This window comes from Massilia eurypsychrophila (genome assembly GCF_002760655.1).
In the GTDB taxonomy this organism is placed as follows: domain Bacteria; phylum Pseudomonadota; class Gammaproteobacteria; order Burkholderiales; family Burkholderiaceae_D; genus JAFCUW01.
In genome coordinates, this window is the sequence record NZ_PDOC01000007.1 from 1 (window position 1) to 115,343 (window position 115,343).

99 protein-coding genes, 1 tRNA gene and 1 pseudogene (1 of these 101 running past the window's edge) are annotated in these 115,343 nt (G+C 63.7%); 44 read left to right on the forward strand and 57 right to left on the reverse strand.

Features of this window, described 5'->3' with window-relative positions:
- A partial coding sequence (gene ltrA / locus CR105_RS13090) for a group II intron reverse transcriptase/maturase (RefSeq protein ID WP_099788909.1) occupies nucleotides 1-1,024 on the forward strand: 1,024 nt, incomplete at its 5' end.
- 103 nt (nucleotides 1,025-1,127) lie between these two features.
- On the opposite strand, the gene CR105_RS13095 is transcribed toward ltrA, so the two are convergent.
- The 11 genes from CR105_RS13095 to CR105_RS13145 form a co-directional block, all read right to left on the reverse strand.
- On the reverse strand, nucleotides 1,128-3,206 hold the full coding sequence (locus CR105_RS13095) for a DUF7024 domain-containing protein (RefSeq protein WP_099788910.1): 2,079 nt from the start codon (nucleotides 3,204-3,206) through the stop codon (nucleotides 1,128-1,130).
- Nucleotides 3,203-3,580, reverse strand: a complete 378-nt coding sequence (locus tag CR105_RS13100) for a GtrA family protein (RefSeq protein ID WP_099788911.1) — start codon at nucleotides 3,578-3,580, stop codon at nucleotides 3,203-3,205. Before CR105_RS13100 ends, CR105_RS13095 begins: the two co-directional genes overlap by 4 nt.
- On the reverse strand, nucleotides 3,573-4,541 hold the full coding sequence (locus CR105_RS13105) for a glycosyltransferase family 2 protein (protein ID WP_099788912.1): 969 nt from the start codon (nucleotides 4,539-4,541) through the stop codon (nucleotides 3,573-3,575). The genes CR105_RS13100 and CR105_RS13105 overlap by 8 nt, the downstream gene beginning before the upstream one ends.
- A 68-nt stretch (nucleotides 4,542-4,609) precedes the next feature.
- Entirely contained in the window at nucleotides 4,610-7,519 is a 2,910-nt protein-coding gene (locus CR105_RS13110) for a glycosyltransferase (RefSeq protein ID WP_229413923.1), read from the reverse strand.
- A 2-nt stretch (nucleotides 7,520-7,521) separates the two neighbouring features.
- Nucleotides 7,522-8,895 (reverse strand): FkbM family methyltransferase, encoded by a 1,374-nt coding sequence (locus tag CR105_RS13115; RefSeq protein WP_099788913.1) that lies wholly within the window; start codon nucleotides 8,893-8,895, stop codon nucleotides 7,522-7,524.
- Nucleotides 8,892-10,112, reverse strand: coding sequence for an ABC transporter ATP-binding protein (locus CR105_RS13120; RefSeq protein WP_099788914.1), 1,221 nt, complete (start codon nucleotides 10,110-10,112; stop codon nucleotides 8,892-8,894). Before CR105_RS13120 ends, CR105_RS13115 begins: the two co-directional genes overlap by 4 nt.
- Complete coding sequence (locus CR105_RS13125; protein WP_099788915.1) at nucleotides 10,112-10,915, reverse strand: ABC transporter permease; 804 nt, start codon at nucleotides 10,913-10,915, stop codon at nucleotides 10,112-10,114. The genes CR105_RS13120 and CR105_RS13125 overlap by 1 nt, the downstream gene beginning before the upstream one ends.
- A 157-nt stretch (nucleotides 10,916-11,072) precedes the next feature.
- Nucleotides 11,073-11,828, reverse strand: coding sequence for a Crp/Fnr family transcriptional regulator (locus CR105_RS13130; protein WP_099788916.1), 756 nt, complete (start codon nucleotides 11,826-11,828; stop codon nucleotides 11,073-11,075).
- Between the two features lie 58 nt (nucleotides 11,829-11,886).
- The gene (locus CR105_RS13135) at nucleotides 11,887-12,204 is read right to left on the reverse strand and encodes a VanZ family protein (protein WP_229413924.1); all 318 of its coding nucleotides are present in this window, start codon (nucleotides 12,202-12,204) and stop codon (nucleotides 11,887-11,889) included.
- A gap of 58 nt (nucleotides 12,205-12,262) precedes the next feature.
- Nucleotides 12,263-13,522 (reverse strand): tetratricopeptide repeat protein, encoded by a 1,260-nt coding sequence (locus CR105_RS13140; RefSeq protein ID WP_099788918.1) that lies wholly within the window; start codon nucleotides 13,520-13,522, stop codon nucleotides 12,263-12,265.
- Nucleotides 13,519-15,438 carry a CHASE2 domain-containing protein gene (locus tag CR105_RS13145; RefSeq protein WP_229413925.1) on the reverse strand — a complete coding sequence of 640 codons (1,920 nt, stop codon included), beginning with the start codon at nucleotides 15,436-15,438 and terminating at the stop codon, nucleotides 13,519-13,521. Before CR105_RS13145 ends, CR105_RS13140 begins: the two co-directional genes overlap by 4 nt.
- A gap of 185 nt (nucleotides 15,439-15,623) precedes the next feature.
- On the opposite strand from CR105_RS13145, the gene CR105_RS13150 reads away from it, so the two are divergent.
- The 9 genes from CR105_RS13150 (at nucleotide 15,624) to CR105_RS13190 (ending at nucleotide 26,575) form a co-directional block, all read left to right on the forward strand.
- Complete coding sequence (locus CR105_RS13150; protein ID WP_099788919.1) at nucleotides 15,624-17,012, forward strand: FecR family protein; 1,389 nt, start codon at nucleotides 15,624-15,626, stop codon at nucleotides 17,010-17,012.
- A 443-nt stretch (nucleotides 17,013-17,455) separates the two neighbouring features.
- Entirely contained in the window at nucleotides 17,456-19,672 is a 2,217-nt protein-coding gene (locus tag CR105_RS13155; RefSeq protein ID WP_099788920.1) for a DUF4214 domain-containing protein, read from the forward strand.
- Nucleotides 19,673-19,930: 258 nt separating this feature from the next.
- The gene (locus CR105_RS13160) at nucleotides 19,931-21,715 is read left to right on the forward strand and encodes a type I secretion system permease/ATPase (RefSeq protein ID WP_099788921.1); all 1,785 of its coding nucleotides are present in this window, start codon (nucleotides 19,931-19,933) and stop codon (nucleotides 21,713-21,715) included.
- Nucleotides 21,716-21,717: 2 nt separating this feature from the next.
- Nucleotides 21,718-23,076, forward strand: coding sequence for an HlyD family type I secretion periplasmic adaptor subunit (locus tag CR105_RS13165; RefSeq protein ID WP_099788922.1), 1,359 nt, complete (start codon nucleotides 21,718-21,720; stop codon nucleotides 23,074-23,076).
- A 7-nt stretch (nucleotides 23,077-23,083) separates the two neighbouring features.
- Nucleotides 23,084-24,424 carry a TolC family outer membrane protein gene (locus tag CR105_RS13170; protein ID WP_099788923.1) on the forward strand — a complete coding sequence of 447 codons (1,341 nt, stop codon included), beginning with the start codon at nucleotides 23,084-23,086 and terminating at the stop codon, nucleotides 24,422-24,424.
- Between the two features lie 161 nt (nucleotides 24,425-24,585).
- Nucleotides 24,586-25,698 (forward strand): acyltransferase family protein, encoded by a 1,113-nt coding sequence (locus tag CR105_RS13175; RefSeq protein WP_180288184.1) that lies wholly within the window; start codon nucleotides 24,586-24,588, stop codon nucleotides 25,696-25,698.
- Nucleotides 25,699-25,741: 43 nt separating this feature from the next.
- On the forward strand, nucleotides 25,742-25,909 hold the full coding sequence (locus tag CR105_RS13180) for a CPCC family cysteine-rich protein (RefSeq protein WP_218968695.1): 168 nt from the start codon (nucleotides 25,742-25,744) through the stop codon (nucleotides 25,907-25,909).
- A 106-nt stretch (nucleotides 25,910-26,015) separates the two neighbouring features.
- A complete protein-coding gene (locus CR105_RS13185) occupies nucleotides 26,016-26,255 on the forward strand; it encodes a type II toxin-antitoxin system ParD family antitoxin (RefSeq protein ID WP_099788925.1) in 240 nt (79 codons plus the stop codon).
- Nucleotides 26,252-26,575 (forward strand): type II toxin-antitoxin system RelE/ParE family toxin, encoded by a 324-nt coding sequence (locus CR105_RS13190; protein ID WP_099788926.1) that lies wholly within the window; start codon nucleotides 26,252-26,254, stop codon nucleotides 26,573-26,575. Before CR105_RS13185 ends, CR105_RS13190 begins: the two co-directional genes overlap by 4 nt.
- Nucleotides 26,576-26,669: 94 nt before the next feature.
- Here CR105_RS13190 and CR105_RS13195 read toward each other — a convergent pair whose 3' ends face one another.
- Nucleotides 26,670-27,575 carry a sulfurtransferase gene (locus tag CR105_RS13195; RefSeq protein WP_099788927.1) on the reverse strand — a complete coding sequence of 302 codons (906 nt, stop codon included), beginning with the start codon at nucleotides 27,573-27,575 and terminating at the stop codon, nucleotides 26,670-26,672.
- A 253-nt stretch (nucleotides 27,576-27,828) separates the two neighbouring features.
- On the opposite strand from CR105_RS13195, the gene CR105_RS13200 reads away from it, so the two are divergent.
- From CR105_RS13200 to CR105_RS13215, 4 genes are all read left to right on the forward strand, one after another.
- A complete protein-coding gene (locus tag CR105_RS13200; protein ID WP_131021726.1) occupies nucleotides 27,829-28,326 on the forward strand; it encodes a hypothetical protein in 498 nt (165 codons plus the stop codon).
- A 50-nt stretch (nucleotides 28,327-28,376) separates the two neighbouring features.
- On the forward strand, nucleotides 28,377-31,913 hold the full coding sequence (dnaE, locus tag CR105_RS13205) for a DNA polymerase III subunit alpha (protein WP_229413926.1): 3,537 nt from the start codon (nucleotides 28,377-28,379) through the stop codon (nucleotides 31,911-31,913).
- Between the two features lie 456 nt (nucleotides 31,914-32,369).
- Nucleotides 32,370-39,149 (forward strand): DUF4214 domain-containing protein, encoded by a 6,780-nt coding sequence (locus CR105_RS13210; RefSeq protein ID WP_099788930.1) that lies wholly within the window; start codon nucleotides 32,370-32,372, stop codon nucleotides 39,147-39,149.
- 209 nt (nucleotides 39,150-39,358) lie between these two features.
- Complete coding sequence (locus CR105_RS13215) at nucleotides 39,359-44,350, forward strand: DUF4214 domain-containing protein (protein WP_099788931.1); 4,992 nt, start codon at nucleotides 39,359-39,361, stop codon at nucleotides 44,348-44,350.
- Between the two features lie 68 nt (nucleotides 44,351-44,418).
- Here CR105_RS13215 and CR105_RS13220 read toward each other — a convergent pair whose 3' ends face one another.
- Complete coding sequence (locus tag CR105_RS13220) at nucleotides 44,419-46,488, reverse strand: glycosyltransferase (RefSeq protein WP_180288185.1); 2,070 nt, start codon at nucleotides 46,486-46,488, stop codon at nucleotides 44,419-44,421.
- A 144-nt stretch (nucleotides 46,489-46,632) separates the two neighbouring features.
- Here CR105_RS13220 and msbA point away from each other — a divergent pair, with 144 nt between their 5' ends.
- Nucleotides 46,633-48,360, forward strand: a complete 1,728-nt coding sequence (gene msbA, locus CR105_RS13225) for a lipid A export permease/ATP-binding protein MsbA (protein WP_099788933.1) — start codon at nucleotides 46,633-46,635, stop codon at nucleotides 48,358-48,360.
- Nucleotides 48,357-49,373: a lipopolysaccharide heptosyltransferase II gene (gene waaF, locus CR105_RS13230; RefSeq protein ID WP_099788934.1), complete on the forward strand. Its 1,017-nt coding sequence runs from the start codon at nucleotides 48,357-48,359 to the stop codon at nucleotides 49,371-49,373. Before msbA ends, waaF begins: the two co-directional genes overlap by 4 nt.
- 32 nt (nucleotides 49,374-49,405) lie before the next feature.
- Here the strand turns inward: waaF and CR105_RS13235 are convergent, their stop codons facing one another.
- The 9 genes from CR105_RS13235 to CR105_RS13275 all read right to left on the reverse strand — a co-directional run bounded on the left by CR105_RS13235 (nucleotide 49,406) and on the right by CR105_RS13275 (nucleotide 58,464).
- Nucleotides 49,406-50,107 carry an ABC transporter ATP-binding protein gene (locus tag CR105_RS13235; protein ID WP_099788935.1) on the reverse strand — a complete coding sequence of 234 codons (702 nt, stop codon included), beginning with the start codon at nucleotides 50,105-50,107 and terminating at the stop codon, nucleotides 49,406-49,408.
- 1 nt (nucleotide 50,108) lies between these two features.
- A complete protein-coding gene (locus tag CR105_RS13240) occupies nucleotides 50,109-50,813 on the reverse strand; it encodes an ABC transporter ATP-binding protein (protein WP_099788936.1) in 705 nt (234 codons plus the stop codon).
- Nucleotides 50,806-51,762, reverse strand: coding sequence for a branched-chain amino acid ABC transporter permease (locus tag CR105_RS13245; protein WP_099788937.1), 957 nt, complete (start codon nucleotides 51,760-51,762; stop codon nucleotides 50,806-50,808). Before CR105_RS13245 ends, CR105_RS13240 begins: the two co-directional genes overlap by 8 nt.
- A complete protein-coding gene (locus tag CR105_RS13250) occupies nucleotides 51,759-52,631 on the reverse strand; it encodes a branched-chain amino acid ABC transporter permease (protein ID WP_099788938.1) in 873 nt (290 codons plus the stop codon). The genes CR105_RS13245 and CR105_RS13250 overlap by 4 nt, the downstream gene beginning before the upstream one ends.
- Nucleotides 52,632-52,637: 6 nt before the next feature.
- The gene (locus CR105_RS13255) at nucleotides 52,638-53,804 is read right to left on the reverse strand and encodes an ABC transporter substrate-binding protein (RefSeq protein WP_099788939.1); all 1,167 of its coding nucleotides are present in this window, start codon (nucleotides 53,802-53,804) and stop codon (nucleotides 52,638-52,640) included.
- Between the two features lie 64 nt (nucleotides 53,805-53,868).
- Nucleotides 53,869-55,395, reverse strand: a complete 1,527-nt coding sequence (locus CR105_RS13260; RefSeq protein ID WP_099788940.1) for a class I adenylate-forming enzyme family protein — start codon at nucleotides 55,393-55,395, stop codon at nucleotides 53,869-53,871.
- Nucleotides 55,396-56,550: an acyl-CoA dehydrogenase family protein gene (locus CR105_RS13265; RefSeq protein WP_099788941.1), complete on the reverse strand. Its 1,155-nt coding sequence runs from the start codon at nucleotides 56,548-56,550 to the stop codon at nucleotides 55,396-55,398.
- A gap of 12 nt (nucleotides 56,551-56,562) precedes the next feature.
- Nucleotides 56,563-57,363 (reverse strand): IclR family transcriptional regulator, encoded by an 801-nt coding sequence (locus tag CR105_RS13270; RefSeq protein ID WP_099788942.1) that lies wholly within the window; start codon nucleotides 57,361-57,363, stop codon nucleotides 56,563-56,565.
- 210 nt (nucleotides 57,364-57,573) lie between these two features.
- On the reverse strand, nucleotides 57,574-58,464 hold the full coding sequence (locus CR105_RS13275) for a transposase (protein WP_099788943.1): 891 nt from the start codon (nucleotides 58,462-58,464) through the stop codon (nucleotides 57,574-57,576).
- 361 nt (nucleotides 58,465-58,825) lie between these two features.
- Here CR105_RS13275 and CR105_RS13280 point away from each other — a divergent pair, with 361 nt between their 5' ends.
- Both CR105_RS13280 and CR105_RS13285 read left to right on the forward strand, forming a co-directional pair.
- On the forward strand, nucleotides 58,826-59,674 hold the full coding sequence (locus CR105_RS13280) for a formate dehydrogenase accessory sulfurtransferase FdhD (protein WP_229413927.1): 849 nt from the start codon (nucleotides 58,826-58,828) through the stop codon (nucleotides 59,672-59,674).
- A gap of 58 nt (nucleotides 59,675-59,732) precedes the next feature.
- Nucleotides 59,733-60,407 (forward strand): NAD-dependent epimerase/dehydratase family protein, encoded by a 675-nt coding sequence (locus CR105_RS13285; RefSeq protein WP_099788944.1) that lies wholly within the window; start codon nucleotides 59,733-59,735, stop codon nucleotides 60,405-60,407.
- 12 nt (nucleotides 60,408-60,419) lie between these two features.
- Here CR105_RS13285 and CR105_RS13290 read toward each other — a convergent pair whose 3' ends face one another.
- The 9 genes from CR105_RS13290 to CR105_RS13330 all read right to left on the reverse strand — a co-directional run bounded on the left by CR105_RS13290 (nucleotide 60,420) and on the right by CR105_RS13330 (nucleotide 68,325).
- Nucleotides 60,420-61,106 (reverse strand): type 1 glutamine amidotransferase domain-containing protein, encoded by a 687-nt coding sequence (locus tag CR105_RS13290; RefSeq protein WP_099788945.1) that lies wholly within the window; start codon nucleotides 61,104-61,106, stop codon nucleotides 60,420-60,422.
- Between the two features lie 99 nt (nucleotides 61,107-61,205).
- A complete protein-coding gene (rng, locus tag CR105_RS13295; protein ID WP_099788946.1) occupies nucleotides 61,206-62,669 on the reverse strand; it encodes a ribonuclease G in 1,464 nt (487 codons plus the stop codon).
- A gap of 82 nt (nucleotides 62,670-62,751) precedes the next feature.
- On the reverse strand, nucleotides 62,752-63,372 hold the full coding sequence (locus CR105_RS13300; protein ID WP_099788947.1) for a Maf family protein: 621 nt from the start codon (nucleotides 63,370-63,372) through the stop codon (nucleotides 62,752-62,754).
- A 20-nt stretch (nucleotides 63,373-63,392) separates the two neighbouring features.
- The gene (gene rlmH / locus CR105_RS13305; RefSeq protein ID WP_099788948.1) at nucleotides 63,393-63,863 is read right to left on the reverse strand and encodes a 23S rRNA (pseudouridine(1915)-N(3))-methyltransferase RlmH; all 471 of its coding nucleotides are present in this window, start codon (nucleotides 63,861-63,863) and stop codon (nucleotides 63,393-63,395) included.
- 12 nt (nucleotides 63,864-63,875) lie between these two features.
- Nucleotides 63,876-64,586: a ribosome silencing factor gene (gene rsfS, locus CR105_RS13310; RefSeq protein ID WP_099788949.1), complete on the reverse strand. Its 711-nt coding sequence runs from the start codon at nucleotides 64,584-64,586 to the stop codon at nucleotides 63,876-63,878.
- Nucleotides 64,586-65,236, reverse strand: a complete 651-nt coding sequence (locus CR105_RS13315) for a nicotinate-nucleotide adenylyltransferase (protein WP_099788950.1) — start codon at nucleotides 65,234-65,236, stop codon at nucleotides 64,586-64,588. Before CR105_RS13315 ends, rsfS begins: the two co-directional genes overlap by 1 nt.
- Nucleotides 65,233-66,144 (reverse strand): oxygen-dependent coproporphyrinogen oxidase, encoded by a 912-nt coding sequence (hemF, locus tag CR105_RS13320; protein ID WP_099788951.1) that lies wholly within the window; start codon nucleotides 66,142-66,144, stop codon nucleotides 65,233-65,235. Before hemF ends, CR105_RS13315 begins: the two co-directional genes overlap by 4 nt.
- 184 nt (nucleotides 66,145-66,328) lie before the next feature.
- Nucleotides 66,329-67,597 (reverse strand): phosphoribosylamine--glycine ligase, encoded by a 1,269-nt coding sequence (gene purD / locus CR105_RS13325; RefSeq protein ID WP_099788952.1) that lies wholly within the window; start codon nucleotides 67,595-67,597, stop codon nucleotides 66,329-66,331.
- A complete protein-coding gene (locus CR105_RS13330) occupies nucleotides 67,594-68,325 on the reverse strand; it encodes a YebC/PmpR family DNA-binding transcriptional regulator (protein WP_099788953.1) in 732 nt (243 codons plus the stop codon). Before CR105_RS13330 ends, purD begins: the two co-directional genes overlap by 4 nt.
- Nucleotides 68,326-68,481: 156 nt before the next feature.
- Between CR105_RS13330 and CR105_RS13335 the strand changes: the two genes are divergently transcribed.
- Genes CR105_RS13335 through CR105_RS13345 form a run of 3 tightly spaced genes read left to right on the forward strand, consistent with a single transcriptional unit; the run spans nucleotide 68,482 to nucleotide 70,783 of the window.
- Nucleotides 68,482-69,402 (forward strand): DMT family transporter, encoded by a 921-nt coding sequence (locus CR105_RS13335; RefSeq protein WP_099788954.1) that lies wholly within the window; start codon nucleotides 68,482-68,484, stop codon nucleotides 69,400-69,402.
- 8 nt (nucleotides 69,403-69,410) lie between these two features.
- Entirely contained in the window at nucleotides 69,411-69,797 is a 387-nt protein-coding gene (locus CR105_RS13340) for a methylglyoxal synthase (protein ID WP_099788955.1), read from the forward strand.
- 11 nt (nucleotides 69,798-69,808) lie between these two features.
- Nucleotides 69,809-70,783, forward strand: coding sequence for a quinone oxidoreductase family protein (locus CR105_RS13345; protein ID WP_099788956.1), 975 nt, complete (start codon nucleotides 69,809-69,811; stop codon nucleotides 70,781-70,783).
- Between the two features lie 107 nt (nucleotides 70,784-70,890).
- Here the strand turns inward: CR105_RS13345 and CR105_RS13350 are convergent, their stop codons facing one another.
- A complete protein-coding gene (locus CR105_RS13350; RefSeq protein WP_099788957.1) occupies nucleotides 70,891-71,520 on the reverse strand; it encodes a DUF4136 domain-containing protein in 630 nt (209 codons plus the stop codon).
- A 175-nt stretch (nucleotides 71,521-71,695) separates the two neighbouring features.
- Here CR105_RS13350 and pepN point away from each other — a divergent pair, with 175 nt between their 5' ends.
- From pepN to CR105_RS13365, 3 genes are all read left to right on the forward strand, one after another.
- Nucleotides 71,696-74,338 (forward strand): aminopeptidase N, encoded by a 2,643-nt coding sequence (gene pepN, locus CR105_RS13355; protein ID WP_099788958.1) that lies wholly within the window; start codon nucleotides 71,696-71,698, stop codon nucleotides 74,336-74,338.
- A 35-nt stretch (nucleotides 74,339-74,373) separates the two neighbouring features.
- Nucleotides 74,374-75,381 (forward strand): class 1 fructose-bisphosphatase, encoded by a 1,008-nt coding sequence (locus CR105_RS13360; RefSeq protein WP_099788959.1) that lies wholly within the window; start codon nucleotides 74,374-74,376, stop codon nucleotides 75,379-75,381.
- Nucleotides 75,382-75,458: 77 nt separating this feature from the next.
- Nucleotides 75,459-75,534 (forward strand) — tRNA-Thr (locus CR105_RS13365).
- Between the two features lie 262 nt (nucleotides 75,535-75,796).
- Here CR105_RS13365 and CR105_RS13370 read toward each other — a convergent pair.
- Nucleotides 75,797-76,273 (reverse strand): lysozyme inhibitor LprI family protein, encoded by a 477-nt coding sequence (locus tag CR105_RS13370; RefSeq protein ID WP_099788960.1) that lies wholly within the window; start codon nucleotides 76,271-76,273, stop codon nucleotides 75,797-75,799.
- A gap of 49 nt (nucleotides 76,274-76,322) precedes the next feature.
- A pseudogene (locus tag CR105_RS28865) lies at nucleotides 76,323-76,769 on the reverse strand (Fic family protein); the annotation flags it as partial.
- 277 nt (nucleotides 76,770-77,046) lie between these two features.
- Between CR105_RS28865 and CR105_RS13380 the strand changes: the two are divergent.
- The 14 genes from CR105_RS13380 to CR105_RS13445 all read left to right on the forward strand — a co-directional run bounded on the left by CR105_RS13380 (nucleotide 77,047) and on the right by CR105_RS13445 (nucleotide 87,532).
- Complete coding sequence (locus CR105_RS13380) at nucleotides 77,047-77,325, forward strand: hypothetical protein (protein ID WP_099788961.1); 279 nt, start codon at nucleotides 77,047-77,049, stop codon at nucleotides 77,323-77,325.
- Between the two features lie 128 nt (nucleotides 77,326-77,453).
- Nucleotides 77,454-77,981, forward strand: coding sequence for a DUF302 domain-containing protein (locus CR105_RS13385; protein WP_229413928.1), 528 nt, complete (start codon nucleotides 77,454-77,456; stop codon nucleotides 77,979-77,981).
- Between the two features lie 109 nt (nucleotides 77,982-78,090).
- Nucleotides 78,091-78,462: an ArsR/SmtB family transcription factor gene (locus CR105_RS13390; RefSeq protein ID WP_229413929.1), complete on the forward strand. Its 372-nt coding sequence runs from the start codon at nucleotides 78,091-78,093 to the stop codon at nucleotides 78,460-78,462.
- A gap of 98 nt (nucleotides 78,463-78,560) precedes the next feature.
- On the forward strand, nucleotides 78,561-79,925 hold the full coding sequence (gene soxC, locus CR105_RS13395) for a sulfite dehydrogenase (RefSeq protein ID WP_099788963.1): 1,365 nt from the start codon (nucleotides 78,561-78,563) through the stop codon (nucleotides 79,923-79,925).
- Nucleotides 79,909-80,961 carry a c-type cytochrome gene (locus CR105_RS13400; RefSeq protein WP_099788964.1) on the forward strand — a complete coding sequence of 351 codons (1,053 nt, stop codon included), beginning with the start codon at nucleotides 79,909-79,911 and terminating at the stop codon, nucleotides 80,959-80,961. Before soxC ends, CR105_RS13400 begins: the two co-directional genes overlap by 17 nt.
- A 25-nt stretch (nucleotides 80,962-80,986) precedes the next feature.
- On the forward strand, nucleotides 80,987-81,421 hold the full coding sequence (locus CR105_RS13405) for a pseudoazurin (protein ID WP_099788965.1): 435 nt from the start codon (nucleotides 80,987-80,989) through the stop codon (nucleotides 81,419-81,421).
- Between the two features lie 48 nt (nucleotides 81,422-81,469).
- Nucleotides 81,470-81,931: a thiosulfate oxidation carrier protein SoxY gene (soxY, locus tag CR105_RS13410; protein WP_099788966.1), complete on the forward strand. Its 462-nt coding sequence runs from the start codon at nucleotides 81,470-81,472 to the stop codon at nucleotides 81,929-81,931.
- Nucleotides 81,932-81,974: 43 nt separating this feature from the next.
- Nucleotides 81,975-82,286: a thiosulfate oxidation carrier complex protein SoxZ gene (soxZ, locus tag CR105_RS13415; protein ID WP_099788967.1), complete on the forward strand. Its 312-nt coding sequence runs from the start codon at nucleotides 81,975-81,977 to the stop codon at nucleotides 82,284-82,286.
- A 65-nt stretch (nucleotides 82,287-82,351) separates the two neighbouring features.
- A complete protein-coding gene (gene soxA, locus CR105_RS13420; protein ID WP_099788968.1) occupies nucleotides 82,352-83,158 on the forward strand; it encodes a sulfur oxidation c-type cytochrome SoxA in 807 nt (268 codons plus the stop codon).
- Nucleotides 83,159-83,167: 9 nt separating this feature from the next.
- Nucleotides 83,168-83,791, forward strand: a complete 624-nt coding sequence (soxX, locus tag CR105_RS13425; protein ID WP_099788969.1) for a sulfur oxidation c-type cytochrome SoxX — start codon at nucleotides 83,168-83,170, stop codon at nucleotides 83,789-83,791.
- A 15-nt stretch (nucleotides 83,792-83,806) separates the two neighbouring features.
- Nucleotides 83,807-85,522 (forward strand): thiosulfohydrolase SoxB, encoded by a 1,716-nt coding sequence (gene soxB / locus CR105_RS13430; RefSeq protein WP_218968697.1) that lies wholly within the window; start codon nucleotides 83,807-83,809, stop codon nucleotides 85,520-85,522.
- Complete coding sequence (locus CR105_RS13435; RefSeq protein ID WP_099788971.1) at nucleotides 85,519-86,022, forward strand: thioredoxin fold domain-containing protein; 504 nt, start codon at nucleotides 85,519-85,521, stop codon at nucleotides 86,020-86,022. Before soxB ends, CR105_RS13435 begins: the two co-directional genes overlap by 4 nt.
- Nucleotides 86,023-86,061: 39 nt before the next feature.
- Entirely contained in the window at nucleotides 86,062-87,072 is a 1,011-nt protein-coding gene (locus CR105_RS13440; RefSeq protein ID WP_229413930.1) for an MBL fold metallo-hydrolase, read from the forward strand.
- Between the two features lie 31 nt (nucleotides 87,073-87,103).
- Entirely contained in the window at nucleotides 87,104-87,532 is a 429-nt protein-coding gene (locus CR105_RS13445) for a DsrE family protein (protein ID WP_099788972.1), read from the forward strand.
- Between the two features lie 28 nt (nucleotides 87,533-87,560).
- On the opposite strand, the gene CR105_RS13450 is transcribed toward CR105_RS13445, so the two are convergent.
- From CR105_RS13450 to CR105_RS13470, 5 genes are read right to left on the reverse strand one after another with little or no spacing between them, the layout of a single operon-like run.
- Complete coding sequence (locus CR105_RS13450) at nucleotides 87,561-88,262, reverse strand: MBL fold metallo-hydrolase (RefSeq protein ID WP_099788973.1); 702 nt, start codon at nucleotides 88,260-88,262, stop codon at nucleotides 87,561-87,563.
- 34 nt (nucleotides 88,263-88,296) lie between these two features.
- Nucleotides 88,297-89,091, reverse strand: coding sequence for a sulfite exporter TauE/SafE family protein (locus CR105_RS13455; RefSeq protein ID WP_099788974.1), 795 nt, complete (start codon nucleotides 89,089-89,091; stop codon nucleotides 88,297-88,299).
- A gap of 10 nt (nucleotides 89,092-89,101) precedes the next feature.
- The gene (locus CR105_RS13460) at nucleotides 89,102-89,536 is read right to left on the reverse strand and encodes a YeeE/YedE family protein (RefSeq protein WP_099788975.1); all 435 of its coding nucleotides are present in this window, start codon (nucleotides 89,534-89,536) and stop codon (nucleotides 89,102-89,104) included.
- Between the two features lie 10 nt (nucleotides 89,537-89,546).
- Complete coding sequence (locus CR105_RS13465) at nucleotides 89,547-89,978, reverse strand: YeeE/YedE family protein (RefSeq protein ID WP_099788976.1); 432 nt, start codon at nucleotides 89,976-89,978, stop codon at nucleotides 89,547-89,549.
- Nucleotides 89,975-90,307, reverse strand: a complete 333-nt coding sequence (locus CR105_RS13470; RefSeq protein ID WP_099788977.1) for an ArsR/SmtB family transcription factor — start codon at nucleotides 90,305-90,307, stop codon at nucleotides 89,975-89,977. Before CR105_RS13470 ends, CR105_RS13465 begins: the two co-directional genes overlap by 4 nt.
- Before the next feature lie 104 nt (nucleotides 90,308-90,411).
- Here CR105_RS13470 and CR105_RS13475 point away from each other — a divergent pair, with 104 nt between their 5' ends.
- The 5 genes from CR105_RS13475 (at nucleotide 90,412) to CR105_RS13490 (ending at nucleotide 94,096) form a co-directional block, all read left to right on the forward strand.
- Complete coding sequence (locus CR105_RS13475; protein WP_099788978.1) at nucleotides 90,412-90,792, forward strand: protein tyrosine phosphatase family protein; 381 nt, start codon at nucleotides 90,412-90,414, stop codon at nucleotides 90,790-90,792.
- Entirely contained in the window at nucleotides 90,782-91,174 is a 393-nt protein-coding gene (locus tag CR105_RS13480) for a DUF302 domain-containing protein (protein WP_099788979.1), read from the forward strand. Before CR105_RS13475 ends, CR105_RS13480 begins: the two co-directional genes overlap by 11 nt.
- Before the next feature lie 41 nt (nucleotides 91,175-91,215).
- Entirely contained in the window at nucleotides 91,216-91,443 is a 228-nt protein-coding gene (locus CR105_RS27795; protein ID WP_131021727.1) for a hypothetical protein, read from the forward strand.
- Nucleotides 91,444-91,564: 121 nt separating this feature from the next.
- The gene (locus tag CR105_RS29370) at nucleotides 91,565-93,181 is read left to right on the forward strand and encodes a methyl-accepting chemotaxis protein (protein ID WP_099788980.1); all 1,617 of its coding nucleotides are present in this window, start codon (nucleotides 91,565-91,567) and stop codon (nucleotides 93,179-93,181) included.
- A gap of 171 nt (nucleotides 93,182-93,352) precedes the next feature.
- Complete coding sequence (locus CR105_RS13490; protein ID WP_099788981.1) at nucleotides 93,353-94,096, forward strand: transporter substrate-binding domain-containing protein; 744 nt, start codon at nucleotides 93,353-93,355, stop codon at nucleotides 94,094-94,096.
- 275 nt (nucleotides 94,097-94,371) lie between these two features.
- Here the strand turns inward: CR105_RS13490 and CR105_RS13495 are convergent, their stop codons facing one another.
- From CR105_RS13495 to CR105_RS13550, 14 genes are all read right to left on the reverse strand, one after another.
- Nucleotides 94,372-95,859, reverse strand: a complete 1,488-nt coding sequence (locus CR105_RS13495; RefSeq protein WP_099788982.1) for an efflux transporter outer membrane subunit — start codon at nucleotides 95,857-95,859, stop codon at nucleotides 94,372-94,374.
- Entirely contained in the window at nucleotides 95,846-96,304 is a 459-nt protein-coding gene (locus tag CR105_RS13500) for a cytochrome c (protein ID WP_229413931.1), read from the reverse strand. The genes CR105_RS13495 and CR105_RS13500 overlap by 14 nt, the downstream gene beginning before the upstream one ends.
- Nucleotides 96,305-96,333: 29 nt before the next feature.
- Nucleotides 96,334-97,044 (reverse strand): ABC transporter ATP-binding protein, encoded by a 711-nt coding sequence (locus CR105_RS13505; protein WP_099788984.1) that lies wholly within the window; start codon nucleotides 97,042-97,044, stop codon nucleotides 96,334-96,336.
- A 1-nt stretch (nucleotide 97,045) separates the two neighbouring features.
- Nucleotides 97,046-98,251: an ABC transporter permease gene (locus CR105_RS13510; RefSeq protein ID WP_099788985.1), complete on the reverse strand. Its 1,206-nt coding sequence runs from the start codon at nucleotides 98,249-98,251 to the stop codon at nucleotides 97,046-97,048.
- Nucleotides 98,248-99,399: an efflux RND transporter periplasmic adaptor subunit gene (locus CR105_RS13515; RefSeq protein WP_099788986.1), complete on the reverse strand. Its 1,152-nt coding sequence runs from the start codon at nucleotides 99,397-99,399 to the stop codon at nucleotides 98,248-98,250. Before CR105_RS13515 ends, CR105_RS13510 begins: the two co-directional genes overlap by 4 nt.
- Nucleotides 99,396-100,004, reverse strand: coding sequence for a TetR/AcrR family transcriptional regulator (locus CR105_RS13520; protein ID WP_099788987.1), 609 nt, complete (start codon nucleotides 100,002-100,004; stop codon nucleotides 99,396-99,398). Before CR105_RS13520 ends, CR105_RS13515 begins: the two co-directional genes overlap by 4 nt.
- A gap of 357 nt (nucleotides 100,005-100,361) precedes the next feature.
- Entirely contained in the window at nucleotides 100,362-101,729 is a 1,368-nt protein-coding gene (locus CR105_RS28875; RefSeq protein WP_229413932.1) for a TonB-dependent receptor domain-containing protein, read from the reverse strand.
- Nucleotides 101,730-101,768: 39 nt separating this feature from the next.
- A complete protein-coding gene (locus CR105_RS28880; protein WP_229413933.1) occupies nucleotides 101,769-102,152 on the reverse strand; it encodes a hypothetical protein in 384 nt (127 codons plus the stop codon).
- Nucleotides 102,139-102,414, reverse strand: coding sequence for a hypothetical protein (locus CR105_RS28885; protein ID WP_229413934.1), 276 nt, complete (start codon nucleotides 102,412-102,414; stop codon nucleotides 102,139-102,141). Before CR105_RS28885 ends, CR105_RS28880 begins: the two co-directional genes overlap by 14 nt.
- 376 nt (nucleotides 102,415-102,790) lie before the next feature.
- A complete protein-coding gene (locus CR105_RS13530) occupies nucleotides 102,791-103,183 on the reverse strand; it encodes a DUF2946 domain-containing protein (RefSeq protein WP_229413935.1) in 393 nt (130 codons plus the stop codon).
- Nucleotides 103,184-103,356: 173 nt separating this feature from the next.
- Nucleotides 103,357-105,615, reverse strand: coding sequence for an outer membrane beta-barrel family protein (locus CR105_RS13535; RefSeq protein ID WP_099788988.1), 2,259 nt, complete (start codon nucleotides 105,613-105,615; stop codon nucleotides 103,357-103,359).
- Between the two features lie 137 nt (nucleotides 105,616-105,752).
- Nucleotides 105,753-107,036 (reverse strand): PepSY-associated TM helix domain-containing protein, encoded by a 1,284-nt coding sequence (locus CR105_RS13540; RefSeq protein WP_099788989.1) that lies wholly within the window; start codon nucleotides 107,034-107,036, stop codon nucleotides 105,753-105,755.
- Between the two features lie 7 nt (nucleotides 107,037-107,043).
- The gene (locus CR105_RS13545; RefSeq protein WP_099788990.1) at nucleotides 107,044-109,263 is read right to left on the reverse strand and encodes a TonB-dependent siderophore receptor; all 2,220 of its coding nucleotides are present in this window, start codon (nucleotides 109,261-109,263) and stop codon (nucleotides 107,044-107,046) included.
- A gap of 216 nt (nucleotides 109,264-109,479) precedes the next feature.
- Nucleotides 109,480-110,229, reverse strand: a complete 750-nt coding sequence (locus CR105_RS13550) for a sulfite exporter TauE/SafE family protein (protein ID WP_099788991.1) — start codon at nucleotides 110,227-110,229, stop codon at nucleotides 109,480-109,482.
- A 129-nt stretch (nucleotides 110,230-110,358) separates the two neighbouring features.
- Here CR105_RS13550 and CR105_RS13555 point away from each other — a divergent pair, with 129 nt between their 5' ends.
- Entirely contained in the window at nucleotides 110,359-111,408 is a 1,050-nt protein-coding gene (locus tag CR105_RS13555; protein ID WP_099788992.1) for a UDP-glucose--hexose-1-phosphate uridylyltransferase, read from the forward strand.
- A 198-nt stretch (nucleotides 111,409-111,606) separates the two neighbouring features.
- Here the strand turns inward: CR105_RS13555 and CR105_RS13560 are convergent, their stop codons facing one another.
- The 4 genes from CR105_RS13560 to CR105_RS13575 all read right to left on the reverse strand — a co-directional run.
- Nucleotides 111,607-113,772, reverse strand: a complete 2,166-nt coding sequence (locus CR105_RS13560) for a peptidase domain-containing ABC transporter (protein WP_099788993.1) — start codon at nucleotides 113,770-113,772, stop codon at nucleotides 111,607-111,609.
- A 63-nt stretch (nucleotides 113,773-113,835) separates the two neighbouring features.
- On the reverse strand, nucleotides 113,836-114,351 hold the full coding sequence (locus CR105_RS13565) for a hypothetical protein (protein WP_099788994.1): 516 nt from the start codon (nucleotides 114,349-114,351) through the stop codon (nucleotides 113,836-113,838).
- 13 nt (nucleotides 114,352-114,364) lie between these two features.
- Nucleotides 114,365-114,886 carry a hypothetical protein gene (locus CR105_RS13570; protein WP_099788995.1) on the reverse strand — a complete coding sequence of 174 codons (522 nt, stop codon included), beginning with the start codon at nucleotides 114,884-114,886 and terminating at the stop codon, nucleotides 114,365-114,367.
- A gap of 69 nt (nucleotides 114,887-114,955) precedes the next feature.
- Nucleotides 114,956-115,343, reverse strand: partial view of a hypothetical protein gene (locus CR105_RS13575; RefSeq protein WP_131021728.1) — the 3' portion only. It continues 56 nt past the right edge of the window; only the last 388 of its 444 coding nucleotides appear in the window; the start codon falls outside the window, past its right edge — the gene reads right to left on this strand; the stop codon is at nucleotides 114,956-114,958.

Below are 115,343 nucleotides of genomic sequence, written 5' to 3' on the forward strand. Positions count from 1 at the left end.
CGGTGGCGAGCGCGAGCTTGGCATCCCGACGGTGACGGATCGGCTGATCCAGCAAGCACTGCTCCAAGTGCTGCAACCAATTCTTGATCCCACATTTAGCGAGCACAGTTATGGTTTCCGTCCGGGCCGACGTGCGCGGGACGCGGTACTTGCCGCCAGAGCGTTTGTCCAGTCAGGGCGGCGGGTCGTGGTGGATGTAGACCTGTCAAAGTTCTTTGACCGGGTCAACCATGACATCCTGATTGACCGCTTAAGGAAACGCATTGACGACGCTGGCGTGATCCGGCTGATCCGTGCCTATCTAAACAGCGGGATCATGGACCATGGCGTGGTGCAGTCGCGGCACGAAGGAACGCCGCAAGGTGGACCGCTGTCGCCGCTACTGGCCAACGTTCTGCTCGATGAGGTGGACAAGGAACTGGAACGACGCGGCCATTGCTTCGCGCGCTACGCCGATGATGCGAACGTCTACGTTTGCAGCAAGCGCGCTGGCGAGCGGGTGATGGCGCTGCTGCGGCGCTGTTATGCCAAGTTGCACCTCGTGGTCAATGAAAGCAAGAGCGCCGTCGCCAGCGCATTTGGTCGTAAGTTCCTCGGTTACAGTCTGTGGGTGGCAAAGGGGAAAGTGGTGAAGCTGAAGGTCGCGGACAAGCCGCTGGCAACATTTAAGCAGCGAATCCGCGAGCTAACGAAGCGTACTGTTGGCCGCAGCATGCCGCAGATCGTTGAAAAGCTGCGCTCCTTGATGCTTGGCTGGAAGGGGTACTTCAAATTGGCGCAAACGCCGAAAGTCTGGCGGACACTCGATGAATGGCTGCGCCACAGGCTGAGAGCTATCCAGCTCAAGCATTGGAAGCGTGGGAAAACCATGTATCGGGAATTGTTGCAACTTGGTGCCACGCCGTTGGTCGCGCAACGAGTTGCAGCGAGTAGTACATGCTGGTGGCGAAACGCTGATCGGCTGCTGAAAACAGTCCTCACAATCGCCTACTTCGACCGACTTGGCGTGCCCCGCCTGACTTAACCTCAACTACTCGAACCGCCCGGTGCGGACCCGCATGCCGGGTGGTGTGGCAGGGGAGCAGCTTTAATTAGCTGCCCCCTATGCCGATCTGCAAAGTACACCCCTACTGCCGCTCGCCAATCGCAATCTCGCGAATGGCCAGCCCGAGCGTGCGCCCGTCCGTCGATGGCCCGATATCCTTCGGCGCCACCGGGTGCGGCACCACGATCGTCAGCATGCGCAAGGTGCCGTCGCTGTCGACCGGCAGGCTGATTTCCTGCGGCGCGCTGGAGAGCTTGAAGGTCAGCTCGGCGCTGCCGGCGCGCAGGATGAACGGCGCCCCGACATTCGGGCCGAAAGCCTGCGCCTTCACCGCAAAATTGAAGCGCTTCGGCAAATTCTCGCGGAAGTGGATCACCACCTGCTTGCCGTCGGACCAGCGGCCGAGCGACTCGCTGGCCGACAGGCCGTCGATGCGTTCGATCAGCGCGTCGCCGATCGGGCGCACCAGGTCGGTCACGCCGATGGTGCGCCCGACCGGCGGCAGGCGCACCAGCGCGAAGTCGGCGGTGCGCACCACCGGCTCGATGCCGGCTGGCAGCGCATGGTCGCCGACCACCAGCAGCCACTTGTTGCGCAACGGGATCTGGTACTGTTCGATCGGCTGGCGCGGATCCGGCAGTTCAAGCACGCCGGCATCCTTGTCGTCGATATGGAACTGCGTGCGCATCAGGTCGGCCACATTGGTGCCGGCCACGGTGATGTACTTGTGCTCGGCCTGCGGAACATACTTGTGGGCAAACTGTCCTGCCTTGTCGGCCGGGAACGGATTGACCAGCTGCGCCAGGTAGTGCGTCGAGCCGACCGCGCCGGCCGCCAGGCCGATCGGCACGGCGATGAACAGGTACAGGTGCAGCGCCAGTTTCTTGCGGGCCACCCATAGCGCCAGAATCAGCAGGTTCAGCGCCACCAGCACCTGGCCCGGCCATTCGAGCAGCGAGATGGACGCGATGTCCGGACCGTCGACCATGTTGAGCGTGTAGTTCGGCAGCTTCACCAGTGCCAGCAGCAGCACGGCGGCCAGCAGCACGCCGATCAGCCACCTGAAGCGCGGACGCGTATGGTCGACCGGCTGGCGCAGCGGCGCCACCGCCAGCACCAGCAGCAGCGGGAAGGCGAACGAGTAGTAGCGCATGTGCAGGCGCACCCCTTCGATCGAGCCGGGGCCGGCCAGCGAGGCGGTGTAGGCGACCGTCATGGCGAACGCGGTGCCCATCATCAGCAGCAGGTACACCCGCAAGGTGCCCAGCTCGCCATCGAACTTGAGCTGCGACGGGCGCCATGGCAGCCGGTGCAGCAGCATCGCCAGCGGCAGCACGTACAGCACCGCCAGCGCCATCAGGTGGCCGCGGGCGTTGATGAAGGCCGGGTTGAGCAGTGTCAAGGCCGAGCGGTGCACGGCGTTATTGGCCGAGCTGCCGTAGAAGTTGCCCACCAGCGCCAGCGCCGGCTCTCCGGCCAGCACGTAACCCAGGCCCAGCCGCACCGCCACCATCGCCAGCACGGCCAGCACAGCGGCCTGCACGGCCTCGCCGATCCAGCCGGCGCGCCCGGCCTTGTTCCAGCGCGTGAACACGATGAACAGCAGCAGGGCCGGCAGCAGGAACAGCCCGTGCACCTTGACCAGGCTCATCACGCCGAGCAGGGCGCCGGTGGTCAGGCCATAGCGCGTGCTGCGCCAGTGGGCGTGGTTCAGCGCCACCCAACTGAGCAGCGCGAAGCCGAAGAAATACATCGCCTCGGGCATGAAGAAGGCGGTGTACATGTTCAGCGGCGCCAGCAGGGCGGTCAGCGCAATGGCCAGCGCCAGCGGCCGGCCGGCCAGGCGCCGCGCCACCAGGTAGACGAACGGCGCCGCGGCGACGTAGAACAGGGCGTTGAGAACGCGCGCGCAGTCGAGGAACTGGTCGCCGCAGGCATTGGTCGAGCGGAACAGCCACAGGTACAGGTAGGACGGCACGATCGCCTCGCCAAGCGGCGTCAGCCGTGAGTATTTGCTGTAGTACCACTCGTCGGCGAACAGCGCCGGGCTCAGGTCGAGGTTGCGCTGCAGCAGGTAGAACATCGTCAGCAGCATGGCGCCGAACAGGGCGAGTTCCCAGGCGTGTTGCCGGAGTTTGGTGGACAGCGGTGTTGGTGTCATTTGAAGATCCAGAATTTGCCCAGCAAGAAACTGTTGACGGCAACCAGCGGCAGCGAGATCAGCTTGCCGGCCAGCGCCAGGTCGAACGTCGTAGCGGCCAGCGCCACGCAGCCGAGGGTGAGCAGGTAATTGAGCACCACCAGGCAGGCGTAGCGCCCGAGGCTGGCGCCGCTGGTGACACTGTCGAAGGTGACCTTGGCGTGGTACACGTAGTTGACCGCCAGGCCGGCGCCGAAGCCGCAGGTAGTGGCAGTGGCGTAATGGTAGCCGAGCGAAACCAGCAGCTGCATGACGCCGATGTCGACCAGCGCGCTGAGCACGCCGCCGGTGATGAACAGCACGACCTGGCGGCGATGGGTCAGCAGACTACGCATTGTGCTTGCGAAACAGCGTCTTGGTATGGATCGGGCGGCGCGGCACCGAGGCGATGTCGTAGGCGAGGAAGGCGAGGATCAGCTGGGTGCCCATGATCAGCGGCAGGGCCGCCACCATCACCGTGCCGGCCGGCGTGACCATGTCGTGGCGCATCGAATAGAGCCAGTGGCTGATGCCGTAGATCGAGCCGAACAGCACCATCGCCACGCCCAGCGGCAGTTCGATCGAGGCGAGCGACATGTTGCGCAGGTAGTAGTTGTAGAACAGCCGCTTGAAAAAGTTGCGCACGTGCTTGGCGGCGAACTCGGTGACGATGCGCGAGATCTTCAGGTTGCTCACTTCGTCGCCGTACACCGCGTCCATCGGCACGTCGACCACCACCGCGCGCAAGGTGTTCAGGCGAAACAGCATGTCGGTCTCGAAGAAGTAGCGCCGGCTGATGCGCGCGAACGGCAAGCGCCGCGCGGCGTCGGCGTGGATCGCGGTAAAGCCGTTGGTCGGATCGAACAGGTCCCAGTAGCCGGACGACAATTTGGTCATCAAGGACAGCACGGCGTTGCCGATCAGGCGCAGCGGCGGCATGCTGCCGATCTGCTCGAGGTCGTAGAAGCGGTTGCCCTTGGTGTAATCGGCCTCGCCTTCGAGGATCGGCGCGACGAAGCGCGGGATCAGGTTGCTGTCCATCTGGCCGTCGCCGTCGACCTTGACGATCACTTCGGCGCCGTCGGCGATCGCAGCGGCGTAGCCGGTCATCACGGCGCCGCCGACGCCCTGGTTTTCCTTGTGCTCGAGCACCGTCACGCGCGGGTCGGCGCACTCGGCGCGCACCAGCGCGCCGGACTGGTCAGGACAGAGGTCGTCGACCACGTAGATGCGTTGCACCTCAGGGCCGATCGCGGCGATCACGCCCAGGATGTGGCGCGTGACGCGGTAGCAGGGGATGACGACGGCGATGGTCATGGATGGCTCGGTTTGGCGTGTTCTAGGTAACAAGATTAATAGAGTGGCAATATGCAGTGTAGGTCAAATCAGCGCTGCGAGGCAAGGCTGGCGGGCACTTCGCGGTACCACTGCCCGCCCAGCACGGCGCGCAGCAGCTGCGCCGCGCTCTCGCTCCAGGTCAGCCACGGCATGCCGGTCGAGACAGGCGCGGCGCCGTCGCGGTGCAGCGCCAGCCAGCTCTCCAGCGCGCGCGCCAGGTCGTCCGCTTCGAGGCCGCTGAAGTAGCGCGCGTGCTCGCCGGCCACTTCGCGAAACACCGGCAGTTCGCGCGCGATGATCGGGATGCCGTGCTGCGCCGCCTCGATCAGCGGCAGGCCGAAGCCTTCGCCTTCGGAGGCGGCCAGCAGGGCGGCCGAGCGGCGGTACAGTTCGAGCAGCATCTCATCGGACACGCCGGGCAGCCAGAACAGGCGCTGGCCTTTTTCCGGGTGCGCGTGCATGCGCCCGGCCAGTTCGTCGACCATCCAGCCCTGCTTGCCGACGACGACCAGGTTGGCGTCGACGCCGCGCTGCCACAGCAGGTCGAGCGCGGCGAGCGCCTGGCGTTGGCCCTTGCGCGGCTCGAGCGTGCCGACCATCAGGAAGCTCGGGCGCGCCGACACCGCCTCGAACACCTCGGCCGCATTCGGCGGCAAGCCGGTGCTCGGCGCGCTGGCGTCGATGTCGGCGCCGAGGTGGAAGTAGCCGATCTGCAGCGGCGTCAGGCGGCGCGGGCCGTTCTCGCGCAGCCAGTCGGCCAGTTCGTCGGCCACCGCGCGCGAGATGCAGACGACGCCGTCGGCCACCGCCGCCACGGTGCCGATGTATTCCTTGAAATAGCGCTCGGTCCCGAACGGGAACACTTCCGGGCGCAGCACCGGCAGCAGGTCGTACATGACGAAGTGGATCTCGACGCCCAGTTCGCGCATCGCCTGCAGGCAGCCGTGGTTTTGCGTGGTGCCGTTGGTGAACAGGTCGAGGCCGAGGAACAGGTCGCCGCGGCGCAGTTCGAGCGGCGCGTCTTCCAGCGCCAGCGCCGGCGCGCCGACCATCTCCATGGCGAAGCGGCGCGCGTACAGGTAGCCGCGGTTGCCGCCATGGCTGTACACCGGCTCGATGCGAAAGCCCGCCGGCGGAGCGGCGATCATCGCCAGCAGCACGCTGCGCACCACGCGCTGGATGCCGGTCTTCAGGTCCGACTGCACCAGCGCCGAAATGTCGACGAACAGCTGGCGCGGCGCCTGCGGCGGCAGGTTGTGCGCCACCGCGCTGGCCGTCTCGATCAGTTCGCGCTCGCCGCCGTCGCCGCCCAATGCGCCAAGCGCGTCGAGCAGGCGCCGGTAGTGGCGCTGCGGGTCGGCCGCGCTGGCCTGCTCGATGGCCGCGGCCATCGCCGCGCCGGCGCGCGCCGGCGCATGCTGCTCTTGCATGAAGGCGCGCGCGCGCTCGCTGTAACGTTCGCGCAGCGCCGGGTCGGCATGCAGGCGCTCGAGCGCGGCGCCCAGCTGGTCGCGGCCAAACAAGTCGTCGATCTTGAGCAGCACGTCGTCCGCTATTTCGGCGCTCGAGCCGTGCGCGTTGACGATGGTCGGCGCGCCGTGCAGCAGGCAGTCGAGCACCGCCGCCGACGTCTCGCCGCGCGTGTGCGAACGCAGCTGCACCGCGCAGTCGCTGGCGGCGGCGTAGTCGGCATACGTTTCGGCGCTGACAAACCCGGTCATCGTCACGCGCCCCTTGGCGGTACTGGCCTGGATCGTGCGCTCAAGCGCGGCGCCGTACGGCCCCGGATCGTTTTCGCCGACGAACACTAGCCGGCAGCGCGGGTCGGCGCCAAGCTTGGAGGCGAGGAAGGCGTCGAGCAGTTCGGCATTGAGCTTGGTGCGACCGAGCATGCCGAAGCTGCACACCAGGTACTGGTCGGCGCCGATGCCGAGGCGCGCGCGGGCGGCCTCGCGCTGCGGCGCCTGGTGCAGGCCGCGCAGCAGCGGCACCGTCAGCCAGCCGGACGCCGCCTGCGGCCCGTACCAGTGGCGCGCCAGGTCCTTGGAAAACTCCGAATGGACGATGACGCCAGCGGCGTGATCGAGCACGCCCTTGTTGAGCGGGTACTTCCAGATCGACGGGTTGCGGCCGATGCGCTGCAGGTCCGCCAGGCCCGTGTAGCCGTGCGACTCGTACATCGCGCGCAGGTAGCCTTGCGTCAGGTAGCCGTCGGTCTCCAGGTTGTCGAGCACGCCGGAGAGGAAGAAGTCGTGCAGCACGACGACGCCGCGATGGCGGCGAATCAGCTCGAACATGTGGCGGTGCACGCCCGAATTGCCGAAGTGGTAAACGACGCGGTCAAACTCGCCGCCGTGTTCTTCGAACCAGGCCAGCTGGCGCAGCGGATAGCCGGCTGTCGCCAGCGGCGCGCCGACCTCGGGCTGGTCGACGATCAGTTCGACGTCGTAGAAGCGCGCCAGCTCGGGAATCAGTTCGGCGCTGTAGTCGGCGATGCCGGAATGCTGCGGCGGCAGCGGCGAGACGTACGCCAGGCGCGGGCGCGCCGGCACTTCCGCTGCGGCCGCGCGCCTGGCGGCTGCCTGCAGCTGCGGCCACGGGTCGGCGCCGTGTTCGATTGCGCCGATGCTGGCGAAGGCGGCGCCGGCGTCGTCGCCGGCATGCGGCGCATACACCAGGTCCGGCTCGAGCGCGGCGAGGAAGTGCTGGCGCAGCGCCGCCGCCGCGCCCTGGCGCCAGCTGCCGCTGCCGGCCGGCGTCTGGTAGGCGACGATGCGCTGGCGCGCCAGCAGGTCGCCGAACGCGGCCTGCATCTGCTCGTACTGTTCGCCCGGTTGCGCCGCGAACGCCACCCACACCTCATGCGCGCCGGCGCTGCGCGCGATCTGGCGCACGCCGTCGAGCAGGAGGGGATCGAGGGCGAGGGCGCCCGGATCGAGGTCGATGACGATACGCATGTTCAAGTGCCTGGTGTGAGATTGCTGCGGGCCCGTTTCAGGTCCGCCAGTACAGTGCGCGCCGAGACGGGCAGGGCGCGAATGTGCTCGGGCAGCTGCGCTTCGGCGCTGCCCGGTTCCGGCGTGGCGTGCTTGATGCCGGCCAGCGTCACCGACACTTTCCTCGCCACCCACGGCGCGCGCTGCAGTATCGGCAGCAGCAGGCGGCGCATGCGCTCGCTGGCGGTAACGCGCGCGACGATTTCGCGCAGCAGGGCGCCGCGGCGCGCCAGATGCACCACCGTGCCGGTCAGGCGCAGCGGCCGCGTCATCCGCCACGAGGTACTGTTCGACATGGCCTTGACCGTCGCTTCGAGCTCGCGCGCCCAGACGGCGACGCGCTCGGCGTTGAATTTCGCCTGGTACAGCGCCTCGGCCAGCTGCTCGCTCTTGGCGCCCAACTCGGCGATCTGCTGCAGCGCCTCGTCGTGCCGCACGGCCGCGGCGTCAGCATCCTGCGCGGCCTTTTGCGCCGTCTCGGCGGCGGCCTTGACGGCTGCCGCTTCGCGCACTGCCGCTTCGGCGGCGGCGCGCTGGGCGGCGGCGCTGGCGGTCGAACTGGCCGCTTCGGCCTCGCCGGCGGCAACTGCCGCGCGCCGTTCGATCTGCGCCTGCGCGACGGCTGCGTCCTTGTCGGCCCAGGCGCGCGTGGTGTGGTACGAGATGAAGTTGTCGAACACGTTCGGCTGGTTTGACAGCACGGCGCCAAGTTCGGCGTGTTCGCGCGCGACGTAGTAGCGGTTCAGTCCATCGAACCAGGCAAAGTCGTAGCCGTGCGCCGTCACCAGCGGCTCCCAGGTGGCGTGGTTGGTCTCGCGGCTGTTCGGCAGCGTCGCCTCGACCACCAGGATCCACGGGCGCCAGCGCTGCAGGTCCATGCCCTGCAGGACCTCGCCCTCGAAGCCTTCGACGTCGATCTTGAGGAAGTGGATCTCGCCCGTCACGTGCTCGGCGCAGATCGACGCCAGCGTGCGCACCGGCACCGTGATCTCGCTGACGGCGTAGCCTTCGGCGCGGTGCGCTTCGGCCACCGTGGCTTGCGGCGAGGCCCAGCCGTTCACCGCCGGCACGTCGTACAGGGTCAGGCTGCCGTGGGCGGCGCCGGCGGCGACGGCCAGGTTGATGTCGCGCGGGCGCTGCTCGTCAAATAGCTGGGCAAACGCCGGCAGCGGCTCGATGTTGATGCCGTGCCAGCCGGCGTCGTAGAACGCCTTCGTCACCGAATGGTCGACCGGATCGTTGGCGCCGGCGTCGATGTAGAAGCCGTTGGCAACGTGGCCGAGGGCGCGCCACAGCAGCACATCCTCGAAGTTCTGCGCGTAAGAAATCAGTTTCATGTGCGTTGGATCTCGATGGTGGGGTCGAGCCAGGCGCTGCCCTCGAAATGCGGACGGCGCATGTTCATCACGGTGAATACCAGCGCCAGGTCGCGCCACTCGTAGTTGTTGACCAGATGGGTGTCGGTGCTGACGATGGCGGTGGCGATCGAGTAGCTGCCCGGGCCCAGGTTCATCGGGAAGTGGAACTGGTAGACCACCTGCTGGCCGGCGCCGACGTCGTCGAGCGCCATGTCCTTCAGGTGGGTGTTGGTGCCGTACATCGGCTGGCCGAGGCGGTCCTTGATCATGTAGCCGAGCACCATGCGCGGAATCGTCTCCTTGACGGCGACGGTGATTTTCAAAGTGACGGCGCTGCCGACATCGACCACTTCGACCGTGTTGCCGGCGGCATCCAACAGCACGATGTTCGCCACGCTCGCTTCGCCCGTGCCGGAAATGGTCTGCACCTTGCCGGCCACCGCGGCCAGGCGCACGGTGTCGTTTTCGCGCTCGGCGATCAGGGCGTTGTAGTAATCCATGATCTGTTCCGGCGCGCCTTGCCGCGCCAGGCGGCCGCCGTCGAGCAGGATCGCGCGGTCGCACACCGACTGGATCGCCTGCTTGTCGTGCGACACCAGCAGCAAGGTGGTGCCGGCCTTGCGGAACTGGCGGATGCGCTCGAAGCTCTTGTGCTGGAAGTAGGCGTCGCCGACCGACAGCGCCTCGTCGACGATGAGGATGTCGGGCCGGCGCGCGGTGGCCACGCTGAACGCCAGGCGCATTTGCATGCCGCTCGAGTAGACCCGCACCGGCTGGTCGATGTAGTCGCCAATTTCGGCGAACGCTTCGATGTCCGGCATCAGGGCGCGGATCTCCTCGACCGACATGCCGAGCAGCTGGCCGGCCATGTAGACGTTCTGGCGGCCGCTGAAGTCGGCGTGGAATCCCATGCCGAGCTCCAGCAGGGCGGCAACGCGCCCGGTCATGCGCACCGCGCCGGTGCTCGGCTGGGTGGTGCCGGTGATCAGCTTGAGCAAGGTGCTCTTGCCGGCGCCGTTGATGCCGATCAGGCCGACCGCTTCGCCCGGCGCGACTTCGAAATTAATGTCCTGCAGCACCCACTTGAGCTTGTGGCGGGCGCCGCGAAACGGCAACGTCCACTCGGCCAGGCGTGACCAGCGCGTCGGATACTGCTTGTACGCCTTGCTCAGGTTGTCGACGGTAATGCGGCCCATCAGAGTTCATCCACCATTTCGCCGGAGCGCTTGCGAAACAGGCGCATGCCGAACACGCACATCAGCAGCGCCAGGATGGTCGCAGGCAGCAGGCCCGACCAGTGCGGCAAGGTGTGATGCACCAGAATGGTCTGGTAGGCGCCGATGATCGGCGCCATCGGATTCCACAGCAGCAGGTGCTCGCGGATGGCCGGCGGCAGGATCGACGCCGGGTAGACGATCGGCGTGAGCCAGAACCAGAACTGGACGAAGATGCTGAAGAACTGGCCGACGTCGCGGAAGAACACGTTGAGCACGCCGATGATCATGCCCAGGCCAATGGCGAACAGCACCTGCAGCAGCAATATAGGCAGGATGGCCAGGTAGACCGCGCCGGGAAAATTGCCGGTGGCGATCAGGAAGGCGGTAAACAGGCCGAAGATGATGGCGAAATTGAGCAGCGCGTTGAGCACCACGATCAGCGGCAGGCACATGCGAGGAAAGCTGATCTTCTTGATCAGGTTGGCTTGCTCGATGAACATCGTCTGGGCGCGCGCGACGATCTCGGCGAACAGGCCCCAGGTCAGGATGCCGGCGCACAGGTAGATGCTGTAGGCAAAAGTGTTGTCGCTGCCGGGCAGCTTGCTGCGCATGACTTCGGCAAAGATCACCGTGTACACGAGGATCATCGCGAGCGGACTGAGCAGCGACCACGAGGCGCCGAGGATGGCGTTGCCGTATTTCGACTGGAACTCGCGGCGGACGCTGCCGAACACGAAGCCGCGGTACGCCCACAGGCCGCGCAGCATGTGGCTCGAAATCATGCCGCCGCCTGGTGCGGCAAGCCTGCGCCGCGCGCTTGAGTTCGTCTAATCATAGTAAAGGTTGGTCCCTGTGAGCGCGAAATTATACTCTACAGAGCAGGCCAAGATTGTTACAGTTGTAACTCTGCGTTCCGGATCAACCGCCCGCCGCCGCGCATCAGATCCCCTGGACCAGTTTTTTCAGCGCATCCGGGTCGAGGATGATGAGCCGGTGGGCATCCTTTTGCACGATGCCTTGCTGCACCAGGGTCAGCAGCGCGCGGGTGACGGTCTCGCGGCTGGTGTTGATCATGTTGGCAATGTCCTGGTGGGTCGGCAGGTTTTCCACCACCGTCGGCCCGCCGGGCGCAAACGGCGGCTTTTGCTGCAGCATCAGGTAGCTGTAGATGCGCTTGGCGGTGTTGTTGATGCTCAGCAGGGCGCGGAATTCGGAGTCGCGCTGGATCTTCTGCGCCAGGTAGCGCAGCATCTGCTTGGCCACCGATGGCGAGTGGGAAAACAGGTGCATCGCGATGGGGGCGGGCAAAAACGCCACCAGCACCGGCGTCATCGCCACCACCGACGCCGAACGGGTCGAATTGTTGATCAGCGCGATCTCGCCGAAAAAGTCGCCCGGCATCAGCATGCGCAGGCCGATCGCGCGGCCGTCTTCGGTCACGTCGATCACCTGCAGCTGGCCCGACAGCAAGAACAGCAAGCCGTCGCCGCTGCCGCCCTTGTGCAGCACCACCTCGCGCTTGGCGTAATGGCGGATGCGCAGCTCGGCCTTGACGCGCACGATTTCCTCTTCGTTCAACTCGGCCAGCAGGGGTATCTTGCGCAGGTGAACCTGCACCTGGCGCTGCTCTTCCGGCGCGGCGGCGCTGCCGCCGGCGGCGTCGTTCGGTGCGATCGGGTCGAGAGGGGTCGTCATGGCAACAGTATACAAGAGCTGGCAGCGCAACGGTGGCGCCTGCTGCGAAATTGCCCCGCTATGGCGACAGCCAGCCCAGTGCGGCGAGCATGGCCACGACGGCAATGCCGGCGGCGTTGGCCATCAGGTCTTTCCAGCAGAACTTGCGGTCCGGCACCAGCGCCTGCAGGCATTCGATCAGCCAGCCGGCCACAAACAGGCCCAGCAGCCACAGCGCCGTTTCGGCCGCGCCGTGGGCGATCCGCACCGCCATCACGCTCAGCAGCGCGAAGCCGGCAAAGTGCAGCAGCTTATCGTTCGGCAGCGGCGGCAGCCAGCGGTTCGGCACCAGGCAACCGGTCGAAATCGCCACCGCCGTGCCGACGAATAACATCATTTCCCACTGCATCGCGATCCCTGCTGCCAATATGTTCAAAAAGCAGCATTGTATAGCTTCAAGGAGTCGTCCACTGGTAGTTCAGCTGCAATTGCCGGTTGTCGTAGCGGAAAATCGAGATGTCCTTGTCGTTGCGCACCAGCCGCGCCTCGAGCTGCAGCGCGTGGTTTTTCGCCAGCGGATAGATCAAGGTGGCGCGCAGCACGTGGGTGGCCTGGCGCCGCACTTCCTCGATCACCCGCGGCGCATACACCAGCTCGCTGTTCCAGGTCTGGTACGAGTAGGCCAGTTCGCCGATGTTGGCGTCCCACAGCGCGCGCCGGCCCAGCAGGTTGACCGCGATGCCGTGGCGGTTGCCGCCGGGACGCTCGGTGATCGCGCGGTCGTCGACGTAGCCGACGCTGGCGCTGCCGTACAGGTCCGGCTTGCGGTAGCTGAGCTGCCCGCGCACCTCGAACGTGTGCGCGTCGAAGTTGGTCAGCCTGACATGCTGGTTGCGCGTCAGCCCGGCCAGCAGGTTGAATTGCATGCTGGCCGGCAGCGGCAGCGGCGGCGCGATGCGCGTCTGCAGCTGCGCCTGGCGCTGGTACAGGCTGCCGCCAAGGCTGATCAGGCCGAGCATGCCGGTGTGGCGCACGGTCCAGCGGCCGAAGCGAAACGGCGCCTCGGCGCCGACGTACAGCGACACGCTGTCGAATTCGCGCAAGGTGTCGTTGCGGCGGTTCTGGAACTGCACGAAGCCGATCGTGCCGTCCGTGCTCAGCTCGCGCAGGTAGTCGGCGCTCAGCACCGTGTACTGGTCGCGCTTGGGCAGGAATTCTTCCAGCAGAGGCAGCTCGACGCGTCCGCCGTCGACTTCGACGATGTAGACCGGGTTCTTGGCGCCCTGGTTGACGTTGGCGTCGATGCCGCGCCCGATTGTCAGCGATCCGTTCGACTTCGCCGGCCGGCCGCGGCAACCGCTGGCGCGCTCCGCGTTGATCAGGTCGCGGATGGCCTGCGGTGGTGCGAAGCGCTTCTCGATATCGCCGAACAGGCGCTCGGCCTCGGCGGTATTGCCCATGCTGCACTGGATCAGCGCAATTTCGAGCAAGGCGCCGGCGTGCATCGGCTCTTCATCGATCGCCTGCTGGAACTTTTTCAGCGCGTCGCTCTTGCGCCCTTCGGCCAGCGATTCGAGCGCTTCGCGGTAGACGTCGCGGCGCGGCGCATCGGCCGCGCCCGTGCCGGCGGCGCCCTGCTGCGCGCCGGCACTTAGGCACAACGACATTCCCAGCACTGCAACGATCGACGACAGTACGCCTTGCCGCTCGCTCATGCCGGGCCGTCCGTGACCGGGTCCGCCATCGCGGGCGCCACCTGGCCGGTGTAACGTGGTGCAGAATCCATGCTCGAATCGAAAGTAAATAAAGTGGTGGGTTTTTCCTTGCCGCGCAACATGCGCTCGCCCAGCAGGATAAAACGATGGCGCCGCGCCCGCTCGACCGTGCCGGCGCCGACAATGATGTCATGCTTGAATTCACGCGCTGCCTGCTCCAGCCGCGACGCCGTGTTGACGCTGTCGCCGACGGCAGTATAGATGCTTCTGAACGAAGTGCCAAAGTCGCCCGCCATCGCCAGCCCGCTGTCGATGCCGATGCGCACCCGCAGTGGCGGAAATCCGTTGCGCACCCGCTCGTCGCTCAGGCGCGCGACCCGCCGCACCATCGACAGCGCCGCCTCCAGCGCCAGGTCGGCGTGCTGGGCCAGCGGCAGCGGCGCCCCCCAGAACGCGACCAGGCCGTCGCCGGTGTATTTATCCAGCGTGCCTTGCTGGTCGATCACCGGCCCGGTCAGGCAGTCGAGGAAGTCGCGCGTCAGCTTGGCCGCCGCTTCCACCGGCAGCGACTCGACCTGGGTGGTGTAGCCTTCCATGTCGGCAATGACGGTGGTGACGTCGAAGCGGCGCGGGCGCAGCGGATCGCGCACGTCGCTGCGCAGCAGCTGCGCCACCACTTCCGGGGCGACGTATTGGCGCAGCGTGTCGAGCAGGTGGCGCGAGGTGCGCTGCGCCAGGTGCCACTGATAAGGCACCGCAAAGGCGAGCAGGAACAGGTTGGTCGCCAGCGGCCCGGTGGTGGAAAAATCCGGGTCGTGGCTGCTGGCCGAGTACGCCAGTCCCAGCCACAGCAGCGAGGCGCCGCCCAGGAGGCCGACGCTGGCCACGGCCGACAGGCGCGGAAAGGCGAAGCTGGCGCCGACCGTGCACAGCACCGCAAAGGCGATCGCCAGCAGGCGGCCCGGCCATGGCGCCGGCGCCAGCCCGCCCTGGCGGTCCAGCAAGGTCGACAACACCGCCGCCTGCACGCCCAGGCCCGGGCGGTCGCCGCGAAACGGCGTGGTGACGCGGTCGCCGATGCCGAGCGACGACGAGCCGACGATCACCAGGCGGCCGCCGGCGCTGGCCGGCTCGATCGCCTGGTTCAGGATGTCGGCGGCCGACACCACCGTATAGGCGCTCCAGTCGCGCTTGTAGTCGACCCGCATCAGGCCGGTGGTGGGCAAGATCATCGCGGCGCCGCCGTTGCAGCAGTTCACCAGGGCCAGCGCCAGCGCCGGATACTGTCGGCCTTCGTAGCTGGTCAGCAGCGGCACCCGGCGCAGCGCGCCATCGGAGTCCGGCAAAAAGCCCATGTTGCCGACATGGCGCGCCTGGGCCAGGCCGGCGTGGTTGGCAATATATCCGGCCGCCTTCACACCGCCGTCGCGGTAGACGCTGGAGGCGCCGGCCGGCTGGCCGTCGCGCACCGGGTCGGGGCGGCCAAAGTTGTAGTCGAACATTTGCGCCAGTACCACCGGGCCGTGCTGGGCCAGCAATGCCAGGCGCTGGTCGCCGGCGGTGTCTTTCGGCTCGGGCAGCACGATGTCGAGGGCGACGCCGCGCGCGCTGTAGTGCGTCAACAACGTTTCGACCAGGTCGGCGACCCGGGCGTGCGGCCACGGCCAGGCGCCCAGCGTGGCCAGGCTTGCCTCGTCGATATCGACCACCAGCACGCGCGGCTCCGGCGCCGTGCTCGCCTGCAGGCGGACAAAGGCGTCGCGCAGCCACTCGTTGGCCAGCACCGACGAAGTGGGCGCGGCGCCCCATTGGGCCCAGACCGTCAGCAGGATCGCCGTCAGCGCCAGCGCCGCGCGGATCAGCCCCGGCGGCGTGATGCGAACGTTGACAGGGAGGAGGGGAGTCGAGTCGGGCACGCCGGGCTGAGAACTTGTTGGGAATAAACAATAAGTATATCCCGTTGTGCCCGTTGTTACACCACAGCGACACTAATTGCGACAATGTGTAACACCGGCCGTTGTCGAAAGGAATCGATTAAAATGTGATAGTCATCACAGCAGAAGCCGCTTGAGACAGGATAATGAAGAAAAAGGGGAATATTATGTTGCGTCATCTAATGGTCACCGCCGGTCTCGCGCTTTGCGCGCAGTTCGCGTTCGCCGCGGAAGCGGGAAAAATCATCTTTGTCGCCGGCCAGGCGCAGGTGGTCGATCGCGCGGCGGTGCAAGACGGCGCGGTACAGGAAGGCGACATGCTCACCACCGGCGCGGACGGCTTCATGTACATCAAGACGCTCGACAATGGCCTCTTCATCCTGCGCCCTAACAGCCGCGCCCGGATCGTCACGTACCACGTCGATCCGGTCAATCCGGCAAATACGCGCATCAAGCTCGAACTGCTCAGTGGCGTCGCGCGCAGCAAATCCGGCGACGCCGTCAAGCTGGCGCGCCAGAATTTCCGTTTCAACACCCCGGTGGCGGCGATCGGCGTGCGCGGCACCGACTTTACCGTCTTTACCGACCAGGACACTTCGCGCGTTGCCGTCATTTCCGGCGGCGTTGCCGTCAGCGGTTTTGCCGGCGCCTGCAGCCCCGACGGTTTCGGCCCATGCGAGGGCATCTACACGCGCGAACTGTCGGCGGCCCAGCGCGGCCAACTGGTGCAGGTGCGGCGCGGCCAGGTGGCGCCGCAAGTGATGTCAAGCGGAGGCAACGGTCCGGACAACATCGCGCCGCCGCGCAACGACGAGCCGATCGGCAAGAACGGCGGCATCAACGGCGCCGCCACCGCGCCTGCGCCGAGCCTCGACCCGATCAAGAACGTTGTCATCGCCCAGCTGCCGCCGCTGGCGCCGGCGCCGGTTGTGAACACACCGCCGCCAGTCGTTGAAGAGCCGCCGGCCTTGCCGGTGGAGCCGCCGCTGGTGGTGGTAGTGCCAACCCCGGTGCCGCCAGTGATCGAGATTCCGCAAAAGGATAGCGGCATTTTGTGGGGGCGCTGGCAGCGCATTGGGGCGCCGCCGGCCACTATCGATCTGACAGCGGAGCAGGAGCGCTCGCAACTGCTGGCCGTGCGCGGTAATTTCGCCCTGTTCCGCACGCCCGGCAAGGAATATGTGGCGCGTGAAAACGGCAGCGTCGGGTTTCGCCTCGATTCGAGCGAAGCCTATGTTTATACCAATTATGGTCCGGGCATCCGCACCACCGCGGCTGCGACCATCAACAACGGCCGCCTCGACCTCGATTTCGGTAACAAGAGCTTTGCGACGTCGTTTGATTTGACCAGCAAGGACGAGACATTCAAATTCCAGTCGAAGGGCGATATCACTGCCAACGGCCGCATGTATGGTGAGCACGCCCAGGGCCGTCCGGGCTACCTGAACCTCGATGGCGTGTTGAGCAATGAGCGCAACGGTTCCGCCGCATATATATTCGACGGGGTAATCGACGCCCAGCGCACGGTCAATGGCGCCACGTATTGGCGTAAATAGTTTATGTTATGTTCTCGAAAATGCCCCGTATTGACGGGGCATTTTTTTTGGGACGCGCGCGGCAGATATCTTCCATGCTTATGCCAATACTGATGACGCGCCAACATGCATACATCCGGATCAGGTACGCGCGCTTGGCCGGCCACTTCGGCCATTTGTATTTTAATGTAATGAGATGTAAAAACTATATTAAAGGGTGATTATTATGCATCACTCACCGACATTCTCAGGCCTTGCGCCACGGTTAATATTCTCTGATAATGCGCTGCGCGAATGCATTACTCGCAAATATTCCATAAATGATTGAAGAATGTTCGAATTTGTGATGCCCATCACATAAGGCGGGCACAGCCTTCTGTCATGATGCGGAACGTTGGGTGCGGTCACATAATGTGGCAGCAAAATTTACTTAAAGATCGTTTCGATCAAACCAGGAGCACTAAATGGCACTTTATACCAATGCAGTTCAGAAGCTGTACGTCGCATACTTCAACCGTCCTGCTGATGCAGCTGGCCTGGCATACTGGGAAGGCGTAGTCGCTGCTAACAAGGGCGACACCTCCCTGGTTTCCGCAGCTTTCGCAGCTTCGGTCGAGTACCAGACCGAATACAGCCAGATCACCACCGCTGGCGTGATCACCAAGATCTACCAGAACCTGTTCGGCCACACGCCTGACACCGCTGGCCTGGCTTACTGGGTTGCCGGTATCCAAGCTAAGAACTTCACGATCGACCAGGCTGTCACCACGATCGCCAACGGCGCACTGACCACCGACAAAGTCGCTTTCGACAGCAAAGTCCTGGTCGCTACCTCGTTCACCGCAAATCTGGACACCGCAGCTGAAATCGGTGGCTACACCGGCACCAACGCTAACCTGGCCGCTAAAGACTTCCTGTCGACCATCGTTACCGCTGCTGACGCAACCGCTGCAATCGTACCAGCCAAGCTGGACGCTTCGATCGCTGCTGTCGTCAAGGCCGGCGTGCCATTCACCCTGACCGGCGCCCTGACCACCCTGACCAACGCTACCGATGCAGTTAAAGTCTACCTGGCTGCTGCTGACGGCGACAATAATGCCAAGACCAGCACCACCAAGACCGCTCTGGAAGCCAAAGTCACAGCGCAGGAACTCGCAATCGACGATCTGGTTGATGGCGACTACGACAATCCGCTGAACTCGGAAGGTTTCAAAGCCGCCCTGCTGGCCGACGAAATCGAAGAGCGCGCTGATGCCCTGGCTCTTGCACAGAAAGCGGTTACATTGGCCAACACCAACATCGCCAAAGTAGCAGGCATGGGCGCGCTGATCACTGCTGACGCTTCGGCTGACGCTTCGGTGACTGCTGCAGCCAAGGTCGTTACCTCGACCGACGCAGCCCTGCAAGCTACTGTCATTTCGTACAACACCTTCAATCCACTGGCTACGATCACCGTTGCTGCTAACGGTAGCGTAACTGGCCTGATCGAGTACAACGCAACGACCCGCGTGCACACTCTGGCAACTGGCGTCACCGAAGTCACCAACCCAGGCATCACCGCAATCCTGACCGCTACCGTCGCTAAAGAAGCTGCTGACCGTACCTTTGCATCGGCTTCGACCGTTGCTGCTGCGACCCAGCTGAGCGTTGACCGTTCGGACTTCGACGCTACTGCCTCGGGCACCCAGCTGCTGGCAGTTGGCCAACTGATGGAATCGTTTGACCTGGCTGCTAACGAGTACCCAACCGTTGCTCAGATCAACACCGAAACCAGCGTTCTGGCAGCTCAGGCAGCCGGTCCAGTTGCAGCTAAAGTTGCAGCTAATGCAGCCAAAGCAGCCGCTGATGCAATCGCAGCACCGCTGATCGCTGCCAAGGCAACTGCTCAGACCAATGCTACAAATGCACAAACCGCTGAAGACGCAGCACTGGCAACCTATGCTGGCATTGCAAACCCAACGCCGCAAGACACCGCAACCCGTGACGCCGCTATCAATGCATCGGTTGCTGCTGACGCAGCACTGGCAACGGCTACCACTGCTGCTGCTGGTCCTATCGCTACCGCTGCTTCGGCTGCTACCGCGAGCGCCGCTGCTGACGTAACTGCTGCTGCAGCAGTTGCTAAAGTTGATGCGTTCAAAGCTGCGCTCGCTCTGTACGACGGTGCCGATAACGTCAACCCACTGGCTGATGCTCTGATTGCTGCTGAAGCAAGCGTCAAGTCCGCCAGCGCCGAGATCAAGGCACTGAACGACGCAATCGTCAAGCTGGATGCAACTGTTGCTGTTGTCACCAAGCTGGAAGCTCTGGAAGATGCTGTCGCAGCTGCTGAAGAAAACTTCGCAGACCACGACTTCGAAGTGCCAGTGACCCTGAGCACCGTGACCGTCGCAACTGACGCAAACGACATCTTCGTTGCTGGCACCGCCAACAGCACCGTGTTCGGCATGGCAGGCGACGACGTTCTGTTCGTCGGCGCTGCCTACGTGCAGAAAACTGGCGCGCTGACGACCGGTAACAACGCAGCTCTGGAAGTGTTCATCGCTCAGTCGGGCGCGAACACCACTATCACCATCGAAACCGAAGTCTACGGTTCGGCTTCGGGCGACGTTATCGTCATCACCCTGAACGGTGTTGCTGCTGCCGACGTTGCATTCGCTAACGGCATCATCACTGTATAAGTGATGCTGTAAGTTGCAAGGCAGCCGGCAACGCCGGCTTGCTTTCTCAAAAAACCCCGCGACCGCAAGGCCGTGGGGTTTTTTTTGTAATTAAAAGACAACATTATGCGCGAAATGGCGATTTTTTGTGATGCAGATCACAAAAAACAATGTTTTTGCCGCATAATAAGTCTGCAAAACAATTTCTAGCTGTTTAGCTGGAATTCGATGGGTGTCCTCGCGCCGCGCTTGCATCTAACCGCTGACCTTCACGACCAAATGAAAACCAAACCTCTTCAAACCAAGACCGAAATTGCGCAAGTACTGCAGGGCTTCAAGAGCACCTTCATCACCGTCGGCGTGTTCAGTGCGATCAGCAACTTGCTGATGCTGGTGCCGTCGCTGTACATGCTGCAAGTGTATGACCGCGTGCTGGCCAGCCGTAACGAACTAACGCTGCTCATGCTCACGTTGATGATGCTGGGAGCCTACATGTTCATCGCCGGCCTCGAGCTGGTGCGCAGCTTTATTCTGGTACGCGTCGGCGCCCAGTTCGACATGAAGCTCAACAAGCGAGTCTATACGGCGGCATTCGAGCAGAACCTCAAGCAGGCAGGAGGCAACGCCGGCCAGTCCTTGTCGGACCTGACCAACCTGCGTCAGTTTCTTACTGGCAATGCTTTGTTCGCCTTCTTCGACGCCCCATGGTTTCCGGTCTACCTGCTCGTCATTTTCTTCTTCGAGCCGCTGCTCGGCGTGTTCGCCCTTACTGGCACCATCGTGCTGGTGATCCTGGCCTATATCAACGAACGCGTCACCAACGAGCCGCTCAAGGCTGCCAACTCGATGTCGATCGAAGCCGGCAGCCTGGCCACCAACAACCTGCGCAACGCCGAAGTGATCGAGTCGATGGGCATGTTGCCCAATCTGATCGGCCGCTGGTTCAAGCTGCACTCGAAATTTCTGCAATTGCAGGCCGATGCCAGCGAAAAAGCAGGCAAGATCCAGGCCGTCACCAAGTTCGTGCAGATTTCTCTGCAATCGCTGGTGCTCGGCTACGGCGCCTTGCTGGTCCTGGAAAACAAGATTACCCCCGGCATGATGATCGCCGCATCGATCCTCGTTGGCCGTGCGCTGGCGCCAGTGCAACAGGTGATCGGCGTGTGGAAAAGCTGGAGCACAACGCGCAGCGCCTACGAGCGCCTGACCAACCTGCTCGACGCCAACCCGGCGCGCGATGCCGGCATGCCTTTGCCCAAGCCGGAAGGCGCCCTCAGCGTCGAGGGTGTTACCGCCGCGCCGCCAGGAATCAAGACTCCGGTCATTCGCAATCTCAACTTTGCCATCAAGCCGGGTGATGTGCTTGGCGTGATCGGCGCCAGCGGCTCCGGAAAATCGACCCTGGCGCGCCTGCTGGTCGGCGTCTGGCCGACAATGCTGGGCAAGGTGCGCCTCGATGGCGCCGATATCTATCACTGGAACAAGGCTGAACTGGGCCCGAACATCGGCTATCTGCCGCAGGATATCGAGCTCTTCAGCGGTACCGTCAGCGAAAACATCGCCCGCTTCGGCGACCTCGACCCGGAAAAAGTGGTGCAGGCGGCCAAGCGCGCCGGCGTGCACGACATGATCCTGCACTTCGCCAACGGTTACGATACGCGCCTCGGCGACGGCGGTGCCGGCCTGTCCGGCGGACAGAAGCAGCGCATCGGCCTGGCCCGCGCAATGTACGGCGATCCGTCGGTCATCGTGCTCGACGAGCCGAACTCGAACCTGGACGACGGCGGTGAAGTGGCGCTGGTGCAGGCCATCACCGACCTGCGCTCGCGCGGCAAGACCATCGTCATGATCACCCACCGCACCAATGCGATCGGCGTCACCACCAAGCTGCTGTTGCTGCGCGATGGCGAAGTGCAAATGTTCGGCCCGACCGACAAGGTGCTCGCCGCACTGAAAGAGCAGGGCCAGAAGGCAGCGCAGGCGCAACTGGAAGCGGCGGCCAGGGCAAAAGAAAAGGCAATCGCCAACGCCGGTACCGAACTGGCGAATGAAGGAGGGCATTAATAATGAATCTGGTAAAAAAACAGACGGACGTGGCCGAAGTTGTCACCCATGAAGTCACTCCGGTAACCGTCAATACCGATGCCAGCGCGTATTCGCGCTTCGGCTGGATCATCGTGCTGGTCGGTTTTGGCGGCTTCCTGTTGTGGGCGTTGTTCGCTCCGCTCGACAAGGGCGTGCCGTTGTCGGGCGTCGTCACCAGCGAGTCGAACCGCCAGGCGGTACAGCACCAGGCCGGCGGCACGGTACGCCAATTGCTGGTGCAAGAAGGCTCCGCGGTCAAGGCTGGCCAGGTGCTGGTCAAGATGAATCCGGTCACGGCGCAGTCGCAAACCGACATTTCGCGCGGCCAGTACATGACTGCGCGCGCCACCGAGGCGCGCCTGATTGCCGAGCGCGACGGCGCCGGCAAGGTCGTGTTCCCCGCCGATCTGCTGGCGCAAAAAGGCGACCCGCGTGCCCAGGAAGTAATGAGTTTGCAAAGCCAGTTGTTTTCGTCACGCCAGATGTCGTTGCAAAACGAGCTGGCCTCCTACGACCAGAACATCGCCGGCCTCAAGGTCCAGGCCAGCAGTACCCGCGAGTCGCTCGAGAGCAAGAAAATCCAGGCCGGTCTGCTGAAAGAGCAGTTGGCGGGAATGCGCGACCTGGCCAGGGAAGGCTACGTCGCCCGCAACAAGCTGCTTGAACTGGAACGCATCTACGCCCAGCTCAACGGCGCGATTTCCGAAGATATCGGCATGATTGGCAAGATTCAGCACCAGGTAACTGAGTTCACGCTGCGCCGCAGCCAGAAAGCGCAGGACTATCAAAAAGAAGTGCGCACCGTGCTGACCGATATCCAGAAAGAGGCGGAAGCGCTGTCGAGCCGCATGGACGCGCAGAATTACGAACTGGCCAATGTCGACGTCAAGGCTCCTGCCGACGGCGTCGTTGTCGGTCTGAACGTGTTTACCAATGGCGGCGTGGTGCCGCCAGGGTTTCGCATGATGGACATTGTGCCGAGCGGCGCGCCGCTGGTCGTCGAAGGCCAGTTGCCGGTCAACCTGGTTGACCGCGTCCACGTCGGCCTGCCGGTCGAGCTGATGTTCTCGGCCTTCAACGTCAACAAGACACCGCACATCCCAGGCGAGGTCGTCAATGTCGCGGCTGACCGCACGGTGGAAGAGCGCACCGGTTTTGCGTACTACAAGGTGCGCGTCAAGGTAACGCCGGCAGGCGCGGCCTTGGTTGCCAAGCACAAGATGGCCATCCAGTCCGGCATGCCGGTCGACCTGTTCGTCAAGACTGGCGAGCGCACCATGATGAACTACCTGTTGAAGCCCATCTTCGACCGGGCGAATTCATCGCTGAGTGAGGAATAACGTGCACATGTTTAAGAAAACGACCGGGGCATTGCGCCTGTGCGCCCTGGGCGCCGCCATGGCCCTTGGCGCCGGAACGGCGTCGGCGATCAACTTGCAGCAGGCCTACGATGCGGCCCTGAAAAACGACCCGACCTTCAAGATGGGTATCTACGAGAACGAGGCGGGTAAGGAGAGCCGCATCATCGGCCGCGCCGCGCTGCTGCCCAACATCAGCGCCAGCTACAGCTCGACCCGCAACCGCGTCGACCAGACTCAGGTTATCGGCGGCAAAGATGTACTGAGCCATCCGCAATACATCAGCCGCGGCGCCGCGATCCAGCTGCGCCAGCCACTGTTCAACATGGAAGGCTACGCGCGCTATCGCCAGGGCGTGGCGCAGAGCAAGGAAGCGGAAGCCAAGTTCGAAATGAGCGCGGATGAAGTGGCGGTGCGTGTCGCGCAGGCTTACTTCGAGACGCTGTTTTCCAACGACCAGCTGACCTTGGTCATGGCCGAGCGCGACGCCTTCGTCGAGCACATGAAAGTAAACAAGCGCCTGTTCGAAAAAGGCGAGGGCACCAAGACTGACATGCTGGAAATCCAGGCACGCCTCGATCTGTCCGAAGCGAAGGTGCTCGAAGCGCAAGATGCATTGACCGCTGCCCGCAACACGCTGGAAGGGCTGATGGGCATGACCGCGGATAGCTTGGCGCCGCTGGCGCCGAACTTCCGCATCGAGCGCATCACTCCCGCCACGTTCGAAGAATGGCGCGCGATCGCGCTGGAGAACAATCCCGAGCTGAAGGCGGCGCGGCTGGCGGTCGAAGTGTACCAGCAGGAAGTGAAGAAAATCCGGGCCGGCCACATGCCGCGTCTGGACCTGATCGCCACGTACAGCAACAACGATTCCGAGACGATTTCGACCTTTAACCAGAGCACGCTGAACCGGTCCGTCGGTATCCAGCTCAACGTGCCTTTGTATGCCGGTGGGCAGGTCAGCGCGTCGTCGCGCCAGGCCGCCGCCGCGGTCGAGCGTTACAAGGCCGAGCTTGATGTGCGCACCAACCGCATGCTGGTGGAGTTGCGCAAAGCCCATGGCGTTGTCGTCAGCAGCACGGCGCGCGTCAATGCGCTCGTCAAGGCGGTCGAGTCGGGCAACCTGCTGATGAAGGCGACCGAGCAAAGCATCAAGGGCGGCGTTCGCATCAACCTCGACCTGTTGAACGCGCAGCAGCAGATGGTCACCAGCCAGCGCGACCTGGCGCAGGCGCGCTATGGCTATCTGCTCGGCGTGCTGCGCCTGAAAGCGGCCGCCGGCACCCTGACCGGCGCTGACGTGAGCGAGATTGCCGCTTATTTCCGCTAAGCGCTGACCGGCCGCGTGCGGCCCCAGCGGCAAAGCCCGGCTCTGCCGGGTTTTTTTTGACGGTGTCCACCGCGAGGCCGGCGTTGAAAGCCTGTTTCGCCAGGTGCGGATACCTTACAATGCTTGCGCAAGTTTCAATTTCGCAAGTAACCAGGCCGCTCATGAAATCGCTCAATATTGCCTACAATCCGCGCATCGACCAGCTGCGCTGGCTGGCGGCCACGATCGTCTTCCTGTTTCACTTCAACATCGAGTACCGCAGCCTGGGTGGCAACGGCATCGGCAGCAAGTGGCTCGGCCTGCTCAGCGAAGGGCACACCGGCGTCGGCCTGTTCTTCACGCTGTCCGGATTTCTGTTCATGCAGATTGCCTTGCACAAGGAAACCATCGTCTATGGCGACTTCCTGCGCAACCGTCTGCTGCGCATCGCACCGCTATTCCTGACAATCTTCATGGTGGCCACCTCGATCGGCCGCGACAAGTTTCAGCCGCAGGACATTCTCTACATCTTCACCAGCAACCTCGGCATGGCGCCGACCTCGCTGACCGTCATCACCGGCGCGGCCTGGTGCATCTCGCTCGAATTTACCTTTTACCTGATCTTCCCTTTCCTCGCCCGTTTCGCGATGGAGCGCGGTCCGCGCTACCTGGTCAAGCTGCTGCTGCTGATGCTGTTCTTCAAGGTCGCGTCGTACACCGTCAGCGACAAGGGCACGCTGATGTTTTTCAGCACTTTCGTCGGCCGCTTCGACCAGTTCCTGGTCGGCATGCTGGCGGCGATGCTGTACCGTCAGCGCAGCGCCTCGCTGCATCGCGCTTCGCCGTTTCTGGTGCCGCTGGCCGCCGTGCTGGTGGTGGCCAACAGCGCCATGCAGGCAACCGTGGCGCCGTTCGATCCGGCGCAGGCGAAGTCCTTGTTCTGGATATTCTGGTCGACGCTGGAGAGCGTCGGCTGGGCAATCTTCATCGTTGCGTGGGTGTCGTTCGACAAGGGCTTGCCCGTCTGGCTGGAAAAAGTGCTATGCCACGGCGGCAAGGTCAGCTTCTCGTTCTACCTGCTGCACATGGCGATGCTGCACCTGCTGGCGCAGTCGGTTGGCATGCTGCAGATTCCTGGCCTCGGTGTCGGTAATGCGGTGCTGATGCTCGTTGGCAGCTATGCGGCGACGTGGGCGCTTGCCACGATCAGTTACAGCACGATCGAGGAGCCGTTCCTGCGCATGCGCCGTGCCTACGGCGCGATAAAGCCGCCAACACTGGTGGAGGCGAAATAAAATCTGCGGTCCAATGTTAGGTTCACTGGCTGGAGTAATTGGTATGAACGAGAAGAAAGTTGTGGAGCAAGATTTAAGCGACCTATTGCCGTGCCCTTGCTGCGGCACCGCAACGGTCGATATATCAGGAGACTATGAGATTTGCCAACTATGTGGGCGGAGGATGATCCTGTTCCTGACCGCGCTGGCGGTGCCAATGGAAGCAGCTTGAATGAAGCGCGATGGGAGTGGAACGCGCGAATGACGTCAGGGAAAGCTTGAGGACATTCGCTGGGGCGTGTCTTGCCAAATGATGCCAATGGATCTATCATAAATCCATGAATACGATGAGTATCTCCCTTCCCGATGCACTGAAATCGTTCGTCGACGAGCAAGTGGCCGAGCGAGGCTACAGCACGAGCAGTGAATACGTGCATGAATTGATTCGGAATGATGCAGATAGGCTTCATTTGCGCGCTCTGCTGCTTGAAGGAGCAGCCTCCGCTCCAGCTGCGCCAGCAGATGCTGCCTATTTCGAAGCTTTGCGCGAGCGAGTCCAGAGACGTGTTCGCGGGTGAGTTCCAAACCCATCGTCCCGCGCGAGCTGGCGGACCAGGATGTGGAAGAGGCCATTGAGTACTACCTGAGCGAGGGCGCGGAACAGGCTGCATTAGGTTTCATCGCGGCGTTGGAGCAGGCGTTCACTCACGTTGGGCGTCATGCTGCTACTGGCTCAGCCCGCTACGATTATGAGTTGAATATTCCAGGCCTGCGCTCCTGGCCGCTGACGCGTTATCCCTATCTGGTATTTTATATAGAGCGCGACAATCATATTGACGTCTGGCGCGTATTGCAAAGCCAGCGTGATATCGCTAAATGGCTGTCTGCTAACACCTAGGCCGGTCGAAATTTAGCCCGGTCTCTGCAGGGCCTTTTGCGAAACGATCTGGACGTCGCGACGTGTGACTCCGGCCCGCCCGCAAGACCGCTTCTTACTCTTGCACGGCATCCGTCGCGGGCGCGCAGTGCGGGCACGACACCTCATACACATAGCGCGGATCGAGCTGCTGGCGCGGCGTCACCACCGCGCGGCAGGCGAAGCACTGTACCGTCACCGTCGGCTCGAGCTGCGGGTTGAGCGCGGTGCGGTAATCAAACACGAAGCAGTCGCCGGTGTAGTGCTCGCCGCCGACGTCCTCGAAATACTTCAGGATCCCGCCTTCTAACTGGTAGACGCTGTCGTAGCCGATGTTCTGCATGTGGATCGCCGCTTTTTCGCAGCGGATGCCGCCGGTGCAAAAGGTCACGACGGTCTTGTCGGCCAGCGCATCCTTGTTGGCCGCGATCACTTCCGGGAACTCGGTGAACTTGGCGATGCGGTAGTCGATCGTGTTGTTGAACGTGCCCACGTCGACTTCAAATGCATTGCGCGTATCGACCATCACCACCGGCTTGCCGTTGTCGTCGTGGCCCTGGTCGAGCCAGCGCTTCAGCGTGGTCGGCGCCACTGCCGGCGCCCGTCCCAGCTCCGGCTTGATCAGCGGCATGCGCATCGTGATGATCTCTTTCTTGATCTTCACCAGCATGCGCTTGTGCGACTGCTCTTCCGAATAGCTCTCCTTGACCTCGATATCGGCAAAGCGCACGTCGCTGCGCAGCCACGCCAGGAAGCGGTCGATCTGCGAGCGCGGGCCCGACAGGAACAGGTTGATGCCTTCCGGCGTCAGCAGGATGGTGCCTTTCAGGCCGAGTTCCTTGCAAATCTCCTGGTACTGCGGGCGCATCTCCTCGGTATTGTCGAAGGTGACGAACTTGTAGGCGGCGATGTTGACGTGCGCGGCGGCGGCTGCGATGGTCTGCGCCTCCGCGGAGGCAGCGTGGTCGATGATGGCGTGCATGATTGCTAACTGAAGAATGTAGGACAGCCGCTATTATAAGCTGCCTGCCACGCTGCTTGAATCGCCGAAAAGCTGGTGTCAGGTCTGACATTCGGACATTACCGAAGCAAATGTCCGAATGTCAGACCTGACACCAGCTTTTTCGACGCTCTACTCCTAAGTACGCACCCGACTTGGCGCAAGCTGGATATGTTCCAAACATGATAACTTTGATGGATTGCCCGTTCTAGGGCTGCAATCCGGAATGGGAATCATGCGTCTATATCGAATCGGGGCATCACCGCGCCAGGTGGACCGCGCCGCCGACCAGCCGTTCGCCGCGTTGCTGCGCGACGGCGACCAGCTCCTCGATGTCGGTACCGACAGCACCATCTCGGCGCGCTTCACCGAGCACATCGCTTGTGACGTCATCTGCATCGACGTCGAAAACTTCCGCCTCGACGCCGTCGACTGCCTGCGAAGCACAATTGCGCGCTGCAAGCCACTGGTTGTGCTCGACGTCAACCACTGGCGCCTGCACGACTGCCAGCGCACCACGCTGCCCGATTTCCTCGCCGCGCTGCGCACCGTCTTCCCGCTGCTGTACGCGGTCGCCGTCGACAGCGTGCACGACCTGCACGACATCGACGGCGCCTGCCTGGCGATGTACCGCCACATCGCCAGCGAGCTGCGCTATCCGGCCTTGCTGGGCGCCTTCGACACAACGCGCCTGCCAAAAGTTACCGCGAGCAGCATTGCCCGGGCGCGGTAAAATAGCGCTTCTTCGCACAGCTGGGCAATTGCAAAATGAGTATGGATGTCATGGATCTTGGGTCTGAAGCGGTGGCCGCACCGGCGAAGCCGGCGGCGCCGGCGTTTGTCCACCTTCGCGTGCACTCCGAATACTCGATCGTCGACGGCCTGGTGCGCATCGACGACATTATCAAAGCCGCCGCCAACGACAAGCAGCCGGCGCTGGCGATGACCGACCTGGCCAACCTGTTCGGCATGGTCAAGTTCTACAAGGCCGCGCGCGGCAAGGGCATCAAGCCGGTGATCGGCGTCGACGCCTGGATCACCAACGACGACAACCGCGACCGCCCATCGCGCCTGCTGCTGCTGGCGAAAAACCACACCGGCTACCTGCAGCTGTGCGAGCTGCTCTCGCGCGCCTGGCTCACCAACCAGCACAAGGGCCGCGCCGAAATCCGCGCCGACTGGCTCGAGGCGCTCGCCACCAGCACGTCGTCGCTGCATCCCGATCAGACGCAGGCCAATGGCCTCATCGTGCTGTCCGGCGCCCATTTCGGCGACGTCGGCCAGGCCATCGAAAACGGCGACCTGGCGCTGGCCGAACGCCGCGCCGCGCGCTGGGCCGCGGTCTTCCCCGGCCACTTCTACATGGAAGTGCAGCGCTCCGGCCAGCCGAACCAGGAGCCGCAGCTGCGCCACACCGTCGCGCTGGCGGCCAGGCTTGGCCTGCCGGTGGTGGCGACGCACCCGGTGCAGTTCCTCTCGCCCGACGAATTCATCGCCCACGAAGCGCGCACCTGCATCGCCGAAGGCGAGATGCTGGCCAACGCCAAGCGGGTCAAGCGCTTCAATGAAGAGATGCGCTTCAAGACCCAAGCCGAGATGGCCGAGCTGTTCGTCGACATGCCGGCGGCGCTGGCCAACTCGGTCGAAATCGCCAAGCGCTGCAACGTCGTTCTCACCCTCGGCAAACCGCAGCTGCCGGACTTCCCGACGCCGCCCGGCATGACGATCGACCAGTTCCTGGTGTCCGAATCGATGGCCGGCCTCGAACAGCGATTGCTGCAGCTGTACCCCGATCCCGTCAAGCGCGAAGCCGAGCGACCGCGCTACGAGGCGCGCCTCAAGTTCGAGACCGACACCATCTGCAACATGAAATTTCCCGGCTACTTCCTCATCGTGGCCGAGTTCATCAAGTGGGCCAAGGAAAACGGCGTGCCGGTCGGACCGGGCCGCGGCTCGGGAGCGGGCTCGCTGGTGGCGTATTCGCTGCTGATCACCGACCTCGATCCCCTGCAGTACAACCTGCTGTTCGAGCGCTTCCTCAATCCTGAACGCGTCTCGATGCCCGACTTCGACATCGACTTCTGCCAGGAAGGGCGCGACCGCGTCATCCAGCACGTCAAGGATTTGTACGGCAAGGAGGCGGTCTCGCAGATCGCCACTTTCGGTACCATGGCCGCCAAGGGCGCCATCCGCGACGTCGGCCGCGTGCTCGATTTCGGCTACAACTTCTGCGACGGTATCTCCAAGCTGATCCCGTTCAAGCCGGGCAAACCGGTGACCATCGCTGACGCCATCGCCGAAGAACCGCAATTGGCCGAGCGGCTGGAAAACGAGGACGAAGTCAAGCAGCTGCTTGACCTGGCGCAGCAGGTCGAAGGCATCGCCCGTAACATCGGCATGCACGCCGGCGGTGTGCTCATCGCGCCGGGCAAGCTGACCGACTTCTGCCCGCTGTACACGCAGGGCGGCGACTCCGGCGTGGTGTCGCAATACGACAAGGACGACGTCGAAGCCGTCGGTCTCGTCAAGTTCGACTTCTTGGGCCTGACCACGCTGACTATTCTCGATCGCGCGGTACGCTACATCAAGCAGCTCGATCCGGCCAACGCCGACTTCGACCTGGCCAAGCTGCCGCTCAACGACCGGCCGTCGTACGAGCTCCTGACCAAGGCGAAGACGGTCGCCATCTTCCAGCTCGAGTCGCGCGGCATGCAGGGCATGCTGAAAGACGCGCGGCCCGACCGCTTCGAGGACATCATCGCGCTCGTCGCGCTGTACCGTCCGGGCCCGATGGACCTGATCCCCGACTTCTGCAAGCGCAAGCACGGCGAGAAGTTCGACTATCCCGATCCGCGCACCGAGGCGATTCTCTCCGAGACCTACGGCATCATGGTCTACCAGGAGCAGGTCATGCAGATGGCGCAGATCGTCGGCGGCTATTCGCTCGGCGGCGCCGACATGCTGCGCCGCGCGATGGGTAAAAAGAAGGCCGAAGAGATGGCCGAGCACCGCGAGGTCTTCCGCGCCGGCGCCGCCAAGGATGGCCTGACCGCGCAGAAGGCCGACGAGATCTTCGACCTGATGGAAAAGTTCGCCGGCTACGGCTTTAACAAGTCGCACGCCGCCGCCTACGCGCTGCTGTCGTACCACACCGCGTATTTGAAAGCGCACCACACGGCAGCGTTCATGGCCGCCAACCTGTCGCTGGCGATGGACGACACCGACAAGATCAAGATCCTGGTCGAAGACGCGATCGACGTCTGCCACCTGACGTTGCTGCCGCCCGATATCAACCACTCCGACTACCGCTTCACGCCGGAAGGCGCGGCGCCATCCGTCACCGGCAAGCGCGTCACCAACATCCGCTATGGCCTGGGCGCGGTCAAGGGCTCCGGCCAGTCGGCGATCGAGGCGATCATCGCCGCGCGCACCAGCGGCGGCGCCTTCACCGACCTGTTCGACTTCTGCAAGCGGGTCGACCGCAAGCAGATTAACCGCCGCACCATCGAGTCCTTGATCCGCGCCGGCGCCATGGACTGCTTCAAGGTCGACCGCGCCATCCTGCTCGCCTCGGTCGCCTTTGCGGTCGAATGCGCCGACCAGGAGCAAAAGGCGGCCAACCAGGTCAGCCTGTTCGGCGGCGACGACAGCGACCTGGTGGCGCCGCCGGAGTACGTCAAGACGGCGCCGTGGAGCGAGAAGCAGAAGCTGTCCGAGGAAAAAATCGCGCTCGGCTTCTACCTGTCGGGCCACATGTTCGACACGTACTCGGACGAGGTGCGCCGCTTTGCCCGCACCAAGCTCAAAGACCTCGATCCGTCGCGCGAGCCGCGCATGCTGTGCGGCGTGATCACCGGCGTGCGCAGCCAGATGACGCAGCGCGGCCGCATCCTGATCGTCTCGCTCGACGACAAGACCGCGGTGGTCGAAGTGACCGTCTACAGCGAAGTGTTCGACGCCAACAAGAACATCTTCAAGGAAGACGAATTCCTTCTGGTGGTGGGCAAGGTGTCGGAAGATCGCTTCAACGGTGGCCTGCGCATCACGGCCGAAAAGGTCTACGACATCGCCTTGTCGCGCATCCAGTACGGCCACCGGCTGGCGATGACGATGGCCTGCAACGTCAATCCGGCCAAGGTGGCCGAGGTGCTGCAGCCGTACCGCAACGCCGATGGCCTGCCGGTGGCGCTGCGCATCAAGCCGCAGGGCGTCGAATGCACGCTGCAGCTGGGCGACGAGTGGCGCGTGGCGCCGTCGGACGCGCTGCAGCTGGCGCTCGAGCAGGTGCTCGGCGCCAAAGAGGTCGCGGTCGAGTACTAGCCACGCCGTTTCAACGCGCAACTTAGACGTCGTTGCTGTCATTGGCAGCAACGACTTTGTCGTTTATCCGCCCATGCGACGCTGACGGCGGCGGTATTTGCAACCCATAATCCCGCGCGAGCGGCTTCGCGAATGCCCCGGCTCGTCGGCAAAGTTTTTCAACGGTCTCCCGAGTTGAGATCAGCCCGCGCTTCATCCTTCAACTTTAGTTTTCCCCTCTGATCTCTACTGATCTTCGCTCAGCCGCGCGCGCACAACTGCACCCAAGAAAACACGCGTTCCCAATTAAATACATGAATATTCAATTAATATATTGCCTTGCAGATATATTTAGCATAACATTAGAGCCTGATTTTTATTGATTGCAGGAAACAAAAACACTTAAATTGCGCTATCGTTCCACCGCGTGCTGTCGACCCCCGACTGTCCGTCCCACTGACCCTGAAAAACGCCCCCATGACCACCGCCACCTCCAGCAGCACCTCCGCCAGTTTCGTCGCCCAGTTGTACGCGCAGTTCTTGCGCCGCCCGGCCGACGCCGCAGGCCTGAACTACTGGAGCAGCCAGATCGACAGCGGTAAGGTCAACGCTGCCGAAGTGAGCGCGCAGTTCATGGCCGGCGACGAATTCCAGCACACCATCGACCCGGTCGTGCGCCTCTATTTTGCAGCGTTCGGCCGCAGTCCGGATCCGACCGGCCTGGCCTACTGGGTCGACGCCATCCACGCCGGCGCGACCGTGGCGCAGATCGGCGCCGTATTTGCCGGTGCGCCCGAGTTCCGTTCGCTGCACGGCGCGGTCGACGACAGCGCCTTCCTCGACTTGCTGTACCAGCAGGCTTTCAACCGCATGCCTGACCCTGCGGGCAAGGCCTATTTCCTCGACCTGATGGTGCACGGCGTGAGCCGCGGCGACGTCGTCGTCAACTTCTCCCAGGCCGCCGAAATGACCGCCAGCCTGGGCGCGACCATCAAGGTCGTCGAGCAGTACCTCGCCGTGCAGCAGGCGCTGCCCGACGCCGGCGAACTCGCCGCGGCCCTGGCTAGCGCCGGTTCGGCCGCGCTGTTCATCAAGCTGTACGCCGATGACGGCTACAGCGGCGTCGCGGTGCCGTTCCTCAGCCGCGCTGGCGTCGTCGCCGACGGCTACGTCAAGGGCGCCACCGTGACCATGACCTATATCGATCCCGTCGATGGCGTCACCCGCACCGTCAGCCGTGTCACCGATGATCATGGCAAGTTCGATTTCGGCAGCCAGGCCGGTTTCGGCGACCTGGTGCAAACCGGCGGCATCGACATCTCGACCGGCGCGCTTGTGAACGGCAGCTTCCGCGCCATCGCCGGTTCCAGCGTCATCAACCCTTTGACCACGCTGGTGCACGCCCTGACTGCCGACGGCAAACACAGCGCCGCCGACGCCGCCGCGCTGGTCAAGGCCAAGCTGGGCATCGACGCGTCGGTCGACTTGGGCAGCTATGACCCGATCGCCGTACTGGGCCGGCCCGACAGCGCCGCCGCCGCGCAGGCGACCGCGCTGAAGGTGCAGGCGTTGCTGGCGCAGGTCAATACCGCCATGGGCCAGATCGGCGCCGTGCTGAGCGGCGGCGGCGTTGCCGGCGTTGACGCCGGCGCCAATGCCGCCATCGAAGCGCTCGCCGCCATGCTCGATGGCGCCGCCGGCGCCGGCGCCGTCGACCTGGCCTCGGCTGGCACCGCCGCCCAGTTGCTCAAGGACGCCGGCGCCATCGCCGGCGCCAGCGTCGCCCAGGCGGCCGTCATCGCCGCCATCGCCGCCGATGCGGGCGCGGCGATCGCCAACCTGAACCATGCCATCGCCGACGCCGCCGGCGCCACCGGCGGCACCGCCCAGTCGCACCTGGTTGCCATCGCCAGCGTCCAGGTGGCCGCCGAGGTGATCGAGTCGGGCATGGCCAGCGGCGCCGCCGCCGGCAACCTGGCCCCGAGCGCCGCCGCGACCGCTGGCGTCGCCCTGGAGCAGGCCATCAAGGCCGGCGCCGCCCTGGTGGGCGACGTCAACGGCGACGGCAAGGCCGATCCGGTACTGCCGCCGGCGCCAGCGCCGCAGCCGCAGCCGCAGCCGCAGCCGAATCCGACCCCTGGCGCCGTCGGCGTGCAACTGGCGCCGGCCGACGACACCGGCGTCAGTGGCGACCTGATCACCAAGAACGCCTCCGTGACCTTGAACCTGAGCGCCATCGACACCGGCGCCACGGTCTGGCTCGACAAAAACAGCAACGGCCGGTACGACGCGAACATCGACACCATCGCCACCGTTACCGGCAACAGCGCGACCGTTTCGGCCAGTCTGGCGGCCAGCGCCAATGCCTTGAGCGTCTACCAACAAAACGTTCATGGCAATGTATCGACCGTCAGCACCGTCACCGTGACGCGCGACAGTGCGGCCCCGTCGGCCGACCTTTATACCGCGGTCACCCAGGTCCAGGCCTCCACCAGCGACGCCAACTACAGCACCGGCGACAAGATCACCGTCCACTTCAGCGAAGCGGTCAACGTCGTCAACTTCCTGGCCGGCAGCGTGGCCGTCAGCGGCGGCCATTTGCTCGGCGAGGACGCCGTTTTTGCCGCCGTCGACGCCGTGGGCGGTTACGCCAGCTTGTACACGGTCACGCTGGGCGCCAATTCGAACATGGTGGCCGGCGATACATTGGTATTTAGGACCGCTCGCATCACCGACAAGGCCGGCAACGCCGCCATCGGTGATGACAGCGTGACCTTCACGCTGCCGGCCGTGCCAGATGCAATCGCGCCGGACGCGCCGATGGTCAGCCTGACGACCGATAGCGGCGCCTCCAGCAGCGACAAGCTCAGCACCAGCGCTGCGTTGGCGGTTTCCAACCCGGAAACCGACGCCACTGTCGAGTACACACTCAATGGCGGCAGCACCTGGATCAGCCAGTCGGCCTACACCACCGCCACCACGGCCGATGGCAGTTACACGGTGCAAGTGCGCCAGACCGACGTGGGCGGCAACCATTCCCTGTCCTCCACTGCGCTGGCCATCATCAAGGACACCGCCGGCCCGGTCGCCGCCGACACCGCCCCGGTCACCCAGGTCCAGGTCTCTACCACCGACGGCAACTACAGCGCCGGCGACACGATCACCATCCACTTCAGCGAACCGGTCAGCGTCTTCGATATCGTCAACAACGGCGGCACCTACGCCAATGGGCATATCGTAAACGGTACCGGTTACAGCGGCTGGGCTGCGAACGGCGCAGTCGGCGGTTACGCTACCTCGTTCACCCTGACCCTGGGGGCCAGCAGCACCGTGGTGGCCGGCGACACCATCTCCTTTGCCAGTGGCACGGCCATCGACAAGGCCGGCAACAGCTCGGCCAGCATCATTGCCTTCACCCTGCCGGCAGTGACCGATTCGAATTCGCCGGACGCGCCGACAATCAGCGTGACCGACAGCGGCCTTTTGGGCGACAGCATCGTCAAGGACTCGACGATAGTTCTCAGCAACAAGGAAACCGGCGCCACCGTCGAATACTCGCTTAACAACGGCGCGCCCTGGCTGGACGCCGCCGCTTATAGCACCGCCACCGCCGCCGATGGCACCTACACGGTGGTCGTGCGCCAGACCGACGCCGCCTCGAATGCGTCGAACAAGTCAAGCCCGCTGACCTTCACCAAGGACGCCACCGCTGCGGCCGCGCACGCCACCGCGCCAATCGCCTCGGCCACCGGCGCATACACGGCTGGCCACACCATCACGCTCAAGTTCGATTCCGCCATCAGCGTAGCCGATTTCCAACTGAGCGCGATGGCTCTTGCGGCCAACCACACTTTCGGCTCGGGGGCTGGCATCGTTGCCGATGACGCCGTGAGCGGTTATGCCACCACGTTTACCATTACGCTGGGCACGGCGCCGACGGTGGTGGCGGGCGACGAGCTGACCTATTTCTTCGACAAGGTCATCGATATTGCCGGCAACAAGGCCCCGGACTATATCACCGTGATCTTGCCGGACATCAGCGCGCCGGTGTTCGACGCGGCCGGTTCGACCCCGGCCGACGACAGCGGCACCAGCGCGCTGAACAGCGCCATCACCCTGCATTTCGGCGAAGCGCTCAGCGCCGACAAGTCGACCCTGACCGAGGTGCTGTTGAAAGACAGCCTGGGCGTTACGGTGATGTCCACCGCCAGCATATCCGGCAACAACGTGGTGATCACGCCGGCCGCCAACCTGGTGCTCGGCAATGTCTATCACGTGGTGTGGAGCGGCTCGGCGATCAAGGATGCGGCCGGCAACGCGGCGGCCGCCGTCAGCGACGCCACCACCTTCAACTTCACCGGCGCGGGAGGCTTCACCGGCACCGTGGTGCAAGTGAATGCCTTGACGTCGATCCAGATGGACCAGGCTACCAAGGTCACGGTCAGCGACACGGCCACCAACCTGAGCGGCGCCAACTTCAACGCCGGCAACCTGGCCCATTACGTCACGCATGCCGAACGGGTGATCACCCTGAGCGAGGCCGATTTCAACACCAGTAACACGATCAAGCTTACCGTCCAGGGCAATTCCTTCGCTGTAGACATGGGCGCGCTTGGTGGCAATTCCGATCCGCTCTTCGCTGACATGGCCGATGTATTGGTCGATATTCAACTCCAGCTGATCGCCACGCTGAGCGGCGACTACACGAACTCGACCGTCACCATCGTCGGCAACACCCTGCACCTGGCCGCCAGCCTGGGCCTGGCCACCGATGCGACCATGGCGCTTGTGGTTGAGAACACCGTCAACAACAATAACGTGGCGCTGATCAGCTCGGCCCTGGCGGCGGCGGTCATCAAGCCGATCAACCTGGTGAACCAGAGCGAGGCGCCGGCCATCCTGGCGTTCAATGAGATCGATGGCCGCGCGCTCAGCTTCGACGGCTATTTCGTGCGCGGCGACAGTGTCGCCACGCTGACCGCCAACCTCCTCGACACCACTGGCTTGACCGGCGACGTGCCGACGCAGAACCTGGTGATCGACACGGCTGCCCATATCATGTCCTCTGGTTCGCTGATCGGCGATTTCATTTCCTTGGCGAATAACAACCTGGCCGGCGTGCACATCACCGACATCGCGCTGAACGTGGCCAACGCCGCAATGGTGCACACCGCCGTGGTCCATGGCCGCACCGATCCGGTCCTGTACAACGACTACAAGGTCAACGACACCTACGCCAACCTGCTCGCCAACGCCAGCAATGCCGCCGTGCTGTCCGCCACCGACGTCGACCTCGACACCACCACCATCACCGGCGCCAAGACCGTGGCCGAGATGACCGCCCTGTACGCGCTCATCGATGAAGTGCCCGGCACCCACGACCAGACCCTGACCTACACGCTCAGCGATTCGGCCGCCAACCTGTTCGACAGCAACGGCGCGCTGCTGACCGGCGTGGCGTCGCTGTTGCAAGGTGCCGGCGACGTCACCGTCACCGGTACGATCAGCCTGGCGCAGGGCGCCGTCTTGCGCAGCACCGCCAACGTCGCGCTCGATACGCTGGTATTTTCCAACCTGCATTTCAAGCTGCTCGACACGTACAGCAACTACATCAACGGCTCGGGAGTCGGCCCGTTGGTGGACCAGGCGACCATCGTCGAGGTGAGCAATGCAGTGACGGTGGCCCAGGGAACTAACGTTGTGGGCTTGTCCAGCGGCGCCGAAGTGTTCAGTATCAGCGACAGCGCCAGCGCTATCCTGGCCGGCGGCGCCACCGTCACTGCCGCCGTCGACGTGACCCCGACTGGCGCGCTGACTGTGGCCCAGGCCAACAGCCTGCAGGTACTGCATGCCAGCAACGGCATCATCAAGACCAATCATTACGACGTCAATGACCGCGGTTCGATCGTGGCCAGCCTGCTAGCCGACACCGGCAATGGGCTGAAATACGCCGACGACATCACCGTCACGTATATTAGCAGTGGCGACATGCTGTCGGCGGCCACGGCGCAAACCGTGGTCAATCTCACCAATTCCGGCAAGACCACCATTGGCATGATTCGCGACACGGCGGCCGCGCTCAACACATTCGTCCAGGCAGCGCCGAACGCAGTCGACCTGAGTTACCAGTTCATGGTGCGCGACAGCGCCGCCAATATTGTGGCGGCGATCGGCACCAATCTGGACTTCATCACCGGCAAACCGGTCGCGCAAACCGGCGACAATCCGGACGCCTATGACCATGGCGCCATCTACGTCAAGGCCACCGGCTTCGCCACTGTGGCGCAGGCCAGCACGATGTGGGCGGCGTTGTCGGCGCCGCTGGGCGCCGACAACACCTACTACGCGGTGCAGGACACCATCGCCAATCTGAATGACGTCACCATGCGTCTGGATGCGATGCATCCGCTGATTAACAGCGAGGTGGTCGAACACGTCGATTACATCCTCGTCAGCGATTCGGCGATCAATTTCCACAACGCGGAAAACGACGGCGTGATCGACGGCAGCTCGCCGCTGGTGTTGAGCGAAGCGGGGCGTTTCATCGTCACCGGTTCCATCGGCGACCAGGTCATCACCGGCAGCGCCGGCCAGGACTACATTGAGATGGGCGCCGGCAACGACGTCGTGCGTGGTGCCGGCGGCACCGATTATATCTACGGCGACGACGCGGCCAACGCTGTAGGGCAGGGCAATGACACGCTGTATGGCGGGGCCGGCAATGATTTCCTCTACGGTGGCGGCAATTCGAACAGCTTTGTCGGCGACATCCTGGTCGGCGGTGCCGGTGCGGACGTGATGTACGGCGATTCGGTTACCAACACCGGCATCACGCGCGGCGTTGATGTCTTCAAGTACGAAGGCACGACCAAGTCGACACTGGTGACCGAATCGGGCATCAACAGCCTGACGCGCGACTACATCATGGATTTCCAGATCGGCGATTCGCTCGACTTCACCGCCTTCGTCAATAACCGCGATGCGAGTCATTTCCAGTTCTTCGAGAACGCGTCCTTCGCCGGCGTCGCCACCACCGGCAGCGCGATTCAGGTGCGCTATGCGGCCAACCAGACCGTCGCCAACTACGACCTCAACGGCGACGGCGTCGCCAACGACGGCACCATCGATGGCACCGTGGTCTACATTGATGTGTCCGACAACGGCACCTTCGACGGCGTGACCGACATGCACATCGTGCTCGTCGGCAGCAACATCAACCTGACCGTCGGCGCGAGCGGCACGCTGATCGTGTCCTGACGAACTGGCCGCCGGCTCCGGCCGGCGGCCAGCGTAGGCATGGTTTCTGTCCGTGGCCGGATCGACGTTGTCGTTTCGTCGCTGATCACGCAGACGACGTCTGCGAACAGGAACTGGTTAAAAAAAATACGCTGCGCATGCGTATGCGCAGTCGAATCGCGGCGTCCCGCTGAACACCGGCGCGACATCCTTACTCTGAAAAGCACACCATGACCACCGCCACCTCCAGCAGCACCTCCGCCAGTTTCGTCGCCCAGTTGTACGCGCAGTTCTTGCGCCGCCCGGCCGACGCCGCGGGCGTGAGCTACTGGAGCAGCCTGATCGACAGCGGTAAGGTCAACGCTGCCGAGGTGAGCGCGCTGTTCATGGCGGGCGACGAATTCCAGCACACCATCGACCCGGTGGTGCGCCTTTATTTTGCAGCGTTCGGCCGCAGTCCGGATCCGGCCGGCCTGGCCTACTGGGTCGACGCCATCCACGCCGGCGCGACCGTGGCGCAGATCGGCGCCGTGTTTGCCGGTGCGCCCGAGTTCCGCTCGCTGCACGGCGCGGTCGACGACAGCGCCTTCCTCGACTTGCTGTACCAGCAGGCTTTCAATCGTGTGCCCGATCCCGCCGGCAAGGCCTATTTTCTCGACCTGATGGCGCGCGGGGTAAGCCGCGGCGAACTGGTCGTCAACTTCTCCAACGCCGAGGAAATGACGGCCAGCCTGGGCGCGACCATCAAGGTCGTCGAGCAGTATCTCGCCGTGCAGCAGGCGTCGCCGACGGTGGCCCAACTGGCCGCCGGGCTGGCGAGCGCCGGTTCGGTGGCGCTGTTCATCAAGCTGTATGCCGATGACGGCTACAGCGGCGTCGCGGTGCCTTTTCTCAGCCGCGAAGGCGTCGTCGCCGACGGCTACATCAAGGGCGCCACCGTGACGATGACGTTCATCGATCCCGTCGATGGCGTCACCCGCACGGTCACTCGCCTCACCGATGACCACGGCAAGTTCGACTTCGGCGACCAGGCCGGCTTCGGCGACCAGGTGCAAACCGGCGGCATCGACATCTCGACCGGCGCCGCCGTCAATGGCAGCTTCCGCGCCATCGCCGGCTCCAGCGTCATCAATCCCTTGACCACGCTGGTGCACGCGCTGATCGCCGATGGCAAGCACAGCGCCGCCGAGGCCGCGGCGCTGGTCAAGTCCAGCCTTGGCATCGATGCATCGGTTGAACTGGGGAGCTATGACCCGATCGCCACCCTCGGCCGGCCAGACACCAGCGCTGCCGCGCAGGTCATTGCGCTGAAGGTGCAGGCGGTGCTGGCGCAGGTCAATACCGCCATGGGCCAGATCGGCGCCGTGCTGCGCGGCGCCGGCGTGGCCGGCGTTGACGCCGGCGCGAATGCCGTCATCGAGGCGCTCGCCGCCACCATCGATGCCGCCGGCGGCACGATCGACCTGGCTGGCGCCGGCACCGCTGCCCAGCTGCTCAAGGACGCCGGCGGCATCGCCGGCGCCAGCGTCGGCCAGGCCGCCTTCATCGCCTCGGTCGCAGGCGATGCGGGCGTTACGATCGGCAACCTGAACCACGCCATCGCCGACGCGGCCAGCGCACCGGGCGGCACCGCCCAGTCGCACCTGGTCGCCATCGCCAGCGTCCAGGTGGCAGCCGAGGTCATCGAGACAGGGATGGCAAGCGGCGCCCAGGCGGGCAACCTGAGTGGCAGCGCCGCCGCTACCGGCGCCGCGGCGCTGGCGGTGGCAATTGAAGCGGCAGCGGCACAGGTGGGCGACGTCAATGGCGACGGCAAGGCCGATCCGGTGCTGCCGCCGGCGCCGCCGCAACCGGAGCCCGAGCCGGAACCGGAACCGGAACCGGCACCGGAACCGGCACCGGGGGTAGTTTTCGCGCTCACCATCAAGGCGGGCGGCGATGCGTGGATCAACGCCGGCGAGGCGATATCGGCCGCGGCGCTCACGGCCCAGGTGACCAGCAGCACGCTCGCCACCCTGAAAATCGTCGGCATGAAGGCCTCCGACAATTCCGCGCTGGAGGTGACAGCCGTCTTGAACGGGGGCCGCTACGTCTTCGATGCAACGCAGTTCAAGGATGGCGCCCTCACCGTGGTGGCCACCGATATCTATGGTCAAATCAAGACCAGCAGCGTTACGCTTGACACCGCCGCGCCCGCCGTTGCGGTGACCTCCGCCGCCTCGGCGGCCGTCATCGCGCCAGTGGTCAGCGGCACCGCCGAGGCCGGCGCCACCGTGACCGCCGTCATCGCCGGCGCCACTTACGTCACGACGGCCACAGGCGGGGCCTGGAGCATCGACACCGCCACGGCCACGGTTGCCAGCGGCGTGCTGGCGCTGGTTGCCAATGCCGCCAACAGCGTCTCGGTCACGGCCGTCGATGTCGCCGGCAATCACTCGGCGCTGGCCGCGACGCAGACGCTGACGCTGGTCATCGACACCGCGGCGCCGGAAGCGTCATTGTTTACCGCGACGGCAACCACCCTTGGCGCTACTTCGAACGAAGCAGGCCTGGTAGGCTTGTACGCTGACGGTGTCCTGTTGACAGATAATTTTGCGGCGTTCACCCCGTCCGGGCTGACGCAGACATTCACCGTAATGCCACAAGAGACGGTTGTGGTTGCCTCTCTTCAGGTCGCCGACGTCGCGCTCAACTTTGCGGCAGAAACGCGTCGCGTGATGCTGGGAATCGTTTCCAACGATGCCATCGTGGCGGACAGTGACTATGACTACTTCATGTTCGGTTTCGCTGGCAACGACGTCATCACCGCCGGCGCCGGCGCCGATGTGCTCAGTGGCGGCGAGGGTGCCGATGTCCTCAATGGTGGTGCCGGCTACGATATGCTCTATGGCGGCACCGGTGCCGATGTGCTCAACGGCGGCACCGGCGATGATGTGCTCGAGGGCGGCGCCGGCGCCGATGTGCTCGATGGCGGCGATGGCACCGATGTGTTCGTGTTCAGCGCCGTCGCGCAAGTTGCCAGTGATTCCAGCGCAGCCGAGCCGGACGTCTTGCATAACTTCGATGCGGCAAAAGATTCGGTCGTAGTGAACCTGAGCGCTGTCCACACTTTCGACGCCTCGGTGAAGGGCGCGGACAAACACACCGGCACGGGGCAGGCCGGCGATATCTATTCGGTCGGCATTGCCGCCAACGTCAATTCGCTCTTCACCGGCGATCCGGGCAGCCTTGTGATTCAGGCCGACTCGCTGAGCGCCGCGTCGGCGATCCTGTCCCGGGTCAAATACAATTTGACCGGCACCGGCAACGCCGACACCATCGCTGCCGGCAGCAACGACGATACGATCAACGGCGGCGCCGGCGACGACGTGATCAGCGGCGGCTTGGGCGCCGACACCTTGACCGGCGGCGCGGGCGCCGACGTGTTTGTGTTCGGCAGCGGTCTGGAATCAAATGATACGGTCATCGACACCGAGACCCAGTACGTGACGTACCGCGATGTCATCACCGACTTCCAGACCGGTGTCGATCGCCTGCGCTTTGCGCTGACGGGACAGCATGTCGATGTGTCCGAATTTGCCTCGATCGGAGGCTTTAGTGATGATTCACTTTCTGGCGCTGTCGGCGATCTCTTCTATTCTGCCGGGCAGGGAAAGATATACATTGACGCAAATGGGAACCATAGCGTGGGCGACAATGTCGACTACGTTGTCGCGTCAGCCAATCCGATTGCGGCGGCAGATATTCAATTCGACATTACCGGTACCGATGGCAACGACACGCTGGTCGGCGGCGTCGGTGGCGACACGTTCACGGGTGGCGCCGGCAATGACACGATCACCGGTGGCAGCGGTATCGACACGTTCAACGTTGATGCAGGGGAGGACACCATTACCCACCTGGAAACGAAAGACATCCTCAACGTTGCCGCGGGCGCAAGCGCGGTCGTCGGGCAAGTGCTGGACTTCAGCGAATACACGGTGAACAACCTGGGTACCGTGATCATGACGGGTGGTGATGGTGGCGAGACCATCGTCGGCACGTCCGGCGCTGACCGGATCATCGGTGGCGGCGGCGCCGATACCCTCTCCGGTGGCGAGGGCGCCGACCTGTTCGTGTACAACAACGGCATCGAGTCGAACAATGAGAGCGGCCACTCCCGCGACACCATCACTGACTTCCAGACCGGCATCGACCGCCTGAGCTTTGCGCTGTCGGGATCGCTCGTCGACGTCTCCGGCTTTCAGGTTCGGGTTGCCGACCCGCAGGCGGGGAATGGCGTCATCGGCGATGGTTATTACCAACGCGACAGTGGGATGATCTACCTCGACGCCAATGGCAACGGCAGCTTTGGCGATGCTGGCGACTACGTCGTCTCGCTCGGTAGGGTGGCAGCGGCGGATCTGCAATTCCGTATCAGCGGAACGCAACAGGAAGACCTGCTCGTTGGCGGTGTCCGCAGCGATACGATCTTCGGTGACAACGGCGCCGATGTCATCAACGGCGGCGGCGGCGGCGACCAACTCGATGGCGGCGATGGGATCGATACGCTTTCCTACACCGGCGGCGCCGTCTTGCAGACGCTGCAGGGTCTGCAAGGTGTCGTCATTAACAACACCAATCACACGATCAGTTCCGAAACCATCCAGAGCGACGCAGGCTTCCTGAGCGACGCAGGCTTGGAGCTTGCGCTCGATGACCTGAATCCGCTCGGGCTGGCGGCCGGCAGCGTTGGCTACCTCACCGACTTCCAGATGTTCTCCTTCGCGCGCGACACCTTCCTCAATTTCGAGAACCTGACCGGCAGCGACAAGACCGACTTGATCTACGGAGGCGACGGCGACCACGTCATCACCGGCGGCGGCGGCAACGACGTGATTTTCCTGGGCGAGGGCCAAAACACTGTGATGGTCGGCACCGCCCTGACCGGCGGCATCGACGTCATCCATGGCTTCGGCGAAGGCGACTTGATCTTGAGCGGGACAATCGTCAACCAGTGGGAATGGACGGAGTATCAGGAGTTGTCGATTGACGTGTTGCTGAGCACCTTTAGTGGCGCGATAGGCACTGTGCATGGATTGCAACTTGGCAATGGCCGGCAGTATATCGTCATTAACAATGGCGCGAACACCTACGATGGCGCAGAAGATACGCTCATTGAACTGGTCGGTATCACCGTTTCTCAATTAGGTATGGACAACTTCGTCAGCATCCCGGTCTAAGGCCCGCCCGCGCCGCCGACAGTGCGCCTCCAAAATCCCCGCAGTGCGGGGACCTTGGAGGCGCAGCCTCACTCTTCCTCGCGCAGTCCCTTGGCCGCCTGCGTGGTCCCGTCAAGCTCGCGCCGCTGCACCGTCATCCGGTTGCTCGAGGCCTGGTCGCGCTGCGCTTCGTTATGCCACAGGTGGAACACTTCGGTGGCAAACGCGCCGTCCTTGCGCATCACGCCGGCATTGAACAGGCGCAGCACCATGTCCGAATCTTCGTACCCCCAGCCGCTGAAGCTGGCGTCGAAACCATTGACCGTCTCCACGTCCGCGCGCCACATCGCCATGTTGCAGCCCTTGATGCGCCGGTAGCTGAAGCGCTTCTTGGCGCGGCCGATGTCGGGCAGGGAGAACAGCAGCTGCAGCACCTTGTTGATATGCCCGGCCGCGCGCAGGCGGAATTTTTCGCCCAGCCCCAGCCCGTACAGGGCGATTTTCCCGGCCAGCGCCTTCTGCGTGAATTCAGGTCCCACCAGGATCCGGCTGCCCGTCACCATGTACCCGCGCTGCGCCAGCTTGCGGTGCTGGGCCAGAAAATCGCGCTGCGGCACGCAGTCGCCGTCGATGATGACGAGGTACTTGCCGCGCGCCGCGGCGATGCCGCCGTTGCGCGACATCGCCAGCCGAAAGCCCACGTCCGGCTGCCACACGTGCTGCAGCGGCACCGGCGAACGCGCGGCCAGATGCGCCACGCTCTCGCGCGTCGCTTCGCCCGAGCCGTCGTCGGCGATGATGATCTCGAAATTGCGGTCGGTCTGCGCGAAGCAGCCCTCGATGACCGCCTCGAGCGCGTCCGGCCGGTTGTAGGTGGTGACGATCAGCGAGATGGTGTCTGATTCGCCCAGGCCCTCGGCCATCCGGCGCCGCCGGGCGCCGACATACAGGCAGCTGCCAAGCAGCAAGAACCAGTGCGCCTCGGTGGTATCCCACAGCAGGCTGTTGAACGACGAGGCGACGAAGTAGATCACCCATAGCAGCGCCAGGCTGTCGGTCTCGAAGCTTCGCGGCCCGAGCGCCGCGCTGCCGAGCGTGAAGAGCATCGCAAAATACAGCACCAGGCCGGCCAGACCCAGCTGCACCGCCACCAGCAAGAATTCGCTGTGCGGCTGATTGCGCACCTCCGATTCGGGCGAGCCGGCCGGCCACACGCTGCGGTTGGTCGGCGCGTACGCCTCGGCGAACGAGCCGGTGCCCACGCCAAGCAGCGGATTGGCCGTCACCACATCGATCCCGACCCGCATGAAGCTCATGCGCAGGCCGTTCGGCGTGCGCAGTTCGCCGGTCGTCACGTCGTGGATCAGCGCATCGGTGCGCAACTTGACGTTCGGCGAGGCCAGGTAGGCGCCGAAGAACACCAGCGCGATCGCGCCGATCCCGGCTACCTTCAGCAGCGGCGTGGCGCGCCGGTGCAGCAGCAGCACCGTGACCAGGCCGAGGAACAGCGTCACATAGCCGGTCCGGCCTTGGCCGAGGATCATGATTGGCACGGCGAAAAACACCGCGGCGCCGATCGCCGCCAGGCGCGCGCGCGGCGTCGCCGCATAGCTGGCGATGAGCAGGCAGGCGCTGGTCGCAAAGCCGAGCAGGATGCCGATCGTGATGTGGTTGCGGAATACGTAGGCATCGTTGGCGTCCTGGCTGACGCGCCACCAGCCCAGGCTCGACGTCGGCATCATGCCGAAACGGGTCAGGTAGCACGCCGCCGCCAGCACGCCGGCGCCGGCCAGGAACCAGCGCAGCGCGCGCGACGACAGCGCCGGATCGCGCCAGCTGAGGGCGATGCCGATCGGCAGGATCATCAGCCGCGAGTATTTTTTCAGCGCCATCAGCGTCTCTTCGCGCGGCGCGATCGACCAGCTGGTGCCGATGATGAACAGCGCCAGCAGCGCCAGCGCCAGCAGGCCCGGAGGCGAACGCAGCACGCGCCGCAGCGGCGCGCTGGTAAACAGCGCGAACACGAAGCCGATATACGCCAGGCCGACGAACAGGTTGGTCAGGGCGGTGGAAAACGACACCGAAAACAGCGCCAGCAAGAACAAGGTGCGCACCGTCGATTCGGTCCGCGTCAGGGCAGGTTGTGTGGCGTTCTTCATCGTTTTGTGGCGCTCGTCCCTGTACATATCGTGCGGTATTCTACCGCAGCGCTGCCGGGGCTACGGCGATGCTGCCCGCTACTGCCCGGTTTGATGTAAAGTCCGGGGAACCGCATCTGATGGCCGAACTCGAAAGACCGAACAATGAAAAATAGTAGCAGCATCGCCCGGCGCCTGTTTGCGCTGGTCCGCCCCTATCGCGCGCGCGCGCTGCTGGCGCTGGTGGCCATGGCCGGCACCGCTGCGACCCAGCCGCTGCTGGGCAAGGCGCTCGAACTGCTGCTCGATAAAGGCTTCGCCAACAAGGTCGACTTCAACCTGTGGCTGGTGCCGGCGGTGCTCGTCTCGCTGTTCGTCATGCGCGGCGTGTTCACCTTTTCCACCGCCTACCTGAACAACTGGGTCATGAGCCGCGTCCTCAACGACCTGCGCGGCATGGTCTTCGAGCGCCTGCTGCGCCTGCCGGTGGCGCGCTTCCACGAAGAGTCGACCGGCAAGATCATCAACACCGTCATCGGCGACGTGCGCCAGGTCGTCGACATGATCAACTCGGTCTTCCTCGCCTTCGTGCGCGATTCGCTGGTCGTCATCGGCCTGCTGATCGGGCTGATGATGCTGAACTGGAAGCTGACCATCATCGCGCTGGTGGTGGTGCCGCTAACGGCCGTCATCGTGCGCACCACCACCGGCCGCCTGCGCCGCCTGAACCGCGACAACCAGCGCGTCACCGGCGAGATGACCCAGGTGGTCGAAGAGGCCGCGCGCGGCCACCAGGTGATCCGCGTGTTCGCCGGCGAACGCTACGAGCGGCGCCGCTTCGAGATGCGCAGCGAGGCGCTGCGCGGCTTCTCGCAGCGCATGACGGTGGCCGCCGCCGCCACCGTCCCGATCACCCAGATCGCCACCGCGATGGCGGTGTCGGTGGTGATCATGGTCGCCATCCGCTCCGGCATGAGCGTCGGCGAATTCACCAACTTCATCACCCTGATGCTGATGCTGCTGCAGCCGCTGAAAGCCTTGGTCGAGGTGAACGGCCCGATGCAGCGCGGCATGGCCGCCGCCGAAACCGTGTTCGCGATGATCGACGCGCCGGTCGAACACGACACCGGCGCGACGGTGCTGGGCAAAGCGCGCGGCCACCTGCAGCTCGAGCGCGTCTCGTTTCGCTATGGCGACAACAACCCCAACGCACTGACCGACGTCTCGCTCGACATCTTTCCCGGCCAGACGGTGGCGCTGGTGGGCGTCTCCGGCGGCGGCAAGTCCACGTTCGTCAACCTCGTCACGCGCTTCTACACGCCGCAATCGGGCCGCCTGCTGCTCGACGGCGTGCCGTACGACGACATCGCCCTGACCAGCCTGCGCGCCCAGCTGGCGATGGTCAGCCAGAACGTGGTGCTGTTCGACGACACCCTCGGCGCCAACATCGCCTACGGCGCCGAGCAGGTCGACAGCGCGCGCCTCGCCGCCGCCATCCAGGCGGCGCACCTGGCCGACGTCGTCGCGGCGCTGCCGGACGGCGTCGACACCATGATCGGCGAAAACGGCATGCGCTTGTCGGGCGGCCAGCGCCAGCGCGTGGCGATTGCCCGCGCCATCTACAAGGACGCGCCGATCCTGATTCTCGACGAAGCGACGTCGGCGCTCGACAACGAATCGGAGCGCGCGGTGCAGGGCGCGCTCGATGCGCTGATGGCCGGGCGCACCACCCTGGTCATCGCGCACCGCCTGTCGACCGTCGAGCGGGCCGACCGCATTGTCGTCATGGACGCCGGCAGGGTGATCGAAGCGGGCCGCCACGACCAGTTGCTGGCCAAGGGCGGCGTGTACGCCAACCTGTACCGCCTGCAGTTCTCGACGGAGGCGGCGTGACGCGCACGCTTGTCATTTCGCCCAACTGGATCGGCGACGCCGTGATGGCGCAGCCGCTGCTGCAGCGGCTCAAGCAGCAGCACCCCGATCGCCCGATCGACGTGCTGGCGCCGCCGTCGGTGGCGCCGGTGTGGCGCGCGATGATAGAAGTCGACAGCGTGCTCGAAACGCCGTTCCGCCACCGCGCGCTGCAGCTCAAGGAACGCTGGGCCTACGCTCGCCGGCTGCGCCAGCGCGGCTACGCCGCCGCCTATGTGCTGCCCAACACGCTCAAGTACGCGCTGATTCCCTGGCTGGCCGGCATTGCCACGCGGGTCGGCTACAAGGGCGAAATGCGCTACGGCCTGCTCAACGTGATGCACCACGACGACAAGCCGGCGCGCGCGATGGTGCCGTTCTACGCGGCGCTGGCGCAGGATCCGGCGCTGCCGCTGGCGAAAGTGCCGCGCCCGCGCATGCAGGTCGGCGCCGACAAGGTCGCCGCGGTGTGCGCCAAAACCGGCATCGCGCTGGAGCGACAGCTGGTGGTGTTTGCGCCCGGCGCCGAGTTTGGCGCCGCCAAGCGCTGGCCGGCCGCCCATTTCGCCCAGCTGGCGCAGGCGATTCTCTCCGCCGATCCGCTGGCGCAGGTCGCGCTGCTCGGCTCCCCGAAGGACCGCGAAGCTTGCGACGAAGTCGTCGCCGGCAGTGGCGGCGCCGGCATGTTCAACCTGGCCGGCGCGACGAAGCTGGACGAAGCGATCGCGCTGATCGCGCGCGCCGACGCGGTCGTGGCGAACGATTCGGGCCTGCTGCACATCGCATCGGCCCTGAACCGCCCCGTCGTCGCCCTGTACGGGCCGACCGATCCCGATCACGCACCGCCGTTTTCCGACATCGCCAGGTCGATGTCCCTGCGACTCGAGTGCTCGCCGTGCAAGCAGCGCGAATGTCCGCTCGGCCACCACAACTGCATGAACAAAATGGGCGCGGACCTTGTCTGGGCCGAACTTCGGCCGATTATTGAGGTCTGACCATAGGTCAGACCCCGAACGCTACGTCGGCATTACCGCGCAAAATACAGCTCCTCCAGGTTGGCCAAATCCACCTCCGCCGCGGCCTGCGACAGCACCACCTTCCCGCTCTGCATCAGGTACACATGGTCGGCCACGCCGACCGCGCGCTGCGTATTCTGTTCGACCAGAATGATCGTGCGCTTGCCGTCCTTCAGCCGCGCGAGGATCTCGAACAGCTCGTTGACGACCAGCGGCGCCAGGCCCAGCGACGGCTCGTCGACGATCAGCAGCTTCGGGTCCGACATCAGGCCGCGGCCCATCGCCAGCATCTGCGCCTCGCCGCCCGACAGCGAACCGGCCATCTGGCGGCGCCGCTCGCGCAGCCGCGGGAACATCGTGTACGCCTCATCGAGCCGGGCGTTCACCTGCGCGCGGTGCGCTTTCGGAAAGCCGCCCATGATCAGGTTTTCTTCCACGCTCATGTCGCGAAACACCATGCGCCCCTCGGGAATCATCGCCACGCCGAGGTCTGCCATGCCCCAGGTCGGGATGCCCTTGAGCGGCGCGCCGTTCAGTGTCATCTGGCCCTGCGTCACCGGCAGCAGTCCCATGATGGCGCGCAGCAGGGTCGTCTTGCCGGCGCCGTTCGGGCCGATGATGGTGGTCAGCTTGCCGGCCGCCGCGGCGACCGACACGTCCCACAGCACGTTGATGGCGCCATAGCCGGCCCGCACCTGCGTAAGTTCTAGCATCCTAGGCTCCTGTATAGCTTTTGATGACGGCCGGATCGCGGAACACCGCTTCGGGCGTGCCGTCGGCGATCAGCTGGCCGAAATTGAGCACTGCCACGCGCGGGCACAGCGACGTGATGGTCTCGATATCGTGTTCGATCATGACGATGCCGACGCCGAACTTGGTGTGCAGGTCGCGCAGCATGCCCATGAAGCGGCGCTTGCCGGTCGTCTCCAACCCGGCCAGCACCTCGTCGAGCAGCAGCAGCTGCGGGTCCGTCGCCAGCGCCTTTGCCACTTCCAGCGCCTTCAGTTCGGTCAGCGCAAGTTCCGTGGCGGCGTGCCGTTCGGCCTTGGCGGACAGGCTGGTGAAATCGAGAATCTCGTCGATCTTGGCATGGTCGACGCGGCCGGTGCCGAAGCGCTGCGCCACCAGCAGGTTTTCGCGCACCGTCAGTTCGTGCATCGGCTGCGGCACCTGGAAAGTGCGGCCGATGCCGAGCCGCGCGCGGCGGTACATCGGCGCGGCGAGCACGTCCTGGCCGTTAAAGCGGATGCGGCCCGCGGTCGGGCGTACCAGCCCGGAAATGGCGTTGAACAGCGTTGTCTTGCCGGCGCCGTTCGAGCCCACCAGGCCGATGACGTCATGGCTGCCGATCTTCAGGGTGACGTCGTTGACGGCGGTCAGGCCGCCGAAGCGCACCGAGACGTTTTCAAGTTCAAGCATGGGCCACCTTCTTTTTCTTCAGCAGCGGCATCAGGCCGGAAGGACTGAACACGATCATCGCCACCAGCAGCACGCCGAGCACCAGCTGGTGCCCGGTCGGCATGATCGACTTGAAAATGAACTGGTCGGCCAGGTAGACCACCAGGGCGCCGATGACCGGCCCGGAAATGGTGCGGTAGCCGCCGAAAATGGCCGCCACGATCGGCACCGTCACCCACAGCGCGCTGAACGCGTAGTCCGGCTCGAGGAAGTTGATGTAGTGCGCGTTGACGGCGCCGAACACGCCGGCCATGAACGCCGACACCATCAGCATCGCGCCCTTGAGGACGGTGCTGTTGACGCCGACGACGCGGGTGGCGTCTTCGCTGTCGTGCATGGCGCGCAGCGCGATGCCGTAGTAGCTGGCGCGGATGCGGTGGTAGGCAAAAGCGAACAGCAGCACCAGCGTGAGGGCGATCAGGTAGGCGCCCATCTTGGTGCCGAAGTCGAAGCCGAACACGGTCGGAAAGCTCGGGATGCCCGACACGCCGCCGGAGCCGCCGGTGACGGACGACCATTCGGTGGCGAGGATCTTGAAGATGTGCGCGTAGGCCAGGATCGCCAGCGCGAAGTAGGGGCCGCGCAGGCGCAGCACCGGCATCATGACGATCGAGGCGACTACCGCGCCGATGCCGCCCAGCGGCACCGCCAGCGCTACCGGCAGGCCGAGCTTGACGGTGGTGATCGCCGACACGTACGCGCCGACACCGAAGAACGCCGAGTGGCCGAAGCTGACCATGCCGCCCAGGTTGCCCAGCAGGGCCCACGACAGCGCCACCCCGCCGATGACCAGCGCGGCGACGATCATGCTCATGACGTAGGCGTTGCCGCCGAGCGCGAACGGCACCACGGCGTAGCCGGTCACCAGCGCCGCCACCAGCAGCTTGTTGATCTTGATAGCGCCTTTCATCCTCTTCTCCCTGCCGCGCCAAACAGGCCGTTCGGCATTATGAACAACACCAGCAAAAACAGCGTCATGCCGGCCAGTTCCTGCAGCGCGGAGCTGGCCAGGGTGACGGTCAGCGCCTCGGCCACGCCGAGCAGCACGGCGCCGAGCAGCACGCCCGGTATCGAGCCGATCCCGGCCAGCACGGTGATGATGAAAGCCTTGACGGTGAGGGCGCCGCCGTAGGCCGGCTGGATCACGCCGTAGCTGAACAGCGCGACGCCGGCGAACGCGGCGAGGATGCCGGCGACGATGAACGACACCAGTTCGGTACGGCCCGGATCGATGCCCATCAGCTTGGCGGCGTCGCGGTTGGAGGACACCGCGCGCACGGCGCGGCCGTACCAGCTGCGCGCCAGCCACCACCACAACGCGCCCATCAGCACGATGGCCACGCCGAAGAACAGCAGCTCGCTGCGCATGCTGTACAGCGGACCGACGACGAATGCTTCCTGCAGCCAGGTCGAGCTGGTGGAGCGCACGTCGGCGCTCCAGATCAGCAGGATGGCGTTGGTGAGGATGACGCCGATGCCGTACGTGAGGATCAGCGAATTGATTTCGCGGTCCGACTTGATGCGGCTGACGATGAGGTAGACCGATACCGCGGCGATGCACACGACCACCAATGCAATCGGAATCGCCAGCACCGGCCCGAAGCCGAGCTTCGATTCGACCGTATAGGCGACATACGCGGCGAGCAGTACCAGCTCGCCGTGGGCCAGGTTAATCACCTTCATGGTGCCGAACACCAGTGCCAGGCCGAGCGCGATGAGGGCGTACGAGCCGCCCTGCAACAGGCCCGAATACAGCGCCTGCAGTATCAGATCAGTCATGGCGTGTTACCAAGGCAGGGCAGGGTAGGCCAGCTTGCCGGTGGCGCTTTCCTTCGGCCAGACGATGACGATCTTCTTGTCCTGGTGCTGTCCCATGCGGTGCACGAAGTTCGTGTTGTCGCCGTTGGCGCCGAACTGCACGCGGCCGATCAGCGTTTCGCGGTCGGTCTTGCGCATCTCGTCGGCGATGCCGCCTTTTTGTATCGTGCCCTTGTCGGCGGCGCGCGCGATCGCTTCGAACAGCAGCATCGACTGCACGTAGCCAAACTGGCCGAGGTAGTCCGGCTCCTTCTTGTAGATCGCCTTGTAGGTGTCGGCGAAGTTCTTGCCGTCGGCGGTCTTGAATTCGGCCGGGAACGGCAGCAGCGCGGTGCCGAACACGTTCGGCATCAGGTCGGGGAAGTCGGCGGCCATCTTCGGCGTTGCGAGCGACCACACGCCGACCATCGCCTTGACGGCCGGTTTGAGCACGCGCGCGGCGCGCAGGATGCCGACGTAGTCGTTTTCATAGCCGACCATCGCGATCACTTCGGACTTGTCCTGCAGCTTGACCTTGTTGATGATCGGCTTGAAGTCGGTGATGGCCGGATCGAACGAGTGCATTACCACGGCGATGCCCTTGGCCTTGAGCGAGGCTTCGACATCCTTGGCCAGGCCCGAGGTGGCGTCCTTGGTCGAGTAGACGATCGAGACCGATTTGGCGCCGACGTCGTGCAGCATGCCGATCATCGCCTTTTCGTAGCCGGCCGAGTTATTGATGCGGAAAAAATTCTTGCGCCCGGCGTTGACCAGGCTGTCGTCGACGCCGCCCGAGGTGATGTACACCAGGCCGAGCTTGTTGGCCGCGTCCGAGGCCGGCGAGATGTTGTTGCTGCCGTAGCCGCCGGTGATGGCGACGACGCCTTCGCTGGCAAGCTTCTCGACGGCGGCGATGGCCTTGGCCGGTGCCGATTCGTCGTCGATGGTGACGATCTTGATCTTGTGCTTGCCGTTGGTCTTGTTGAACACTTCGGCGGCGACCATGATCCCTTCCTGCATGCCGGCGCCAACGCGCGCCAGGCTGCCGGTCAGCGGCAGTTCCGCGCCCACCTTGAATTCTTCCGCGCTGGCCGCGCTCATGAATGCAGCCGAAACCAGGGCTGCCAACCCGATACGTTTAAAAGTCGTCTTCATCTACTTGTCTCCTCCGGTGATAAATCCCCGGGCCGCGGTGGCGGCGCCGGCGCTTTTTGTCCGCTTATGCTTTTGTTGCGGACATGTCCTGTGCCAGTGCTTTCAACTGGCCCTTCAAAATTTTTCCGGTCGCCGCGGCCGGCAGAGCCGCCATGATGACGATCTGGCTCGGGCACTTGTAGGCCGAGAGCCGCTCGGCCAGATAGTCGCGCAGTTCCTGTTCGCCTGGTGGCTGCTGGGGATTTGCCTCGACGAACGCCACCACCTCCTCGTTGCCAGCGGCGACAGTGCGCCCGACCACCGCCGACTGCGCGACGCCAGGGTGGGCGTTCAGCACTGTCTCCACTTCCAGCGGGTAGACGTTAAAGCCGGAGCGGATGATCAGCTCCTTGGTGCGGCCGACAATGAACAGCGCGCCATCAAGGTCCTGGCGCGCCATGTCGCCGGTATTGAGCCAGCCGCCGTCGCGCATGGCCGCCGCGGTCAGCGCCGGTTCAAGGTAGTAGCCCTTCATGACATTCGGTCCGCGCACCCACAGTTCGCCCGCCACGCCGGCCGCCACGTCGGCGCCGGCTTCGTCGACGATGCGCACGTCGACACCGGGGATGGTGCTGCCGACCGAGGTGTCGGTGCGCGGCGCGTCGAGGCGCGTCTGGCTGATGGTGGGCGAACTTTCGGTCATGCCGTAGCCGTTGTGCAGCGGCAGGCCGAAGACGTGCTCGACCTGGCGCTTCAGGCTTGGGTCGAGCGGCGAGCCGCCGGCGTAGATGAAGCGCAGCGATGACGCCAGCGGCGCGGCGTTCAGTTCGAGCAGGCGCGCGTACATGGCCGGCACGCCCTGCAGGATGGTGAGCCGGTCGTCCGTGATCGCGCGCAGCATGGCGGCCGCAGAAAAGCGCGGCGCCAGGTACAGGCATGCGCCGGCGTACAGGGTGCCGAGCATCACCGACGCCAGGCCGTACACGTGCGAGATCGGCAGCACGCCGCAGGCGCGGTCTTGCGTCGTCAGGCCGCGCAAGGTGCTCGATACGGCGGCGATGAACAGCAGGTTGCGGTGCGTGAGCATCACCGCTTTTGGATGGCCGGTAGTGCCGGTGGTGTAGATCAGCGCGGCGACCTGCTGGTTGCCTGGGTCGACCGGCTCCGGCGTACACGCTTCGTTGAGCGGGCCGGTCATCAGCGCGCCATGCGTTGTCGCGTTGTCGCCGGCGGCATGCTGGCGCGCTTCGGCCGATGCAGCCACGGTGTAGAGCACGCGGCGCGCGCCGCTGTGCGCGCGGATGGTGGCAATTTCGGCGGCGGACAGGCGCGCGTTGACATTGACGATCCAGGCATCGAGTTCGGCGGCGGCGAAGATTAATGCCACCTGCGCCATGCAGTTTTCGCCGACCACCATCACGCGGTCGCCGGCGCGCACGCCGAGCTGGCGCAGCAGGGCGGCGTGCGCGTCGACCTCTAGGGCCAGCTGCGCGTAGGTCCAGATGCGGCCGTCCTCGTGCAACCCCGGCGCATCGGGTGAACTTGCCGCGCGCTGGCGCGCAATCGCGCTGATGCGCGACGGCAGGGCGGCGAGCAGCGCGGTGGTATCCATTTACTTCTGCGCCGCCTTGATCATGTTACGGGCGATGACGATCTGCTGGATCTGCGAGGTGCCCTCGTAGATGCGGAACAGGCGCACGTCGCGGTAGAAGCGTTCGGCCGCGTATTCGGCAATGTAGCCGGCGCCGCCGTGGATCTGCACCGAACGGTCGGCCACGCGGCCGCACATCTCGGAGGCGAACAGCTTGCAGCACGACGCTTCGGTCGAGACGTCGTTGCCGTTGTCGCGCATGCGGGCGGCGTCGAGCACCATGCTGCGCGCGGCGTAGATCTCGGCCTTGCTGTCGGCCAGCATCGCCTGGATCAGCTGGAATTCGGCGATCGGCTGGCCGAACTGCTGGCGCTCCATCGCGTAGCGCAGCGCGTCGTCCAGCATGCGTTCGGCGGCGCCGACGCACACCGCGGCGATGTGCAGGCGGCCCTTGTCGAGCACTTTCATGGCCGTCTTGAAGCCGACGCCTTCCTTGCCGCCGATGACGTTCGCCGCCGGCACGCGGCAGTTTTCGAACACCACGTCGCAGGTGTGGGCGCCGCGCTGGCCCATCTTCTTGTCGATCTTGCCGAGCGAGAGGCCGGGTGTATCCTTCTCGACGATGAAGGCGGAGATGGCGCCGGCGCCGCGCTTGACCGGATCGGTGCGCGCCATCACGGTGAAGATGCTGGCCTCGGGCGCATTGGTGATGTAGCGCTTGGTGCCGTTGAGGATGTAGAAATCGCCGTCGCGCACGGCGCTGGTGCGCAGCGACGCCGCGTCCGAGCCCGAACCCGGTTCGGTCAGCGCGAAGGCGCCGATGATGTCGCCGGCGGCCAGCTTCGGCAGGTAGTACTCTTTCTGTTCCGCGGTGCCGTCGATGACGATGCCTTGCGAGCCGATGCCGTTGTTGGTGCCGATCAGCGAGCGAAAGGCCGGCGACGTGTGGGCGATCTCGAACGCAACCCGCACTTCCTCTTCCATCGTCAGCTGCAGGCCGCCGTACTGCTCCGGGATCGACAGGCCGAACAAACCCAGCTCGCGCATCTGCGCGACGATGGCGGGCGGTATCTCGTCGGTCTCGGCGACCAGCTGCTCGTTCGGCACCAGCACTTCGCGCACGAAGCGGGAAATGCTGTCGAGGAGGATGTTGAGGGTTTCTTCGTCACGGATCATGTGTCGTTCGCGCTAGCCGCGTCCAAGGTTGGTTTCAATGTTTTTGACCAGCTGCACCAGGCGGGGACCGAGGTCGCCGACCAGCTTTTCACGCGACAGCAAGTAGGCCGGGCCGCCGCAGTTAAACGCCATCAGCTGCTCGCCGTCGGCGCCGAAGGTCGGCACGCCGACCGCGTGCACGTCGTTCTGCCACTCGCCGGCGGCGATGCAAAAGCCGAGGTCCTGATAATCCTTGAAGCCCTGCTCGATGCCGGCCTTGATCGCCGGCCAGCGCTCGCCTTCGTGCTGGCGCACATGGTCGAGCAGGTAGTCGCGCTCGGCCTGCGGCAGCACGCACAGCAGCGCCTTGCCCATCGCCGTGGTGCCGATCGGGATGCGCGAGCCGACGTCGAGCCGCAAGGTGACGTTGGCGCTGCTGCGGCACGTTTCGATGTAGACCATGCTGAGGCGGTCGCGCGTGCCGAGCGACACCGACGCCTGCGCGTATTCGGCCAGCTCCTGCATCGGCGCGCGCGCCATCTTGCGCACGTCGTAGTTCGACAGCATGCGGTAGCCAAGCGCCAGCACGCCGGCGCCGAGCTGGTATTTGCCCTGCTGTTCGGAGTAGGCCAGGTAGCCCAGCTTGGTCAGGGTATAGGTCAGGCGCGAGATGGTCGGCTTCGGGATGGCGGTGCGGCGAGCCAGTTCGGCGTTGGCGAGGAACTGCTCGCCGGGGCGAAAGCAGCGCAGCACTTCGAGGCCGCGGGCGAGCGCGTTGACGAACTGCCGGTCCTTGCTGTCGTCGTCGCCAAACACTTCGATTTCCGCGTCCATCGCCTGCCCATGCTCATATAATCGGTTCAGTTTGCCGCGCAGCGGCCCGCGTGTCAACTGTTTTTCGAAACGGCAGTTTGCACAGCGAAACACTGGTGTCAGGTCTGACAATCGGACATTTCCCTGTCAGCAGGCGTGAGAATGGCGCGTTGGGCAGCCTGCTAGCACCGCACCACGCGACTGACTGTCTTGTACAGCGACACACTGGTGTCAGGTCTGACGATCGTACATTTTGCTGGTTGAAGGCCGGAGAATGGCGCTTTGTGCGATCTCGTAGCTGCGCACAGCGCGACTTACTGTCTTGTAGTGCACCGAGAAATGCGCAGCAATCTCTGCCATTGTGAAGCGGCCGTGAATATACGCGCGCGCCATCGCCACCTGGCGGTTGGCCTTGCCGACGTCATACTCGTGAAGTTCGGGCAAGAGCAACATTTTTTGGGAGCGCGAGATTTCCGCACCCGACGGCACGTTTTTTGCAGCGCTGATTTGCTTCAAAAACTTGTCGTCACCCAGAAACAGCTGGTTGCGAAGGTTGGTCATTGGAGTTTTGACGCCGCGCCCGGCGGCGACGAACGCGCGGTACGAGTGGACTGCAACGTCGCGCTCGACCCCAAACTGGCTCAGGAGCCAGTCAGTTTCGAGCCATGCGGGTGGCGGCACATCGCTGCACGTCATACTGTAGCTGCTCCAGGCCCACGCCTCTGGCCCGCTGACCATTCCTGCGCGAACTGGATTGAGCACGACATAGCGGCTCAATGCCAGGAGATAGCTTTGCCGCTGCACCAGGATTGCGTGATAGCGTCCCTGAAACAGGTGTCCGACTGTCGCGTTCCGGAAGTTGAATCGTCTTGTATATTCGCCGTTCAGCTGCCGCATCCCGCGCGTCAGCGTTGCGGCGACAGTCTCGGCGATCATATGGTAGTGATTGCCCATCTGGCAGAACGCGTGGATCCTCCAATGGAATCTGCCGCAGACGGAAGCGAGGATCTGCTGCCATGCGTAGCGGTCGCCATCATTCAAAAAGATTGGCTCCCGGCGGTCGCCTCGCGACGTAATGTGATAGATGGCGCCGGCAAATTCAATACGAAGTGGTCTGCCCATAATTGATACGCGGTTAGTTGTGGCACCATTCGACCCCACGGCTACCGATCAGTTCAAAATCTCATCGTGGCGATCTGTCCGGGGTCGTGTCCGCTATCAGGCCACACCCCGGATTCTGCCGAGCGCGTCCGAGGTGTCTCAGTGCAAGGGCCGGATGTTGCTACGGCAAACGATGGTGTCAGGTCTGACATTCGGACATTTCTAGGGAAAACGGCAAACGATGGTGTCAGGTCTGACATTCGGACATTTCTAGGAGAAAATGTCCGAATGTCAGACCTGACACCAGAACTTGAGGTGCTCTGCGAAATGGGCGAAGGTTGCGGACCCGTACGCGCTGGATCGGTATGGCACAATGCCGATCATGATGCCTATTTCCCCACTTCGCCCGCAGCTTTCCGAGGCAAGCGCCCCCCTGACGCACGACGTCGAAGTCATCGACGAACGCGGACGCCGCTCGGTCATTGCCATCCCGGCCGAGCGGCCGTTGACGGTGTACGTCGACAAGCGCGAGCTGGTCACCCTGATGACGCTCGGCGGCGCGCCCGAGGCCCTGATCCTGGGCTACCTGCGCAACCAGCGGCTGGTCAAGTCGATCGCCGAGATCGAATCGGTGCAGGTCGACTGGTCGGTCGATTCGGTGGCGGTAGTGACCCGCAACGGCATCGCCGATGTCGAGGAGCGCACCTCGAAGAAGGTCGTCACCACCGGCTGCGGCCAGGGCTCGGTGTTCGGCGGCCTGATGGACGAGATCGACCAGATCGCGCTGCCGCCAGAGGCGCGCCTGCGCCAGTCGGTGGTCTACAAGATCGTCGACATCATCCGCACGCAACATTCAATCTACAAGCAGGCCGGCTCGGTGCACGGCTGCGCGCTGTTTACCAGCCAGGGCGAGCTGCTGTACTTCTTTGAGGACGTCGGCCGCCACAACGCCGTCGATGCGATTGCCGGCCGCATGTGGCTCGACGACGTCGCCGGCGGCGACAAGGTGTTCTATACCACCGGGCGCCTGACGTCGGAGATGGTGATGAAGGGCGCGCAGATGGGCATCCCGTTCCTGCTGTCGCGCTCGGGCACCACGCAGATGGGGCACATGGTGGCCGAACGGGTCGGCATGTCGCTGCTGTCGCGCTGCTCCGGCAAGCACTTCCTGCTGCTCACTGGCCATGAGCGGCTCGAGTTCGAGCCGCAGCTGCTGGCCGCCGCCGGGTAGCGTACCGGCGGCGCGCGCGGTAAGATGGGCGATTCTGGACATCACCGCAAGGACACTCGTGAACGTACTTATCTTTGGCGCCACCGGCATGGTGGGGCAGGGCGCGCTGCGCGAAAGCCTGGCCGCCGCCGATGTGGAGAAGGTGCTGACGGTCGGGCGCACGCCGACCGGCCTGCAGCACGCCAAGCTGCAGGAGCTGGTGCACGCCGAGATGTGGGACTACAGTGGCGTAGAAGCTGAGCTGACCGGCTACGACGCCTGCTTCTTCTGCATCGGCGTCACCTCGTCGGGCATGACCGAGCAGGCCTACACCCACCTGACGTACGACCTGACGCTGGCGGTGGCAACCACGCTGGCGCGGCTCAATCCGCAGATGGTGTTCGTGTACGTGTCGGGCGTGGGCGCCGACAGCAGCGAGACGAGCCGCGTGATGTGGCAGCGGGTGCGCGGCAAGACCGAGAACGCGCTGCTCAAGCTGCCCTTCCGGGGCGTGTACATCTTCCGGCCCGGGATGATCGAGCCGGTCGGCGTGAAGTCGAAGACGACCGCCTACCGCTGGTTCTATAACCTGGCCAAGCCGATCATGCCGCTGATGCGCAAAATGCTGCCGGAGCAGATCCTCAGCACGCCGCAGGTCGGCCAGGCGATGCTGGCGTTGGTGCGCAACGGCGCACAGAAGCGCGTGCTCGAGAGCCCCGACATCTACGCGCTGAGCCGCCGCGCGGCAAAGTAGGCGCGCGCCGGTTTACCGCTTCGCCGTCAGGTACTGCAGCGCCGCTTCGGCCGCCGGCGCCGACGATGCCGGATTCTGTCCGGTGATCAGGTTGCCGTCGGTGACGACGTACGGCGCCCAGTCGTCGCCCTTGCTGTAGGCGCCGCCATGCGCCTTGAGCATATCCTCGACCAGGAAAGGCACCACCTTCGTCAGCTGAACCGCTTCTTCCTCGGTGTTGGTAAAGCCGGTAACTTGCTTGCCGTTGACCAGCGGCGAACCGTCTGCCGCGCGCGCGTTCTTGAAGACGCCCGGCGCGTGGCACACCGCCGTCACCAGTTTTCCGGCCGCGTGCATCGATTCGATCAGTGCGATCGAGTCCTTGTCCTCGGCCAGGTCCCATAGAGGACCATGCCCGCCCGGGTAAAACACCGTGTCGAAATCCTTGCCGGCCACGGTGCTGAGCGCAACCGTATTGGCCAGCGCCTGCTGCGCTGCCGGGTCGTCCTTGAAGCGGCGGGTGGCGTCGGTCTGCGAATCGGGCTCGTCGCTTTTCGGATCGAGCGGCGGCTGGCCGCCTTTGGGCGAAGCCAGCGTGACGGTGGCGCCCGCATCCTTGAAGATGTAATAGGGCGCGGCGAATTCTTCCAGCCAGAAGCCGGTCTTGTTGCCGGTGTTGCCGAGGCGGTCGTGCGAGGTCAGTACCATCAGGATGTTCATTTTCTTCTCCAGGTGAATGCACGCAGCTTACGCCGATCGGGGCGAAACCTGCGCCGCGCTGGAATACCGCGGCGCCAACGAAGGCAGCCGCGCGCATGCCTACATCAAGATGACGTCGTACTGCTCCTGGTGATAGGCGCTCTCTACCTGCAGCGAAATGCGCTTGCCGATGAAGTCGCCCAGCATGGCCAGGTGCTGCGATTCTTCTTCGAGGAACAGGTCGACCACTTCCTGCGACGCCAGGATGCGGAACTCGCGCGGATTGAACTGCTTCGCCTCGCGCAGCAGTTCGCGCAGGATCTCGTAGCAGATCGTTCGGCTGGTCTTGACCTGGCCCTTGCCGGCGCAGGCCGGACATGGCTCGCACAGGATGTGGGCCAGCGATTCGCGGGTGCGCTTCCTCGTCATCTCCACCAGGCCGAGCGCCGAGAAACTGCTGACCGACACCTTGGTGCGGTCGCGCGACAAGGTCTTCTTCAACTCCTGCAGCACCGCATTGCGATGCTCGGCGTTGTCCATGTCGATGAAGTCGAGGATGATGATGCCGCCCAGGTTGCGCAGCCGCAGCTGGCGCGCGATCGCATGCGCCGCTTCCAGGTTGGTCTTGAAGATGGTGTCGGCAAAATTGCGCCCGCCGACGAAGCCGCCGGTGTTGACGTCGATGGTCGTCATCGCCTCGGTCTGGTCGACGATCAGGTAGCCGCCGGACTTGAGGTCGACGCGCCGGCCGAGCGCGCGCAGGATCTCTTCTTCGACGCCGTACAAATCAAACAGCGGGCGCTCGCCGGTGTAGTGCTGCAGCCGCGGCAGCTCGGTCGGCGTGTAGGCCTGGGCGAATTCGACCAGCTTGACGTAGTTCTCGCGCGAGTCGACCTGGATGCTAGCCGTCTCGTCGTGCACGAAGTCGCGCAGCACGCGCTGCGCCAGGTTCAGGTCCTGGTACAGCAGGCTGGTGGCGGGGCGGTTGCGGGCGCCGTGGACGATCGCCGCCCACGTCTTGCGCAGGTAGTCGACGTCGGCCGCCAGGTCGGTGTCGGACGCTTCCTCGGCCATCGTGCGCACGATGTAGCCGCCTTTTTCGTCGGCCGGCAGCAGGCTTTGCAGCCGGCTGCGCAGCAGGTCGCGGTCCGATTCCTTTTCGATTTTCTGCGAGATGCCGATATGGCTGTCCTGCGGCAGGTACACCAGCATGCGCCCGGCGATCGAGATCTGCGTCGACAGGCGCGCGCCCTTGGTGCCGATCGGGTCCTTGATGACCTGCACCGTCAGCACCTGGCCGTCGAACAGGATTTTTTCGATCGCGGTCGGCGCCACCGCCGGGCCGTCGTGGGTGCGCGCTTCCCAGATGTCGGCCACGTGCAGGAAGGCGGCGCGCTCGAGGCCAATGTCGATGAAGGCGGACTGCATCCCCGGCAGCACGCGCACCACTTTGCCGAGGTAGACGTTGCCGGCCAGGCCGCGCGTGAGGGTGCGTTCGATGTGCAGTTCCTGCACGGCGCCTTGCAGGATCAGCGCGACCCGCGTCTCCTGCGGTGTGATGTTGATGAGGATGTCTTCGTTCATAGCTGCGATGATACACGCGCAGGCCCGCGGCGTGGGGCTGAACAGGACAGCATGCGGGCTATGCGGCCCGCATGAAGCCGCACTACGCGAGCGGCACGCCGGCCTGGCGCAGCAGGCGCGCCGTTTCGTACAGCGGCAGGCCCATGATGCCGGAGTGGCTGCCTTCGATATGCTCGATGAACAGCGCGGCGATGCCCTGGATGCCGTAGCCGCCGGCCTTGTCGTACGGTTCGGCGCTGGTGCAGTAGGCCTTGATGGTGGCCGCGCTGAGGGTGGCGAAGCGCACGTCGGACACCTGCGTGATCTGCTCGGCCATGTTGGTGTGGTGGACCGCGACGGAAGTGAGGACCTGGTGGGTGCGGCCGGACAGGCGCTCTAGCATGCGCGCCGCTTCGTCCGGATTGGCTGGCTTGCCGAGGATCCCGCCGTCGATGGTGACGGTGGTGTCGGCCGCCAGCACCGGGCGCGCCGGCATGCGGCGCCACAGCACGATGTTCCAGGCGAAGGCGGCTTTTTCGTTGGCGACGCGGGCGACGTAGTCGGCCGGCGCTTCGCCCGGATTGACCGATTCGGACACGTCCGGGCCGCGCGCGCTTTCGTTGCGAAGCATGAGTAATTCGAATTCGACGCCGATCTGGCGCAATAATTCTCGACGGCGGGGGCTCTTGGAGGCCAGGTAGATTTTTCGGTCGATCGGTTTCATCAGCGGCGTTATCGGATTGGTCAGACGCGGTGATAGGGGTGGTTCTGCGTGATCGACCACGCCCTATACAACTGCTCCGCCAGCATAACACGCACCATGCCGTGCGGGAGGGTCATGCTGGAGATCCTGATGAGGCCTTCGGCCTTCGCTTTCAGTTCAGGATCGAGGCCGTCGGCGCCGCCGATCAGGAAGGCGGTGTCGCGGCCTTCCTGCTGCCAGGCCATCAGCTGCTGCGACAGGCCGACGCTGGTAAGATCCTTGCCGCGTTCATCGAGGGCGATGATGCGCACGTTCTTCGGCAGCACCGCTTCGATGCGGTCGCGCTCGAGCGCCATCGCGGTGGCGGCGGTCTTGCTGCCGGAACGCTCGACCGGCTTGACTTCCTTGAGCACGATGCGCAGCTCGGGCGGCATGCGCTTCGTGTATTCGGTGAAGCCGGTCTCGATCCAGGCCGGCATCTTGTGGCCGACCGCAGCGATGATGAGCTGCATGCGACGCGGCCCTTACTCGGCGGCGGCTTTTTTGGCGACGCGCTTGATGACCTTCTTTTCCGGCACCGCGTCGGCGGCCGGCTTGGCCACCTTGACGGCGGCGACGCGCTTGGCTGGCTGCGCCTTGAGCGCCTTGACGGCTGCCACTTCGGTCTTGGTCGGCGCGATCTTGACGACCTTGCCGACCGCCTTGGTGGCCTTTTTCGCCGCCGGCTTCTTGGCCGCGGTGGTGGCGGTCTTGGCGGCCGCTTTCTTGGCCGCTGGCTTGCGCTCGTTGACCGGCTTGACTTCCGGCGCTGCCTGGGTCGACGCCAGGTGCTTCGAGCGTGGCTTGGCGGCCGCTTCCTTGACGTCTGCCGCTTCGGTGGTGCCCTTGCGCTTGGCGGCGCCGAGCTTGACCGGCTTGTCGCCCCAGATTTCTTCGAGGCGGTAGTACTGGCGAATCGCCGGCTGCATGATGTGGACGATCATGTCGCCGAGGTCGACCAGCACCCATTCGCCGGTGTCTTCGCCTTCGATGCCGATGACGTCGCCGCCGGCGTCCTTGACCTTGTCGCGGACCGAGGCGGCCAGCGCCTTGGTCTGGCGGTTCGAGGTGCCCGAGACGACCGCGATACGGTCGAACAGGCTGGTGAGGTGGACCGTGTCGAACACGGTGATGTCCTGGCCCTTGACGTCCTCGAGTGCGTCAATGACGAGGGTTTGCAGTTTTTTGATATCCATTAGATTTTGTATAAATTATGTTGTTGAATGTAGTCTAGCACTACCTCGGGGATAAGCGAGTTTGCCTGTTCCCCCCGTTGTAATGCAGCACGAATCTGGGTGGCTGAGATGTCCACGGCCAGCGTCTCGGCCAGGAATATCCTGCCGGACGGTGTAGTACGAAGCTGTTCCAGGCTCCCCTGGCGTGTTTCAATTTCTCGTGCCACGGCGCTCGGCAAAGCCGCTGCGTCGAGCGCATATCCGGGCCGCGCGGCGACGCCGATGTGGGCGTAGTCGAACAGCGATTTCCAGTCGCGCCAGCTGTCCAACTGCTGCAGCTGGTCGGCGCCAATGAGGAACACGATCGACGCGTCGGGTCCGAGTTCGGCGCGCACCTCGCGCAGCGTGTCGACGGTGTAGGTCGGCGCGCCGCGCGCGATTTCGCGGCGGTCGATGGTGACAGTGACCGCCGCTGCGCGAAACGCCAGTTCGATCATCGCCACGCGCTCGTCGGCGCTGGCGTTGAGCGCGTTCTTCTGCCATGGGTTACCGGCGGGGACGATGCGCAGCTGGTCGGGCCGGAGCAGTTGTGCGAACAGTGCGGCCAGCGCCACATGAGCATGATGGACCGGGTCGAAACTGCCTCCCAGCAGTGCGACGCATGTCGTCACGTCTGGAGCCAGTCTTTATGGACCAGGAAGTCGGTGGCCAGCGCCGCTTCCGGCGTGCCCGGTTCCGGATGCCAGTCGTAGCGCCATTTGACGATCGGCGGCATCGACATCAGGATCGCCTCGGTGCGTCCGCCCGACTGCAGGCCGAACAGCGTGCCGCGGTCCCACACCAGGTTGAACTCGACGTAGCGCCCGCGCCGGTACGCCTGGAAGTCGCGTTCGCGCTCGCCGTACGGCATGCCGATGCGGCGCTCGAGGATCGGCAGGTAGGCCGCCAGGAAGCTGTCGCCGACGCTTTGCGTCAACGCAAAGGCGTCGTCGAACGGCACTTCGTTGAAGTCGTCGAAGAAGATGCCGCCGACGCCGCGCGGCTCCTGGCGGTGCTTCAGGTAGAAGTACTTGTCGCACCAGGCCTTGAACAGCGGGTGCAGCGTGTCGCCGTAAGGGGCGAGCGCGTCGTGGCACGACTGGTGGAAGTGGCGCGCGTCGTCGGCGAAGCCGTAGTAGGGCGTCAGGTCCATGCCGCCGCCGAACCACCAGACCGGGTCCTGGCCAACGGCGGTCGCTTCGAAAAAGCGCACGTTCATGTGGACGGTGGGGGCGTACGGGTTGCGCGGATGGAGCACCAGCGAGACGCCCATCGCTTCCCACGCGCGGCCGGCCAGTTCGGGCCGCGCGGCCGCTGCCGACGGCGGCAGGCTGGCGCCGGTGACGTGCGAAAAATTGACGCCGCCGCGTTCGAACACGTTGCCTTCCTCGACCAGGCGCGAGATGCCGCCGCCGCCTTCGGGCCGCTGCCACGCGTCGCGCGCGAACGGCTTGCCGTCGACCGCTTCGAGGGCCGTGACGATTCGTTCTTGCAGCTCGAGCAGCCAGGCCTTGACGGCGTGAGGGGTGGGCGATGACATCAGGAGAGGTTCGGGGAATAAAAAAGTGAGGACGAATTGTACACTGGGCGGGGGTTTTATGATATAGCGCTGGGGTCAGGTCTGACATTCGGACATTTCAAAGACGAAATGTCCGAATGTCAGACCTGACCCCAGCTTTGATCGTTCAATGTCCGAATGTCAGACCTGACCCCAGTTTTGATGTCTAGTGCTTCAGGCCGCGCCAGCCGATGTCGCGGCGGAACTGGGCGCCGGCGAAGCGGATCTGGTCGACCGTTTCGTAGGCCCGCTTCTGCGCCATCTTGACGCTGTCGCCCAGGCCGACCACGCACAGCACGCGCCCGCCGTTGGTGCGCAAGGCGCCGTCCGCTATCGTGGTGCCGGCATGGAAGGTGACGCATTCGGCCGTCTCGGCCGGGATGCCTTCGATGACGTCGCCCTTGCGCGGATCGTCCGGATAGCCGGCCGCCGCCATCACCACGCCAACCGCGGTGCGGCGGTCCCACTCCAGTTCCACCGTGTCGAGCGTGCCGTTGACGGCGTGCTCCATCACGCCTACCAGGTCGCTCTTGAGGCGCGCCATGATCGGCTGCGTTTCAGGGTCGCCCATGCGGCAGTTGAATTCGAGCGTCTTCGGATTGCCCTGGGCGTCGATCATCAGGCCGGCGTACAGGAAGCCAGTGAAGGTGATGCCGTCCTTGGCCATGCCGGTAATGGTCGGGTTGATCACCTCGCGCATCACGCGCGCGTGCATCGCCGGGGTGACGATCGGGGCCGGCGAATAGGCGCCCATGCCGCCCGTGTTCGGACCTTCGTCGTGGTCCTTCAGGCGCTTGTGGTCCTGGCTGGTAGCCAGCGGCAGCACGTTCTTCCCGTCGCACATGACGATGAAGCTCGCTTCTTCGCCAGCCAGGAACTCCTCGACGACGACGCGCGCGCCGGCGTCGCCGAAGCGGTTATCGAGCAGCATCAGGTCGACGGCGTCGTGCGCTTCGGCCAGCGTCATCGCCACCACCACGCCTTTGCCGGCAGCCAGGCCGTCGGCCTTGACGACGATCGGCGCGCCTTGTTCGTCGATGTAGGCGTGCGCGTCGCACGCTTCGGAGAAGGTGCGGTAGGCGGCGGTCGGGATGCCGTGGCGCTGCATGAACGACTTGGCGAAATCCTTCGAGCTTTCCAGCTGCGCCGCTTCCTTGGTGGGGCCGAAGATCTTCAGGCCGCGCGCGCGAAACAGGTTGACGATGCCGGCCGCCAGCGGCGTCTCGGGACCGACCACCGTCAGCGCGATGTTTTCACTTTGGACGAAATCGGCCAGCTGCGCCGGATCGCTGATGTCGACGTTGACGAGCCGGCCGTCGCGCGCGGTGCCGCCATTGCCAGGGGCGACGTACACCACTTGTATGCGCTCGGATTGGGCGAGTTTCCAGGCCAGTGCGTGTTCGCGGCCACCAGAGCCGACTACCAGGATTTTCATGCTTGTTCTTCGATCAGGGCGTTGGTATAGACTTCCTGGACGTCGTCGAGGTTTTCGAGCGCGTCGAGGATCTTCTGCATCTTGATGGCGTCTTCGCCCGTCATGACGGTTTCGGCATCGGGCTTCATGATGATCTCGGCCACTTCGGCCTTGAAGCCGGCCTTTTCCAGCGCCTCTTTCACGGCCGGGAAGGCGAACGGATCGCACAGCACTTCGAAGCCGCCTTCTTCATCTTGCACCACGTCGTCGGCGCCGGCTTCGAGCGCCGCTTCCATCAGCTTGTCTTCGTCGACGCCGGGGGCGAACAGCAACTGGCCCAGATGCTTGAACATGAACGCGACCGAGCCTTCGTTGCCCATGTTGCCGCCGTGCTTGTTGAAGGCGTGGCGCACTTCGGCCACGGTGCGCACGCGGTTGTCGGTCATGCAGTCGACGATGATGGCGGCGCCGCCGATGCCGTAGCCTTCGTAGCGCACTTCTTCATAGTTGACGCCTTCGAGGCCGCCGGAGCCGCGCAGGATCGCACGCGTCACGTTTTCCTTCGGCATGTTGGCGTCGGCCGCCTTGTCGACCGCCAGGCGCAGGCGCGGGTTGGTCGCGATGTCGGGACCGCCCATGCGGGCGCCGACCGTGATTTCCTTGATCAGGCGGGTCCAGACTTTGCCGCGCTTGGCATCGGTAGCGGCCTTTTTATGCTTGATGTTGGCCCATTTGCTGTGTCCAGCCATGTCGAATGTTCCTTAGACGGTGTGCGAGTTTGGCCAACATTTTAACATAGGGGCATGCAGGCAACCTGCGCAAACCGGGGTCCGGCCCCTCGGGGTCAGACCCCAAACCCGGAGGCTGCGCCAGCCGAGAATGGCGAATCGATCTACAATTGCCTGATGAGCAAAATCGCAGCGGCAGAGCCGCATCACGCCATCGCCCGGCCGGCCTTCATCGCCGGGCTGTCGATCGCCATCGCCGGCGCGGTGCTGTTTTCCACCAAGGCGATCGTCGCCAAGCTGCTGTACCGCTATCAGCTCGACGCGGTCACCGTGATCGCCTTTCGCATGCTGTTTTCGCTGCCCGTGTTCGCCGCCGTCGCCTTCTGGCAGATGCGCACCGAGGCGCCGCTGTCGGCGGCCGACCGCTGGCGCCTGGTGGGCCTGGGCCTGATCGGCTACTACGTGTCGAGCTTCCTCGATTTCCTCGGGCTGCAGTACATCACGGTCGGCCTCGAGCGCCTGATCCTGTTCCTGACGCCCACGTTCGTGTTGCTCATTACCGCGCTGTTCCTCAAGCGCCACATCGGCCGCTGGGAGTGGATGGCGCTGGCGCTGTCGTACTGCGGCATCGTGCTGGTGTTCGTGCACGACCTCGGCGAAGGCCAGGGCGACACCGCCACCGGCTCGCTGCTGGTGCTCGGCTCGGCCGTCTGCTACGCGATCTACCTGCTCGGCTCGGGCGAACTGGTGCGGCGGATCGGATCGCTGCGGCTGGTGTCGTACGCGATGTGCGTCTCCAGCGTGGCCTGCATCGCCCAGTTCTTCGTGCTGCGCCCGGCCGCGCTGCTGATCCAGCCGGTCGAGGTGTATGGCCTGTCGCTGGTGAACGGAGTATTCTGTACGATCTTGCCAGTGTTCATGACGATGGCGGCGGTGCAGCGCATCGGCGCGGCCACGGCGTCGCAGGCCGGCATGGTCGGCCCGGTGTCGACGCTGTTTCTCGGCGCCTGGATCCTGGGCGAACCGATCACCGCGGTCCAGCTGGGCGGCACCGGCCTCGTGTTTGCCGGCATTTACCTGCTTTCGAAGAAAAAATAGAGATCACGATGAAACCAAGAATCGCCCTGATCGCGCATGACAAGAAGAAGGACGAGATGGTCATGCTGGCCGCCGAGTATCTCGATTTCCTGCGCGGCTGCACGCTGGTGGCGACCGGCACCACCGGCGCGCGCCTGGCCAACGAACTGGGGCTGACTGTCGAGCGCAAGCACTCCGGCCCGTTCGGCGGCGACCTGCAGATCGGCGCCGCGCTGGTCGAGGGCCAGATCGATGCCGTCATCTTTCTGCGCGACCCGATGACGCCGCAGCCGCACGAGCCCGACATCAACGCGCTGGTGCGCGCCTGCGACGTCCACAACGTGGCGTGCGCCACCAACATCTCGACCGCGCAGCTGGTGCTGACGCAACTGAAGCTCGTTTCACAAAATCAATAACGGAGAAAACCATGGTCAAAGCAATTCGCATGAGCCGCACCGGCGGTCCCGAGGTGCTGGAATACGTCGACGTCGAACTCGGCGCGCCGGGTGCGGGCGAGGCGCGGGTGCGGCACGAGGCGATCGGCGTCAATTTCATCGACGTGTATTTCCGCACCGGCCTGTATCCGCAGCCCTTGCCTGGCTGGCTGGGCAAGGAAGCGGCCGGCGTGGTCGAGGCGGTCGGCGACGGCGTGACCCATGTGAAAGTGGGCGACCGCGTGGCGTATGCCGGCGGCGCGCTGGGCGCATACTCGGAGGCGCGCAATATCGATGCGTCCGTGCTGCTGCGTTTGCCGGACGACATCGGCTTCGACACCGCCGCGGCGATGATGCTGCAGGGCCTGACGGTGCAGTACTTGTTCAACCGCACGCACAAGCTGAAGGCGGGCGACACGATCCTGTTCCATGCGGCGGCCGGCGGCGTCGGCTTGATTGCGTGCCAGTGGGCCCGGGCGATCGGCGTGAACCTGATCGGCACGGTCGGCTCTGAAGAGAAGGCGGCGCTGGCGAAGGCGGCCGGCGCGGCGCACGTGATCAACTACAACACCGAAAACTTCACCGAGCGCGTGCTGGAAATTACCGGCGGCAAGAAGGTGGGGGTGGTCTACGATTCGATCGGCAAGGATACGTTCATCGGCTCGCTCGACTGCCTGCAGCCGCTGGGGCTGATGGTCAGTTTCGGCAGCGCGTCGGGTCCGGTGCCGCCGTTTTCGCTCAACGAGCTGGCGTCGCGCGGCTCGCTGTTCGTGACGCGGCCGTCGCTGTTTGCGTACGCCGCCAAGCGCGAGGACCTGGAGGCGATGGCCGCCGATCTGTTCCAGATGGTATCGAGCGGCAAGGTCAAGATCGACATCAACCAGCGCTACAAGCTGGCCGACGCGGCGCAGGCGGCGATCGACCTGGAAGCGCGCAAGACGACGGGCTCGTCGATTCTGCTGCCGTAGGGGTCCGACCCCGGTTTTTCCGTTGGGGGTCTGACCCCGGTGTTCAGCCGCTAACTCAACCGGGGTCAGACCTATAAAAGAAGAACCGGGGTCTGACCCCTAGGCCGCTAGCCGTTCTGCTTGAGCTCGATGCGGCGGGCGCCGCCGTTCGGCCCAGGGAAGCCTTCGAACGCGCTTTGCACCAGCGCCGGCATCAGCGCCGGCGTCGACGCCTCGCTACTCTGGTTGCGCACCGTGACGTCGAACAGCCGGCGGCCGTCGTTGGCCGACTTGATCGCCACCTGCACTTCGCGCTGATACACGTGCCGCTCGACGACCTCATATTGATGGAAGCTTCCAAACGGATCGTAGAACGGGTGGTGGAAGCTGCTGCCCCAACCGCGCCGGTAGAAGCGGCTCGCCAGGCCGAAACGCGGGCCCGGGTAGAAGAACGGGTCGACCGCCTGCACCACGCGCACCGGCACATCGGTCGTCATGAATCGCATCGACACCTTCAGCGCCGGCGCACCGCTCGCTTCGCGGAAACCAAGCCGGCCCAGCTGCGCGCGCACCAGGTTCTGGTAGCTGCGCAATTCGAGCGTGTCGTCCTGCGGCGCCGGCGCCTCGAACGCATAGCTCTTGTCGGGCAACTGCTGCGGCCACTCATGGAACGTGGTGACGTCGCTGCGGATACTGGTGGCGCAGCCGCCGAGCAGCAGCGTGAGCGCGGCGAGGACTGTCATTGCGATGCGTTTCATTGTTTCTCCAACAATTCGTGTTTACCCACATTGAGTGTATGACCCACACTGCAATATAACAAAAGATTTACAGAATGTTACCGCACACGACACAGTGATACATGGAATTGAACGGGCCGCAGGGTCGGCGGTGTTGGTAAAATAGATCTTCGTCCAATTGTTCCTTACCGATCCCATGCGCTCAGACACCTCCCAGACGATTTATCGGAACGATTACACGCCGCCGGCCTACCTGGTCGATACCGTCGAGCTAGGCTTCGATCTCGATCCGGCCCGCACCATCGTCGCCAGCCGGTTGACGATGCGGCGCAATCCCGACAGCGAGCGCGCCGAGATCGAGCTGTACGGCGAGAACCTCGAACTGGTCGCGCTGCGCATGAACGGCAAGCCGCTCGGCAAGCGCGACTACCGCATCGACGGCAACTTGCTGCGCATCGCCAATCCGCCGCAGGACGTCACGCTGGAAATCGAGACGATCACGGCGCCGGAGAAGAACACCACGTTGAACGGCTTGTACGTGTCGAACGGCAGTTTCTTCACGCAATGCGAAGCGGAAGGCTTCCGCAACATCACCTATTTCCCCGATCGTCCCGACGTGATGGCGAAGTTCACCGTGATGCTGCGCGCCGACAAGCAGAAGTATCCGGTGCTGCTGTCGAACGGCAACCTGATCGAAGAAGGCGAGCTCGACGACGGACGCCATTTCGCCAAATGGGAAGACCCGTTCAAGAAGCCGTCCTACCTGTTCGCGCTGGTGGCGGCGCAGCTGGTCTGCCAGGAAGAAACGTTCCGCCTGAAGGATGGCCGCGACGCGCTGCTGCAGGTGTGGGTCGAAGAGGGCAACCTCGACAAGACCGACTACGCGATGCAGTCGCTCAAGAACAGCATCCGCTGGGACGAGGAGCGCTTCGGCCTCGAGCTCGACCTGGACCGCTTCATGATCGTCGCCGTCGGCGACTTCAACATGGGCGCGATGGAAAACAAGGGCCTGAACATTTTCAATACCAAGTTCGTGCTGGCCAATCCGCGCGTCGCCACCGACGTCGACTACGCCGGCATCGAGGCGGTGGTCGGCCACGAATATTTCCACAACTGGACCGGCAACCGCGTGACCTGCCGCGACTGGTTCCAGCTGTCGCTGAAGGAAGGCCTTACCGTGTTCCGCGACCAGGAATTCTCGGCCGACATGATCGGCACCGCCAGCGGCCGCGCCGTCACCCGCATCGAGCAGGTGCGCACCTTGCGCCAGGCGCAGTTCCCGGAAGACGCCGGGCCGATGGCGCATCCGGTGCGTCCGGACTCCTTTGTCGAGATCAACAATTTCTACACCGTCACCGTATACGAAAAAGGCGCCGAAGTCGTGCGCATGCTGCAGACGCTGGTCGGCCGCGACGGTTTCCGCAAGGGCATGGACCTGTATTTCGAGCGCCACGACGGCCAGGCCGTCACCTGCGACGATTTCCGCAACGCCATGGCCGACGCCAACCAGCGCGACCTGATCTTGTTCGAGCGCTGGTACAGCCAGGCCGGCACGCCGATCGTCAAGGCGCGCACGCAGTACGACGCCGATGCGAAGACGTATTCGATCACCTTTACGCAAAGCTGCCCGGCAACGCCCGGCCAGCCGAAGAAGCTGCCGTTCCATATTCCGATCGCGGTGGGCCTGCTCGGCGCCGACGGGCGCGACATGCCGCTCGGCCAGGATGGCGCCAACGGCAGCACCGCCGTGCTGGAGCTGACCGAAGAGACGCAGACCTTCAACTTTACCGGCGTGGGCGAACAGCCGACGCCATCGATCCTGCGCGACTTCTCCGCGCCGGTGGTGCTCGAGTATGACTACACCGACCTGGAACTGCTGCACCTGTTCAGCCACGACAGCGACCCGGTCAACCGCTGGGAAGCCGGCCAGCGCCTGGCGATGCAGCGGCTGTTGAGGCTGACATCGGCGGTGGCCAGCGGCGGCAAGCTCGAGCTCGACGCCACGTTCATCGATGCGATGCGCAAGATCCTCACCGATGACGGGCTCGACCCGTCGTTCCGCGAGCAGGCATTGCTGCTGCCATCGGAAACGATGATGGCCGAGCAGATGAGCGTGGTCAATCCGCAGGCGATCAACGCCGCACGGCAATTCGTGCGCGCCACCATCGGCACCACACTGCGCACCGAGCTGATGCAGCAATACCTGGCCAACATGACGCCAGGCGAATACAGCCCGGACGCGCTGTCGGCCGGCCGCCGCGGCCTGAAGAACCTGGCCCTGTCGTACCTGGCAGCCGCGCCGGACGCCGACGCCATCGAGCTGGCGCAGGCGCAGTTCGACAACGCCGGTAACATGACCGACCGGGTTGCCGCGCTGATCGGGCTGATCCACGCCGGCGCCGACAGCGCCGCGCCGGCCTTGCAGGCGTTCTATGCCGATTTCGAAAAAGAGGCGCTGGTCGTCGACAAGTGGTTCGCGATGCAGGCCGCCGCGCCCGCCACGACCGTGAAGGCGGTGCGCGAGCTGATGAAGCACCGCGCCTTCACGCTGAAAAATCCGAACCGCGCGCGCAGCCTGATCTTCAGCTTCTGCGGCGCCAACCCGGCGCAGTTTCACGCGCCAGACGGTAGCGGCTACGCGTTCTGGGCCGAGCAGGTGATCGCCCTCGATGCGCTCAATCCGCAAGTGGCGAGCCGGCTGGCGCGCTCGCTGGACCGCTGGCGCCGTTACGCGCCGGCGCTGCAGGGCCAGATGAAGAAGGCGCTGCAAAAGGTAGCTGGCGGCAAAAAACTGTCGAACGACGTGCGCGAAGTGATCAGCAAGGCGCTCGCTAATTAAATCGGATCAATTCAAATCTTTTTATAAGGAAGTTCATGAAACGCGTCAGTCTCACGCAGCACCTGGTTGAAGAACAACGGCTTCACAATTCCATTCCCGCCGAACTGCGGCTGCTGATCGAAGTGGTGGCGCGCGCCTGCAAGACGATCAGTCATTCGGTCGGCAAGGGCGCGCTCGGCGATATCCTCGGCAGCGCCGACACCGAGAACATCCAGGGCGAAGTGCAAAAGAAGCTGGACGTGATTTCGAATGAGATTTTGCTGGAAGCGAACGAGTGGGGCGGCCACCTGGCGGCGATGGCGTCGGAAGAGATGGAATCGATCCATCCGATTCCGAACCGCTACCCGATGGGCGAATACATGCTGCTGTTCGACCCGCTCGACGGCTCGTCGAACATCGACGTCAACGTGTCGATCGGCACCATCTTCTCGGTGCTGAAGGCGCCGGAAGGCATGGGCGCGCCGACCGAGGCCGACTTCATGCAGGCAGGCAGCATGCAGGTTGCCGCCGGCTATGCAGTGTACGGCCCGCAGACGATGTTAGTGCTCACTACTGGTAACGGCGTGAACTGCTTCACGCTGGACCGCGAGATGGGCTCGTGGGTGCTGACGCAGCGCCACATGATGATTCCGGAGGCGACCAAGGAGTTCGCCATCAACATGTCGAACCAGCGCCACTGGCACGCGCCGGTGCAGCGCTACGTCAACGAGCTGTTGGCCGGCTCCACCGGCCCGCGCGAGAAAGACTTCAACATGCGCTGGATCGCCTCGATGGTGGCCGACGTGCACCGCATCCTGAACCGCGGCGGCATCTTCATGTATCCGGCCGACACGCGCGACACGTCGATGCCGGGCAAGCTGCGCCTGATGTATGAAGCCAATCCGATGGCGATGATCGTCGAGCAGGCCGGCGGCGCCGCCACCGACGGCCGCACCCGCATCCTCGACATCGCGCCGCACAAGCTGCATCAGCGCGTGCCGGTGTTCCTTGGATCGAAGGCCGAAGTGGCGTTGGTGACCAGCTATCACGCCGAACAATGCTGATTAATTGACAATAATTTGCACGATTCGAAATTCACACTAGCAAGTTAGGGGCAATTCTTGCTAGAATACGCGTCGTCGCCGATGTAGCTCAGTTGGTAGAGCAGCACATTCGTAATGTGAAGGTCCCCAGTTCGATTCCGGGCATCGGCACCAAAATTAGCAGTACGCTGTTCCAGAAACCCGCACTCCTTCACAGGTGATGCGGGATTTTTGTTTTAGGTTTCGCCTGATGGGAACTGATCACGTCGTGTCCGAATGTCGGCATGACCCGGCCTTCAGAGAACTAGCTCAGCGGCCAGAACCAAACTTCCCCCCGCGCTGAAATAGCAATTGCGTGCACATTCTGGTTTTGATGGGCTCGAAGCGGGCTGAGAAGGACGATCCGAATGGACCTCGAACCTGCGCAGTTCGCGCCTCATCTCGCCGGCAGTGTCGACGAATCAGCATCGAGTTGCTTTATGCGTCGCGCATTCATTCCAACGAGGCACGACAGCCGTCGCATTTCAAGTGCGTTACCGATGGCGCCACCGCCAAGCGAACTAGCGAAAGCGCACTGGGCGTCGCGATATTGTTCGTACGCCTTGCTGGATGCCTTGAGCTTTTCCTTCGCGAAGTTGACGTATTTCGCGTCCTCGTCCCATTTGGAAAGGGCGGCAATGGCTTGCGCTTCGGCGTGCTTCAATGCCGTGCTGCTTTCGTAGGACATCTTTGCCAGGCACTCCGGCATCCCGGCTTCCGAGTGAGCGCCGCATTGTTCGACAGCCCCGCGCTCGCTTTGAATTTCTGCCGCCCGAACCGCGCCCGGATGGCCCGTCGAGGCAAGGGCGCCGACCACGATGATGAAACTCGAAATTTGCCATCCGCATGAGCAGGTAACCAATACCGTTGCCATCTAGGAACGGGTGTATCGTCTCAAACTGGGCATGGACGAGCGCGATGGTGACTAGCGGCGGCAGCAGCGTCGGCTCGGCGTGAATGAAACGTTCGAGGTCGGCCAGCAGTTGCGGCACTTGCTCGGGCGGCGGCGGGACGAATACGGCGTTGCCGGGCCGGCTGCCGCCGATCCAGTTTTGCGAACGACGCAGTTCGCCTGGTTGCTTGCCGGCGCCGCGTGCGCCATGGAGCAGTATCTGGTGGGCGTCACAAATCAGGCGTGCGCTCAGGGGCAGACCGTGGATATCGCGCAGATTGTCGCGCACCATGCGAAATGCACGCATGAAATTCGTGACTTCTTCGACATCGTCGCGATTGTTCAGCTCAACGCCCGCTTCCTGGTCGAACAGGTCGGTCAGGCTCGCCTGCGTGCCTTCGATTTGGGAGGTCAGCAGGGCTTCTTTGCGCACGGCGCTATAGAGCAGCCATTCGAATGACGGAACGAGGCCGGACACCGCCGAGAGACGGGCCAGGGCCAATTCAGCAACGCACGGTTTTGAGTTTCGTAGGAAAGTGGCGATAGCGGCGGCGCAGCCGGCGGCAGCGGGTGCGGTACAAACGCGCGCACCGTTTCGTTGCGCGTGGTGGTGCTGACAAACGTGCCGGTGGTACGAGGCATTTCAAGCTTTCGTTAATGTTTCAGCATCTTATTAAAGCATTCTTTAATAAGAAAAAAGATATTAAAGGATTCTTTAATGGTCAGGTGGCACAGCCAGGGACGCTCTCAGTTTTTTGGTTGCGACGGCCGACGGCGCTCGGCGCCATCGTTCCTGGCCGTCTCGCGCGGGCGGCGCGCAGTGCAACTTCGGCGTTGCGCCGCTCTTCGGCGTGGCGTCGACGCGCCAGCGCCTGCGGCAGCTGTGCGACGGCGCCGTGACGGCAAGCCGCAGCTACAGCGACTATGCGGAGCGACTTGAGGCGGCCGGCGTGGAACTGGTGCCGGTGACCCAGTTCGATGGAAGAAATTATCGAAAGGGCTTCTGGCTTTCCATCCAAACCGGCGCCTATTAGCACTGCCTTGCGTCCGTGCATGAACTCGACTATTCTCGGTAGGCCAAGGCTGCCCCGGTCCTTTCTTCTTCTTCGATAATCCCATGTACCGACATCGTCTTCTTCTCCCATGGCTGGCAGTTCTTTTTATGCTCGGCCTGCCCGGTTGCACCACCGTTGCAGTCGTCGCCAACACCCCCGCGGGCGCGGGCGCAGAGGCCGGCCGGATGCTCTCGCGCTGGGTCGATTCGGGCGGCGACGTCGCCGCCGCCGCGTCCTGGTCGCGCAAGGTCAAGGCGGGCGTGACGATCACCGAAATCGAAGAGGCGTTTGCGGGCGTGGCAGTGGAGGACAACGTGCGGCCGGTCGGAGAACTGTCCGTTTCCAGCGAGTTGGCGGCCAGGTCCGGCAAGAACGAACGATTCCTTAAAGTCTATTCGTATTGCGACCCCGCAACCGCGCGCTTGATGGTCGACTTCAGCCCCGCCATGGCGGCATTCCTTCCGTGCCGGATCACCGTCGTCGAGCAAGCCGACGGACTGTGGATCTACACGATGAATATGGATATGCTGATCAAGATGGGACGCACGATGCCACCGGCCGTCAGCGACGCTGTCGGCCGGGTACGCGGAACCCTGCTGAAAATGCTCGACCGAGGCGCGGCCGGCGAATTCTGACCGCGCGATCAATGTCTCATATGCCGCGCCGCAGCATCGAATTTGCTTGCATATTTCCTTTGCGTTTGGTTATATGTGTATATGCTCATATGATTGCTTGCCCGCCAAAATGAACGAAGACCTGAACCGCGAACAGATGAAAGAAGTGTTCGAAGAAGTTTCGCACTACTTCTTTCTGTTGTCGGAACCGACTCGCCTGAAGATCCTGTACGCGCTGTGCGACGGTGAGCAACCGGTCGGGACCATCGTCAAGCAGATCGAGGCTAATCAGGCGAATGTGTCGCGCCAGCTGAACATGCTCTACCAGGCCAAGATCCTGCAGCGCCGCAAAAACGGTGCGCAAGTCTATTACCGCATCGAAGACGAGAATGCGATCCAGCTGTGCCGCGTCGTTTGCGCCCAGATGGTTGAGAAGGTGATCCAGCAGACCAGCCGGTTGACCCAGGCTCCCGTCGATAGTTTTGTCGTCAAGCAGGGGTAGTCGAAGCGTCTGGCGGGCGCTTGGCCGCCAAGTTTATGCGCGTATAGTCATATGCTCATTGGGTAATAAGAAAAATTTCAAGAGTGAGACGTGGTGAGATGGTAAATTTGATACGAAAGTACGGTCGCATCCTGCGGGCTCCGGAAAACTTCCTGCAGCCCGAATTGATCGCCGAGATGCAGCGCGGGCAGCTCGATGAAACCCGGCGCGGCTTCCTGCGTAAAAGTTTCCTTGCCGCCGGCGCCTCGCTGGCCGCGGGCACGGCATTGGCGCGCAGCGCCGCCGCAATTGGCGCCGACGGCGACCCGAACATCCTGGCGCTGCCCGAGCATTCGCGCACGCTCGGCAAGCCGGTCGCCGCCAATCCCTACGGCGTGCCATCTGCGCACGAGACAAACCTGCTGCGCCGGGAGTCGCCTGGCCTGACACGGGTGTCGGCGGCGTCGGTGGCGTTCACGCCCCTGCAGGGACTGTTCGGCATCATCACGCCGTCCGGCCTGCATTTCGAGCGCCATCACCAAGGGTGGCACGATATCGACCCTGGCAAGCATCGCCTGATGATCAACGGAATGGTCAAGCGCCAGAAGGTCTACACCATGGACGACCTGATGCGCATGCCTTCCGTGTCGCGGATGCACTTTATCGAGTGCGGCGCGAATACTGCGATGGAATGGGGAAACGTCGCGGTGCCGTCCGTGCAATATTCCCACGGCATGCTCAGCTGCAGCGAATTCACCGGCGTCCCGCTGTCGGTGTTGCTCGAGGACTGCGGCTTCGACAAGCACAATGCCAGGGTTGTGCTGGCCGAAGGCGCCGACGGTTCGTCGATGACGCGCACGATCCCGATCGACCGTGCGCTTGACGATGTGCTCGTTGCGTGGGGGATGAACGGCGAAATGCTGCGCCCCGAGAACGGCTATCCGCTGCGCCTCGTGGTGCCAGGCGTGCAAGGCGTCTCGTGGGTCAAGTGGTTGCGCCGGATTGAAGTGGGCGACAAGCCCTACGCCAGCAAGGATGAAGCGATCCATTACATGGACGCGATGCCGGACGGCAGCTACCGCCAGTACACCTCGATTCAGGAGTGCAAGTCGGTCATCACCAGCCCGTCGGCCGGACAAGCGCTGCTCGACACCGGCTTCTACAACATCACCGGACTGGCGTGGTCGGGCCGCGGCAAGATAAAGCGCGTCGATGTTTCGGTCGACGGCGGCAAGAACTGGCGCACCGCGCGCCTCGAAACGCCCGTCCTGTCGAAATGCCTGACGCGCTTCAACATCGACTGGGAGTGGAGCGGCAACCCGGCGGTACTGCAATCGCGCGCCATCGACGACACCGGCTACGTGCAACCGAAGATCAACGAACTGCGCGCGGTAAGGGGCACGCGCTCGATTTATCACAACAATGCGATTCAATCCTGGCAGGTTGCGCAAACAGGGGAGGTGTCGAATGTCCAGGTCTATTAAGGTTGCGGCAGCCGCACTGGCGCTCTGGCTGGTGGCGACGGCCGTGCAGGCCGGCGCGCCCCTGACCAACCTGGGGCGCGCGGCAACGACGAAGGAGGTAGCGGCCTGGGATATCGATGTGCGGCCCGATTTCAAGGGCTTGCCGAAAGGCTCGGGTAGCGTGTCGGCCGGCATGAAGGTATGGGAAGGCAAATGCGCATCCTGCCACGGCACCTTCGGCGAATCGAACGAGGTCTTCACGCCGATTGTCGGCGGCATCGGCCCCGACGACCTGAAAACCGGCCGCGTCGCATCGCTCAGCAACGGCAAGCAGCCGCAAAAAACCACGCTGATGAAAGTGGCCACTGTATCGACCTTATGGGACTACATCAATCGCGCGATGCCGTGGACGGCGCCGAAGTCGCTGACCACCGACGAAGTGTATGCGGTGACGGCGTACATCCTGAATATGGGAGAAATATTGCCGGACGACTTCGTGCTGTCGGACAAGACCATCGCACAGGCGCAGCAGCGCATGCCCAACCGGAACGGCATGTCGACCAGACACGGCATGTGGGACGTACGCGCCAAGGGTGACGTCAAGAGCGTCGCCTGCATGAAAAACTGCGCCGTCGACGAGAAGCCGCGCTCGACCCTGCCGGAAGCGGCGCGCAACGCGCACGGCAACCTGGCGCTGCAGAACCGCACCTTCGGTGCGGTCCGCGGCGTCGATACAAGTGTGCCGCCACAGGCCGTGCGCATTGCCGCCGCGACCGCGACTGCGGCCGCGCCGGCGCAGCGCAGTGCCGGCTTGGCCTTGATGCAGCAGAACGCCTGCATCGCTTGCCATGGGGTGTCAACGAAAGTCATGGGGCCGAGTTTCGTCCAGATCGGCGACAAGTACCGCGCCGATCCCTCGGCAGCCGGCATGCTGTTCGATAAGGTAAAAAACGGCAGCAGCGGCACATGGGGCGCCATCCCGATGCCGGCGCAAGGCCATGTGAAGGATGAGGACGTCAAGGTATTGATCAAGTGGGTGCTCGACGGCGCCAAATAGGCAGTGGGTTTTTAATGGAGAAGTAATGAAGAATGTTTTGTTTGCGGTCGCAATGTCGATCGCCTGCGGCGGCAGCTTTGCCGCTGAGCATCGGGTAAAGATGCTGAATGCGGGCGCCGACGGTTCCATGGTGTTCGAACCCGGTTTCCTGCAGGTTGCCAAGGGCGACACCGTCAAATTCATCAAGATCGATGCGGCGCACAACACCGCGTCGGCAGTTGTGCCGGCCGGCGCCGCCGGCTGGAAAGGCAAGCCGGACGAAGAAGTGAGCGTCACGCTCAACCAGGAGGGCGTCTACGTCTACGTCTGCGATCCGCACAAGGTCATGGCGATGGCCGGTGTGATCCAGGTCGGCAAGGCGGTCAACCTGGCGGACGCGCAGAAGCAGGCCGACAGCCTGTCGAAAAGTTTCGTCGTGAACAAGGATCGGCTGTCGAAGTATATGGCGCAGGTCAAATAAAGCAGCAGCGACATCTCAGCAGCGTTCAATCAACAAACGGAGGTAGTAATGATTCAGAGTCGACGCGATGTAATGCGCATCACAGCGGTGCTTGGCGCGGCGTTCGCGGCAGGCGTACTCAGCCCGAAGGACGTTTTCGCCGCGGAGTGGAACCAGAAGGCGTTCGATGCGAAGAGCCTGGCCGATGCGGTCAAGGCACTGGGCGGCGACAAGTTCGAGGTCAGTGCGGACGTGTCCATCACCGGCCCGGACATCGCCGAGAACGGCGCCGTGGTGCCAGTGTCGATCAGCAGCAAGGCGCCGGGGACCGATTTCATGGCGATCCTGGTCGACAAGAATCCGAACGCCATGTCGGCCAGCTTCAACATTCCAGCCGGCAGCGAGCCGGCCGTGACGACGCGGGTGAAGATGGGGGCGACTTCGAACGTGCATGCGTTGGTCCGGGCCAACGGCAAGTGGCTGGTCGCCACCAAGGAAATCAAGGTCACGCTGGGCGGCTGCGGCGGTTAAGCCGGCGCCGACTGCGAACATTTCAACGGACAAGGACATAAAGATGGGTAACCCAATGCGTATTCGCGCCAGCATCGCTGGCGACATGGTGGAAGTGAAGATCCTGATGCGGCACGATATGGAGACGGGTCAGCGCAAGGATGCGTCTGGCGCCGTGATTCCCGCGCACTACATCAAGACTCTGGTGGCCAAGCACAAGGACAAAGTGGTGTTCGACGCCAACTTCGGGCCGTCGGTGTCGAAAGACCCTTTCCTGTCGTTCAAGTTCAAGGGCGCTGCCGCCGGCGACAAAGTGACGGTGACCTGGACCGACACCGCCGGCGACAGCCGCACCGACGAAGGCACGGTCAGCTGACACAGCGGTTCGAGGTTCCATCCGATGCGGCGCAGACCGCATGACGACGACATGAAGGAGACAAGATGAACACTAAGCGCTTAGGCGTGGCTGGCGCGGTGCTGCTTTGCGCGCTGACGGCGGCACTGGCACAAACTTCCTCGACGGACGAGATTGCCAAATACCGGCAGATGCTGGCAGACGGCAACCCGGCGGAGCTGTGGGAGATGCGCGGCGAAGAGCTATGGAAGACCAAGGCGGGACCGGGCAAGGTATCGCTCGAGCGGTGCGACCTCGGCAAAGGCGCCGGCATCGTCAAGGGCGCCTATGTCGAATTGCCGCGCTTCTTCAAGGACACTGGCAAGGTGATGGATCTGGAGCAGCGCCTTGTGTACTGCCGCATGACGCTGCAGGGCATCAGCCGCGAGGAAGCGGTCAAGACGCCGTTCGGCGCGGCCGGAAAGCAATCGACGATCGAGCCGCTGGTGGCCTATATCACGTCCGAATCGCGCGGCATGAAAATGGCCACGCCGACCGCGCACCCGCTGGAAAAGCGCGCCTACGAAACCGGCAAGCAAATGTTCTACTATCGCGGCGGTTCGCACGACTTCGCCTGCGCTACGTGCCACTCGGCCGACGGCCAGCGCATCCGCCTGCAGGAGTTGCCGAACATCTTGAACAAGGCCAACGCGCAGGCCGCTTACACCACCTGGCCCGCGTATCGGGTCTCGCAGGGCGAAGTGCGCACGATGCAGCACCGGCTCAACGACTGTTTCCGCCAGCAGCGCTTCCCCGAGCCGATGTACGCATCGGAAGCGATCACCGCGATCACGATGTTCCTGGCAAAAAATGCCGAAGGCGGCGTCTACGCCGGCCCGGCCTTGAAACGATAAGGAAAACTGATGACTCCGATCCGAAAAGTACTGGGCCTGGCCATGGCGGCGCTGACCGTGGCAGGTTGCGCCAGTGTGGCAGCCGACACCGATTACGGCGATGCCGCGCTGGCCATGTTCAAGCAGGACTTCAAGTCGAAGGGCCCGGCCACGCTTGAGCGCATCGTCGCACGCGACGATGCGCAGCAGGCATGCAGCGAGCAGCCGACCGAGCGTCCCAGCGAAGTCAATGCCAGGATCGAGGCCGCGCAGCTGAAGACGATCAAGTACCCTGCCGACGGCAAGTACATCGGCAAGTGGGAAGAGGGCGAGAAGGTGGCGCAGAACGGCCGCGGCATGCAATCGTCGGATGCGCTCGGCGCGGCGAATGGCGGCAACTGCTATGCATGCCACCAGATCACCAAGCAGGAGATCTCGTTTGGCAACATCGGTCCGAGCTTGTACCAGTACGGCAAGGTGCGCGGCACCAGCGACGAGATCGTCAAGTACACCTGGGCCAAAATCTACAATGCCCAGGCGTACACGGCCTGTTCGAACATGCCGCGTTTTGGCCACAATGGCGTGCTCACCGAGGCGCAGCTCAAGGATGTGATGGCGCTGTTGCTGGATCCGGCATCGCCAGTCAACAAGTAAGGAGACAGAATGGGAATGAATCGGCGCGAGTTTGCGCAACTGCTGGGAATCGCCGCCGCCGGCGGCATGCTGCTTGACGCGAAGACGGCGCTGGCGGGCACGGCGACGGCAGGCAACCTGTATGACATGCCGCGCTTCGGCAATGTCCACTTCCTGCATTTCACCGACTGCCACGCGCAGCTGAAGCCGGTGTATTTCCGGGAGCCGAGCATGAACCTCGGTGTCGGCGCGGCCGCCGGCCGCATTCCTCACCTGGTCGGTGAACGCTTGCTCAAGCAGGTCGGCCTGAAGCCGAACACGCCGCAGGCGCATGCATTTACCGCGCTCAATTTTGAACAGGCAGCGCAAACGTATGGCAAGGTCGGTGGCTTTGCCCACCTCGCGACACTGGTCAAACGAATGCGTGCCGGCCGGCCCGGCGCCCTGTTGCTTGACGGCGGCGACACCTGGCAGGGTTCCGGGACTGCGTTGTGGACCAACGGACAGGATATGGTCGACGCCTGCCTGCAACTCGGCGTGGACGTCATGACGGCGCATTGGGAAATGACGCTGGGCGACAAGCGGGTGCAGGAAATCATCGGCAAGGACTTCAAGGGCAAAGTCGACTTTGTGGCGCAGAATGTCAAGACCACCGATTTCGGCGACCAGGTGTTCGCGCCGTACGTCATCAAGCAGATGAACGGTGTGTCGGTGGCAATCATCGGCCAGGCATTCCCGTACACGCCGATCGCCAACCCGCGCTACATGACGCCCGAATGGAGCTTCGGCATCCAGGAAGAGAACATGCAGAAGATGGTCGACGAGGCGCGTGCCAAAGGCGCCAAGGTGGTGGTGGTGCTGTCGCATAATGGCATGGATGTGGACCTGAAAATGGCGTCGCGGGTGCGCGGCATCGATGCCATCATGGGCGGCCACACGCATGACGGCGTGCCGGTGCCTGTCGTCGTCAGCAACGGCGGCGGCAAGACGCTGGTGACCAACGCCGGCAGCAACAGCAAGTTTCTCGGCGTGCTCGACTTCGATGTGCGCGAGGGAAATGTACGCGCGTTCCAGTATCGCTTGCTGCCGGTGTTCTCGAATCTGCTGCCGGCGGATCGGGACATGGCAAACCTGATCGACAAGGTCAGGGCCCCCTACGAGGCGAAGCTTGGCGAGAAGCTGGCGATGACCGAAGGCACCCTTTATCGCCGCGGAAACTTCAACGGCACGTTCGACCAGTTGATCATCGATGCGCTGATGGAAGTCAAGGGCGCCGACATGGCCTTTTCGCCGGGCTTCCGCTGGGGCACATCGTTGCTGCCGAACAGCCCGATCCTGATGGAGCACCTGATGGACCAGACCGCGACGACGTATTCCTACAGCACGCTGACCGAGATGAGCGGCAGCACGATCAAGACCGTGATGGAGGACGTCGCCGATAACCTGTTCAACCAGGATCCGTACTACCAGCAGGGCGGAGACATGGTGCGCGTCGGCGGCATGACGTATGCCATCGAGCCGAACGCGGCGATGGGTTCGCGCATCAGCGACATGCGCCTGGGCGGCAAATTGATCGACGCCGGCAAGACGTACAAGGTGGCCGGCTGGGCGCCGGTGGCCGAGGGGGCGCAGGGCGAGCCGGTGTGGGACGTGGTGGCGCAGTGGCTGAAAGCGCGCAAGACCGTCACGCCGCGCGTACTCAATACGCCGCGCCTGATCGGCATGCAAGGCAATCCCGGAATGCTGGGGTGAGCATCGCCTCCCGCGGCCGCTACGCGCTGCGCATGCTCGCTGCGCTGACGCTGTTCGCCGGCGGCGCCCAGGCGGCACAGCCCGCCTTGGCGGCGCCGCGCGATCTGCGCAGCGATGGCGCGCTCGCCACCATCCACGGCAACCCGCTGGTGATATTGTTCTCGCTGCCGCAGTGCCAGTATTGCGCCGTGGTGCGGCGCAACTACCTGGCGCCGCTGACGCGCATGCCGGGCAAGCAGGAGCGTCTCGTCGTGCGCGAACTGGAATTGACCGACACGGCGCCGTTGGCGGGATTTAACGGCGAGCAAACCAGCGGCCGCATGCTGGCGGCGCGCTACGGCTTGCAGGTGGCGCCGGCGGTCGTCATGCTTGACCGCGACGGCCAGTTGCTGGTTCCCCCGCTGCTCGGCGGCGACATCGCCGGCATGTACGGCGCCTACCTCGAGCGCTCGCTCGAAGGCGCGCGCGCCAGGCTGGCCGCCGCCGCGCCGACGCGCTAAATCGATCCTCAACCTTAACCCCTTCAGACGAGAGCCCGCGTGAACAACTTCTACAACACCGAACATTCAAGGACCGCGCCGCAATTGTGGCGCCGCTGGCTTTCCGGCATGGCAGCAGGGGTGCTGGCGCTCGCCGCGGTCCAGGCGTTCGCCCAGCCGATGGCACTGACGCCGGTGAAGATTTCCCCGCATGTGTATTATTTCCACGGGCATACCGGCATGGCCGATCCGGTCAACCAGGGCTTCATGTCGAATGCCGGCTTTGTCGTCACGCCCGACGGCGTGGTGGTATTCGATGCGCTCGGCACGCCGGCACTTGGCGAGGCGATGCTGCGCGCGATCCGGACCGTCACGCAACAGCCAGTCCGGCGTGTCATCGTCAGCCATTACCATGCCGACCATTTTTATGGACTGCAGGCGTTCAAGGCCGCCGGCGCCGAAGTGTGGGCCCATGAACACGGCCGCCAGTATCTGTCCTCGGATACCGCGCCATCGCGCCTGGCGCAGCGCAAGGCCGACCTCAAGCCCTGGGTCAACGATCAGACGCGGCTGGTGCCGGCCGACCGCTGGCTGCGGTTCGATGCGGACAAGACGATTCGGTTCACGCTCGGCGGCGTACGCTTCCGTGTGCTCGACATGTCGGCCGCCCATTCGCCCGACGATATCATGCTCGCCGTCGACGACGACAAGGTGCTGTTTGCCGGCGACCTGTTTTTCACCGGACGGATTCCGTTCGTCGGAGAGGCCGACAGCAGGGTCTGGCTAGGCGCCCTCGACGACATGCTGAAGATCGCGCCGGCAGTGGTCGTGCCCGGACATGGCGAGGTGTCGCGCAAGCCGATGAAGGACCTGGAGCTGACCCGCTCGTACCTGCTGCACCTGCGCCGCGCGATGGGCGAGGCGGTGGCCGACATGGTGCCGTTCGAAGAGGCCTACCAGAAAACCGACTGGAAGGCGTTCGCTTCCTACCCGGCCTTTGTCCAGGCAAACCGGATCAATGCCTACCAGACCTACCTGCTGATGGAGCGCGAGAGCTTGCAGGCAAAGTAGCACCCCGCCATCTCACCCATACGGAGTCATCATGAAAATCGCTCGTTCCCTGCTTGCCGTACTCGTCCTCGCATTTGCCTCGTGCGTCACCGCCGTAGCAGCCGACAGGGAGGAAAAGGTCGTCTATCACATGAACGAAGCGGCCAATCCGATGGCCGCGCTGAACAACATCCGCAATCACCTGAACGCCAGTCCGAAGGCGAAGATCGTGGTGGTCACGCATGGCCCGGGGATCGACTTCCTGCTCGACGGCGCCATGGACAAGAATGGCAACCCCTACGACGCCGTGGTGCAGGAACTGGTCAATCGCCAAGTCCAGTTCCGCGTCTGCAATAACACGCTCGAGACGCGCAGGATCGACCGCAAGCGCCTCATTCCAGAGGCGACGATCGTACCCTCCGGTGTCGCCGAGGTCAGTCGCCTGCAGGTGCAGGAGGGGTACGCGTATATCAAGCCGTAGCCGGCGTCATCCCCGGCGAACGGGGCAGTCATGCCCCGTGCGGCAGCCCGAGGTTCTGGTTCGCCGGTACCGCGATGTCGATCAATTTCGGCTTCGGCAAGTCGAGCGCCGCCATCAAGCTGGCAAACTGTGCCTTGCTACGGTTGGCCAGGCGAGCGTTATGCCGCTTCTCCCATCCAATCGTCGATACCGACTGGCCCTTGTAGTCATGGCCGGGCCACACGCGTGTGGTATCAGGCAGCGCAAACAGCTTGCCGATGACGCTGTCGTACAGCGCCGCCGAGCTGCCGCTCTGGAAGTCGGTGCGGCCGCAGCCGTCGATCAGCAAGGTGTCGCCGGTGAACACATTGCCGCGCCAGAGATAGCTGACGCTGCCTGCCGTGTGGCCTGGCGTGTGCAGCACTTCGATCCGTTCGCCGGCGCCGAAGCAGATGACGTCGCCGTCGTCCAACTGCACCTCGGCCGGCGTGATGCCGCAGCCCGACGGCACCGCGGCCTGGGCGCCGGTCACCTCGCGCAGCTTGCCGGCGGACGTGACGTGGTCGGCATGCGCGTGCGTTTCCAGCACATAGGCCAGCGTCAGGTCGAGGCGCTTCAGATGCGCCAGGTCGCGCTCCCAATGGCGCTCGACGGGGTCGATGATGACGGCAGAGCGGTCGTCGTCGGCCACCAGGATGTAGGTAAAGGTCGATGATTCGACATCGAACAGCTGAACAGGATTGGTATTCATCTTGGTTCTCCAATGACATGAGGGGTACAACGTTTCAAAGTGCCGCCTTCAACATCATGCCGACGGCGACTGCCGCCGACACGGCGGCGAAGCCGATCTGCAAATGGGGGCCGGCCAGCCGCGCCGATACCAGGCGCCCGGCCAGCATGCCGGCCAGGGCGCCGACGGAAAACGGCAGCGCCACGCTCCACACGACGCCGCCGGTGGCGGCGCTGGCGACCACGCCGGTGACGGAAACCAGCGCAATCACCGCCAGCGAAGTGGCCACCACCGAGCGCATCGCCAGATCGGTGTAGCGCTGCAGCGCCGGCACCATGACGAAACCGCCGCCGACACCGAGCAGGCCGGAAAGCAGGCCTGCCGCGGTGCCCGATAGCGCCAGCGCGCGCGCGCAACTGCTGGTCCAGATGAAGCGGCCAGTCGCGCCGTCGCGCTGGCAAGGATGGACGGCATGGACATTGGCGGCCGCGGCCGGTTGCGTCGCCTGGCGGAACGTCCGCAACGCCACCAGCAGCAGGATCATCGCGAACAGGACGCTGAGCCAGCGGTTGTCGAGGCGGTGCGCCAGCCACAGGCCGAGCGGCGACAGCAGCATGCCGGACCCGGCGATCAGCAGTGCGGCGCGGTAGCGCACGATCCCCTCGCGCAAGCCGAGCACGGCGCCGAGCGCCGCCGCCATGCCGACGGCCAGCAGGCCGATCGGACCGGCCTCGGCGACGCTCATCTGGATGCCGAACACCAGCAGCGGCACCGCCAGGATGCCGCCGCCGGCGCCGGTCAGCGCGAGGATGACGCCGACCACCAGTCCGAGTGCGAGTACGATCGACATGGCGCTGTCCTTAAGCTGTCTGCTTGCGGCGTGCCGGCAGGCGTTCCAGCATTTCGAAGATCAGCATGCCGACGATCATGGCCGCAACAAAGATCAGCGGCTTGCTACCGCCACTGGCGAGCGAAGCCAGCGCCGGGCCGGGGCAAAAGCCGGCCAACCCCCAGCCGGCGCCGAAGGCGATGCCGCCCAGGACCAGCCGGCGGTCGATGTGGGTGGCGTTCGGCAGCCGCATCACGTCGCCGAGCAGCGACTTGTCGCGACCGGCCGCGAAACGAAACGCGATCAGTCCGACCAGGATCGCGCCGCCCATGACGAAGCCGAGCGACGGGTCCCAGCGACCGGCAAGATCGAGGAAACCGATGACCTTGGACGGATCGGTCATGCCGGAGACGATCAGGCCGAGGCCGAAGACGAGCCCGACAACGAGTGCCATGATGATGTGCATGATTTGCTCCTTATCCAATGAGGTGGCGAACGATGAAAACGGTGGCGAAGCCGGCTGCCATGAAGCAGGCCGTCGCCACCAGCGAGCGTGGCGACAGGCGCGACAGCCCGCAGACGCCGTGCCCGCTGGTGCAGCCGGCGCCGTAGCGCGTGCCGATGCCGACCAGCAGGCCGGCGGCGACCAGGGTGGCGGTACCGGCATCGACCTGCACTTGCGGCAGCGGCGCGTACAAGCCGTAGAAAACCGGGGCCGAAATCAGGCCGAGCAGGAAGGCGACGCGCCAGGCGACGTCGCCCTTCGGCCATTGCAGCAGGCCGCCGAGAATGCCGCTGATGCCGGCGATGCGGCCGTTGAACAGCACAAACATGGCGGCGGCCAAGCCGATTAATGCGCCGCCAGCCAACGAGGCCCACGGCGTGAAACTTGCCCAATCGATCATCATGATGTTGCTCCATTCGTTTTTTCGCAGTACAGCTGGTAAAGCACTTGCATCACTGCCATCGCCTCGCTGCTGGCGATGCTGTAGAAAATCTGTTTGCCTTCGCGCCGTGTCGTCACCAGCGCCTCTTCGCGCAGCACGCCGAGCTGCTGGGAAAGCGTCGGCTGCTGGATGCCGACGATGCTTTCGAGTTCGCTGACGCACAGCGGGCCTTGCGCGAGTTGGCACAGCAGCAACAGGCGGTCGGGGTTGGCGAGCACCTTCAGCAAACCGCATGCCTGGGTTGCAGCGCTACGCATGGCGTCCGGGTCAAACTGGACTGGGTGGTTCATTCAAATTCCTTTCGTCGTCTTGTACGAAAATATAATATGCCAAAACAAAATATAAGTCAATATAATGTTGATGTGGCCAAGTCGGTCACGTTTCGGGAGATTTCATGCAACTCACACCACTAACCGCGACGCTGTCGGCGTCGCCGCAACTCCAGCTGTCAGAGCTGCGGTTGCTGCGTGATGCCGGCTTTCGCAGCATTATCTGCAATCGGCCAGACGGCGAAGACGCCAATCAGCCGACCTTTGAACAGATCGAGCAGGCTGCGCGCGACTTGGGAATGCAGGCGCGCGCCCTGCCTGTGGTAGCGTCGATGATCGGCGAGAAGGACGGTGCGGCATTCGCGGCGCTGTTGGCCAAATTACCGGCCCCGACGGTGGCGTATTGCCGCTCGGGCAAGCGTTCCGCGGCATTGTGGACGCTGGCGCGCAGACTGCGGCCGGAAACTGAATCAATCAACATCTCAGGAGAGAAAAATGACAATTAAATATGGATTCGGCAAGACAGTCGCTGGCCCGTTCGATGAAGCTGTCCAACGGGTCACGGCCGCGCTGCAGACCGAAGGATTCGGCATATTGAGTGACATCGATGTCGCCGCCACGTTGAAAAAGAAGCTCAACGCCGATATGCCTGCGTACCGGATATTGGGCGCTTGCAATCCGGCGCTGGCACAGCGGGCGATCCAGGCGGAGCCTTCGATCGGATTGCTGTTGCCGTGCAACGTGCTGGTTCGCCAGCTCGCCGATGGCGCCGTCAGTGTCGAATTCATGGATACCGATGCCGTGCTGCAGCTGGTGGACAAGCCCGCCGTTACCTCGCTCGCCGGCGAGGTGCGCCAGCGGCTCGAGAGAGTGATGGCCGCCGTCTAGCGCGCTCAGGCCTCCGCCCGGGCGGCCGATGAGCCAGAAACGTGCGCGCGGCGTTTCGCCGGCTGCCGCCAACTCTGCCAGGCAACCAGCGCAATGCCAGCCACCGGCTTGCCGCGGCCTCGCTCGAGAAATGCCGGTTGGTCCGGACCAACCGGCAGTTAATTGATAATTACGGCGACCCGATACGCGCAAATATGGCGACACGAACGATGGACGTAGTTGATATTGCACCGTTCGTTAAAAATGTCGGCAAAACGCTGTTGCGCTAGTGCCTCATCGGGTCATCGAGTGGTCCGCAATATCACAATTGCTTCTCGTAATTTTTGGTTTCAATCCATAATGGACTGTCGCGGCGATATTGGCCCGTAGTTCTCAAGACGGAAAGATCAAATGAAATTACGTAACAAGATGGCGACCTGCATGGCAGTCGTCTTCACATTTTTTGCCATCGCGCTCGGCGTTGCCATTTCTGGCATGCAAAACGCAGCGACGCAGTTCGATAAGTTTATCGAGCGCGACCAGGCGTTTCTCGCCGCCAGCACCAATCTCTATGCCCAGGGTCTGCAAATGGGCCAGGCGCTGCGCAACGTCATCCTGTCGCCCACGAACCAAGTTAGTTACAAGAATCTGGATGCCGCGCGCGAGTCATTTTCGAAAGAATTGTCGACTGCGTTGACGCTGGCCCGGGACGATCGGGAAAAGACGGCGACGCTGCAGAAGGTGAAGGCGCTGCAGGAGCGTCAAACGGAAATGCAGAAAAAGATCGTTGGCTTGGCCGTGGAAAACCAGGGCGCCGCTATCGAGAGTCTGAACAACGAAGAGACACCGCTGTGGCGTCAGATTCGCGGAGAACTGCTCGAACTCATCAAATCCAAGAATGCTGCGGTTGTCGTTGCGAAGGTGGATCTTGCGAAACGTACGCAGGCAGCATTGACATACAGCCTGCTATTGGCAGCTGGCGCCATTATCGGCGGTGCGGGCGTCGCGTTCTGGCTCACACGCAACGTCATGCGGCAGTTGGGTGGCGAACCGGATTATGCTGCCTCAATTGCCGCCTCGATTGCCGCGGGCGACCTGACGCGTCAGATCGAAGTCGATAATGAACATAATTCTGCCAGCTTGCTGTTTGCAATGCGCACGATGCAGGACAGCCTCGCTGCGCTGGTATTGAAAGTTCGCTCGGGCACCGATACGATTACCATCGCGTCGGGGGAAATCGCGGCAGGAAACCTCGATCTGTCGGCCCGCACGGAAGAACAAGCCAGCTCGCTGGAAGAAACGGCGGCATCGATGGAAGAACTGACGTCCACGGTGCAGCAGAACGGCGACAGCGTGCGCCAGGCAAACCAGTTGGCCAATGTGGCGTCGGAAGTTGCCACCAAGGGCGGTGATGCCGTCGCGGACGTCGTCGGCACCATGGAATCGATCAATGCATCGGCCAAGCGAATTGTCGACATCATCGGGGTGATCGACGGAATCGCGTTCCAGACCAATATTTTGGCGCTGAATGCAGCGGTCGAAGCGGCGCGCGCTGGCGAGCAGGGGCGCGGATTTGCCGTCGTCGCGTCCGAAGTGCGGAACCTGGCGCAACGCAGCGCCGCGGCCGCCAAGGAAATCAAGGAACTGATCGGCGATTCGGTCAGCAAGGTGGAAGCTGGAAGCCGTATGGTCAATTCCGCCGGTGCGACCATGACCGAAGTGGTTGCAAGCGTGAAGCGCGTGACCGATATCATGGGCGAAATCGCCTTGGCCGGACAGGAGCAAAGTGCAGGAATCTCGCAGGTGAATCAGGCTATTGCACAGATGGACCAGGTGACCCAGCAGAACGCGGCACTGGTCGAAGAGGCCGCCGCAGCCGCCGATTCAATGCAGGTGCAAGCCAAAGAGTTGTCAGCGGTGGTAGCCACGTTCAAGCTTGCCACGCGGGCGATGGCGCCCCATGGCAGCACCCACGTTGTGCGGCCCGACAGGACCGCTGCGATGCCGCTGCGACCACGGTTGCGGTAGTCATTGCCCCGGTGTGCCTGAGCTTGTTCGGCCAGATCGCAGTATCCTGAATGTTCCAGGTTAAGTATCGGTAACGCGGTTCTATCGGAACCTCGGTGCTGGCGGGGCGTTCGCAAATAACTGACATGAGGTGCAATTTTGGGCGGTCCGCTATCACGCTCCAGGATACAAGTGCTGGGCGCCGTAGCCCTGATGGCGGTCGTCCCGCCCCTGCTCGCGCGCATGCCGAGGGTAGTTGTGGTGACTGCGGAAGACGTCGAGGATTCGTTTATTGGCGCATGGCTCAAATTGATTTATACGGATGCCTACGGACGGCTGGGATATGAAATGACGCTCCGGTCGTATCCGGCCAGGCGGGCGTCGGCGATGTCCGACTCGGGTCTGGTGGACGGCGAAATCAACCGCTACAGCAATTACGGCGAGATGCATCCGCAGATGATCCGTATCGATCCCCCACATTTTTCCATTGGTTTTTGTGCTTATGGACGCCCATCAGTGCGGGTTGGACCAGGATGGACGGGCCTGTCGCAATTCGGCGACCCGCAGGTTGATTACCGCAACGGCGTCGCACGGTGCGAGGAAATGCTCGCCACTGTCTTTCCCGCATCGCAAATATCCGTCGTGAATAACGCAACCCTCGGGATCCGCAGGCTTGCGCAGCGCCGTACTGACTTGTATGTCGACATCGAGAGCGTGGTCGATCGGGTGTTGAAACAACCGGAATTTGTTCGTGCTGGAATTCGGCGGTTATCGATTGTCGAAACGGTCGACATGCATTGTTACGTGCATCGATCGAAGCGCGAATTGGTGCGGCCGGTATCAGCAGTGCTGACCGCGATGAAGAAGGATGGCAGTATGGAACGTCATCGCAAGGCGGCCCTCCTTGCAGTTAGCCAGCGAAGTCTCGCAGGCTGAATCATTCGGAGCAGGCCCAAATCACCCAGCGTTTGTGACCTCGGCGCAGGGAGGCGTGCCGCATGCGATCTCGCCCAAACCCATAAGATGCGCGAGCGCCATGTCCTGGCTGAGCGGGATCATGAGCGCCTCATTGCGGTTTCGAAAGTGGCAATCCACACGGAAGTATCGGCGAGCACGCCAATCGCCGGCCCGGCTCCGGCCAGCGACGGGGTACTTCCGGCATTTCGGATGGCCCGCGTTGTGGTCGCCTGACATCAGGTTAGGGTATAGCCTCAACTGACACCACCTCCCATGGCCTGATACAAAGCAACACTATCGACTAGGCGTTGTGCCTGGGCCGCAACTATCTTGACCCGGATCGACTGTTCCTGTTGCTGCGCGATGAGCAGTTGCAGGTAGCTGGCCGCGCCCAGCCGGTATTGCCGCTCGACCGACTGCAAGGAGGCCTGTGCAGCCATATCGGCGGCAGCGAGGGCAGTCAAAGTCTGTGCATCGCTTTCCACCGCGCGCAGGGTGTCGGCGACGTTACGCAAAGACTCCAATACGACGCTCTGGTAATTGGCTGCGGCGGCATCAAAAGCGGCGAGCGCCGCTCTTTTTTGCGCGGGTAGCCCTGGATTAAAAAGAGGCTGGGTGAGCTGCGCAACGAGGCCCCACACTGCCGAGCCAGCACCGAACAGGGCACCGGTGGTCAGCGCTTGAGAGCCAAGGTTGGCGCTCAGGTTGATTTGTGGGTAGAGCTTGGCGACAGCCACACCATAGTCTGCATTGGCCACTTGCAACAGCGCCTCTGACGCCTGGATATCCGGTCGGCGGCGCACCAGTTCCGAGGGCACGACGAGCGGCATCTCGGCGGGCAAAGTGAAACCGGCCAGAGTGAAGGCCGGGATGCCACCATTGCCAGGGGCACGACCGGCCAGCACCGCCAGTAGATGTTCGGTTTGTTGCAGTTGCTTACGCAGCGCAGGCAGTTCTGCCCGCGTTTGCTCCGTCTGAGCTTGGAGGCTTAACGCTTCATCGGGTGAGGCCTGACCGATACGCACGCGTTCATGGGCCAGGCGCAGCTGCTCATCCTGCCCGCGCAAAATGGCAGTAGTGGCTTCTAGTTGCGCGGCGAGGCGTGCTCGGGTAATGGCAGCGGTTGCCATGTTGCCGGCAAGAGCCAGGCGCGCAGCATTCAGTTCGAAGCGACGGTAGTCGGCGCGAGCAGCCAGGGCTTCGAGTGCGCGTCGATTGCCGCCAGCCAGATCGAGCTTGTAATGCACGCCAACGCTGGCGTTGTAGAGGCTGAATTGACGTGCGTCTCCGCTCAACCCTTGGCTACTGGGACTCATTTGCTGGCGCTGAGAACCCAGTGCGACCTCGACCTGTGGATATTGCGTCGAGCCCGCCTGTGCGGCAAGAAGCTCCTGCGCCTGTCGCAAATTGGCGCTGATGCTCGCCAGCGTCGGGCTGACATGGAAAGCTTCGTTGATCAGTCCGTCGAGTGCGGATGAACCCAGGCTTTGCCACCATTGCGTTCGGATCGGAAGCGCTTCGACTAGACGTTGTGTTTCGCCGAACTGCGTGGGAGCGGCGGCAGTTCTATCAGCCATCGGTGTTGCGGTGTAGCGAGCCACGTCGGGTACGGTGGGACGCTGAAAATCAGGGCCGGCGGCGCAGCCGGCCAGACTGAAGGTGACCAGACCAGCTACCCAGAAAGGTGCCGCAATCCGTCCTTCGAGGCTGATGAGGCGCTGGCATGTTTTAGCGTGCTCCATAAAAATGCTCCACGAAAGGCTTGCGGAAAGCTTGATGGCAGCCCATGCAGCTTTCCTGCACGCGGGCGAAGGACTCGATCACCGCCTTGCCGTCGCTGCGCGCAGCAGCCTGTTTCATGGCAAGCGCCGCCTCGTGGGTCTGCGCATCGAAGCTTCTGAACCTGCCCGCGTCAGCGCCGAGATACGCAAAGATGCGTATTTTTTCGGTCAGGGGTGGCGCCGGGTGTGCCGCAATTTTTGGGGCGAGCTGAACTACCTGCGCCCAATCCTCCCGCGAAATGGCACCGGTGGTGGCCTGCATGTTGCTACCGAGTTCCTGCATGATCTTGCGCAGCGCCAGCGGCTGCGCGCCGGTGGCGTCGCCGGCCTGGGTAGGCCCCGGAAAAGCCCCTGAAATCAGGCAAGCTGCAACGGTGATGGTGATAACTGCTTTGCTGTTGGTCATGAAATTCTCCTGTGATTGAAGCGGTTGTGTCATTCGAACTGGCGCCCTTCGCCGGCTTCCTCATGGGTCACGCCGTCGCGGATGTGGTAGATGCGCTTGAAAGTGGGGATGATCTTTTCATCATGGGTGACGACGATGATGGCTGTCTCGTACTTCCGGGCCATGTCGTTGAGGATGCGGATCACCGCCATGGCGCGTTCGCTATCGAGGGGAGCCGTGGGCTCATCGGCCAGGATCACCGGCGGACGATTGACCAGGCCGCGCGCGATCGCCACCCGTTGCTGCTCACCACCGGACAGTTGCGACGGCATCGCGCGCGCCCGGTGCTGCACATCGAGTGCCGTCAGCAGTTCCAGTGCCCTGGCGCGCGATTGCCCATTCGGGATACTTGCGAGCATCGGCAGCAGCGCCACGTTGTCGGTGACGTCGAGGAACGGGATCAGATACGGCGCCTGGAAGACGAAACCGATCTTGTCGCGCCGCAAGGCACGCAGGTCACGCACTTTCCAGCCATTGTCGTAGATCACTTCCTCGCCCAAGGTCATGCGACCGGCGGTCGGATTAATCACCGCGCCCAGACATTTGAGCAGCGTGCTCTTGCCCGACCCGGAAGGGCCAACCAGGCCCACCACTTCGCCAGGGGCCACCTGCATGTCCACGCCTTTCAAGGCATCGACGGCGGTATCGCCCTCGCCATAACGTTTTCTCAATCCTTCGATGCGAATACCTTTGCCATTCATCTCAACCTCCAATAGCTTCGGCCGGATCGACCTTGAGCGCCATTCGAATGGCGACGATGCTGGCCAGCATGCAGATTCCGAGTACGGCGAAAAAACCGGTGATGGAGTCGAACGGGATCAGCAGTACGTACTTGGGGAACAGGGGCGCTGAAAAAGTGGCTGTGATCTTGCCGACCACGAAGCCAATCACGCCTAGGGCGAGCGCCTGCTGCATGATCATCGCGGCGATAGTCCGGTTGCGTGTGCCGATGAGCTTCAACACGGCTATTTCGCGGATTTTGTCCATCGTCAGCGAATAGATGATGAAGGCAACGATGGCCGCGCTAACGATGGCCAGAATCACCAGGAACATGCTGATTTGCCTGGCCGAGGTGGCGATCAGCTTGCCGACGAGGATGCCTTCCATCTGGGCCCGGGTATGCACCGTCAAACGCTTCCAGCGGCGGATGGATTCGGCCACCTCGTCCGGCCCATGACCAGGCTTTAGCGTGACGAGCACGGCATTGACGAACGCGTTGGTGCTCTGTGACGCAATTGCGGCATCCAGCAAACCTGGAACACCAGGTCGATTGAAAGCCGGGTTAGCTTCAGTGCGACGCCGGCTTTGCCTAATGGCGTCGTTGTCCTTGAGGAACTGAGCCTCTTGGGCATCCTTGAGCGGAATGAACACCATCGGGTCGCCACTGGACGACACCATGCGCCGCGTCAGCCCCACCACGATGTAATGATTGCGTCGGATGGCAAGACGATCCCCCAGTTTGAAGCCACTGGCGATGTCTGCGACTGCCTCGTAGTGAGCGCGCGTGATCTGGCGTCCAGCGACGAGATAAGGAGGCCATCCGGGTGTAGCCCCCAACTCGCCGGGCGCGATGCCCACCACCATGGCGCGTACATCACTCTCGCCCTTGCGTACCTGCGTGGTCAGGTAGGTCGCGTTCGCTGCCTGGGCGACGCCAGGCATGGCGAGGATGGCGCGATACACATCATCGTTGATGCTGGACGACTCCGCATAAGGACCCAGTGTATCCTTTTGCACCACCCAAAGGTCGGCGCCACTGTTGTCGAGCAAGGCCTTGCCGTCGTCCACCATGCCGCGGTACACCCCAGCCATGACCAGGGTGACGCCGATCAGCAGACCGAGACCGATGCCGGTGAAGACGAATTTTCCCCAGGAATGGAGAATGTCGCGGCCGGCCAGGCTGATCATCGTGCCACTCCTGGGATATGGTCGACGACATGGATGCGGCTGCGCGCCGTCAGTGCCTTTTCGCTATAGGTCACAACCTGATCCCCAGTCTTGAGCCCTTCGCGCACCTGCACGTAACCATTGAGGTCGGAAGTGCCGAGCTTGACCGGGGCGAAATGCAGATCGCCATCGACGATTTGCCAGACACCGACTTTGTCGCCCTCACGGCGGACGGCCGCGTTGGGGATCAGTGGAGCAGCCCGCAGCGCCGGCAAGTCAACCGTGACTTCGGCCAGTTCACCCACCGGTGGCATAGGTTCTGGTTTATTGTCGAATGTGACCTTGGCGAGCGTTTCCTCGGTTACCGCGTCGGCCTTGGGTTCCACCCGCAGCACGCGACCTTTCAAGCTCTGGCCGCCGCGCGAACGCAGGACGATAAGACTCGGCAACCCGCCAGCGAGCCCCGATGCGCTGATCTGGTCGAAGCGCGCATTGATCCACAAACTCTTGGGGTCGATCACTTCCACCACGGCCTGGCCCGCGACGATGGTCGTGCCGGGATCGGCATCGCGCACGGCCACTACACCGTCGACCGGCGCGATCAGGCGCAGATTGTCCCGCTGCGCGACAAGTCCTTCGCGCTCGGAGCGTGCGCGGACAATATCTTCCCGAGCGGCAGATAAGGCGGCATCGGCGATCTGCAACTCCTGCCGCTTGGTGGTGACGATTTCCTCGCTGGTCGAGCGCACCGCAAACAATTGCTCGTAGCGGCGCGCCTGGATTTGCGCGTAGGCTTGCCGGGCTTGTGCCTCGCGCAAAGCCGCTTGCGCACGCTTGAGTGCCGACTCCTGTGAGCGCACCCGGTCATCGAGGTCGACCGGCTCCATCTCGCCGAGCACCTGTCCGGCCTTGACCTGGTCGCCTACCTGCACCTCGAGGCGTTTGACGCGCCCGGCAAACGTCGGCCCGATCTTGTAGGTGTAGCGCGCCGCCACCGTGCCGATGCCGAACAGCGCCGGTGTGATAGCCCGTGATTCCACGCTTGCCACCGTCACAGCGACCGGGGCGAGCGGCCCTGATCGCAGGCCGACATAAATAAAAAGCGCTAGCAAAGGGATGATGACGGCAAGCAGCGCCAGGGTGCGGCCTCGCAAGGGCAACTTCTTCATTGCGCACTCCTTATGCCACGCCGATAAATTGCAAAGACGCGCGGCGCATCGCGGTGCATCCGTCCCACATCGCCCGCCAACAGCGATTGCATCACCAGGCCCTGGATTGTGCCAATGAACAGCGTTGCCGCCGCCTCATTGTCCAGCGAGGCAGGCAACTCGCCGCTGGCCTTGCCTTTCTCGATGAGACGATGCAAACGTTCGCCGTAGCGCTGAATCAAGGTATGCACCATTCGCTTCGATGGCGTTGATTCAGCACGCTGAAGCTCACCAAATATCATTCTTGGCACGCCGGGGTGCTCAGTAACGAATTCGATATGACTCATGAACATTGCCTCCATGGCTGCCAAGGGCGACGCGATTCCTTGTGCGGACCGATCAATTTTGGCTAATAGGTGCTCTGCAACCCACTCCATGACCGCCTGCCAAATGGCTTCCTTGTTCGGGAAGTGCCGAAACAGCGCACCCTGGGTCAAGTTCATGTGTTTAGCGATAGCCGCAGTGGTTATTTCGCTTGGGTTTTGTGAACCGGCAAGCGCCACGACGGACTCGACAGTTACGGCACGGCGTTCATCGGCCGGCAGATGCTTTGGATGGGTGTTCACGAGCACTCCTGATAAGGTAGTAATTGATTACTAGCTTACCACGAGAAGCAACTCATGCAAGGGAAAACCCGACGCACTCGTCAATATCGAGGGTCTGCAATGGGCTTAACGTGCTGTATTTTCCGTTTTCCGGGACGTCCCCAGATAGGGCGCCGCCCTTCGCCGTCCGCGTGCACGGAAGCGCGACTGGCCTGCCTGGCCGTGAGCCTCGGGATACCCACGTCATTGCCTCGTCGCGCACCTAGCCTATCCGTGTGTAGATGCGTCCGTCATCGACTTTCTTGACAAAATGCGTCGATCAGCCAGTGGCGCCAGCCCTGACGCCGCTGGTCGACTTCTTTACCCATGTCGCCCTGGCTAAAAGCGAAATGAAACGCCAACGTCGAGCGAACGTCCGGGCGCGGGCAAAGTCTCCAGCGTGCCGGCTCTGTTCGCTGCGAGACCGCTCAGGTAGACGCCGCCAAGCGGATCGCTGTACTGCCTGTCCAGCAGGTTGCTCACCCCGGTAGTGAACAGCAGACCATTCTTCACCTGATATGCGGCGCGTGCGTTCAGCAGTGCATAGCCTGCCGTCGCGGGCTCAAGCCGCCGAGTATCGACCCGATCCTTGCACGCCACGACTTTGAGCTCCACCTGAATGTTCCATTGCGCGCTGCGCTGTTCGATGGCGAGCGTCATGTTGGGCGGCATCATCCGGTAAAGGTATCCACCGTCGGCGCGCTTGCCAAGGGTAAGCGAGGTGTTGCCGATGAAGCTCAGATCGCCCACCGCCGTCCGGTTGGCAAGCGGCGCTTTCCACGACAGGTTGGCGCCGTACAAACGCGCATCGTGGTTGGCGAATTGCAGCAGTGCACCTTTGGCTTTCATTGCCATGTAAGGATTAAAGCTGCCCAGCACGTCAACGTCGATGTAGTCAGGCACGCGGTTGTAGTAAGGAGCGATCTTGACGAACCAGCTGTCGCGTTCGATGCCGTGCCAGTGGAATGTGGCGCTGAGACTGTCCGCAACTTCCGGCTTCAATTCCACGTTGCCAACATACCCATTGCCATCGCCAAACCAGTTCGTCATCGTCATCGCCATTACACCACGGCCCCAGGCGAAGCGTTCGTACAAGTTGGGCGAACGGGTCTTGCGTCCGAATCCAAATTCAGCGTCGAAACCGGCGTGAGGCTGATAGCGAGCGGTCGCCGTCAGGTCGAGGTTCGAATCGCTTTTCTGCCTTGCGCGCGCGTTGAAAGCGGTGGCCGCCGCCGCATCGGCGGCATTCATCATTCCGGTCGAATAAGCCTGCACCGGTCCCGCATCGGAACGCACGCGCTCGTGGCGCGCGCCCAACAGGGTAATCCATTCGGCGCCATGATGATGGACAATCTCGCCGTAGAACGCCAGCCTGGTGCGGTGGCCGTCCGTGATGTTGACGTAGGTTTGTGGCCCCATCATCATTGAGCCGGCAACGGCAGGCCAATAATCCTGCAGCTCGAAACCATGGTATTCATGCCCGATTCGCACCAGAGCGTCGTCGTCCAGCGCAATGGTGGCGCGCGCCGTGTAACCAACGTTCTCCCCTTCGGTAATCATCGGCATCGTGCCCTTGCGCTCCGGCGTGAAGAATCCCATCTCGTGGCCCGTTCGCTGCCAGTAGGCCGACAGGTCGAGCTCGCCCCAACCGAGCTGCCCAAGGTAGGTCAGTGTTGCATGTTCGGCCGAGTTGTCCGTCATGTCCATGTACTGGTTCGGAAAGGCCTGGTAGGGAATATGCTGGGTTCAGGCGCGCAGAGTCACCCGATGCTCTTTCAAGCGGTACCCCAGCGTGGCGCCGAAGTTGGTGCTGCTGTACATGCTGGCCAACACGGTCTTGCCGTTGCCATCACGGTAGCTGTGCGCTTTCGCTTTTGCCGCATCGAAGGAAACGCTGAAATTCTCGCTTGCGACCGAGCCGCTCGCGCCCAACGATACCGTGTGGTTGACGCTGCGGGTGGTGAGCGAAACGCTGCCATCGGTGCGCAAACCGGTGCCCGGCTTGGCAAAAACCGGGGCCGCCGTCGATATGTTGATGGTGCCGCCGATGTTGTCGCCGCCATTGCTGACCGGCGTGATCCCTGCGGTCAGTTCGATCGACTGAACTTGCTTCGGGTCAATGTAGGACATTTGGCGGGTTCATGTGGTTGGCGCAGGCGGAGGTCACTTCCATCGCGCCGATACGAATCTTGAGCCGGTCATCGCCCAGGCCGTTGACCATCGGCAGTCCCGACACGCCGCCGCTCGCGGCGACGGTAAATCCGGGCGTGGACGACAGCAGGCCCGCGCTGTCGCTGCTCGCTTCCATGCGGTAGGGGTAGCTCTCGAGCAATTTCGCGGAGATGACGACGGTAGGAATCGGGGCTGCGGGCGTATTGTGCTCGGCGAGCACGGGGGCAGAACTACCAGATGCCAAGAGGATAGCGAGGGAGATGCGGGAACGTTTCATAATTACCTTTGAGAACATCGAATGTTGTTGTTCATTAGTTCTTAATCAATTGTCGTGCGCCTGCCATGCATGATTCAATGATTTAGATCAACTATAGAAAATGGACCGATGCTCCTGCGCCGACCCGCAGCCTGGGCGAGCGAGTTGAAAAAGCGCGCGCGTGCCTGACCGAACCGGCCCGCTGGGCGGGCGTTTGTCGGGCCATCCACAATATCTAATTGGGGACTGCAGGAGCGAGGTGGGCGACGTGGGTCTCGAAAGAGCATGGCTGATCGCGTCGCCGGGCAGTGCGCTTCAGGTCAAGCCAACGGCGACGGGATCAGACGGATGCGGGCGGCGCGCGCGATTGCGCGACAGTCCAGATGGCGAGGGGATGTGGCGCCTGGAAGAAAAGGAAGGGATGAGTGTCTTGCGTTTCGATCAACGGGAGGATGAAGCCTGCATTGGGCGGCAAGGCAAACGACCCGGCGTGCGTGGCACAGAACGGACAATGTTCGAGGTGAATTGAATCCTGCGTGGCCGGATCGGCAATTCCGCCCTGGTCAAGGCTTACCTTGACGAACTTCGTGCCGCCAACGCTGCAAATCTCGGACCAGGTTCCGCCCCGCGACATCGACAAGGCATGGGAAACCGACGGCGCAAGCGCGGCGACCAGCATCGCAAAACATGCGATCCAGGCGGCGAAGCGGTGCGTGATTCGTCTCATTTCCATGCGGAAATTATATCAGTGGGAACGGTATTCCGTAAGTTGAAAGAACCAAAGCTTGCGGCTGCCCGGATTGCGCCTCTCATGCACGCTCCTCGAATCAACTGTGATGTAAGTCTGCATCACACCGATCATGATTGCAATCATGAGCGTTCGCGAGGGGAGCGCTTGGCTTCCCATCAGGCGCCGTCCGGCCCCGGTCCGCCCGCTCCACCGGGCCCCATGCCGCGACCCATGCCACCCGCTCCGCGGCCAGGCCCACGCTGGCGCGAGCTCTCCTCCGGCGCGCGCGCGGCCGGTCCGCCGAAGCGGTACGACAAGCCGACATACAGGATGCGGCCGTCGAAGCGCCGCGTGCTGATCTCGCGCAGCGTCGCGCTGTCGACCACGGTTGCCATCTTGTTGGTGTCGAACAGGTCGGTGACGTTCGCCACCAGCGTCAGCTGCGGTGTCAGCACGTGGCGCACCGACAGGTTCATGGTCGAACTGGGCGAACGGTAGCCCTGGCCCGACAGCGTCTTGCCCTGCATTTGCAGCGCCAGCTGGAGCGACGTGGCGGCGTCGTACTGGTAGTTCAGACGGGCGCGCGCGCTCAGCGAATTGGCTGTGCGGGTGCGCAGGACGCCCAGGCTGTCCTGCGACGTCAGCTCGTTGCGCGCCAGGTTGCCGTTGGCGTTGATGGTCAACGTCGGCGTCACCTTGCCGCTGACCGTAAATTCGAGCCCGCCGGCGCGGCTGCCGGCGCCGTTTGCGCGCGTCGTCAACAGCACGTTATCGTCGAGGAAGTAGCGGTAGTCGACGATGGCGTCGGTATCGCGCCGAACGTACCCGCGCAGATTGGTCTCGAGGCCGGCCATGCGCGTCTCGTAGCCAAGCTCGAACGAATCGGTCCGGGTGGGTTTGAGGTTCGGATTGCCGGAAAAGACGTTAAGGTCATCGCGGTAGATCACCGCCGGATTGAGGTCGGTGGCGCTGGGCCGGCGCAGGCGGTGCGCGTAGCTGAAGCGCAGGTTGCTGTCGTCGCTGACCTTGTAGGTAGCGAAAAAGCTCGGCATCAGATTGGTGTAGCTGTTCCTGGCGGCGGCGCTGCCCAGGCGCTGGTGAATATCGAGATCGGTGTACTCGGCGCGCAGCCCGGCCTGGGCGCCCCAGCGCTCGTTGATGCGGGTCTGCCAGGAGCCGAACAGCGCCGCGGTGTCTTCCTCCAGTTCGTACTCGCTGCTGCGCCGCGGATTGTCGATGCCCACTCCTCCGATGAAGTCGGTGTAGACGGTCTGGCTGCTGCTGCGGTTACGCGCCAGCTTGTAGCCGAATTTGGCCGCGCCGCCGGCCAGCGGCCGGTCGTAGTCGCCGGTGAAATCGACGATGCGGTTGCTCATGTCGTTGTGCTGGCGCGCCTGGGTGTTGACCATGCCGGGGCCGAAGATGGCGTAGGTGTTGGCGTACTCGCTGTCGCCGACGTTGGTCGCGGACGACACGCGCACGTCGAACTTGAGCGTCTCGCCAGGCAGCGCTCCCTTGTGGTCGTAGCGCGCGCCCCAGCTGGCGTTGCGGCTGTCGCCTTCGCGCGCGGTGACGCGCTCGTAGTCGGACAGCGGCACGCCGCCGATGCCGTCGAAGATGTAGCGGTCGCGCCCTTGCTGGGCGTTGCTGCGGCCGTTGAACGAGGCGGTGGTGCTGACGCTGTCGTTGGCGCCGATGTTATAGCTGACGGTGCCGTTCACGCCGACCGAGTCGTTCAAGCCGGCGCCGACCGATTGCTGGGTGCTGTGCACCATGGCGCCGCTGACGCGGTCGAGGCGATCGCGGCTGGCCGTGCCGGTGGAGTTGCGGCCGTCGTGGCGCACGTTGATGCCGCCCTGGTAGCCCCAGGCGCCTTCGTTGTAGGTGCCAGAGACGGCGCTGTTGTAGCGGCCGGCCGAACCGAGGTTGGCGTTGGCCACGCCGGCGCCGCCCGGCTTGCGGTTGCGCCGCATGACCATGTTGAGGATCGGCCCGCCGCCGCCTTCGTTACCGAACTGTGCGCCCGGATTGTTGATCACCTCGACCGACTCGATGTCGTCGGCCGCCATCGCCTGCAGGCCGGCGCCGCGGTTATCGCCCTGCAGCATGGCCGACGGTTTGCCGTCGACCAGGATCTGCACATTGCTGCTGCCGCGCAGCGTGACGCTGCCGTCCGGATCGACCGCCACCGACGGCACATTGTTCAGCGCGTCGGCGGCGGTGCCGTTGCTGCTCGAGGCGTCCGAGCGCACGTCGTAGACCTGGCGGTCGATGCGGTTGGTGGGACGCTCGCCGGCGACCGTCACCGATGGCAGCACCTGGGCCGGCGCGGTCGCCGGCGCCTTGGCGGGCGCGGTGGCGGCGTCCTGCGCAAAGGCGTCGGCGTGAAGGAGGGCGGCGCCGCTAAGGCAGATGGTCAGGAACGAATTGTGCATGGATCGAGTGGTCAGGTAAGGCGCGCTGGTTGGCAAAACAGGATGTCAGGCGCGAAGCCTAGCGCACTCCGGCCGCATTCAAGGCGCGGCCTTACCAAACCTTACACGAACGTACATGATTTGCCACAGTCGATACATTAGGAAACATAGCCGCAGATCCGCCGCGGTGCGCCGCGATAGCGCCGCAGCACCGCCAGGCGCGCGGCGCGCTTGCGCCACCAGATGATCACGCCGGTCACGCTGAGCATGGCGACGATGATGCCCATGAATGAGATCAGGATGCGCCCCGGCAGGCCGAGGATGCGCCCCGAATGCAGCGGGAACTGCGCCTGCACGAAGATATCGGCGGCGGTGCCCTTCCACGGCCGGCGCTCGCCCAGCACGCGGCCGTCGCCATCGTAATACAGGTAGGCCGGGCCGACGCCGCCGGCGCCATGGTCGTCGCCCGGCTTGAAGAAGCTGATGCCGTAGACGCCGAATTCGGGCGAATAGAACACGCCGCCGGCCGGCTCGCTCCAGCCGCGCCGGCCCGATTCGGCACTGGCGGCGCCGATGATCTGCGCATACGACAGGCGCGGCTCGATCGGGTGCTGGCTATCCTTCGGCACGATGGTGTCGAATGGCGACGGCGTGACTTTGGAGACGGTCTTGAGCAGCGGGTAAAACACTTCGCTGTACAGGTTGAGCGAAAACGCGGTGAAGGCGAGGATCAACAGCAGGCCCCAGGTCCACAGGCTGAAGGCGCGGTGCAGATCGAAATTGAGCCTGGCGCCGCCGGCGCGCCAGCGCACCAGGAAGGCCGGCTTCCAGCGTTGCCACCAGGTGCGCCTGGCGCTGGCGGGTGACGATGGCGCCGGCGGCTCGCCCTTGCGGCGCACCGGCAAGGTCAGGTAAAAGCCGACGAAGCTGTCGATCGTCCAGATCACCGCGATGGCGCCCATCAGCCACACGCCCCATCGGTCGATGCCCCACATCGCGGGGATATGCAAGGTGTAGTGCAGCTTGTAGAGGAAGGAGACGAAGGTGGCGCGGGTGATCGGCCACACCGCGCCCCACTCGCGCCGACCCAGTTCGGCCCCGGTGACCGGATCGACGAACAGCTGGTTGAAGCCAGGTTCGTGCAGCTTGCCGGTTACGGCGTCGATCTTTGCGCCGATGCCGAAGGCGACCGAGCGGCCAGGCGTCACGTGCAGCGGCAGGTAGGTGACGCGCAGATGCGGATACTTCGCCTCGAGCTGCTGCGACAGCGCCAGCGGCGATTGCGCCGCGCCGCGGCCGGGCGCTTGCATCAGCTTCGCATTGAGCAGGTCGTCGAGCTCGTGGTCCCAGGAGATGACGGCGCCGGTCACGCCGCTGACGAACAGGAAGGCGGCGGTGACGAGGCCCGCGTAACGGTGGATCGAGGTCCAGAATGTGCGCACGGTGGCCTCAGAAACGGTATTTCAAGGTCAGCGATGCGCTGCGTGGCGCCGCATGGGTGATCGCGCCGTAGGCGGCGAACATGCCGAAGTGCCGCTTGTCGAGTGCATTGCTGATGTTCAGCTGGGCCGACAACTGGCGGCTGATGTCGTAGCGCGCCATCAGGTTGACCAACGCGAACGAATCCTGCTCGATCAGGCCATTGCTGCCGGCCGGCGCCAGCGGATCGAGCGTGTACGTGCGGCCTTCCCAGTTCACGCCGGCCCCAAAAGTGAGCGCGCTCCAAGCGCCCGGCAGCTGGTAGGACGTGAAGGTGCGCAGCAGTTTGCGCGGGTAGACGCTGTTGACGTCCGCGCCGGCGGCATCGCGGGCGCGGAACTGCGAATAGCCGGCGCTGACGTTCCAGCCGCGCGCCAGTGCGCCCGACACTTCCATCTCGAAGCCTTCGCTGCGGGCGCCGGCGGCGGCGCGGTAGTACGTCTCCGGCAGCAGCGCGCCGGCGCCGTCGCGGTCGACCAGGCCGGCTTCCTGGCCCAGCTTGTCCTGCCGGATCTGGAACAGTGCAAACGACGTGTTCACGCGACCGCCCAGGTATTCGCCCTTGATGCCCGCCTCGTAGCTCTTGCCCTTGACCGGATCGAGCAGGTTGCCGGCGAAGTCCTTGAGATTTTGCGGCTGGAAGATGTCGGTGTAGCTGGCATACACCGAATAGGTGTCGCCGAGGTCGTAGACGATGCCGGCGTAGGGCGTCAGTTCGTCCTCGTGCTCGATGGCGTAGGCCGGCGTGTACAGGCCGCGGCCGGCTTTTTCATAGCTGGTCGCGCGCGCGCCAAGCACCACCTTGAGGGCGTCGGTCACGCTCAGGCGCGTCATGCCGTACCAGCCCTGCTGGCGCGTTTCGGCGCTTTCATAAAAACTCGGCGCGCCCCACGCCGGCTGCGGATAGGCGTTGCCGTTCCAGGTGTTGAAATTACCCACGCCGGAATCGCGGCTGCCGAAATCGGCGGCTCGGCTGTCGGACCGGAATTCCTGCTTCATGTTCAGGTAGCCGAACGCCGCCTCGTGCTGGCGTCCGAACAGCGCGAACGGGCCGCTGGCGTGCAGGCCCACATCGTCTTGTTTGGTGCGGGTGGCGTACGAGCCGGAGAAGGCGGACATGCCCTCGCCGGTTAAGCGGTCAGGCACGCCGGACAGGTAGAGCAGGTAAGAATCGGACGAGCGGTCGCCATGGCTGGCGTTGGCGCGCAGCTTCCAGCCATTGCCGAACCGGTGTTCGAGATTGACGAATGCGCTGTCGTAGTCGGTCGGCCAGCGGGTCCAGCCGGCGGCGCTGGTTTTCGACGCGTCCCAGTTGGTTTTGGTGCCGTCGGTGTACCAGTAGGGCAGGCCGCCCCACATCGGCCCGGTGGGGCTGGTCTGCTGGTGGCTGATGCCGGCCGCTAGCCAAGTGCTCGCACCCAGATCGGCTTCGATCGTGGCGTAGAACGTCTTGCTGCGGTTCGACGCCAGGTCGACCCAGCTGTCGCTGCGGTCGGCTTCGGCGGTGACGCGGCCGCGCACCGTGCCGGCCTGGTTGAGCGGGCTTGATAGGTCGATCAGGGCGCGGCGCTGGTTCCAGCTGCCGACCGATACTTCGACCGAACCGGTCAATTGCTTGGCGCTGGCGCGCTTTCGCATCAGGTTGATGGCGGCCGACGGATTGCCGGCGCCGGTCATCAGGCCGGTGGCGCCGCGCACTACTTCCACGCGGTCGTAGATGGCCAGGCTGCCGGCCACTTCGCCCGCGCTCCAGGCCTGGTCCCAGGTGCTGGCAATGCCGTCGATCTGCAAATTGGTGATGTCGAAGCCGCGGGCAGTAAAGCCGGCGCGGTTGGTTTCGTACTGGTTGACCGACACGCCGGTGACGTTGTTGACGACGTCGGTGACCGACAGCAGCGCCTGGTCCTCGATGCGTTGCTGGGTGATGACTGAAACCGATTGCGGCGTGTCGCGCAGCGACATCGACAGCGGCGTGGCGGTGCGCGCCCGCCCGCTGGTGTACGAACCGGTGCCGTCGGTGGTCTCGCCAAGTCGGTGGCCGCTGATCTCGACCTTTGGCAGCACTTGCGGCTTCGGCTCGGCAATGTCGGCTTCAGCGGCGAGCGATGCTGCGCAGGGCAAGGTGAGGGCGACGCAAACGGCCAGGCGGTCGAGGCGAAGGTGACGGCGGGGGTGGGCATAGAGGTTCATGAATTTTCCATCGCAAAAATTGGGGCGAACGGGCGCGATTTGCCGACCACAGGAATGTGGGCAAATTCGCCAGTGACGAGGTTTGATAACCGAAATGATAATCATTCTCATTTAGGATGTCAATGCCGCGATGGCCGTAAATTGCGGGGAGCTGTCCGATCAAAGGTCGGGTAGTCGGTGGGCGTTCTGCCCGACGTCGGCGCTAAATGCTGCGTCTCAGACGCCGATGCTCTGATAAATGAGCTGCGCGCCGGTGACCAAAAGGCCGCCTTGGGCGATGCGATAGAACCACACCGTATTGATCCGGTCCTGCAGCCATAACCCCATCCAGACGCCGATCGGCACCAGTGGCGCCAGCACCAGCGAAGTGATGAGGTTGGCGGCGGAAAACTGGCCGAGCCAGGCGTACGGCACAAGCTTGACCGCGTTGACGACCATGAAGAACACGCTGATGGTTGCGACGTAACTGGTCTTGTCGAGCCGTTGCGGCAACAGGTACACCATCACCGGCGGGCCGCCGGCATGCGCGAGAAAGCTGGTCAGGCCCGATACGGCGGACCAGAAAGTGCCCTTGAGGGCGGACCTGGTGGCCGGCTGTTGCTGAGCACTGAAGCCGAACCAGGCATTCAAGGGGAAGGCCACCGCAATGCAGCCGATCAGGATGCGGATCGCATTTTCGGACAGGACGCCAAAGGTCAATGTGCCGAGCGCGATACCGAGCAGGGCGCCTGGAATCATGATCTTGAGGTTTTCCTTGTCCCACTTGCCGTAGTAAACCCGCACGCCCACCAGGTCCATGAAACACAACACCGGCAACAGGATCGCCGCGGCGTGCACCGGCGAGATCGTTAGTGCCATCAGCGGCACCCCGATGCCGCCCAGAGCGCTGCCGAATCCACCCTTGGAAATGCCCGTCAACAGAACGGCGGGAATCGCGGCTGCGTAAAAAAGCGGATCGACGATCATGCATGGCCTTCGACGGCGGGTCGCGCCGCCACGCTTGCAGTGTCACTGCGTCTGCATTGTAATGTTCAGGAGAACGGACAGCACCTTGGTGGTAGCATTTACCGGTTCGCGAAACCGGAGACAACTGCCATGTTCAATCCTTCAGATCATCCCCACCGCCGCCGCAACCCGCTCACCGGCGACTGGGTGCTCGTGTCGCCACACCGCGCCAAGCGTCCCTGGCAAGGCCAGCAGGAAGCGGTCGACCACGCGCTCAGGCCGGCGCACGATCCAGCTTGCTATCTGTGCGCCGGCAACACGCGCGTCAACGGCGAACGCAACCCGCAGTATGACGGCACGTATGTGTTCTCGAACGACTTCGCCGCGCTGCTGCCCGACACCCCCGAGGCGGCGCCAGCCAGCGATCCGCTGTTCCAGAGCATGAGCGCGCGCGGCGTCAGCCGCGTTATCTGCTTCTCGCCGGATCACAGCAAGTCGCTGCCGCAACTTGCACTGCCGGCCATCAGGCAGGTGATCGATACCTGGTGCGAACAATCGGCCGAGCTGGGCGCGACCTATCGCTGGGTCCAGGTGTTCGAGAACAAGGGCGCCGTGATGGGATGTTCGAACCCCCATCCGCACGGGCAGATCTGGGCCTCGAGCTTCGTGCCCGACCTGCCTGGCACCGAAGACGTGCAACAGCGCGCTTATTTTGCCGAGTATGGGCGAGCTTTGCTGCTCGACGTGGTAGAGCGCGAGGCGGCGGCGCGGGAACGCGTCGTCGTCGACACCGAATACTGGCTCGCCGTGGTGCCGTACTGGGCCAGCTGGCCATTCGAGACATTGCTGCTGCCGAAATTCCCGGTGCGGCGCCTCGAAGACCTGGACGATGCGCAACGCCTTGATCTGGCGCTCGCGCTCAAGCGCCTCACCACGCGCTACGACAACCTGTTCCAGACCTCGTTCCCGTATTCGATGGGTTGGCACGGCGCCCCTTATTTGTCCGCGGACGCCGTGCCGTGGCAACTGCACGCGCATTTTTTTCCGCCGCTGCTGCGCTCAGCGTCGGTGCGCAAGTTCATGGTCGGGTTCGAGATGCTCGCCGAAAGCCAGCGCGACCTGACGCCGGAACAGGCAGCGGCCCAATTGCGTGCGGTCTCCGCCGACCAGCTTTACCTCGATGCCGACAGTTCTCCGTGAGATCGTCGAATAGCAGATCCGTGGCGGCGCGCGTCGCTGCCGCACAGGGCGCTTGACATTGTGCTGAACCGGGCCCGATTGGGTCCGGCCTGCCGCTTCTTTTCCTTTATGGCTGGTAGACGATGGCTCCCGACACTACCGAGCCGGTGTTGCCCGGACCGGCACGCAGGTTGTCGTAGTCGACCACCTCGGCCCTGGTCACAAGTGCTTGGGTGCAGTGAGCGGCGCCGCATCACTGACCAGCTGTCCACTGCGCAGAGTAACTACCCGCGCGGCACTGGCAATAGTTTCGGGCCGGTGCGCCACGATGATGCGCGTGGTGCCTAGTGCGGCGACGTTGGCGTTGACGGCTTGCTCCAGCGCGACGTCGAGCGCGCTGGTCGCTTCGTCCATGACCAGCACCTTGGGGCGCTTGTACAGCGCGCGGGCCAGCAGCACGCGCTGCTTTTGACCGCCCGACAAGCTGTTGCCCATGTCGCCTACCAGCGTTTCATAGCCCATCGGCATGGCAGTGATGGCGTCATGCACCATCGCCAGTCGGGCGCAGCGGTCGCGCCATTGCGGGTCTGGCTGATGCTGAAAAAAGGTGATGTTCTCGGCCATCGAACCAGAGAGAAGGACGTCGTCCTGCATCACCGCTGCGAGCATGGTTCGGTAAGTGCGCAGCCCCAGTTGGTCGAGCGGCACACCGCCGTAAAAGATGCGGCCTTCAGTAGGGATCAGGGTGCCCAGGATTAGCTTGACCAGAGTGGTCTTCCCGCACCCGGAAGGTCCGGTGACGGCCACCGATTCGCCTGGTTCGATAGTCAGGTTCACATGGCGCAGCACGAACGGCTCGGCGTCGCTGTACCGAAAGCCGACGTCGACTAACTCAATGCGCGCTTCCAGCGCGCCGATGTCGCGCACGGCGGCCGCTTCCGGTTCGGCCGGCGCCAACACGATGTCGGCCAAGCGCTCAGTGTGAAGCGACAGCATCCGGTACTCGATCCAAAGACCGATCAGCGACGAGGCGCGCGCGCCAAACTGGCCGCTGTATGCGGTGAAGGCGAGCAGCATTCCGACCGTGAACGCGCCATCGAGCACCATGCCGATTCCGAGCCAGAGCACCAGCGCGCCAGACACGGCACCGATCAACTGGTTAATGTTGCCAAACCACAGGCCCATGAGTTGCGTGCGCATGCCGCGGTTGATGGAGTCGGTGCGCATGCTCATCCAGCGTGCACGCCTGTCAAGCTCGCACCCGAACAGCTTGATCGGCCCGATGGCCCGGATCGTCTCCAGAAAACACGACTGCTCGCGCGCGTCGAGGACCAGCGCTTCCTGGCTCGCTTCGCGCAGCGGCCGGTACGACACCGCCCGCACCAGCCCGTACAGCGCCACCGTGGCAATGACGATGGTGCCCAGCACGACGTTGTAGGTCATCATCATGGCGCAGGTGGCGAGAGCCATGATGCCGTCCAGCACGCCGCTGATGGCGCTTGTGGTCAGCATGTTCTGGATCTGCCCGACCGAGCCGAACCGCGACAAGACATCACCAAGCTGGCGTTTCTCGAACCAGCTCATCGGCAAGTGCAGCATGTGGTTCAGTACGTTGCCGACCCAGTGCAGGCTCAGGTGTGCGGACAGGCGCGTGATGATCCAGCCGCGCGCTTGCGAGAGCAAGGTCTGAACGCCGATCAGCAGCAGCAAACCGAAAACGAGCGCGTTGAGCATTGCGCGGTCGCCCGAGACGATGACCTCGTCGAACATATGCTGGTTGACGATCGGCATGGCCAAAGCCAGCGCTTCGAGTGCTGCCGCGATGCCGAAGATGATCGCCAGGTTCTTGCGCCAGCCGGTGACTTTGCCGATCAGCGCGCCGAGCGACACATGGCGGCGCTCGTCGACAGACTGGAACTCGGGCATCGGTTCGAGTTCAAGCACGTTACCGGTGAATTCGCGGCTGATTTCATCGCGTGTCAGGTGGCGCACACCCAACGCCGGATCGTGGATGACCGCGCCCTTGTCGTCGGCCTTGTACAGCACGACGAAGTGGTGCATGCCCCAATGCAGGATGCACGGCATTTGCAGTTCAGTCAGGTTGTCCAGGTCGTCAATGTGGACGGGCTGGCTACTGAGCTTGAGGCGGGCGGCGAACTCCATCAGGGTGGTGAAGTTGGCGCCATTAAGCGAAAGAGAAAACCGGCCGCGCAGTGCCGCCAAGTCGGTACGGTGGCCGTGGTAGGAAGCGACCATGGCAAGGCAAGCCAGGCCGCACTCGGCAACCTCGTTCTGGAGTATCAGCGGCAAGCGCCTGGTGCCGCCGAGATGGAGCAAGTCGGTGTAGCTTTCGCGCCAGTCGGCGGCGCTGGAGGTTGATTTCATCGTTGCTTGCTCCCGAGATGGCGCGCCGTAGATCGTGCCGGCACGTAGTGCGAAACGAACCCGTCACGCCTTGCGGTTGCGCTCGTCGGGCAGCAGCATTTCGGCACGCAGCCCGTACAGTACGGCCATTGGCCCATCCAATACCAGTTCATGGCCGTGCACCAGCAGTTCGACGTCCTGTTCGCCCCATTGCAACCACCGGGGATACTTATGACGGTAACGAAAGCTTCCTTGCGGCATCGGCTGCTCGCTCCGCACATAACCTAACTTGAGCAGTCGCGCTTGCAGGTCAGTGACGGCATGGCACGCGTCGTCTTGCGTAGCCATTACTAGTCGGGCCGGCAGAAGAAATTGAGCGCCGCTAAGGAGGATTAAGGGAGCAGCGAGGAGAACCGGCGCCAGCGACGGCGATGGATTGAGGGCATAGACGGCCGCGAGCATGATGCACACTTCTGCCGCCAGCAGGGCGAGTGTTTGCAACTGGGTACGCCGCGACCGGAACGGCCAGAGGTATCGCCACCAGGCGTGTGTGCGCTCAAGTTCCGAAATGCTCATGCCTGGAAGAGTGGTCTGTTGCATGGCAAAGGCGTCCCTATGCCTTGAGGAAGGCGTAGTCGTCGCGCCGCAGCAATTGCGCGCGGAGCAAATGCAGTATGAGGATCGGTGCAGTCAGCACAATCTCATGGTCGCGCACCTCAAGTTTAAGGTTATCCTGCGAGTAACAGATCAGCCAGCGTGGCAGCTTGCCGCGGTAAAGATAGCTGCCGTGCAGAACCGGCTGGTCACTCGCCACAAAGCTGTTTTTGACTAGCAGGGCCTGCAGGTCGGCGAGGTGATGGCGCGCCTCGCTGCGGGTGGACAGCGTTAAACGCGCCGGCAGCCCCGCATAGGCGCTGCAAAGCAGGCCACTGAAGGCCCCGCCGATCATCACTACCAGCATATTCGCCGGCGCGAGCGAATATTTGACCGCACCAATTATCGCGATTCCGAATGCCTGCCAGACGAGCGCCGACCGCAGAGCGCGCCACGTCTGGAATGGCAAAAAATAAAGCCGCCGGGCGTGCGCGTGGTGGACTTGTGAAACGGTAACGCCAATAAACGTAGTTTTGTCCATGTCTAGATTTCCTCAAGAAGGATCACCCGGCGCCATGTCGTTCGCCGCAACGCCGGGTGATTGACAGCATTAAGGGACGGCCCGCCGCACCCGACCGCCATACCTTTGTTCGTTGGCAGCGTATTGAAGTAGCTTGGTGGTGCCGTCGATGGCCAGCGCGCCAGCCGCTCCACCAGCCAAGCCCGCAACTGGGATAGCAATGCCCGTGCCCACACCTGTACTAGCCAATCCGAGACCTACAGCTGCCATGGTGAAACCACCGACAGCGGTGCCTGCCATGCCGATAAGGAAGTTATCAAAGCCGCTGAGAGGGGCATTGCCTGGCAGCCCGATCGTCACAGTGACCATCGGCCCGCCCGCATACCCGATCCCCGCAGAGGCCATTGCCATGTCGCCGCCGGAGAACCCGCCCCCATTGCCGCCGGCGGCCAGCACCATGCCCGGGTCGCCGCCAGCA

Bases quoted from the DNA above. Each gene is read 5' to 3' on its own strand.
- CR105_RS13110 (WP_229413923.1), bottom strand. From the start codon at position 7,519: ATGCGTATCGTCATCGACCTCGATCCGGGCGCCCTCGCCCTCGATCCC.
- CR105_RS13460 (WP_099788975.1), bottom strand. From the start codon at position 89,536: ATGCACATCATCATGGCACTCGTTGTCGGGCTCGTCTTCGGCCTCGGC.
- CR105_RS13200 (WP_131021726.1), top strand. From the start codon at position 27,829: ATGCGTCTATATCGAATCGGGGCATCACCGCGCCAGGTGGACCGCGCC.
- soxC (WP_099788963.1), top strand. From the start codon at position 78,561: ATGGTAAATTTGATACGAAAGTACGGTCGCATCCTGCGGGCTCCGGAA.
- CR105_RS13255 (WP_099788939.1), bottom strand. From the start codon at position 53,804: ATGAAGACGACTTTTAAACGTATCGGGTTGGCAGCCCTGGTTTCGGCT.
- CR105_RS13095 (WP_099788910.1), bottom strand. From the start codon at position 3,206: ATGACACCAACACCGCTGTCCACCAAACTCCGGCAACACGCCTGGGAA.
- dnaE (WP_229413926.1), top strand. From the start codon at position 28,377: ATGGATCTTGGGTCTGAAGCGGTGGCCGCACCGGCGAAGCCGGCGGCG.
- CR105_RS29370 (WP_099788980.1), top strand. From the start codon at position 91,565: ATGAAATTACGTAACAAGATGGCGACCTGCATGGCAGTCGTCTTCACA.
- CR105_RS13500 (WP_229413931.1), bottom strand. From the start codon at position 96,304: ATGACCAACAGCAAAGCAGTTATCACCATCACCGTTGCAGCTTGCCTG.
- CR105_RS13470 (WP_099788977.1), bottom strand. From the start codon at position 90,307: ATGAACCACCCAGTCCAGTTTGACCCGGACGCCATGCGTAGCGCTGCA.
- CR105_RS13335 (WP_099788954.1), top strand. From the start codon at position 68,482: ATGAGCAAAATCGCAGCGGCAGAGCCGCATCACGCCATCGCCCGGCCG.
- CR105_RS13480 (WP_099788979.1), top strand. From the start codon at position 90,782: ATGACAATTAAATATGGATTCGGCAAGACAGTCGCTGGCCCGTTCGAT.
- CR105_RS13260 (WP_099788940.1), bottom strand. From the start codon at position 55,395: ATGGATACCACCGCGCTGCTCGCCGCCCTGCCGTCGCGCATCAGCGCG.
- CR105_RS13550 (WP_099788991.1), bottom strand. From the start codon at position 110,229: ATGATCGTCGATCCGCTTTTTTACGCAGCCGCGATTCCCGCCGTTCTG.
- CR105_RS28875 (WP_229413932.1), bottom strand. From the start codon at position 101,729: ATGGACATGACGGACAACTCGGCCGAACATGCAACACTGACCTACCTT.
- CR105_RS13495 (WP_099788982.1), bottom strand. From the start codon at position 95,859: ATGGAGCACGCTAAAACATGCCAGCGCCTCATCAGCCTCGAAGGACGG.
- CR105_RS13140 (WP_099788918.1), bottom strand. From the start codon at position 13,522: ATGAGCGAGCGGCAAGGCGTACTGTCGTCGATCGTTGCAGTGCTGGGA.
- CR105_RS13275 (WP_099788943.1), bottom strand. From the start codon at position 58,464: ATGGGCAGACCACTTCGTATTGAATTTGCCGGCGCCATCTATCACATT.
- CR105_RS13350 (WP_099788957.1), bottom strand. From the start codon at position 71,520: ATGAAACGCATCGCAATGACAGTCCTCGCCGCGCTCACGCTGCTGCTC.
- CR105_RS13450 (WP_099788973.1), bottom strand. From the start codon at position 88,262: ATGAATACCAATCCTGTTCAGCTGTTCGATGTCGAATCATCGACCTTT.
- CR105_RS13545 (WP_099788990.1), bottom strand. From the start codon at position 109,263: ATGAACCTCTATGCCCACCCCCGCCGTCACCTTCGCCTCGACCGCCTG.
- CR105_RS13185 (WP_099788925.1), top strand. From the start codon at position 26,016: ATGAATACGATGAGTATCTCCCTTCCCGATGCACTGAAATCGTTCGTC.
- CR105_RS13535 (WP_099788988.1), bottom strand. From the start codon at position 105,615: ATGCACAATTCGTTCCTGACCATCTGCCTTAGCGGCGCCGCCCTCCTT.
- CR105_RS28880 (WP_229413933.1), bottom strand. From the start codon at position 102,152: ATGTCCTACATTGACCCGAAGCAAGTTCAGTCGATCGAACTGACCGCA.
- CR105_RS13475 (WP_099788978.1), top strand. From the start codon at position 90,412: ATGCAACTCACACCACTAACCGCGACGCTGTCGGCGTCGCCGCAACTC.
- CR105_RS13390 (WP_229413929.1), top strand. From the start codon at position 78,091: ATGAACGAAGACCTGAACCGCGAACAGATGAAAGAAGTGTTCGAAGAA.
- CR105_RS13170 (WP_099788923.1), top strand. From the start codon at position 23,084: ATGTTTAAGAAAACGACCGGGGCATTGCGCCTGTGCGCCCTGGGCGCC.
- CR105_RS13465 (WP_099788976.1), bottom strand. From the start codon at position 89,978: ATGATGATCGATTGGGCAAGTTTCACGCCGTGGGCCTCGTTGGCTGGC.
- CR105_RS13400 (WP_099788964.1), top strand. From the start codon at position 79,909: ATGTCCAGGTCTATTAAGGTTGCGGCAGCCGCACTGGCGCTCTGGCTG.
- soxY (WP_099788966.1), top strand. From the start codon at position 81,470: ATGATTCAGAGTCGACGCGATGTAATGCGCATCACAGCGGTGCTTGGC.
- CR105_RS13330 (WP_099788953.1), bottom strand. From the start codon at position 68,325: ATGGCTGGACACAGCAAATGGGCCAACATCAAGCATAAAAAGGCCGCT.
- purD (WP_099788952.1), bottom strand. From the start codon at position 67,597: ATGAAAATCCTGGTAGTCGGCTCTGGTGGCCGCGAACACGCACTGGCC.
- CR105_RS13555 (WP_099788992.1), top strand. From the start codon at position 110,359: ATGTTCAATCCTTCAGATCATCCCCACCGCCGCCGCAACCCGCTCACC.
- CR105_RS13385 (WP_229413928.1), top strand. From the start codon at position 77,454: ATGCTCGGCCTGCCCGGTTGCACCACCGTTGCAGTCGTCGCCAACACC.
- CR105_RS13120 (WP_099788914.1), bottom strand. From the start codon at position 10,112: ATGGGCCGCATTACCGTCGACAACCTGAGCAAGGCGTACAAGCAGTAT.
- CR105_RS13160 (WP_099788921.1), top strand. From the start codon at position 19,931: ATGAAAACCAAACCTCTTCAAACCAAGACCGAAATTGCGCAAGTACTG.
- CR105_RS13345 (WP_099788956.1), top strand. From the start codon at position 69,809: ATGGTCAAAGCAATTCGCATGAGCCGCACCGGCGGTCCCGAGGTGCTG.
- CR105_RS13125 (WP_099788915.1), bottom strand. From the start codon at position 10,915: ATGATTTCGAGCCACATGCTGCGCGGCCTGTGGGCGTACCGCGGCTTC.
- CR105_RS13240 (WP_099788936.1), bottom strand. From the start codon at position 50,813: ATGCTTGAACTTGAAAACGTCTCGGTGCGCTTCGGCGGCCTGACCGCC.
- CR105_RS13405 (WP_099788965.1), top strand. From the start codon at position 80,987: ATGAAGAATGTTTTGTTTGCGGTCGCAATGTCGATCGCCTGCGGCGGC.
- CR105_RS13135 (WP_229413924.1), bottom strand. From the start codon at position 12,204: ATGATGTTATTCGTCGGCACGGCGGTGGCGATTTCGACCGGTTGCCTG.
- rng (WP_099788946.1), bottom strand. From the start codon at position 62,669: ATGAACGAAGACATCCTCATCAACATCACACCGCAGGAGACGCGGGTC.
- CR105_RS13445 (WP_099788972.1), top strand. From the start codon at position 87,104: ATGAAAATCGCTCGTTCCCTGCTTGCCGTACTCGTCCTCGCATTTGCC.
- rsfS (WP_099788949.1), bottom strand. From the start codon at position 64,586: ATGGATATCAAAAAACTGCAAACCCTCGTCATTGACGCACTCGAGGAC.
- soxX (WP_099788969.1), top strand. From the start codon at position 83,168: ATGACTCCGATCCGAAAAGTACTGGGCCTGGCCATGGCGGCGCTGACC.
- CR105_RS13105 (WP_099788912.1), bottom strand. From the start codon at position 4,541: ATGACCATCGCCGTCGTCATCCCCTGCTACCGCGTCACGCGCCACATC.
- CR105_RS13100 (WP_099788911.1), bottom strand. From the start codon at position 3,580: ATGCGTAGTCTGCTGACCCATCGCCGCCAGGTCGTGCTGTTCATCACC.
- soxB (WP_218968697.1), top strand. From the start codon at position 83,807: ATGAATCGGCGCGAGTTTGCGCAACTGCTGGGAATCGCCGCCGCCGGC.
- pepN (WP_099788958.1), top strand. From the start codon at position 71,696: ATGCGCTCAGACACCTCCCAGACGATTTATCGGAACGATTACACGCCG.
- CR105_RS13210 (WP_099788930.1), top strand. From the start codon at position 32,370: ATGACCACCGCCACCTCCAGCAGCACCTCCGCCAGTTTCGTCGCCCAG.
- CR105_RS13180 (WP_218968695.1), top strand. From the start codon at position 25,742: ATGAACGAGAAGAAAGTTGTGGAGCAAGATTTAAGCGACCTATTGCCG.
- CR105_RS13570 (WP_099788995.1), bottom strand. From the start codon at position 114,886: ATGGACAAAACTACGTTTATTGGCGTTACCGTTTCACAAGTCCACCAC.
- CR105_RS13510 (WP_099788985.1), bottom strand. From the start codon at position 98,251: ATGATCAGCCTGGCCGGCCGCGACATTCTCCATTCCTGGGGAAAATTC.
- CR105_RS13215 (WP_099788931.1), top strand. From the start codon at position 39,359: ATGACCACCGCCACCTCCAGCAGCACCTCCGCCAGTTTCGTCGCCCAG.
- CR105_RS13360 (WP_099788959.1), top strand. From the start codon at position 74,374: ATGAAACGCGTCAGTCTCACGCAGCACCTGGTTGAAGAACAACGGCTT.
- CR105_RS13270 (WP_099788942.1), bottom strand. From the start codon at position 57,363: ATGGACGCGGAAATCGAAGTGTTTGGCGACGACGACAGCAAGGACCGG.
- CR105_RS13245 (WP_099788937.1), bottom strand. From the start codon at position 51,762: ATGAAAGGCGCTATCAAGATCAACAAGCTGCTGGTGGCGGCGCTGGTG.
- CR105_RS13290 (WP_099788945.1), bottom strand. From the start codon at position 61,106: ATGAACATCCTGATGGTACTGACCTCGCACGACCGCCTCGGCAACACC.
- CR105_RS13155 (WP_099788920.1), top strand. From the start codon at position 17,456: ATGGCACTTTATACCAATGCAGTTCAGAAGCTGTACGTCGCATACTTC.
- hemF (WP_099788951.1), bottom strand. From the start codon at position 66,144: ATGTCATCGCCCACCCCTCACGCCGTCAAGGCCTGGCTGCTCGAGCTG.
- CR105_RS13235 (WP_099788935.1), bottom strand. From the start codon at position 50,107: ATGCTAGAACTTACGCAGGTGCGGGCCGGCTATGGCGCCATCAACGTG.
- CR105_RS13340 (WP_099788955.1), top strand. From the start codon at position 69,411: ATGAAACCAAGAATCGCCCTGATCGCGCATGACAAGAAGAAGGACGAG.
- CR105_RS13150 (WP_099788919.1), top strand. From the start codon at position 15,624: ATGTTGCGTCATCTAATGGTCACCGCCGGTCTCGCGCTTTGCGCGCAG.
- CR105_RS13165 (WP_099788922.1), top strand. From the start codon at position 21,718: ATGAATCTGGTAAAAAAACAGACGGACGTGGCCGAAGTTGTCACCCAT.
- CR105_RS13530 (WP_229413935.1), bottom strand. From the start codon at position 103,183: ATGGAAATGAGACGAATCACGCACCGCTTCGCCGCCTGGATCGCATGT.
- CR105_RS13195 (WP_099788927.1), bottom strand. From the start codon at position 27,575: ATGCACGCCATCATCGACCACGCTGCCTCCGCGGAGGCGCAGACCATC.
- CR105_RS13455 (WP_099788974.1), bottom strand. From the start codon at position 89,091: ATGTCGATCGTACTCGCACTCGGACTGGTGGTCGGCGTCATCCTCGCG.
- CR105_RS13300 (WP_099788947.1), bottom strand. From the start codon at position 63,372: ATGAAACCGATCGACCGAAAAATCTACCTGGCCTCCAAGAGCCCCCGC.
- CR105_RS13560 (WP_099788993.1), bottom strand. From the start codon at position 113,772: ATGAAATCAACCTCCAGCGCCGCCGACTGGCGCGAAAGCTACACCGAC.
- CR105_RS13280 (WP_229413927.1), top strand. From the start codon at position 58,826: ATGATGCCTATTTCCCCACTTCGCCCGCAGCTTTCCGAGGCAAGCGCC.
- CR105_RS13130 (WP_099788916.1), bottom strand. From the start codon at position 11,828: ATGACGACCCCTCTCGACCCGATCGCACCGAACGACGCCGCCGGCGGC.
- CR105_RS13515 (WP_099788986.1), bottom strand. From the start codon at position 99,399: ATGAAGAAGTTGCCCTTGCGAGGCCGCACCCTGGCGCTGCTTGCCGTC.
- CR105_RS13265 (WP_099788941.1), bottom strand. From the start codon at position 56,550: ATGATCCGTGACGAAGAAACCCTCAACATCCTCCTCGACAGCATTTCC.
- CR105_RS13175 (WP_180288184.1), top strand. From the start codon at position 24,586: ATGAAATCGCTCAATATTGCCTACAATCCGCGCATCGACCAGCTGCGC.
- CR105_RS13505 (WP_099788984.1), bottom strand. From the start codon at position 97,044: ATGAATGGCAAAGGTATTCGCATCGAAGGATTGAGAAAACGTTATGGC.
- soxZ (WP_099788967.1), top strand. From the start codon at position 81,975: ATGGGTAACCCAATGCGTATTCGCGCCAGCATCGCTGGCGACATGGTG.
- soxA (WP_099788968.1), top strand. From the start codon at position 82,352: ATGAACACTAAGCGCTTAGGCGTGGCTGGCGCGGTGCTGCTTTGCGCG.
- CR105_RS13115 (WP_099788913.1), bottom strand. From the start codon at position 8,895: ATGAAACTGATTTCTTACGCGCAGAACTTCGAGGATGTGCTGCTGTGG.
- rlmH (WP_099788948.1), bottom strand. From the start codon at position 63,863: ATGCAGCTCATCATCGCTGCGGTCGGCCACAAGATGCCGGCCTGGATC.
- CR105_RS13370 (WP_099788960.1), bottom strand. From the start codon at position 76,273: ATGGCAACGGTATTGGTTACCTGCTCATGCGGATGGCAAATTTCGAGT.
- CR105_RS13220 (WP_180288185.1), bottom strand. From the start codon at position 46,488: ATGAAGAACGCCACACAACCTGCCCTGACGCGGACCGAATCGACGGTG.
- CR105_RS13565 (WP_099788994.1), bottom strand. From the start codon at position 114,351: ATGCAACAGACCACTCTTCCAGGCATGAGCATTTCGGAACTTGAGCGC.
- msbA (WP_099788933.1), top strand. From the start codon at position 46,633: ATGAAAAATAGTAGCAGCATCGCCCGGCGCCTGTTTGCGCTGGTCCGC.
- CR105_RS13250 (WP_099788938.1), bottom strand. From the start codon at position 52,631: ATGACTGATCTGATACTGCAGGCGCTGTATTCGGGCCTGTTGCAGGGC.